This window comes from Paenibacillus cremeus (assembly GCF_007786445.1).
In the GTDB taxonomy this organism is placed as follows: domain Bacteria; phylum Bacillota; class Bacilli; order Paenibacillales; family NBRC-103111; genus Paenibacillus_G; species Paenibacillus_G cremeus.
Genome location: NZ_VNJI01000012.1, coordinates 57,672 through 163,128 on the forward strand (window position 1 = coordinate 57,672; position 105,457 = coordinate 163,128).

The following is a 105,457-nucleotide window of genomic DNA, read 5'->3' on the forward strand; positions in this document are numbered from 1 at the left end:
ACAACCGCACTCGGCTCATGGAGCTTGGCGTGGGAGCCCTGCTCTTTGACGTCGGCATGACGGTATTCCCGGACGAGCTGTGGCAGAAGAGCACCGATTTCACCAACGAGCAAAAGGAACGGATCAAGAACCATACGGAAGAAGGCTATAACCTGCTTCGCAAGCAGTTTGATATCTCTCTTGTATCCGCTCATTGTGCGCTTCAGCATCATGAACGATTCGACGGTACCGGTTATCCCCGAGGGCTGAAAGGGAAAGAAATCCACGAGTTTGCGCAGATTGTGGCCATCGCGGACGTCTTCGATGCTCTAACCTCGCCCCGGTCGTATCGGCATGCGTATTCCCAAAGCGAAGCGATCGAGTTTCTCTATGCCAACGGCAATCAATGGTTCGATATCGAGCTCATTCGCATCTTTTGCAGCCATATTGCCTTGTATCCGATTGCATCCACGGTCCTGCTGAATACCGGCCAGGTCGGGGTCGTCGCTTCGATTAACCCGTTGGCCTCTAACCGGCCGGTCATCCGAATTATTCAAGAGCCGGATGGGTCCGCCGTACGCTCTGCTTATGAGGTCGATTTGAGTCAACAGATCAACTTAACGATCCAGAAGACGTTATAACTAGGAGCCATGTACCATGAGAACAAATTTGCTGCCTTTGGTTGGACGGCGACTAAGAAGAGATCTAATGAATCATTCCGGCGTTACGTTGGTCCCCAGTGGGGTGATCCTTACAAAGGAACATCTCCAGCTTATTCATAATCATGGCATCTCGTTTGCCGATATCGTTAAAATGACGGAACAGACCGCATACCCCCATGACCTGCTGATCCAGGAGGCCTCAGAGGAAATGCGTGAGGTGTTCCATAGCATGAAAATCAATGAGCGCGTCCCCATCGAGGATATCAGCAATAAGGTCCTGCCGTCTCTGTATCACATGGCGGAATCCGTGGATTTGTCCGGACTGCTCTCCGGCATCCAGTCCAAGGACGATTATACATACCGGCACAACATCGGGGTCGGAGTCATTTCCACGATGATCGGAAAATGGCTGCGGCTGAGCAATGAAGACCTGGAGGAGCTTACGCTGGCGGCCACCTTGCACGATGTCGGGAAAGTATGGATCCCGGACAACATCTTGAATAAAACCGGCAAATTTACGCCCGAAGAGCTGGCCGTCATGAAGCAGCATGCCCAGCTGGGCTATAACATTCTCCGCCGGACGCCGGGCACCTCGGAGCGTGTCGCCCTTGTAGCCTTGCAGCATCATGAGCGGGAAGACGGCGGCGGGTACCCCTATGGAATTCAGGGAAACCGAATCGATTTTTTCAGCAAAATTGTAGCGGTAGCGGACGTGTTCCACGCGATGAGCACCAATCGGGTCTACCGTGGAGCGATTCCTTTTTTCAAGGTGGTCTCCACGATCGCGGAAGGCGGCTACACGCAATTCGACCCGATGATCGCTGCCGTGTTCACGCAGCGCATGATGGAGCTGGCCATTGGAAGCACCGTCATCCTAAGCGACGGGCGAGAAGGAACCATCCGCATGGTGCACGCAAGTGACCCGCTTCATCCTTTGGTGCAGCTGGGAACAGAGTACATTGATCTGCATCAGCAGCGCTCGATCTCGCTCGTTCATATCTCGTAACGAATCGCAGCTTTTACCGCTTTGAATACGTCGTCTGAGGAGTGATCGGCTTGGCAACAATTATGGTCGTAGATGATGCCGCGTTTATGCGGACGATGCTCAAAATGATTCTTAGCGAACTGGGACACCAGGTCATAGAGGAAGCCGCTAACGGAGAGGAGGCCGTGCATTTTTATAAAGCGCACCGGCCGGATCTTGTGATGATGGACATCGTCATGCCGGTGAAGGACGGGCTGTTGGCGCTAAAAGAGATCCGCGCCTTCGATCCGAATGCCGTCGTCATTATGTGCACCGCCGTGGGGCAGCAGCGAAACGTTGTCGACGCCATTCAGTCGGGGGCTAGAGACTTTCTTGTGAAACCGTTTTCTAAGGAGCGAATTCTAGATTCCCTCCGTAGGCTCACGACGGCTTAACCGACGGACCGGAGGGGGCTTATAGTACAGAGGAATTTCCAATCCAATTCCTCAATCAAAATCATACCTCTGCTCTTCCCACGGATCTCCGTACATGTGATACCCGTTGCGCTCCCAGAAGCCGGGCTTATCCTTCGCCATGAACTCGATGCCCCGCAGCCACTTCGCGCTTTTCCAAAAGTATAAATGCGGGACGACCGCACGCACCGGATACCCATGCTCCGGCGACAGCAGTTGTCCGTTGTGCCGAAAGCCGAGGAACGATGTCTCCCGCAGGAAATCGGCGAGCGGCAAATTAGTCGACCAGCCGTGCTCGGCATGCAGCATAACGTACTGCGCCTCCGGCTTCAGCTTCACCCGCTGCATGATCGTGGTCACGCCCACGCCCTCCCATACATTATCGAGCTTGGACCAGGTTGTGACGCAGTGAATGTCGTTCTTGAATTCCTGCTTCGGCAGCGCCATAAACTCTTTATAGCTGAAAGAGACGTCCTCCTCTACCAGCCCGAACACCTTCAAATCCCACTTGCTCATATCGTTATAATAAGGCACACTGCCATAATGCAGCACTGGAAATCCCTCGGTCAGCGTCTGACCTGGAGGTACGCGATCCTTCATACCGTTCCCCTCACATTCACTTCATAATTCACCTGCGTTTAGTATATCCCAAAAGACGATGCTTCCTTACCAAAGCTTAGGAAAACAATGTCAACCCCGCCAGCGCAAACATCTTCAAAGCGATCGGGGATTGTGTTAGAATAAGTCTGTTGACTGATTTACGCCATTAACTGTTAATTCCGTTACGCTTGTGCTCTGTACAGTCAACAATCGTAACCATCTGGGGGATTTGCAAACATGACCACGAAAAAATGGCTTTACTTATACGCATCCATCATTCTATTTTTAGGTCTTATTGGGATGGCTGTTTTTAATGAATCTACTTATTTTCTGTATGCCGCGAGCGCGCTGCCGATACTGATCGTCATCTTCCTTCCGGACAGGGATCAGGCTCAGTACATTCCAGCCAAACGGAGCAAGAACAAGAAAATAAGCATCACCAAGCAAGCGGCCGGCGGAGAAGCAACGCTCTCGATCGCCTTTCCGGCGGGCTATGTGCAGTGGAAACGCAGCAAGCTGTACTTCCACTTGGACAGCATCACCGAAGCGGAAGCAGCCGGTACGTCGGAAGCAAGATCAGCTTCGCTGTCCGTCCTGCCGTTCGACTTAAGCGTTCATCCCCGGAAGCAAGGCTGGATCGGAATCGATCTCGCGCAGATGGCTGAGCGTACCCGCGGCCTCGCCTATACGACGGACGAGGTGAACCGCTTCGTCATCCGCATGAGCGACCTGGAGCAGGCCGCCCTGCAGATGAGTGTCGCCAGCAAAGTCGACGCTGCTGCATCCACAGCAGCCAACAATAAGACGCTGCAAGCCTAGGCAGCAGCGAATACAACAAATAGCGGATGGAGAGCCCGGTTTGGAGGAGCTTCCATCCGCTATTTTGTTATGAATTATAATAGCCTGCAGCCTGCTGCACCACCTGCTGCATCGGCAGATGATAAGGGCACTTCTGCTCGCACAGCGGCTGCTCCTTACAGGGATCATACTCGAAGCAGGCGAGAATTTTCTCTTTCTGCTTCTGATAGAAGCCGTCGCCTTTCGGCAGCAGGCCGAAGGTTTGGCGCACCTGGCTCGAAATCATAATGTCCGGAATCGTCACGCCGACCGGACAGGAGCAATAATTGCAGCGGCGGCAGTTGTGCTGACCCAGCTGCAGTGCAAGCTGCTCCAGCTCGTGGCGCTCTTCGTCACCGATCTCCTCCCGCATAGCAGCGATGTTTTCTTTGACCTCATCGATGCTGACCATCCCTGAGATCGTCACGTTCACATCCTGGCTGTACGGGTACCGGATCGCCTTCGATACCGGCTGAATAAACCCGCCGGAGAGCGGCTTCATCGCGGTCTTGCCCATGCCCTGGCGTGTAGCCTCCGGAATCAGCTCATTCAGCGCGAACGGCTGGGCCAGGTTCAAGTGAAACAGTACCTGATCGAACTGCCCCTTACTGATCCACTTCGCCAGCAGCTCCGGCCGATGCCCGGTAATGCCGATGTACCGCACATGGCCCTTCCGCTTCATCTCCAGCGCCGCGTTATAGGCGCCGTCTTCTTCCATTGCCGCTTTAAACTCCTGAACTGTGTTGACATAATGAATCTGCAGCAGATCGATAACATCCGTTTTCATGCGATCCAGACTGCGCTCGATCTCTTCCATGGCCGTCTTGTAATCGCGTTTGTTCGTCTTGGTGGCGAGAAAATATTCCGACCGGCGATGGGAAATACTATCCCCAATGATCTCTTCGCTGTTGCGGTAGCCCGCCGCGGTATCAATATAGTTAATTCCTTCGTCCAGCGCGTAGTTCAGCGCCGCCTTCGCCTGCTCGAACGGTACGCCCGGCAGGTTCATCGCTCCAAAACCAAGCGAGGATACGCGGTGTCCTGTTTGGCCAAACATCGTATAGCGCACGAAAGTTTCATCTCCCTTTGGCATCATGAATAATATGTATGAATACCTACAATTATACATCAAATGATAATCAAGATGCGACCTTTCTCTTGCAAACGCTGTCAAAAAAGTCCATGCCCAGTAAAAAACACAGCGGACCGAAAAAAGGGCGGACCGCTGTGCTGTTATAAGTGCGCTTTGCCTAACCTTGGAGATTACGATTTCCGGCCGGAGTCATTCGAATCCTTCTTGTCATCGTCTTTCTTCTTGGAGTCGTCGGACTTACGCCCGTCATCCTTCTTGTCTTGCTCTTTTTTCTGCTCTTCAGCCTTCTGTTTTAGTTCCTCTAAGCGCCGGTCCGCTTCTTCGCGCCGGCGCTCCTCTTCACTTTTCTTGGCATCGTCTTTCTTCTTGTCGTCCTCGTTGCTGTTACTGTTGCCGTTGCCACGCGAATCGTCTTTCGAATCCTTGGAATCATTCTTCTTGTCGTTGTTCTTCGAATCATCGTTAGACTTATTGTCTCCGGGACGCACGTTGCCAGGACCTGTGGCTCCTGGCTTCGTTTGCGAATTCGGCGTTGGGGTCGGGCTCGGACGAGTGGTAGCCGGCTTGTTATCCTTCCGGTCATCCTTCTTATCGTCCGACTTATTGTCCTTCCCATTGCTCGATCCTCCGCTGCCGTTCGTCGTTCCCGGCTTTCTCGGATCGTCTTTGCCGTTCTGGTTGTTCGAGGAACCGTTCGAATTATTCGAGCCGTTCGAGCCGCTTTGTCCGTTCTTCGCCGGCGTATTCGATGAGTTCGACGAGCTTTTCGCGTTCCCATTGTTGTCTTTCTTGTCCTTGAGCTTATCCTCCAGCTTCTTATCCAGCTGTCCCGACTTCTCCTCATCGACCAGCTTCTTGTAATCCGCCTTCGAAGGAAGCGCTCCTGGTTGAATCAGCTTGGCGACCTCCGGCTTCTCTTTGGAAATCTGCAGCACCGATTCCTTCTTGAGCTCGTCGAGCGTAATGTCGGTGCCGCTGTTCTTCGCGTTGAGGTAGACCGCATATTTCCCCGTCGAAACCCCGTTCTGCACCGCCGCTTCACGAACCTCCTGCGGGGCGGCAAATGCAGCCACCTGATACGAGCTCACTTGAGTCGGATGCGTCGTCTCAATGTGCTTCGTCACCTGCTGGCGCAATTTCTCCGCGATCGCCGTGTCGCTGACCTTGGTATTATCACCAACAGCCGTGCTGGCAATGACAATTTCGGCTTCTCCCCGGGCGAGCGATTTTTGCTCCGCCTTATCAAGGAGCTTACCGGCAACGTTCTCCAGTGATTTCCCCTTATAATCGACGGTTTGGATCAGATCTACGCCGTCATCATTCAGTCCTCGGAGCTCGATGACGTTCTCCTTCACATCCAATCCCATCTCTATACTCGGATTGATGTCCATCGAAACATAGGCTACCACTTCCGGGCTGCCCAGCTTGCCGTTAAAGCTGGCAAACAGCACCAAGCAGAAAATCACGGCAGCGGCGATGGCTGATCTGCCCGCTACAGACGGGCTTCGCCAGTTGATACCGGCATCGGCGTACACAATCTCTTCGCCGATTTCACAATTTCTCTTTTTCCGCGATACGCGTTGGAATTTGCCGTCCGACCGCATCACGATAATGCTTCTGTCCGTGATTTCCATCACGATGCCTTTATTCATTCGCTGCCCCCCCTTCCCCATCGTCTCTAATATGTAGGTATTCTCTAAGATACGGATAGGGCCCATGATAAATCAGAGCGACGGCAATGAGAAACTTGCGGTTGCGCTCCAACGTCTTCCGGGACACCTGTGCCTGATCGAGCAGTTCCTTGATCGGCAGCATCCGTTTGGCGAGCATGATCCGCATGAGCTCCGGCTCACTTGACAGCTTCTTGGCAATGCCGAACAGCGCTTGGCGCGAATCGTCATGCTTCGGTGAGGAATCCACCAAATCACCGAACTGAATGCCAAATTCCATCAGGCAGCGGTTCAGATCCAAAATCTCGCTGCGGCGTTCTTCCATCCCTTTTTGCTTTTCATACTGCTCAATCGCTTGATGGATTTCGATCGGATTGACGACATTGTCCTCTTCGTCCTCCACCTCAAATGTGCTGTAAGGAATTTGCTGCGAGAATCGCTGCTCCTTACGGACATAGTCAATCAGCCTGCGGCGAATAACCTGTTCGGCAAACCCCAGGAAAGACCTTCCGGCTTGCGCCGAAAACTGATTGATCGCTTCATTAAAAGCCCCCAGCGCAATGCTGAATTCATCGTCTCGGGCCGGGTCTACATAACGTTTACAAAATCTGCTCGTCACCTTGGCTACATACGGTTGATAATCCGTAATAAACTGGTTGCGCAGACGTAGATCACCTTCTTGGATGCAGATTACAATCTCTTCCGGAGTTTGTATGTCCGCCGGATCCGGGTGGTGAGTCTGACGCTTCCCTAGAAACTTCTTAAATAAAACAAGCAGCAATCGTTCCACCTCACACTAAATTTTTCGCTACAGTTACATGAATTACGGGGGTCTTTGGGAGGATAGCCGAGCCCATTTACATAGAAATTTTTGGAGTGTAAAGGAGACCGACCCCAGAGCGTGTATTCACAAAAAAACGCCCCTCTACCACGATTTCAGCAGACCTAAAAAGAAGCAGTCCGGGCTGCAAAACATCATGCTCCGGCAGCTCCGCTCTCGGCGGACGAACAGGCGGCGGCGACAAAGTTCAAATCGAACTCCTGCACAACGCATGTCCCTGCAAAAAATAACGCGGTAAGGGACGTAAGGAATAGGTAAACTTAAAGACTGCCTCGCACTGATTTCTTGGACTTCAGCTTATGACGTCGCTGACTGAGCGTGTTCAGCCGCTTCTTGAGCTGCTGCTCCCACTCGGCATCACCGATCTCCTTGGCCACCATGAGCAGATCCAGTGCCATATCAATTTGACTGCGCACCACTTCCAGCGGATCCTCATTCTCGTTGTTCACACAATTTTCAAACAGCTCGTTTGGATCGCGATGCTCCACGTATTCCGCGAAGTCTACCTCGTGAGCACCATCACCATGCGCATAATCAGCTAAAATTTCATATTCATTTTCGACCATGTGGTGCACTTCCACCCGATGGCAAACCGGACAAAACAACAGCGGCACATTGTGGATTTGCGTCCGGATATGTTTTAACGTCCCTTTGGTACCCAGCATACTGGCTCCGCAGCAAAAACTCATAAACTACGCCCCCTGTTCTTACTACCCTGTTTGTACAATATATTGAATTGCGAGCTGTTTCGTGTTTTGACTTTGGCGCATGACTTGCCGGTATCTAAACGTTATTCGACCTCAAGGTACAAAACTCCTCTTTTTTCACTGCAAAAAGGAGTCAGTTAAATGTTTCCTCCATATAAATACGATGCCTCTCGCATACTTCACCATATGAATAAAGCCAAACACATTATGTTAGTCTAAACCGCGCTGCGCCCGCATAAAATAAAGCACACTGCGCGAAAACCCGTGATGTTAGCCCATTCTCGTGCAGACAGCGCTGCGCCCAAGTCCCTGGAAGGAGAGGATGACCTAATGTTGAAACTGATTCCAATTGGTTCGAAGCAAATTGCGTTTGTCCGGTATGACGACGAATCTTCCCAGATGCTCATACAATACCATACAGGCCAGACATTTACATGCAGCGGGGTCAATCCGGACCAGTATCAATTGCTGCTGCAGTCTCCCAACCGTTATGATCTCATTATGAAATTGACGGGGGACAAAAGCGACCTTCCTCCACAACCCTAATAAGAGAAGCTCCTGTGCTATCCCTGTTTGGTCGCTACGTTTAACGTCTCTGATCGGACTCATCCCCAATCTCCACTTCGATTGCAGCCCCAGGACATCGAACCCCACGATGCCCCGCTGCAGGACCGGATTGGAGATTATTTTTTTCGGTATGCAATCTAGCGACATCGGGAACACTAGGTTCATAGATTCAAAGCAGCCTCAAGCAAAAAAATGTGCCATTTTACCTATTCGTATCCGTTTTCATGCGTTTTCATGGATTGACCAGTTTGGCAGAATTAGGTACTCTAGAGGTATCTATACAGAATCTTCCACCTGATATAGATACCTCTGTAGGTATCTATACAGAATTTTCCTCTTGTTATAGATACTCTAGATGGATCCAGCCAGACATACTCTCTGAACGAAAAAACCTCTAGTGAAACAAGATAGCATACTAGATTGTAGAAGGATGTGGGTGGATTTGCCTAGACATTTAGTCATCGGAAACGGGAAGTTTTTGATCAATCTCGACCAGCATACGTTTATGCGCGACTTGTATTATCCGTATGTCGGTCAATTAAACCACGTCGGTGGCTATCAATGCCGAGTTGGCTTGTGGGTGGACGGGGCCTTTTCCTGGCTGTCCGACCCGGAGTGGAACATCCATCTCTCCTATGCGGAGGATTCTCTCGTCACGGAGGTGCATGCGTCCCATTATCATCTGGGGATTACGCTGCTCATTAACGATGGGGTACATCAACGCGAGGATATTTATCTGAAACGCGTGCAAATTCACAATCACTGGGACACCGTGCGCGAGGTACGCATGTTCTTTAACCAGGACCTCGTCATTAACGAGACCGAGGTGGGCGATACTGCCGCTTACTATCCTCAGAACAACACGGTATTTCATTATAAAAAAGACCGCTACTTCATGTTCAGCGGCCTTGCCGGCAACGACGGACTGTATCAGTATACAACCGGCGTGAAGCGCTTCTATAATGCCGAGGGCACCTGGCGCGATGCGGAGGACGGTCACCTGATGGGCAATGCGATCGCCCAAGGCTCGGTCGACAGCACCGTCAGCCTCCGTCTGCACGTGCCGCCGAATGCGCAGGATCGACTGTATTACTGGATGACCGCCGGGAAGAACCTCGAGGAGGTCAAGAAGCTCGACGCCTATGTCAAAGAGAGCCATCCCGACAAGCTGCTCGAGCGCACCAAAATTTACTGGCAGCGCTGGGCCAACAAATCCGAGCAAGCGTATGGCGACTTAAGCGAGGCCTGCATCCGGCTCTATAAGCAAAGTCTGCTCATCGTCCGAACGCAGACTGACGTGAACGGCGCGATCATCGCGGCGAACGATTCCGATATTATGCAATCCAACCGGGATCACTACAGCTATATGTGGCCTCGGGACGGCGCTCTGATCGCCTATGCCATGACCATGGCCGGGTATCAGGGCATGATTACGCCATTTTTCCACTTCTGTGCCAACCAGCTTTCGCCGGAGGGCTATCTGCATCATAAATACAATCCCGACGGGACCGTCGGCTCCAGCTGGCACCCGTACTTGAACGGCGGCAACATGCAGCTGCCGATCCAAGAAGATGAGACGGCGCTGGTGCTGTTCGCTCTTTGGCAGGATTATGTGCGCCACGGCGACCTGGAGCTGCCGCAATCACTCTACCGCGATCTGATTCGCCGGGCCGCCCGCTTCATGTCCAGCTACATCGAGTATGACTTGAACCTGCCGAAGCCGAGCTACGATCTGTGGGAGGAGCGCTACGGCATCTTCACCTTCACCTCCTCGGCGGTTTATGGCGGCCTGATCGCTGCGGCCAATTTCTGCAGCCTGTTCGGCGACGAGGAACGCGCGAGCCGCTACCGTCACACGGCCGAGAAGATCAAATCAGGCATCCTGACACGGCTGTGGGATGAAGAGGCGGGCCGCTTCGTGCGCGGGCTTTATCTCGACAACGGCGTATGGGTGAAAGACAAAACGCTCGAAAGCAGCGTCTACGGCATCTTCGAATTCGGCGTGCTGCCGGCCGACGATCCGCGTGTGGTGAGCACGATGAAGGCCAACCGCGATGGGCTGACGATCAAAACAAGCATTGGTGGTGTTGCACGGTACTACCACGACTATTACTTCCAGCGCTCGTCCGATATTGAGAACATTCCAGGCAACCCGTGGATTATCTGTACGCTTTGGATTGCCGAGTGGGAGATCGAATGCGCGAAGACGCTGGCTGATCTGGAATCGCCAAGACGGACGCTGGAATGGGTCGTAGCCCATGCGATGGAAAGCGGCATCCTGCCGGAGCAGCTCGATCCCATGAACGGCGGACCGGTCTCGGTTGCTCCACTCACTTGGTCGCACGCAACGTATGTGCTGACGGTCGTGAAGTACAGAGAGAAGTACCAGAAGCTGAGCAAAGCGGGGGTCAAATCGTGATTCATTTACCGTCCGAGCGTCGGAATTATCCGATGCTTCGGGCGTTTTTTTATGCCATGCAAAAAAACTCCTCCCCAGCCCCCAAGTAGCCTTGGTCTAGGAAAGAGCTTGCTTCCACCTATTCATGTGCAGTTCTTTTACTCGTGGCCATATGTCGCTTCGTACTTCGCCGCGTCCCACAGCCGCTCCAGCTCGGATGGATCGCTCATTTCCACGACGATCATCCAGCCCTCCTGATAGGGCGACATATTGATCGCTCCCGGCTCCTTGTCCAGCTTGCGGTTAATTTCAACCACCTTGCCGGAGACCGGCGCGTACAGCTCGGACACCGTCTTCACCGACTCCATGCTGCCGAACGGCTCGCCCGCTTGCAGCGTATCTCCTGCCTGCGGAAGCTCGACGAACACGATCATGCCGAACTCCTCTTGAGCAAAATCGGTCATGCCGATGACCGCGTGATTCCCTTCCACACGGACCCACTCATGATTCTCGCTGTATTTTAAGTCCTTTACTACGTCCATATTGGCTCTGCCCCCTTCATCTTTGCTCAATTAGTTTATATTACCATACCCCTTCCCACAAAAAAAACTCCCAGGACCCGACGGATCCTAGGAGCTTTACTTTATTATTTATTATTTACGGATCGCGTTCACGATCAGCTCGCCCATCGCAACAGTGCCGATGGCTTTGCTCTTGTCTACGGCGATATCGCCCGTACGGTGGCCTGCATCCAGCACTTCCTTCACGGCGCGCTCGATCGCTTCTGCCGCATCGTGGTAGCCGAACGTCAAGCGGAACATCAGCGCTACGGACAAGATCGTGGCGATCGGGTTCGCGATGCCTTGGCCCGCGATGTCCGGTGCCGAGCCGTGTACCGGCTCGTACAAGCCGAAGGCGCCTTCGCCCAAGGAAGCGGAGGACAGCATCCCGATGGAGCCGGTCAGCATAGCCGCTTCGTCGCTCAAGATATCGCCGAACATGTTCTCGGTCACGATGACGTCGAAGCTGGCAGGGCGGCGGAGCAGCTGCATTGCGCAGTTGTCTACCAGTACGTGCTCCAGCTCAACATCCGGATAGTCAGCAGCGATGCGGATGACGGTTTCTCTCCACAGGCGGGATGTTTCCAGCACGTTCGCTTTGTCGACCGAAGCCAGACGCTTGCTGCGAGTCCGTGCGATCTCGAATGCTTGACGAACGATGCGTTCGATTTCGTTGACGTTGTATACGCAAGTATCCACGGCTTCTTGACCGTTCTCACCTTCGCGGCGGAACTTCTCGCCGAAGTAGATGCCGCCAGTCAGCTCACGAACCACGATCAGGTCGGTGCCTTCGAGCACTTCCGGCTTCAGCGTGGACGCTTCCTTCAGGCAATCGAAGACGTTCGCCGGGCGAATGTTCGAGAACAAGCCGAGCGCTTTACGGATGCCGAGCAGTCCGGTTTCTGGACGCAGCTCCTTCGGATTGCTGTCCCATTTCGGGCCGCCGACAGCGCCAAGCAGCACGGCATCGGATTTTTTACACATTTGCAGTGTTTCTTCCGGCAGTGGAGTACCTTTCTCATCAATCGCGATCCCGCCGAACAAGCCATGCTCGAATTCGAAGCCATAGCCGAATACTTCCTCGGTCTTCTTCATTACTTTGATTGCTTCCGCTACGACTTCAGGGCCGATTCCGTCCCCGCCGATGACGGCGATTTTTTTCACGTCTGCCATTTACATTCACTCCTCAATAAATTCTGAAATTAGTTATCTCAGTTGTAGCATAACCTACTAGTCGTTGACAAAGATATAAAAGCTATCATCGCGATAGGCAATAACTATAGGAGTGACAGAAATAGCAAAGATTGTGTTGCGGCATGGAAAGGATTAAAATAAGCCTTAATAGTTTTTTCGTCGTTGAAACCATTACCAGAAGGAGTCCTGTCATGATGAACTATCGTTTCTCCGATACGATCGAGAGCTTCAAATCCTCTGCTGTACGTGAAATTTTAAAGCTGACGCAAGGCCGTTCGATCATCTCGCTCGCGGGCGGACTGCCGAATGAACAATATTTTCCGACCGACGCCGTGAAGCAGGCGTTTAACCGCGTGTTTGAGCAAGGCTCGGGCGTGCTGCAATACGGTTTAACCGAGGGCTTCACACCGCTTCGTCAGAGCATCTCCAAGCACCTGGCGCGCAAAGGCATTCACGTCGGCATCGACAATATGCTGCTGACGACCGGCTCGCAGCAGGCGATCGACCTGCTCACCCGCGTCTACATTGATCCGGGCGACGTTATTCTCGTGGAGCGCCCGACGTATTTGGCCGCGATTCAAGTGTTCCAATCCCGCAAGGCCACGATCGTCTCGGTCGACTGCGACGCCGACGGCATGAGTCTGGAGGATCTGGAGCGCAAGATCCAGAAGTATTTGCCGAAGATGATCTATGTCATCCCGACCTTCTCGAACCCGTCCGGCAAGGCTTGGAGCCTGGAACGCCGCAAGGGGACGCTCGATATTTGCAAACGCAACAACGTGCTCATTCTGGAAGACGACCCGTACGGCGAGCTCCGTTTCGGAGGTGCTGCCAGTGACGCTTTCCCAACCATCTTCTCGCTCGACGAGCAGGCGAACGGCAGCGCCGTCGTGTACACCAGCACCTTCTCCAAAATCGTTGCCCCGGCGCTCCGAACCGGCTGGATCGTCGGCGATCAGACCGTTATCATGCACTTAACACGTGCTAAGCAGGCCGCCGATCTGCACTCCAGCTCGATGGACCAGCAGGCGCTGCATCAGCTGATGGAGCACTTCGATCTTTATGCTCACATCGATCTGATTCGCACGGAATACGAAGCCCGGATGCGTCAGATGGTTGATCTGCTGAAAGCGAAAAACTGGGACGGCGTTCGCTGGATCGAGCCTAAGGGCGGTATGTTCGTCTGGGTCGAAATGCCGAAGCACATCAACACCTCCGAGCTGCTCAAGCTGGCGGTGGAGGAAGAGGTCGCCTTCGTACCGGGCGAAAGCTTCTTCGCCGACGAGCCGGAGACCAACATGATGCGTCTCAACTTCACGCACACCAATTCAGAGGAAATGGTTCTCGCCTTCGACCGTCTCGATCGGGCCTTGCAGCGCATGCTGCAAACCGTTTCCGCTCGTTAAGATTTGAAAATAAAGAATCCCCGCCGCGCTTGCATAGATAAGCCTGGCGGGGATTTTTGCATTGTGCTAATCCCTAGTTAAAACACAAAAAGGCCCTGCCCGAAGGAGAGCTAGAGAGAACCGGGAACCCGGTCCGCTCTAGCAGGCCTTCAAACCGACCTTTTGCGCTTCCGACCAAAGAAGGACGAATAAAAGCTACTTATTTCTTGATCCAGTGCATCAGTTCACGCAGCTGGGAACCGACTTGCTCCAGCGGATGCTCGGCTTCCAGGCGGCGAGTTGCCGTCAGGAATGCGCGGCCCGATTGGTTCTCCAAGATGAAATCGCGAGCGAATTTACCTTGTTGAATATCGGAAAGAACGCGTTTCATTTCTTGCTTCGTTTCGTCTGTGATGATGCGAGGTCCTGTTACATAGTCACCATACTCCGCAGTGTTGGAGATGGAATGTCTCATGCTAGCCAGACCGCCTTCATACATCAGGTCAACGATCAGCTTCAGCTCGTGCAAGCACTCGAAGTAAGCCATCTCAGGAGCATAGCCTGCTTCAACCAAAGTCTCGAAACCAGCTTTAACGAGTGCGGAAGCACCGCCGCAAAGAACCGCTTGCTCACCGAACAGGTCAGTTTCGGTTTCTTCACGGAAGGACGTTTCGATAACGCCTGCGCGTGTGCAGCCGATCCCTTTAGCATAAGCCAAACCGATCGCTTGCGCTTGTCCAGTCGCGTTCTGGTGAACGGCAATCAGACCAGGTACGCCAAAGCCTTCCACGTATACACGGCGAACCATGTGACCTGGGGATTTTGGAGCTACCAGAAGAACGTCTTTGTCAGCGGATGGCTGAATTTGGCCGAAGTGAACGTTGAAGCCGTGGGAGAACATGATTGTTGCGCCTTGCTTCAGGTTCGGCTCAATTTCGTTTTTGTATACGCTGGCTTGGGTTTCATCCGGCATGAGGATTTGTACCACATCAGCCAATTTCGTAGCTTCTGCAACGGAGAATACTTCGAAGCCGTCGTTTTTCGCTTGGTCGAAGGAACGTCCTTGACGAAGACCGATAACTACTTTCAAACCGCTGTCACGCAGGTTTTGTGCTTGTGCGTGGCCTTGGCTTCCGTAACCGATGATTGCGATAGTCTTGCCCTTCAGAACGTTCAAATCAGCGTCTTTTTCGTAGAACATTGTAACTGCCATGGTATAATAGCTCCTCCTTTAATATGAAACCCTATGAGCGGGTGTTCAAACGGTCCAATGATTCCTCCGCCCCGCAGGGTTCTCGCTTCTTGAGTCGCTTGAACTCCCGCTCATAGGAACTTTCTACTTCGATTTTGAGTTTCTTAAAACGACATTACAACCTACTTTGCGATGCTGCGAATCATAGCGGTCACGCCGGTACGGGACAGCTCCTTAATGCCGTATGGCTTGAGAAGCTCTGTCATCGCGTCAATTTTGTCCGAATCGCCTACGACCTGCACAATCAGCGAGCCCGGTCCGATGTCCACCACCGCTGCGCGGAAAGTTTCGACGACGCCGAGAATTTCCGGACGTGCGCTAGGCTCTGCGTTCACCTTAATCAAGGCCAGCTCGCGGCCTACCATCGGATTGGCGCTCAGATCGACAACCTTGATAACGTCGATCAGCTTGTAAAGCTGTTTGGAAACCTGCTCCAGCGTATTATCATCTCCCGTAGTGACGATAACCATGCGGGACAGACCTTTTTCCTCCGATTCGCCTACGGTAATGCTCTCGATATTGAAGCCCCGGCGTCCGAACAGACCGGACACACGCTGCAGCACACCGGGTTGGTTGTTCACTAAAACGGAAATGGTGTGTTTGCGGTTCATTCCGAATCCCCCATTATCATTTGATCTATCGTCGAGCCCTGCGTTACCATCGGGAACACATTCTCGTGCTTGCGCACGACGAATTCGACGAGCACCGGTCCTGGGGTATTCAGCGCTTCCTGCCAAACGCTGTGGGCTTCATCCTTGTTCGTCGCCCGCAATCCTTTGACACCATAAGCTTCAGCCAGCTTCACGAAATCCGGGCTGCCTGCAAGATCAATGTGGCTGTAACGGTTATCATAGATGATCTCCTGCCACTGTCGTACCATTCCAAGCACCTGGTTGTTAATAACGACGATTTTGACCGGAATCTTATTGATCGCACAGATGGCCAGCTCCTGGGAGCACATCTGCATACCGCCGTCACCGTTGATGGAAACAACCAGCCGGTCAGGATTCGCGACCTGCGCACCGATCGCCGACGGGAATCCGAAGCCCATCGTACCCAGTCCGCCCGAAGTGATGAACGAACGCGGCTTGTTGAACTTGTAGTATTGCGCCGCCCACATCTGATGCTGTCCTACGTCCGTCGTAACGATTGCTTCACCACGAGTCGTGTCGTGGATCATCTCGATCACGTACTGCGGCTTCAGCTCCGTATCGGAGTCCTTGTAGCGCAGCGGATGCTCTTGCTTGGTCGTGATCGCCCAATCGATCCACTTCTCGGACTTGGCCGGGCGCGCCTTCTGGTTAGCCATCTGCAGCACCGCTTTGACATCGCCGACGACTGGAATCGAGGTTTCCACGATTTTGCCAATTTCCGCCGGATCGACGTCGATGTGGACGATCTTCTTCGCCTTCGGCGCGAAACCGTTCACCTTCATCGTTACCCGGTCATCGAAGCGTGCGCCGATCCCGATCAGCAGGTCGCAATTTTGCAGCGCATGGTTCGCTGTGTACGTGCCATGCATGCCGGGCATTCCGAGCCACAGCTCGTTAGCGCTTGGGAAACCGCCTAAGCCGAGCAGCGTAGTTGCAACTGGAATGCGAGTTTTCTCTACGAACTCGATCAACTCTTCCGAGGCATTCGCGTAAACGACGCCGCCGCCGGCAATAATGACCGGACGCTCCGCTTCGGCAATGGCCTCGAGCATGCGGTCGACCTGCAGCTTATTCGGCTGTACAGTCGGGTTATAACCGCGAATCTCTACCTTATCCGGGTAACGGAATGCCGCTGTATCGTTCGACACGTCCTTCGGAATATCGATCAGCACCGGACCTTTACGTCCCGTCGATGCGATATGGAACGCTTCTTTAATGATGCGAGGCAAATCCTTCACATCGCGCACCAGGTAGCTGTGTTTTGTAATCGGCATCGTTATTCCGGTAATATCCGCTTCTTGGAAGGCGTCCGTCCCGATCACCGACGTGGCCACATTCCCGGTAATGACGACGAGAGGCACCGAATCCATATATGCTGTGGCAATGCCGGTGACGAGGTTCGTCGCTCCTGGACCCGAAGTTGCGATACATACGCCAACCTTACCGGTCGAACGAGCATAGCCGTCCGCCGCATGAATCGCTCCTTGCTCATGCCGTGTCAGCAGATGGTTGAAATTCGGATTGCCGTGCATGGCATCGTAAATATATAGTACAGCTCCGCCTGGGTAACCGAAGACGCAATCCACGTCCTCCAACAGCAAGCTTCTCAGGAGCGCTTCCGAACCTGTAATGACGTCCGGCTGCAGCAATTCTTCCCGAAGCTGATCTTTTGACTTTTGTGTGGTTTGTACGATCATCATTCTGTCCTCCTCTCAAGAACTCGGCAAAAATGTTAAACTAAAAAACCCCTCTCATCCCGAACGCAAAAGTTGCGTCTGTCGGGACGAAAGGGGTTAATCTTCCGTGGTACCACCCAGATTTGTTAGATGCCTCGCGGCAAATAACCTTAACAGGTAATGTACGCCGCTAGCATTATTGAAGTCGGCCGCATCGGCTAGCGTCGAGGATCGCCTTCAATAAATTACGTACATACCTAGAGCACGGTAACGTGTGCTATTCCGATTCCCCCTAATAGCTATACCGCTTTTAAGCATTAAAGCTTATAGATACGCGTTATACTTTTCAGGGAAACAGCTCCGAGGTGAGCTCGTACATAAGGGATTAAGGCATTGGTTTCAGCATCTCCGCTGCTCTCTGAACATAAGAGCCCTTATAACTTCGTCCTCTTCATAGCCGTTGGCTTGAGTGTGTTTTTAAGTATTATATGCCTAAACCTTATATTAGTCAAGCTGGAAATCAGACTTGAAATCAGGCTTCGGCGAAGGCATTTTTCCAGCGCTCCAGCTCATTCGTACAGATCCAAACATCGGGATAACGACTTCGCATCTGCTTCATCGCCTGCTCGCTGTCCACCGTCCAAGCGATCAGTTGAATCTCCCGCTCCCGGCACTCCCGCACAAAGTCATCGGTTAAGTATATATATTTGACCGACAAATATTTCGCCTGCAGCTGCTCCATCAGCGGAAATACCGATGGCGTAGCCCCATAAATCACTAGTCCCAAAGCCATCGATGAATCGAGCTCGCGCATCCGGATAATGGAATAATGGTCGAATGAGGCGACGAACACTTCATCCCTCACTTCGCATTTGCGAATGACGTCCAGAACAGCCTCTTCCAGCCCCGGGTAGTCCGATCCGGCCGACTTCAGCTCGACATCGACATGCGCTTTTCCACGTGCCAGCAGCAGCACTTCCTCCAGCGTGGGAATCGTATCCTCCCCCGGTGTACCGTCCAGGCCCTTGCAGCGGAATTGTTTCAGCTCCTCCAGCGTGAAGTCGGACACATAGCCGGAGGCATGAATCGTCCGCTGCAGGGTAGGATCGTGGATGACGACTGGAACGCCGTCCTTGCTAAGATGCACGTCCAGCTCCAGATGAGAAAAGCCTAAATCTAAGCCCGCCTGAAACGAGCGAAGCGTATTTTCCGGATATTTCTTCGGGTACCCCCGATGCGCCAAACCTTGAACCATGATGTAACACCCTCCCGATCATCAATGTTTGCCCACCTCATTATACTCCTACTTCCCGTCGGATTGCACCTTTGGGCAGTTTGCACGAGCCGCATGACAAAAAGAGCGCATCCCTGCCAAAGCAGGAACCACGCCCTTCTTCATTTACTCCAGTTTAAGCATATACATATGATCCAACGGGTAGCTACCGTTCCCTCGGTACTCTGTCGCGCCCGACTCAAACAGAACCCCAAGCGTCCCCTGAATATCGACGACACCTTCGCACATCGGCGGCGTTTGCAGCTGACTGCCGCGGTTTTTGCTGTCCAAGAACCAGACCGGCACCGTTTGACTGCCAATGGTCACGGTGGCATGCGGCTTCTCGCTCAGCGGATTCTGATGCTCAATGAGCGTACCTGCTGCGTTACGCCCGTTGGATGTGCTGAGCATGATGCGATCGCCCAGCACCGCCATCCCTTGAACGATATCCGGCAATGATAGAATGTAGTCCGGTACCGCCGGCTCGCTGCCCTGCGGCTTCTTCGCCGCCGGAAGCAGATCCGTCTCCGGGTCTAGCTTATAGCCGACGGCCCAGGCTTTATGCTCCTTGCCGTCCCGGCTGTTGATATAATGCGTCTTGCTCGTCGGATAATCCGTTCCATGGGCAAATTCGCCGACCCACAGGACCCCGTCCGCCGCATAGGTCGTTAACGACGCCCGAGTATCCGTCTTGATCGAGCCGCTGAAAACCAGCTTAGCCTGATCGGCACTCTTCACCACATCGTCTAGGTTGAGCTCATAAGCGTAGCCGTCAGACGACACCCACACATGCTTTTTGCTGACCGTCACTCCGCCGGCATGGCCCGTATAAGGTGTATTGGCATCCTTATACAGCTCACCCGATTTCACCAGCTTGCCCGTTCCCGCATCGATGAAGGTGAGCAGACTCGCTTTGCCGCCCTCCCGGTAATGGGAGACGACAATCCAGTTTTTTTCTGCAATGTAGCCGATGCCTTGCGGAACCGCATTCTGCTTCAGCGCAGGAATAATGGGGCCCGGCTTAGCTTTATCTAGAAATCCTTTAATCTCCGTCATATTGACCCGGAACTTGACATCGACCTCTTCCTGCGTAATGCCCAGGCCCCCACCAGACGCTGCACTGCCTGCGCTTTTTCCGTCCGGCTGCGCGGCCGATTCCTTCGCCTTCTCCTGTACGGGAGCTGCGGTGCCCTTCGGTGTTGTCCCGCCGCTGGATGTCGATCCGCAGCCCGTAAGCGAAATGGCAAGAGCACAAGCGAGCGTGAGCGTGACCCAAGGGGCTCTTCCAGGTTTTCTTGGTCTTATGATGTTGATTGAATTCCTCATTTGACTGCCTGCGGTGACGCCAGCAGCGCGCGCAGCCGAGCTGGAAAATCCGTGATGATCCCCGATACGCCGTATTCAATCGCTTGCTTCATCCGCTTCTCATCGTTGAGCGTGTACGGATAGACCTGTAAGCCTTGGCTGATGGCATCCTGCACCTCTGCTTTATCGATGCGCTTAAAGTTCGGATGCAGGGAGTACACATTCGTGCCCAGCAAATCCGCCAGCGCCGCATGGCGAACGGCATTCACGTCATAGAGCAGCCCGATCTTCGCCATGGGCTCGATCAGCTTGGCAAACAGCAGGCTTTTGTGATCAAACGACGAGATGACGACGGTGTCGACCCGGTTGTATTCCTGCATCAGACGGATCAACGCCGGCTCCAGCTGGCGATTGTACGAGCCTTTGATCTCGACATTGATCATGATATGCCTAGGCACGAGGTCGAACACCTCGGAAAGCAGCGGAAGCCGCTCTCCCTCATATTTCTCATCGAACCAGCGTCCCGCATCCAGCGTCTTGAGCTGCTCAACGGTCATGTCATGAATGGTACCGATGCCGTCGGTCGTCCGGTTGACAGTAGCATCGTGACAGACGATCACTTCGCCGTCCTTGGACAGGTGGACATCGAGCTCAATGGCGTGACAGCCCTGCTCTACCGCCAATTGAAATGCGGCCAGCGTGTTCTCAGGAGCTTCCCCAGCTGCCCCCCGGTGAGCGATGATTAATGGCGATTGAATGGTCATAAAACGAGTTCATCCCTTCTACTTAAACGTGGAATTAGCCATGGCGGCTACGATATGCTTTTGAGCAAAGATGAAGATAATGACAATCGGCAAAATAATGACGACGCTCGCGGCCATCAGCAAATGGAAGGTGAGCGCTTCGTTCCCCGCGTTGGAGTCCCGCATCATAGCGATCCCGACGGTGAGGACCCGCATTTTGTTGGAGTTGGTCATGACGAGCGGCCAGAAGTACGAGTTCCAGCTGTGAATAAAGCTGAGCACGCCCATCGTAGCTACCGTCGGGAAAGCCATCGGCGCCAAAATCCGGTACAGCACCTGCAGACGGTTAGCACCATCCACTTTCGCGGCTTCGATAACATCGTTATTGATGGATTTGAATGTTTGACGAAGCAAGAAAATACCATATGCGGAAGCGGCATGAGGAACGATAAGCGCGTAGAACGTGTTCAGCCAGCCGAGCTTCGACATCATAACATAGACGGGCACGAAGGTGACCTGATCGGGAACGATCAACGCCGCGAGCACAAGCAAGAACCACTTGTCACGGCCGCGGAAAGCGCCTTTAGCAAAAGCATAGGCAGCCATCAGCCCGATATTAATTTGAAGAAAAACGATCCCCACCGTCTGGATAACCGTATTCAGCGTAAATCGAGCGAAGGGCATCGCTTTAAACGCTTCCAAATAATTGCTCCACATAAATTTCTCCGGCCAAAAGGTCGGCACGGCGAGCCTAAGCTCATACGGTGTTTTGAACGACGTGACCAGCATCCAATAGACAGGGAAAAACATTAGAAGGGTCACGCATAGCGCCAGCACCACACGCGAGGATTGAATGATTGATTTGTTCATGATGCCCCCTCCTTACCCCTCATAATGTACTTTTTTATTGGATACCCACATTTGAAGCATGGTGAGCAGGATGATAATCAGGAAGAAAATGATGACGAGCGCGGACGCTCTGCCCGTTTTAAACTCCCCGAACGCCATTTCGTAAATCCAGTAGACCATCGCCTTCGTCGATTCCAGCGGACCGCCATTGGTCATAACATCGACGGATTGGAACACCTGCATCGAGGAAATGAAGTTGGTCACGACCAGGAACAAGGTGATCGGCGACAGGAGCGGAAGCGTAATGGAACGGAACTGATGGAATTTACTCGCCCCATCGATGTTGGAGGCCTCATAATACTCGAGCGGGATGCTCCTCAGGCCTGCGATGAAGATAATCATAGCGAAGCCGACGCCCTTCCAGATCGAAACGGTCAGCAGTGTCCAGATTGCGGTCTTCGGATTGGTCAGCCACTGCACTGGCTCCAAGCCCATCAGCTTCAGCAGCTCATTGAGAAGTCCGAACTGTCCGTTGAAAATCCAGAGAAAAATCATCGACACGATAACCATCGAAATATAATGCGGCATAAAAATGACCATACGCAAAAAGTTGAAAAAGCGCGACGATACATTAAAGAGCAGTGCCAGCAGCAAGCCGATTCCAAGTGTCAGCACTACGTCGAGGATCGTATAGGTGAACGTAATTTTCAATACATTATAAAACGTATCGGTCGTCAGCAGCTTGACGTAGTTATCCATACCGACGAACGACTTGTTCGGCTTCGTCATATTCCAGTTCGTAAAGCTGAGATAAAACGAGTTCAGCAGCGGGTAATAAATAAAGAGGATCAGGGCCGCCAAGGCCGGAAGGGCGAAGGAAAAATCCTTCAACCCCTCCAGTCGACGGTAGGAGCTCCCTGACTTCTTCTTGGATGCTGCAAGCGCGCTGGATGCGGCCGCCTCTTGATTCACACTGTTCATGGAGTACTCCTTTCAAGCTTACTTATATTCGGACAGGATATCGTTCATTTTTGGCACAGCAGCTTTCATCAGAGATACTGGATCTTTGCCGTTCAAGACCATCTCGCCGACGACTTCTTTATAGACGTTGCTGAATTCCGGATAGCCGGTATGCTGCGGACGAGGTGCTACGTTGTCGAAGTTATCGAACACCGCTTTGTATTGAGGCCATTTTTGGAAGTACTGCTTGCCTTCCTCGGTGTTGACTACGGATTTGTGCGTTGGCAGGTAGCCGGTATCTTCCGCCCATTTGATGTTATGCTCGGCATCGGTCATGAACTTGATGAACTTCCAAGCCGCTTCCTTCTGCTTCTGAGGCGCCATATCCATCATGACAATTCCCGCGCCGCCGATATGAGATTTGCGCTCTTTGTCCCCTGGAATGAAGGAGACGCCGATTTCAAACTTGGCATTTTCCAGGTACGTCTTGATGACCGCAGAAGTGTGCTGCACCATCCCGATCTTTTGATCCAGGAACATTTGTCTCATAACATCGGACGCGCCTTTGCCGTAGCCCATTTGCATAGAGCCGTCCTTGATCCATTTGTCAAAGTTTTGAATCCAGCGCAGGCTGTCCGGTTGGTCCAAAGCAATTTTCTTCTTATCCGCGCTCAGGATGGCCCCGCCTCCATTAGAAATCCACGGATCGTAATACCAGGTATCCCAGCCAGGAACAGCGAACGCGTAGCGCGTCGTTTTACCGTTTTCCTTGAGCGTCACTTTCTTATTGAAATCCTCAATCTCCGCCCACGTTTGCGGCGGTTTCACGCCCAGCTTGTCGAACATCGTCTTGTTATACACCATGACGCTGGTACTGACAATCAGCGGGAAGCCGTATTGCTTGTTGTTAAACGCGTAAGCTGCCAGCATGCCCTTGGAAAAGTCATTCAGATCCACTTTATCGCGCTTGATATACTCGGTAAGGTCGCTGAACACGCCGCCATCGGCAAAGTTTGGCAAGGCGGATACTTCCACGTTTGTTACCGCCGGCACTTCTTTAGCCGCTACTGCAGCTTGGAGCTTTTTCTGCAAATCTGTATACGCACCTTGGAACACCGGCTCTACCGTGATGTAAGGGTATTTCTTGTTGAACTCGGCGATCATGTAGTTGAGTCCCGCCAATTGTGCATCTGCGTGGGAGTGCCAATATTGGATCGTAATCGGTGTTTTATCTTCTTCCACCGCTTTAGCGTCAGGAAGCGCAGCAGGCTTATCTCCTCCTCCACCACAAGCTGCAAGCGTTGAAGCCGTAAGAGCGGCAAGAACTGAGATGGACAACCATTTTTTCGATTTCATTCTAGTAGTACCCCTTCCAAATTTGGTTTTTTGACAATAAAAAAGAGACAATTAGAGCACCAATGAGGACGCCGGCATGGAAAAGAAGAGGGGAATCCCCTAGCTTTCCTGCCAACCGTCCCAAAGGTAATCTCATTGTCTCCGTACCCGTGGGAAGTATTTTGTTTTCTTATGTTGAACTTTGTCGAAGCGCTTTCCAATCGAAGTATGCCACACGCAGCAGCACACTGTCAACGCATTTACACAATCATAACACTTGTGTCCGCCCAATGCTCTGCGTCTTCTGAAGCTTGAACGCATTGGATTCCAGCGAGACCACCTCTACGGTATTGGAGATGTTCTCCATTACAATATCCAGCTTTTCGGAGTGCGTCGTTTTGATGCTGAAGTGCAGCTCCTTGATTCGCTCGCCATCGAGATCGGACGTTTGGTCCGTCATCTTCATCTTCACATTGACGATTTGGATGTCCTCTTGCCCGAACAACGTCGCGATTTTGCCCAGCACCCCCGGCCGATCATGGATACGCACCACCACCTCATGGTATCTCCGTCCACGCATCAGGCGCTTCTCCCACTTGTTCAGGACGAACAAGCTCATCAGCACCAGCACCGTGGATAAAAACGCACAGTAGAAAAATCCTGCCCCGACGCATAGCCCGATCGCGGCCACCACCCATACGGATGCAGCCGTCGTAAGTCCCGACACCGTTGAACCGTTACGCAGAATCGCGCCGGCGCCCAGGAAGCCGATCCCGCTGATCACTTGCGCCGCCAGACGTGCCGGGTCAATCCGGACGTTGGCCTCGATGACGAACTCGGAAAAGCCGTAAATCGATAGCAGCATAATCGCCGCCGAGCCGATACATACCAGGATGTGCGTTCGAAACCCCGCCGCGTGATTGCTGTACTCTCGCTCCAATCCGATCAGCCCGCCAAGCCCTGCAGCCAGCAAAACCCGGATCGTGAGCTCTAAATGCGTAATGTGCCATATATCAGCAGCAATCGGAATCCCCTCCCTTCCTCTCAATTCATCGTATTTATTTACCCTTACCAGAGCTTATCGTTACCTACGGAGACCGCCAATGCTCCGGCTCGAAGCGCCTCATCGATTTCCTCTTGATACGACACCAAGCCACCCGCAATAATCGGCAACGGCGTCATATTGGTCATCTCGCGAATGATCCTTGGCATAAGCCCAGGCATCACCTCGATGGCATCCGGCTGGCTTTGCTCGACCGACTTGATCCCGCGCTGCACGGCGCTTCGGTCGATTAGAAAGATACGCTGGATCGCCATCAGCCCTTCTTCCTTCGCGGTGCGGATCAGATTGCTCTTCGTCGAAATGATCCCGGTTGGGAACACCCGCTTCGCGACATAAGAAACACCCTTCCGGTCCGCCGCAATGCCCTCGATAAACTCCATGTGAAGAAAGACGGCCTTACCGGCTTCCTTCGTTTGATCCACCAAATCTTTTATGTTAAAAATCGATCCGGTTAATAAAAAAATGACGTTGGCCTGACTCTTCAGCGCCTGAGCCAAATCCTCTTCACGCTGTACCGCCGCAATGGTTTGATGTTCAACTAAGTCCACAATCGGATGCATGCTCGTTATAACCTCCATTAACTATCGGAAATGTGACCATTATAACATGCAGCGCTTACAAGTGGATTACCTCTCGAATACTTGGTAAAATGTACCTTGGACGAAACGGCGTCGTCTCTGCCATTTCCTTCGAGCTGACCCCGGTCAATACGAGAACGGAGGCCATACCGGCGTCGTTGCCCATCTTGATGTCGGTCTCGAGCCGGTCGCCGATCATGTAGCAGTCCTCGTAGGTCAGCCCCAGATGCTGTGCCGCTGCTTCCGCCGCAATCAGCGAAGGCTTGCCGACGACCAGATCGATTGGCCTTCCTGTAGCCGCTTCTAAAGCGGCAATGAAGGTGCCGGTATCCGGCAGCTGTCCATCCTCGAGCGGGCACGTGGAATCCGGATTGGAAGCGATGATGATCGCCCCTTTCACCGCCGCCTGGTACAAGTAGTTCAGCTTGTCGTACGAAAACTGGCGGTCCCACGAGAGGACCACGTAGTTCGGATGCTGCTCCGAATCGCCGTCAATAAGCGGAATGCCGTGCTCGATCAGTTCATCTCGTATCGGCTCCTCGCCGATCAGATGCACCAGCTCGCCCGGCTTCAGCCTGCTCTGCAAATACCGCGCTACGATGAGCGAGGAGTTCAGCACATCCTCGATCCCCGTCGGAATCCCCATCTTCGTCAATTTGTCGGAGTACGACTGCCGGGTGGCGATCGGTTTGTTCGAGAAGAAGACGACCTTATCCCCCCGCTCTCTCAAGCGGTGAATCGCTTCCGCAGCCCCCTCAATCATGCGCTCCCCCAGATAGACCGTGCCATCCAAGTCAAAAATATATCCTTTCATCCTTCAGCCTCGCTTCTGGCCGGCTTGACCGTAGAAGAGCCTATGAAAAAGCAAAAAACCCTTATCCACAGTAAACACACCTCTAGCCAGAGGACGTGATTACGGGTAAGGGTTACTCATCTACTCAAACCTAACCGTTTGGTTTATGCTATTGCTTGAATTATAGAGCCGGGACTAACCTTTTGTCAATCATTACTTTCCATTGGCCGAAAATTAAAAAACAGCCCTTACTAAGTAAGGGCTGCTTACAAACGCGTGCTTTACGCGTTTACTTTTTCTTTTGCCGCAGCTGCCAAGGAGTTGAACGAGCTGATGTCGTTAACTGCCAGGTCAGCCAGCATTTTGCGGTTTACTTCTACGCCAGCCAATTTCAGGCCGTGCATCAGCTTGCTGTAGGACAGACCGTTTTGACGAGCAGCCGCGTTGATCCGCACGATCCACAATTTGCGGAAATCGCGTTTTTTCTGACGGCGGTCACGGTAAGCGTAAAGCAAGGATTTCATTACTTGCTCTTTCGCTGTTTTAAATAATCTATGTTTCGAACCAAAGTAACCTTTAGCAAGCTTCAAAATTTTCTTACGACGACGAGTGCGGATAAATCCGCCTTTCACTCTTGCCATGATGATCCCTCCAAAATTTAAGTATCTATATCATTTACGAGCTTAATGGTATTACAGAAGAGAAATTTGTTGCTTCAGACGTCTTACGTCGCCAGCAGCCATAACCGGGTTGCTGCCAAGTACGCGCTTTTGGCGAGCAGATTTGCCGGACAACAGGTGGTTTTTGTACGCTTTGTAGCGTTTTACTTTACCAGTGCCTGTTACTTTCAGGCGGTCTTTCAAACTGCTGTGTGTTTTCATTTTAGGCATGTGGTGGTTCCTCCTTAATGATTGAATTATTGCTGTTGCTTAGGCGACAAAATCATGATCATGCTGCGGCCTTCCAGCTTCGGCTTGCGCTCTATGACGCAAAGCTCTTCCACCTCGGTAGCCATTCGCTCCAGCTGACGCTGACCGATCTCGGCATGGGCAATCTCCCGGCCGCGGAAGCGAACCGACAGTTTCACTTTGTCTCCCTCACTCAGAAACTTCTGGACGTTGCGAAGCTTCGTTTGAAAATCGTGCTCATCGATCGTCGCGCTCAGGCGAATTTCCTTAAGTTCCACGATCTTCTGATTCTTACGGGCTTCCTTTTCTTTCTTCTGCATTTCATAGCGGTACTTCCCGTAATCCATGATCCGGCAAACCGGCGGCTTCGCCGTTGGAGCCACGTTGACCAAGTCCAGATTCAAATCCTGCGCAATTTGCTGCGCTTCACGAATCGGCTTGATACCAAGCTGTTCTCCGTCTGCACCAATCAAACGAACTTCTCTCGCCCGAATTTCATCATTGATGATGTGCTCTGTACTTATGACCTGCCACCTCCAAGGGATTGTAACAAATTAAAAAAGACGTAGGCGCATATACGCCCACGTCTGTTGGTCCAAGTGATTAACGATTCCGGATCCATCCGAAATGCATCATTCATTCACTAGTTCATAACCAGCCAACCCAAGGTCGGTCAGGTGAGAAGCGGGCGCTTCTTCTTTCGCACCAAAACAGTATATCACTTGATCATTTATAAAGTCAAGCTTCAAGCAGAATTAATATCATTAGCTGGCTTGCTTGCTCTGTACTTCCTCCAAGCGGATCACACGAGTATGCTCTGTATGGCTCCATTGCTTGTTGTTTTGCGTGAAGAAAGCATAGAACGTAATCGGCCACCAGGACAGCAGGAACACCGGGAACGTGATGAGATACTTATACGACTTCAAAGGCGCCTTCTCCAGCAGCAGCGCAATAACGAATTGGCCGTAAGTCAGTACGGAAAAGACAGCAAAGAAATCCGGCTGCATCTGATACAGCGACGTAAACTTCGGAACACCCGGGAGCGAAAGATCGATCCACAGCACAACGGTTAGGATCGAGCCGATAAGCAGGTTGTAAGCATTCAGAGCATACAGTGCCGTGTCGATCTTGGTCCAGCTGCCTTCCTTAAGGCCTTTCCAGAACAGCGGGAAGAAATAGCGTCTAGCTACGTCGAAATGACCCTGCATCCATCTCAAGCGCTGACGCGCCGAAGCCTTGAATGTGAGCGGCTTCTCGTCGTACACCTTGGCCTCGTAATTGAAGGTCGGATGAATGCCGCGCATCACGCAGCGCATTGTAAACTCCAAATCCTCCACCAAGCTCGTTGCACCCCAACCGAATTCCTTGAGCAGATTGGAGTCAAAGCACATTCCGGTACCGCCCAAGTAGTTGGCTAGTCCCAGATTGGTCCGCGGCAGCTGCCACAAGCGGTTGCAATACCAGTAAGTCACGGCATAAGCCGCTGTAATCCACGAATCGTGCGGGTTCTTCGTATCCAGGTACGCCTGGATGACTTGGGAGCCGTTGCACAAGTCGTTATTCATATGCGTCAAATAATCGGGATTCACAAGGTTGTCGGCGTCGAACATCACGACGGCATCGTACTGGCGCGGCATTTTCCACAGCTCTTTGAGCATCCACTCGATCGCGTAGCCTTTGCCTCGCAGATTCGGGTTTTTACGCTCCATTGCATGTACTCCAAGGTCCCGGGAAATTTGCGCTGTATTATCGGTGCAGTTATCGCAAATCACGAATATATCGTACAATTCTCTCGGATAATCTAGATTTTTCAAATTCTCAATGAGTGCCCCTACAACCTGCTCCTCATTATGCGCAGCCACTAAGACAGCGAACGTTTTTTGCGGTGCGTGATCAGCTTTGGTCTTCTTACGGTACCAACCGAAAAACGTTAGAACCAACTGGTAGGCTCCAATAAATGCCAATAGGATCTGGATACCTAACAGGATACTGTCCAGCATGAAATATCCCCCTTTTTTTGTATGTACCCCTTGATTGCTTTCTCTCTCTAGAAGTCTAATCGTGGAGCTGCCCCTTGTAACACTCGCGATGGTAGGCTACAGCAAATCACATTCATGGTGCGAATTGGATTGCAAAAGTAGCCGCTTATGATTTTCCTCTCTTTGCCCCGTTTTGTCAAAAGCGTCCTAGTCGCTTCATCGTGGCTGATCTTTGTTTTAGCGGGAAAACCATGCCCTTACCCCTTAGAGTCTAAGCTATCCATCTTTTTACGTATTATTTTCATCGTTTTTCATTCTTTTTATAACTGCGGCAAGTATAAAATTGGTAAGGGCATCTTTCGCACACGTCAATCGTTCTTACTTGGAGATGATCGTCCCCTGTCTGGAAAAGGACCCGGCGTCATGAATGACTTGCGTATAGCTGCTCAGCAGCCCGTTAAAAATCGCATCCCATGATTGCAGCAAGCTGTGGCTTCGCCCAGCACTTCCCAGCTCACGAGCGAGCTCTCGGTTATTATACAACCCCATGACCGATTCCACAAAATCCGACACGCTTCCCGGAGGGCACAATAGGCCCGTTCGACCATGTTGGATGATGTCGCCCACGCCTCCGGCGTCGGCTCCAATGACCGGCGTACCGCTAGCCATTGCTTCCAGCACCACGTTACCGAACGTTTCGGTCGCCGAAGGGAAAACGAACACATCCGCAGCGGCGTACAAGTCACTCAGCGCCTTCCCCTGCTGAAAGCCGGGAAACGAAATATCGTCCCTTCCCGCGTACTGCTCCTGCAGGACTGCCCGCAGCGGACCATCGCCAGCTACGATCAAATGCGCACGCCGACGCACCGATTCCGGCAGTGAGTCAAACACTTGAAGCAGCACATCGACACTTTTTTCCGGCGCCAATCTGCCAACATATAACATGACGTATTTTTCCTGGGAAATGTTGCAATTTCGTAAAACCTCACTTCGATTCACGAGCGGATGAAACCGCTGAACCTCCACTCCCCGAGGCCATATTTCTAAATTGTGCAGCCCCCTGTCTTGCAAGTGGTGTAGGGTCGAACACGACGGAACGTAAATTTTTCGGCAATCCTGATGGAACCAGAGCATATATCTCCAGAGCATCGGCTCCATCCACTGCAGCTTATAGTAGGCCAAATAGCGGTCGAAATGCGTGTGATAAGAAGCTACGACGGGAATATGGTGGCGCTTCGCGTAATGCAAGCCAACCAGCCCCAAATTAAAGGGAGTTGCGACATGTATCAAGTCCGGCGAGAAGGCTTTGAGCGTCCGTTTGATGTTCATCGGGTTGGGGATAGCCATGCGGCATTCGGGGTATAATAGGAAGGGTATGCTGTAAAATCTTTCTACCATTTGGTTGACATCCGGCGAAAGGTTACTATGCGGTGCGAAGACTCGGCATTCCACGCCCCGCGATTCCAAAAAATGCACCCATCGGCCCAGCGTCTTGGCCACGCCATTCACGTCCGGCACGAACGTATCGGTAAATAGAGCTACTTTCATCTCATTACCTCCTCCTTGTTGCAATCGTTACAAACGGTTTCTTTGTAACAGTTGTCAACGCTTACGAGAACACAACTAAAAAGTCGCTGCTATCGGAATGACATTTATTGAAGCGATGTGTTCACATATCGTTCACACCTTCTTCTATTGTAAGAATACAATGTTATCCCAGCATCAAGTTCCAGAGGAGGAATGTTAAGGCATTGTTATCCAAACATTAAATATTCCCTTCATACGGTGTTGATATTCTTTTAACAATTTGCAGCTACACTATAAGTATGAAGAAGGGATACAGCCTATCCCACTCAACAGCAAGGAGGTTATCTGCTATGAGTCGTGTCGTGACTTGGCTGCAGCACCATGAAAACCGGGTGTTCTCATTCGTTAACCAACGCATCCAGCATCAGATGCTGGATACTTTCTTCAACCTGATCACGCATTTGGGCGGAGCCACCCTATCGATTCTCACCGCGCTTTGCTTTGCTCTATTTACGGAAGGCAGCTTGCGGCTGGCCGGCATCCAGAGCTGTATCGCACTGGCTGTCAGCCATATTCCCGTCGCCATTATCAAAAAGAAATATCCACGACTTCGCCCTTATCTCGTCATTCCTGAAACCCATACCTGCAAAAATCCGCTCAGCGATCATTCATTTCCGTCCGGTCATACTACTGCAATCTTTTCCGTACTTATTCCATTCGTACTCATGTTTCCTTGGTTGTCTGCGATTTTGCTGCCCGTGGCGTGCCTTGTAGGGATGTCCCGTATGTATCTCGGACTGCACTATCCCTCAGACTGTTTGGCAGGCGCATTCATCGGGACGATGACCGCCCTCGGTGTCGTTGCATTTTTCAGCTAAAAGCATTAATGTGTAAATTGTGCAAAATGTGTAAACCTACTCGGACCAAGGTGTGGTGAAGCGCTTATGCGTAAAAAGAGAGTCTTGTTATTATCCGAAGGCTTTGGCGCTGGGCATACGCAAGCGGCTCACGCGCTTTCCGACAGTCTTCGCATGATTTCTCCCGACATCCAAACCCGCGTACTGGAGCTCGGCAGCTTTCTGCATCCGACACTGGCACCATGGATTTTTACCGCTTACCGTAAAACCGTTTCCAATCAACCCAAGCTGTATGGCATGATGTACCGTTCCCAATATAAAAAATCGCTCAACCGCTTCACGCAGCTGGCGCTGCACCGGATTTTTTACGCACAAACAGCTCAGGTGATTTCTCAGCTGCAGCCGGATACGATCATCTGTACGCACCCGTTTCCGAATGCCGTCATCTCCAGGCTTAAACGGTTCGGCCTGAATGTCCCGCTCTGTACCGTCATCACCGACTATGATGTTCACGGCACATGGGTCAGCCCGGAGGTCAACACATACCTCGTCTCCACGCCGGATGTGAAGGAGAAGCTGCTTCACCGCGGCGTGCCACCGGAATCGGTTCGAGTGACCGGAATTCCGGTACATCCGAACTTCTGGAAGCCGCATAATCGTGAGGAGCTCCGTTCCCGCTTCGGACTGAAGCCGCTTCCGACTGTGCTGGTGATGGGCGGCGGCTGGGGGCTGCTCAATGATGAAGCGTTCATGGATGACATCACACGCTGGCAGGATCAAATCCAGCTGGTCATCTGTCTGGGCACGAACGAGAAGGCGCTGGCGAAGCTGGAGGAGGACGAACGGTTCCAGCACCCGCATATTCGACTGCTTGGCTTTACGAAGGAAATTGATAAATGGATGGACGTTTCCGACCTGTTAATTACGAAGCCGGGAGGCATGACCTGCACGGAAGGGCTTGCCAAAGGCATTCCGATGCTGTTCTATAAGCCGATACCCGGACAAGAGGAGCAGAATTTGAAGTATTTTACGCAGCACGGCTTCGGAGAGCAGATCAAATCGGCGGAGACGATCGATCACTGGTTTCAATACTTACTGAAGCGGCATGAAGGCGCCGCTCAACCGCAATCGCCAGCCGCAGGCGAGTTCAGCCGCTATAACCCGGCCGAATGCTCGCATGCGATTATGGAGATTTTACGGCAATAGCATAGCAAATAAAATAACCATGACGTGCACTTCATTCGATTGGAATGGAGACGTCATGGTTTATTTGTTTTGCTTACATCTGCTTTTTCAACTGCTCCAGATGCTCTGCCAGCACATGCTCGCCGATGACCACCTCAAGCCGGTGGATCGGCATCCCCTTCTGTGAAAACTTCGTTTCGTACTCGGTCATCACTAGATCCGTACGCAGCTCCTCAGCATGCAGATCGAGCGAAATATTCCGCATCCGAAGTCCCAAATCGGCAAACGAGTTCAGGGAAAATTCAAACAAGGAACGGGAGTCCGTCTTGAAGTGAATTTCACCGTTTTCGTTTAGAATCTCCTGGTATTTGTTCACGAAATTCGCATGCGTCAAGCGCCGCCGCGCATGCTTCTTCTTCGGCCAAGGATCGCTGAAGTTCAAATAAATGCGCTCCAGCTCCCGGCTGTCGAACACATTCTCTATCGACTCAATATTGTAACGAACCAGCCGTAGGTTGCTCAAATCTCCACCGTGCTCCTCGCGCGACAGCTGCGCCTTCTCGCTGCCTCTGCGGATCAGCTCGTCATACATATCTATGCCTATGTAGTTGATTTGCGGGTTCAATGCACTCAACTGGCTAATAAATTGGCCTTTGCCCATGCCGAGCTCCACATGAATCGGGCGATCGTTACCAAACACTTCACTCCAGCGCCCCTTGAACTGCTCAGGCTCCAAAATGACCAGCTCCGGCTGCCCCTCCAGCGCTTCCCGAATGCCTTTTCGTCCTCTTAAACGCATGCTTAAACCTTCCTTTGACTATGCAAATTCGACAAGCTTAAGCCTTGATTATACTCTGAAAACAAAGGATTGAAAAGACCGGCTCGTACTGGGAAATCCGCACGGGAGCCGGTCTAGGCCATCAGACAAAGCATTACACTTCGAGCAGCTGGTAGTGAATCTTATTGGATTCCGGAATCAGGATCGACTCCAGGGATGACAGCACTTTTTTGCGTGCTTCTGCTGCAATTCTGGTTTGTTCATGGAATCGCACCCCTGCCGCCAGCGCCATTGCTTCTTTAACGGAAAGCTCTATGGTTACCTTATCGTTCGGGAGCTTTAGTCCGTTCACTGACGTTACCTTACTTCGCGTTCGTCACGATTGCGTCCGCGCATCCCTGCCAAGCCGAGCAGACCGAGCAAGCCAAGCCAGCCCCAGCTATAGCGGTTGGTGTTATCTGTTGCTTTAGCCGTATAGTTGTTGGTTTTGTAAGCATTCGTGCGATAAGTGGTTGTATCGTAGTTGCCGCCATAGCCGTAGCCTGTACGGTCATTCACATTCGTATTGGTATGCATCCGATCGAGCATGTTATCGGAGTAATTGCGAACGGTATTTCCAACGGTTCCTGTTGTTGTCCCTGTTGTACCGGTTGTTGTTCCAGTCGTAGTACCTGTAGAGGTTAGGGTACTAGTCGTACCATAGCCAGGTACGTAGGTTCCGGAAGCTGGATTATAAGCACCCGTGGTTCCTGTGCCCGTACCCGTCGCACCGGTGGAAGGATTCGTACCATAGGTCCCTGTCCCATAAGTTCCAGTTGTCCCGGTACCATAGGTCGTCGTTGGAGTGCCTGTTGTACCCGATTCGGCAAATGCCTGACCGCCTACGCAGAAAGTTGCTGTTACCGCCAAAGCCAGTACCGTTTTACGAAACTTATTCATCGTTCGCATGTACTCCCTTCAGACGCATGATTTTGTTTTGCTGCTTGCCCCCATAGCTTAGACTTTCCGCGATGTTCTTATCCTCCCCGCATTCTGGAGAAGCAGCCAATTGGCGTGATTGCAGGTTAGCATGGTAAAATAAGAGGTATGCAGCGAAATTCAAGCGCCAGCACAGCACTTCAAAGGAGTACCTTGATTATGAATCAGCTTGAGACGGTTCAACCCCGCTTGTGGGGGGACAAACGTTTTCATACGTGGAATTATGAGATGCGGGAGCAGTTCGGCGCGAAAGTTTTCAAAGTCATGCTCGATGCCGGCTTCACCTGCCCGAACCGGGACGGTAAAATCGCGACCGGCGGTTGTACGTTTTGCAGTGCACGGGGATCCGGTGACTTTGCGGGAAGCCGCCGCGACGATCTGGTTACTCAATTCAACAAAATTCGCGATCTGCAGCATCAAAAATGGCCCGAGGCTCAGTATATCGGCTATTTTCAAGCCTATACCAATACGTACGCTCCAGTCGAGGAGCTCAGAGAATATTATGAAGCGATTTTGCAGCAGCCCGGTGTCGTCGGCCTTTCCATCGCCACCCGGCCCGACTGCTTGCCTGACGATGTCGTCGACTACCTTGCGGAGTTGAACGAGCGCACATATTTATGGGTAGAAATGGGGCTGCAAACGATTCACGAACGCACCTCCGAGCTGATCAACCGGGCTCATGACACCCAATGCTATCTGGATGCGGTGGCCAAGCTGCGTGACCGCGGCATTCGCGTGTGCGCCCATATTATTTACGGGCTTCCGCAGGAGACGCACGAGATGATGCTGGCGACGGGACAAGCGGTGGCGAAGATGGATGTTCAAGGCATTAAGATTCACCTGCTGCACCTGATGCGCAAAACGCCGATGGTCAAGCAGTATGAAGCCGGCTTGCTGCAGTTTCTGGAGAAGGACGAGTATGTGAATCTCGTCGTCGACACGCTTGAGCAGCTGCCGCCGGGCATGATTGTCCACCGGCTCACTGGCGATGCGCCGCGTGACCTGTTGATCGGGCCGATGTGGAGCCTTAAGAAGTGGGAAGTGCTAAACGCGTTTGACGCGGAGCTGAAGCGCCGCGACACGTGGCAGGGGAAGAAGTGGCTTGGGTAAGGAGCTTCTTTTAGCGGGATGCAGAGCTTCAGGTGCAACGCCATGAGAAACCAAAGCCTTAAGCGAAGACGCGAATCAATGGCTGACCGTCCTAAGCTTGGCCTAAATACCGAATCTTTCTACCTGTGAACCATTTTACCCAGTTGAAGCGTTTACTTAGATAAGCAAACACGAAGGAGTGATAACGGGTGAAACGAATCGTACTTTTAACCGCGCTGCTGCTAGCCGCTGGCTGCAGCTCTAAGCCGGCGGCCACCACGCCGCCGTCGCCGGTTGCGCCCGCCGCCCTGCCGGAGGCGGGCGGGGTGATTACGCCGCCGAAGGCGGAGGCTGACGCCGGGAAGGCGTCAGGCTCGGCCGCGCCAGGCGGCGGCAACCTTGGAGCCACCAGCGGCAGCGTGGCTCCATCGGCGCCTTCGGCGGCGCCCACGCCGGCGGCTGCGGCCTCGGCTCCTGCTGCTTCCAAGCAGCAGGAGTCGGCCGCTGCGCCGGCAGCGACGCCGAAGGCGCCGGCCGCGGAGGCGAAGCCCGAGGCGCCGATCCAGGAGCCCGCCAAGGCTCCTGTGGAACCGGCGAAGCCGGACGGCGGCAAAGCCAGCCCGGCTCCGGCGGAGCCGATCACTCCGCCGAAGGCGGAGGGCGCCAAGCCGGCCGAGGCGCCGAAGCCGACGCCAGCGCCAGCAGCCGCGGTATCCGCCGAGGTGACGGCGAAAGCGCAGGCGGCGTTCAAGGACAACTGCATGGCATGTCATGGCGATACGCTGCAGGGCGGGTACGGACCGAACTTGACCAAGGTCGGCGAACGGAAAACGAAAGACCAGATCGTGCAGCAAATCACGAATGGCGGCAAAGAAATGCCTCCATTTAAAGACTCGGTCAGCGCAGCCGATATCGACGCGCTTGCGACCTGGTTGGCATCGAAGAAATAGCACTACCTTAGGGGATCGTCAGCTAGCTGACGGTCTCTTGTTCTGCTTGTCCGAAGTCTCATTCAGAAAGGATGCCTTCCCTTGGGATTTATATCCATCTTAAGCTTTGCCCATAAGCTCATTGAAGAACGCACATACGCCGGCGACATTGCGGTAGACGCTACGGCAGGCAACGGCGTGGACACCGTATTTCTGGCCCGGCTGGTCGGCTCGGAAGGCACGGTTCATGCCTTTGACGTCCAGCGACAGGCGCTCGACAGCACCGCCGCCCGGGTGGACAAAGAATGCCCGGACCACGGCCCGGACGCCGTCCGGCTTCATCTTCGCAGCCATGCCGAGCTGCCGCAGGTGCTGTCCCCGGACGAGCACGGACGCGTAGCGGCGGTCATGTTCAATCTCGGCTATTTGCCGGGCGACGACCATGCCACGATCACGCAGCCGGAATCGACGCTCTCCGCCTTAACCGCTTCCGCTGAAGCGCTGCGACGAGGCGGAATCATCACCGCGGTGCTCTACACGGGCCACCCCGGCGGTGCGGAGGAAGCGGAAGCGGTTGAGCAGTGGGCTGCCGCACTTCCTCAGAAGGAGTTTCAAGTGCTGCAGTACCGCTTTTTCAATCAAAAGAACCACCCGCCCTACCTAATCGCCATCGAAAAACGATAGATCCGCCCAGCCATATGGCAAAAGCACCCTTCCATTGATATAATGCAAAATAGAATAAACTAGGAGAGAGTGAAAATGACGATGAAGCCATATCCGTTGCAATGCAAACCGGAATTTAAAGAACGCGTCTGGGGCGGGCGAGCCCTGGAGCAGTTCGGGCACCAGCTGCCGGATGGACCGATTGGGGAGGGCTGGATGATCGGGGATCACCCGAACGGCACGACGTCCGTGGTAAATGGGGAACTCGCCGGCATGGGACTGGATCAGATCCGAGAACAGTTCGGCGAAGTATTTTTCGGAAGCAAAGGCTTTTCCAAGAAAAACGGCCGCTTCCCGCTGCTGATCAAGCTGCTGGACTGCCAGGACGACCTTTCCGTGCAGGTGCATCCGAACGACCATTATGACCGGCTGCCGGCAGGTGAGCTGGGCAAAACAGAAATGTGGTATATCCTGGATGCTAAGCCTGGTGCAAAAATCATCTACGGGCTGAAAGACGGCGTGACCCGCGAGCAGCTGGCGGCAGCGATCGACGAAGACCGCATTATGGACTGCTTGAATGAAGTGACGGTGGAAGCCGGCGACTCCTTCTATATTCCATCCGGTACCGTGCATGCGCTGGGCGCAGGGGTATTGGTAGCGGAAATTCAGCAAAACTCGGACAGCACTTACCGCTTGTATGACTACGGCCGTTTGGGCTTGGACGGAAAGCCTCGGGAGCTGCACATCGAGGATTCGCTGAATGTCATCGCCTATGAAGGCTCGGGCGCTACGTTTATGAAAACGGAGCTCGACCGCTCCAATGCATGGCTGACCCTGGCCCGCTCCCCTTTCTTTGTCACGGAAAAAGGGCAGGTTCAGGGCGATTGGCCGCTCCAAACGACTCCAGAGAGCTTTATCATTCACATCATTTGCGACGGCACCGGTACGATCCGATATGCCGACGGCGAGCTGACCGTGAAGCCAGGCGAGTGCTATCTGCTCCCAGCCAATCTCGGCGATTACACCCTTAGCGGTGAAATGACAGTACTTCGCAGCTATTTGCCATAAGAAACACAAAAAAGAAGGGTCCCCTCGACGCATTCAACGCGAGGGAGCCCTTCTTTTCTATTCCACCGTACTATTGCTGAACTACTGCCGCTGGCTGCTGATTCTGAGCTTTGGCGGCTTGCCTTTGTGCTTTTTTCTGTGCTTTTTGAGCCGCCTTTTGCTTCTGCTTGTCTGCCTTCGCTTTTTGGCGCTCGGCCTTCTTCGCATCCTTCTTCTGCGCCTTTTGCTGCGCCGTATACTGCTTCAGCGTCAGGCCTTGTGCCTTGGCTTGCTGCAGCGTATCCGCCCGCTTCGCCTTCAGCTGATCCACGGTGATGCCTTGCTTCTGCGCCTTCTGCTCCAGGGCCGCTTGATGCTTCGCCTGATTCGCTTCATGCTGCTTGGCTTTGTATTGCTTCACGGTCAGCCCTTGCGCAGCTGCCGCCTGCTCGAGGTCGGTGCGCTTTTGCTTGAGTTGCTCTACCGTGAGCCCTTTTTTCGCTGCGCGCTGCTCCAATTTGGCTTCGTGCTTGGTTTGCGTGCTGGCCGTTGGAGTCGTTGTTGTCGTTGCATCTGCTGCAAAAGCCGAGCCGACAGAGGCCACGGCAACGAGGGTGCCTACTGCTGCTGTGAGTATCGTTTTTTTCATGTTCATAGTGAAAATACCTCCAAGGACTTGTAGTGGAAAACGAGCTTTACAACACCTAGTGTAGCCCTAAGTTATGTCATCGGTATGACAATAAGCTTAATCCTGGATTAAGTTATGTCATCGATACATAAGCTTAATCTTTTCCACCCGATACCCCAGCTGCTTCCTTCGCGAGTGTAAATGCTTGTGGAGGCGTCGCCGCATCCGGAGGGAAGTAAACGATGAGCAGCTGCTCGTCCGACCGGTCGATCTCGCCCGTCGCTAAGTACTGATCCAGCTTGAACGGTATCACCTCGAGCATCACATGCTTGTGCAGGTCCTTCTCCCCGATTCGGAGTGCCGCAAACTGGGTGGATACCCGCTCCGGCCATTCCGCGAGCATCCGCATATAGTCCGATTGCTGCGTTTTGTCGAGGGTAAACTGCCACCAAATTTTGCGCGGCTTATACTTATGGTTCAGGAAGTAGTCCAGCTTCATCAAGCCTTCGACCAGCTCCAGCCCCTGGGTTCCCCGATCCTTCAGGAACGCATGCAGTCGCGTGAACAGATCCTCCAGCTGATGGCCGATTTTTTGCCAGCCGCGCTCCTCCCAGAAGTCCCCGAACTCTTGGAAAAAATCGAACGCCGTCGCAAATTCGTACTTGATGAGGTAGCTCACGGTGTGGTCCAACCGATGGGCATTCCAGTATTTTTCCAGCACGTCCTCTACCCGCTTAATCCGCACCAAGTCAGAGAAAGGAAGGATGCTGTTGCCCAAAATCTCGTACGGCGCATGATCCATATAAATGTAGCCGTATTTCTCCGCGTCTTGACGCATGCCCGTCCCTCGAAGCATTTTGAGAAATCCCAGCTGCAGCTCCTCTGGCCCCAGCTCGAACACATCATTAAACGTTTTGCGGAAGGAACCATAATCTTCCTCCGGCAGCCCTGCAATCAGATCCAAATGCTGATCGATCTTCCCGCTCTCCTTCACTTTCGTAACGGTGCGGGTCAGCTTAGTGAAGTTTTGTCTGCGCTTCACCAGACTATTCGTCAGATCGTTCGTGGATTGCACGCCGATCTCGAAGCGGAACGTGCCCGCAGGCGCATGCTCCGCCAAGTAATCCAGCACCTCCGGACGCATGATATCCGCCGTGATTTCAAACTGGAACACGCAGCCGCTATGATTTTGGATCAGGAATTCAAAAATTTCCATCGCATAATCACGCTTAATGTTAAAGGTCCGATCCACGAATTTGATCAGCTTCGCGCCGGAACGGATCAAGTACAGCAGATCGCTTTTGGTCCGCTCCATGTCGAAATACCGCACCCCAACTTCAATCGAAGAGAGGCAAAATTGACAGCTAAACGGACAGCCGCGGCTCGTCTCGAAGTAGACGACACGATTCGCCAGACTCGGCAGATCCTCCGCAAATCGGTGCGGTGTCGGAATGTCGTCCAGCTTGAGCTTCGGCCGTGGAGGAGTGATGACAGTTCGTCCGTCCTTCCGGTACGCCATCCCGAACACGCTGTAGAACGCCCGGTCTCCCTTCAGCTCGGTCAGCAGGTGGTGGAACGTCTCCTCGCCCTCCCCCGTAACGATAAAATCGACCTCCGGCAGCCGGTTCATCCAATATTCCGTATCATAGGACACCTCTGGCCCGCCCAGGACGATGATGAGCTCAGGCATAATCTTTTTCAGCATCCCGATCACGACGATCGTTTCCTCGATGTTCCAGATATAACACGAAAAACCCACGAGCTCCGGCTTCCGCTGATACAAGTCGGAAACGATGTTCATCGCAGGGTCTTTGATCGTATATTCGGCAATCTGAATGCCCGGAAAATCTTGCTGACTGTAGGATTTCAAGTAGCGCAGCGCCAGCGACGTATGAATAAACTTAGCGTTTAAGGTGGATAAAACAATGTTTTTCATTTCGTTTGCAAACCTCTTCATTTCAAATGGTATCCCTATTCTACACGGAAACCGAAAGGAACACAAAAAAAAGAAACGGAACCGGACAGGCCCATTTCTTCTTTACAAGTTGCTTTGTGCAAACTCGGATTCCGGAGTAATCGCCGTAAGCAGAAATTCATCCTGCCCTGCTTCGGACCAGACATTCGCCTGCGTCAGCAGCTGCTCGTCCATCTGCTCCTTCTGCGTGAGAAGCTCCGCGATATCGCCTTCGGTTCGGTTAATCGTATTCTGGAGGCGGTTGCGCTGCTCTAAACGTTTGGCTAATTGGTACAAAATCATGCTATCGTTCTTCCTTTCGCTCATGAAGTTCTTGACTCTATGTTACGTGTTGAACATTAAGACAAGATTAGAGGAACTTCAACGTTGTATTAAAATTACCCATCTTTCTGACCAACGAGAAGCCTGGCGCAACAAACGTTGCCTTTCCACTATATGCAGCTTACAGGAGATAGCATTTCCCATTTTTATGAAAACTATGTGACGATAACAGTGGCTTTTGCAAAAAAATTTAACCCGCTTGCTCCCGGTCCGTTTGTGCGGCTTGAGCCAGCCAGCTTAGCTGATGGATCTGCTTTTCTGATTGGTAAATTTTATACTCCGCAAATTTCAGAGAATCTGTGTAGCCGTTCACATCCCTTTGCACCTCCAACACGGCAAGCTGCGTATCGCGAACGCCCTTGTGCAGGCTGGACACTTCTTTCTCCAGTGCGGCTACGCTTTGTTCTAAACCAACAACGCTCTGTTCTAAACCAGCCACACGCTGCTCTAAAGCTACTACCGCTTGCTGCAATTCCTTTACATCATGCTCCAATTTGTCGAATCGCTGCTCCAGCATGTCCACTCGCATTTCGAGCTTGTTCATTCGTTCTCCCAGCCTGTCCATACGTTCTTCCAGCTTGCTCATACGTTCTTCCAGCTTGTTCATACGTTCTTCCAGCTTTTCCATACGTTCCTTTAGCCTGTCCATCCGAGCTTCCAGCTTGACCATACGTTCCTCTAGCCTGTCCATCCGAGCTTCCAGCTTGACCATACGTTCCTCTAGCCTGTCCATCCGATGCTCTAATCCGGCAAAGCGCTGATCCACCTCAATCCGAAACTCCGACAAATCATGGCTCAGCCCATGAAGCAGTGACAGTACCTGTTCCTCAAACGACATCCCGATCATCCCCCAACAATGCAGTATGGCCTGAACGCCAGTGAGGAAAAAGAAAGGAAAAACCCCCTCACAACGAATGCTGTAAGGAGGTTCTTCCTCCAAGCTGCAAAGATATCACGTTCAATTGGCTTGTTTTTCCATTATAAGCTACTCCCACTTAAACGTAAAGGTTGCAATGACAAAAGCTACCAGAAGCCACCCGCCGAGCAGCGCCGCTTGTGACCATACCTCCGTGATCCCCGCTCCGACATTCATAATTTGCCGCAGCCCTGTGGACAAGTGCGAAATCGGCAGCAGCTTCACGATCGGCTGTAGAAACTCCGGCATATTTTTAATCGGGAAAAATACGCCTCCAAGAAACATCATCGGAAACGAAATGAACCCCGCGATCGGTCCGGCGCTTTCCGGTGTTTTAGCCAGCCCTGCGATAATAAAGCCAATCGACATAAATGCCAGCGTGCCCAGCACGATAAAGCCGAGCAAGAGCGCCCACGAGCCATTCACATGCGTCCCGAAAAAGAGCGATCCCACAAGCAGCACAATGACCGCCTGCGCACCATTCAGCAGAAGCCTCGCCGTAATCTGGGCGGCAATGAAGGTCGACGAGCTGAGCGTGGTGCTCTGCATTCGCCGCAGCACTCCCCGCTCCCGCCAGGACGCGATCTGTGCTGCTACACCGTTCAAATTGTTCGACATAATCATCATCGCAACGATGCCAGGGACGAGAAAATCGATATAGCCAAGCTTCAGAGCCTGAACCCCTTCCGGCTGTATCGTCACCTTCGGCGTGTAGCCGGACAGCTGCTTATCGATCCCATCCACAATCGGGGCGATCAGCTGCAGTCCGACCTGCGAAGCCGCCGCATTCGTCTCATCGTAATACACCTTAAGCTGCGCGGGGGCTCCCTGCTGCTTCTGATCCACCCGCTCGGAATAGCCCTTGGGAATCAACAGCACCATCTGGTAATCGCCCTGCTTCAGCGTGGTGACTGCCGGATCCAGTTCTGCCGCTTCGCTTAATTTCAACACGGGGTTGGCTTTCAGGGCCTGCACCAGCCTCTGTGATGCTGCGGTTTGATCCTGATCAATAATCGCTCCGGTAACTGAGACCGGATTACCTTTACCCAGAAACGAGCCCAGCATCACCATGAAGAAGATCGGAAAAAACAGCGTCCAGAACAGCACCTGACGGTTACGGGCGAACAGCCTCAGTTGGCTGAGCGTCAATTGGATGTAGGCTTTCATTCCTCTCTCAAGCTCCTTCCGGTCATGTGGATGAAAACATCCTCCAGTGTCGCCGTACGCGTCTGCAGATCCAGCACTTTCCAGGCCTTTGCATCAGATATCGTAATTAAATCGATCAGCGAGCTCTGCAAATGATCCGTGTAGAGCACGTAGATGTCCTTACGCCGATCTACCTGCTTTACTTCTCGCAGCTCCTGCAGCGCGGTCATCACAAGCTGCTCTTGCGCTTCCGTATGCTCCTCCGAGCCCTCCAAGCGAAACTCAATCGCGCTGTCGGATTGAAGACTTTGCACCAGATTGCGCGGCGTATCCAAAGCGATGACCCTGCCGCTGTCCATCAGACAGATGCGATCGCATAGTACATGTGCCTCTTCCATGTAATGGGTGCTGAGCACGATCGTCTTCCCGCGCTCCTTGAGCCGCAATACAATATCCCAGAGCGTCCGGCGCGCCTGCGGGTCCAATCCGGTCGTAGGCTCATCCAGAAACACCACCTGCGGATCGTTGACCAGCGCCAGCGCGATGGCCAGCCGCTGCTTCTGACCGCCGGATAAATTTTTGACGCGATCGTTTCGCTTTTCCTGCAAAATCATATCCTCCAGCAGCGGCTCAATCGGAACCGACTCCGGATAAAAGCTGGCGTACAGCTTGACGATCTCATGCACCTTGAGCAGATCAAAGAGCGAGGTAGACTGCAGCTGGACTCCGATCACCTGCTTCACTTTTTTGAGCTCGGTGCGCGTATCATAGCCGGCCACAAGCGCATGGCCTCCATCTGGGCGGCGCAAGCCTTCAATCATCTCTATCGTGGTCGTCTTACCGGCGCCGTTAGGCCCGAGCAGTCCGAACACTTCCCCTTTGAGCACGTTGAAGCTAACGCCCTTGACCGCTGTAAAATCTCCGTAATTCTTGACCAGCGCTTCCGCCCTGATCATCGTTTCCGCATCCGCCAACGTCTCCCAGCTCCTTTTTCTCAATATATTCCAGTATAGCATTCGAACCTCGCAAACAAAAAGAAGCAGGTCCACGACGCTGCTCCTTCAATTGCTTGGCTATAGGCTGATAGGCTTGAAGTTTGGAAACAAAAAAGCTTTCCACCGCCAACTCGCGCAGGGAAAAGCCTCATGATTATCTTATCTTTCGTTACTTAGAATAAGAATGGTCCGCCAAACCCACCATAGCCATACCCACCGTAAGGATATCCACCATAGCCGTAGCCATAGCCGCCGCCCCAACCAAATGGAGCAGTTCCTACTGCAAGCAGATCAAACAAAACAAGCGGCAAAATCGCTGATGTTTTTACCTGTTTGCCCTTCCGGGGAGCGATGAACACCTGATTGCCGCTGACACGAACCAATTTGCCCTCTACTACGGTGCCGTCCTTTTTCAGGGCGTAAATCTGTTTGCCGATCAGCTTTTGGACATCTTGCTTAAGAACTTGTTTTTTCATCCGTGCACCTCCGAAAATTTAGCGTTAGGCCGGCAGGTCTAAACTGGGTTGGCATTAACGCTATATTGTACGGTAGGCACGGCGGATGTGTCTGGATAGTTGTCCGTGCTCCAAGAAAGATGTGCTGGTATCTCGCCTTCCTGGGGGCAGATCCGACGAATTATGCCTTGCGGAGTCTTCCCAGCTCGGTGGTGATCGCTTCGATCTCACTGATGCTGAAGCTATTCTTGCCTGCCACCATATCATAGATGTCGCGGAGATCCTCATACTGCTCATCGTTCAGCCTGGATGCCTTCAACGCAGCTCCGGTCGCCATACGAAGCTTCTTCTTAATCTCCTCAATCATATACTCGGTGTTTTCGAGCGTATTAACCGTCAAATTCGACACGCCTATCGCCGTCCTTTCGTTCACAATGATTGCTTGCAGCTATTGTACCACGTTTGGCAACCTCATGGAACGTGGCTTCACCCCCGCGCACCATGCTGCCTGCCGCTGAGGAGGCCTCACATGATACATACGCTTCATTGTCATGCAAAAGAACGGTTGACACAAAATCCACTCTAACACGATCCTCCTGTAATGGGGATGTGCGGATAAGCGTCAAAGCTTCAAAGCACTGAAGTGCGCGGATGCAAAGAATCTTTGGAATTTGAATCCGAGGAGAAGTGATCCAGCCCCTCGCATAAGTAGTTGACGTGCTGCTCCGCCAGTTTCTTGACATCATCATAGGATTGACTGTAATGAATGTTATACGAGATGAATCCGTGCAAGGACATAAACAAGCTCCAAGGCAAGCTGTACATCTTCTTCTCACTGCCCGGCTGCCGGGATACAACCGCGCGCACCACCGTGGCGAACAAATCGAGGCACTGCGCCTGCTCCGTTCGGGAATACTGCTGCAGCTCCTGATCCTTGATCATAAACATGATTTCATAGTGATTAGGGTGCTCCAAGCCGAATTTGATGAACTCCAGCATCAGTCTGTGAAGCTGTCCCAGATCGCCGAGCCGGGTCCGACTAAGCATATCCCGCAGCCGCTCCAGCAGAAGGTTGAAGTCTTCCGTCACCAGCGCGTAGAAGAGCTCCGCTTTTTCCCGGAAATGATAATATAATGCCCCGTGACTGTACCCCATCGATTTGGCAATACTTCTCATCGTTAATGCATGATACCCATGTTCGGCGAAGAGTTGTCTTGCTTCATCCAGAATTCTTTCGCGGCTTAGTTCCTGTGCAACTGCTTTTCTGGCCAAGTGCTCTCTCTCCCCTTCTATTCCATTTTCCCCACCCTATATACTAAAAGCGTGCCGGGCCCCTAAGCAGGAAGCTCGGCATGCTCCACGTATCGATCTTCACCCGACAGGATGACGCCTTGACCCTGGGTCAAATCGGTCATCCATGCGATGAACCGATCGGCTTCCGTCACCACCGGCAAACAGCACAGTGTAACCTTATCGGCAAAAGAGGTATCCCCCATAAGCATGGCGCGTCCACGCAGCTCATTCTCCACCTTGCCTAACCACGTATAATCGATCTCCACCAGCACTTCCCGATGAAGCACCTTGTACACCTGCTCAGCTGCAGCCAGTCCGACAACCGCCCCATCGGTGTACGCACGGATCAATCCGCCCGCCCCGAGCATAATGCCCCCGAAGTACCGTGTCACGACGACGGCGACGTTCTTGAGGCCTTGGTTCTTGATCACTTCCAGGATGGGCTTGCCTGCCGTACCGCTGGGCTCTCCGTCATCGGAGGCCTTCTGAATCTCATCCCGCTCCCCGATCATATAGGCCGAGCAGTTATGCGTTGCGGACCAATGCTCCTTCTTGATGCCTTCGATAAACTGAATCGCTTCTTCTTCAGAAACGACCGGCTTGGCAAATCCGATAAAACGGGATTTCTTAATGACAATTTCCGCTGAACCGAACGCTTTCACCGTACGATATTGCGTGAGCATCGCTCGCTCTACGCCTCCTTTAACTCATCAGCTTGCAAAAAAAGCAGCCACCCCGCAGGATGAACCGCTTTTTCGCTATTCGCCGAATCTGGAAACGGATGCAGGAGGCAACACGCCCCTCTCATCCGCACCAACGCCTATGACTAGGACAATCTCGCTTCGAGCTCCGCCTTTTCCTTCTCATATCCCGGCTTGCCGAGCAGCGCGAACATATTCTTCTTATATGCTTCCACACCCGGTTGATCGAATGGATTGACACCCAGCAGGTATCCGCTAATTCCGCATGCTTTTTCAAAGAAGTAAACCATATATCCAAAGGTATATGGAGTGGTATCCGGCAGCGTGACGATCAGATTCGGAACCCCTCCGTCGGAGTGCGCCAGCATGGTTCCTTCGAACGCTTTTTTGTTAACAAAATCCATCGTTTTCCCGCTCAAGAAGTTCAGTCCGTCCAAATCCTGCGGGTCCGTTCCGATCGTGATATGCTCAACTACTTGCTCCACCTGAATGACCGTTTCGAACAGGTTGCGCGTCCCCTCTTGGATGAACTGTCCCATCGAGTGCAGATCCGTGGAGAAGTCGACCGAGGAAGGATAAATACCTTTGTTGTCCTTGCCTTCGCTCTCGCCGAACAGCTGCTTCCACCATTCCGAAACATAGTGCAGCGATGGCTCGTAGTTCACCAGGATTTCCGTAGTCTTGCCCTTGCGGTACAGCGCGTTACGCACCGCTGCGTATTGGTAAGCCTCGTTCTCCTTCAGATTCGGATTCGAGTACACCTCACGCGCATCCGCCGCGCCGCGCATCATCGCTTCGATGTCGATGCCTGCGGTAGCGATTGGCAAGAGGCCTACCGCTGTGAGGACCGAGTAGCGTCCACCTACATCGTCTGGAATGACGAAGGTTTCGTAGCCTTCTTCGGTTGCCAGCTTCTTCAAAGCGCCTTTAGCCTGGTCCGTCGTTGCATAAATGCGCTTGCGCGCCGCTTCCTTGCCATATTTCTTCTCCAGCAGCTCGCGGAAAATCCGGAAGGCGATCGCCGGCTCCGTCGTCGTTCCGGACTTGGAAATGACGTTGACCGAGATGTCCTTGCCTTCGAGCAATTGGAGCAAATGAGTTACGTAAGTGGAGCTGATATTTTGCCCGACAAAATAAATTTCCGGCGTCTTGCGCTTGCCCTTCGGAAGCAGGTTGTAGAAGCTGTGCGACAGCATCTCGATCGCCGCTCTAGCTCCCAGGTACGAGCCGCCGATTCCGATCACAACGAGCGCGTCGGAGTCCGATTGAATCTGCTGCGCCGCCTTCTGGATGCGTGCAAATTCCTCTTTATCATAGTTGACCGGCAGATCGATCCAGCCCACAAAGTCGCTGCCTGCACCGGTTTGGTTATGCAGTTGCTCATGCGCCGCACCCACGGCTCCAGCTAAGTAATCCACCTCGTGCTGCTGAAGGAAGCCCAGTGCTTTACTGTAATCAAAACGAAGCTTTGCGCTCATTCAATATGATCCTCCTGTCCTATCCTCTAGTCTGTAAAATACCATTTGTATAAGAATACTTCACTGCCTACTGGAAAGCAATATGAAATTCTCCGTCTCGCCTGAAATTTCAACACCGGAAATAGGGCTTTAGATAAGCGAAAACCCGCAGGCAAAACCTGAACCTGAGGGATTCAGTAAGCCATGCGGGGTCTGATGAAATGGCCGCGATTACTCGGCGATATAAGAGCAGCAGTAATCGGTGACCGTCTTGATCTCCAGCTTAAACTTGGTGTGTGCCGGGACGGTAAACTCGCCCGTGCCGTTGATTTCCAGCCACTCGCTTGCGCCTGGAAGCAGCACTTTCAGCTCGCCTGCCAGAATTTCCATAATTTCTTTGGAGTCGGTGCCAAACTCATACTCGCCAGGAAGCATAATACCCAGCGTTTTCTTCGTGCCGTCGGCAAACAGAACCGTGCGGCTCGTGACTTTACCGTCGAAATATACATTGGCCTTCTTCACAGCCGTTACATTCTCGAATTGGGACATGGATTGCAATCTCCTTTTCTATGGATGCCAGGAGGAAGCCAAGACGGGACGATTCAGACCGTTAATGATTAACGGCCCGAATCGTACACCAAGTCAAGCTTCTCCAGTGGCACGTCTTATTTCAACAATTGCTTAACTTGAGCTACAACATTGTCCACGGTGAAGCCGTACTCGCGGATGACAACAGGTCCTGGTGCGGATGCGCCAAACTTGTTGATGCCGAGCACGCTACCTTGGTCTCCGACATAACGCTCCCAGCCGAACGAATGACCCATTTCTACAGCCAGTCGGGCTTTCACGTCCGGAAGAATAACGGAATCCTTGTACTCCTGCGACTGCTTATCGAACAGCTCCCAGCTTGGCATACTGATGACGCGTACTGCAACGCCTTCTTCAGCCAGCTGCTTCTGAGCGGCAACCGCCAGCTGCACTTCCGTACCTGTCGCGATAATTTGCGCTTGCGGCTTGCCGCCTGGCGCATCGGAGAGTACATAAGCGCCGCGTTCAACCGCGCCGTCTTCAGTGCCTGCAAGCGTTGGAGCCGCTTGACGGGAGAAGACCAGGGCAACCGGACCGCGCTTGTTCGCTGCGGCATAACGCCATGCGGCAGCCGATTCGTTGCCGTCCGCCGGACGAATCACAGTGATGCCTGGAATGACGCGAAGCGCCGCCAGCTGCTCGATCGGCTCATGCGTTGGGCCGTCTTCGCCGACGCCGATGCTGTCGTGTGTAAAGACGTAGATCGCCGGTACGCCCATAATGGATGCCAGACGAATCGCCGGACGCAGGTAGTCGGAGAACACGAAGAACGTACCGCCGAACACCTTCAGACCGCCATGCAGCAGCATGCCGTTGACAGCCGCGCCCATGCCGAATTCACGAACCCCGTAGTAGATGTTACGGCCGCTGTAATCATTAGCCGTCATCACGCCCAGGCCCTTCATGTGCGTCATTGTGGAGGACTCCAGGTCCGCCGAACCGCCGACGAGCGCAGGCGTATTCTTAGCGATCGCGTTCAGCGCGATTCCCGATGCCGTACGCGTACCCTTCTCGGCGGAGATGTCCGCAGGAATATCTGCATCCCAGCCCTCAGGCAGATCGCCCTTGACCGCGGTATCAAACTGCTTAGCCAGCTCCGGATAAGCCTTGGCATAGTCAGCGTACAATTGCGTCCATGCCTCGTAAGATTGAATGCCCTTTTGCTTCACGTCGGCAAAATGCTTCCGCACTTCATCCGGTACGTAGAAATGCTGCGTATCGTCCCAGCCGTACGCTTTTTTCGTCAGCGCCACTTCGTCTACACCCAGCGGGGAGCCGTGAGGGCCGACGTGACCGCCTTTACCCGCTTTGTTCGGGCTGCCGTAGCCGATGACCGTCTTCACTTCGATCAGCGTCGGACGGTAATCCGCTTGAGCTTCCAGCACCGACTTGTGGAGCGCATCCAGATCGTTGCCGTCTTCCACGCGCAGCACTTGCCAGCCGTAGCCTTCAAAGCGCTTCGCTACATTTTCGGAGAACGAAAGGTTCAGCTCGCCGTCGAGCGAAATATCGTTGGAATCGTACAGCACGATCAATTTGCCAAGCTTCAAATGTCCTGCCAACGATGCGGACTCCGAGGAGATCCCTTCCATTAAGTCGCCGTCGCCGCAAATAACATAAGTATAGTGATCGATCAGATTAAACTGATCGCGGTTATATACACCAGCCAAGTGAGCTTCCGCCATAGCCATACCTACCGCCATACCGAAGCCTTGTCCAAGTGGGCCAGTTGTAGCATCTACGCCTGCTGTGTGTCCAACCTCTGGGTGACCTGGGGTCAAGCTGCCCCATTGACGGAAGTTTTTCAGCTCTTCCATCGGCAGATCATAGCCGCTCAAGTGAAGCAGGCTGTACAGCAGCATCGAGCCGTGTCCGGCAGACAGCACAAAGCGGTCGCGGTTAATCCACGTCGGTTGGTCCGGATTATGCTTCATAACTTTTGCGTACAGCTCATAGCCCATCGGCGCAGCGCCCATCGGCATGCCCGGATGGCCGGATTTCGCTTTTTCCACCGCATCGATGGAAAGCGTACGGATCGTATCGATGGATAGTTGTTCGATCGTTTTGTTAGTTACGGTCATTGTAATCCTCCTACGTAAGGTTTGCTGGCGCACACGATCACGCTTGTCCCTAAAGTTACTGTCCACCATATATTCGAAAAACAGCGCCACAATATGGATTGTTCACGTGTGCATAAATTATTGTCCTTCGCTTTAACTTGCCTTATTGTACCACTGTCCGTCACAGTTTGCCATATCCAACCTGTAAACATACAAAAACAATAAACTTCTTTTTGAGCAAATCCTAAGCCAGCCCGTCGCCAATCCCCATGAACAAATCATTTTGAAAAAAAAGCTTTCGGTCGAAGGAATTAATTCATCCTTGTCGAAATATTAGGTTGTCGATCAACACTTCCATGAAATCCCATCCGGCCGACGCATCTTTTGTTTAGGAGTCTGCCATGAATCATACGCTGCAACAGTTAGCCAATACGCGCCAAACGTATCGAAACATGCTGAACCTGTACTGGCTGACCATTTTGTTGACCGCCGCTTTCGAATACGCCCTGCATGATAATGAAGCCCCACAGATGTTTCTAGCTCCGCTGGTTCTGCAAGCTTTCGGGCTTGCCGCCGTTACCGGAGTGGCCGAGATGCTGTACCGATACCGGAAAATGCAAAGCGATTACCTGCTCATTTTTACCGGCATGATCTACGCTTCTTCCATTATTCTGATGAATCCTTCCATCGGCATCGTGCCGGCCATTTACATTTTCCCGATTTTGACGTCGGTGCTTTCCTTTAATCGAAAAAAGATTGTCGCCGCCTTCATCATGATTCTTCTCTCCTTTGGGCTCCTCTACACGGCAAGCCCCGAGCTTCGAGAAGCTATGCACCCGATTCATATCATCGGCCTGCTGTTTCTTTATATCGGTGTGACCGTCATCGCTTTCACCATCAGCAGCAGCGGGATCGAGCTGTTAAACAACCTCAATCTCACGACCGTAGCCAAACAGGAGCTGCTCGTCAAAAATATTATTATGGACAAGCTCTCCAAAATCGATGCACTGACCGATCTGTACAATCACAAGACCTTTCATGAATACATTGAAAAGCTGATTGAGCAATGCGAGGATAACAAGCTCTCCATGCAGCTCGCGATTATCGATATCGATAATTTCAAAACCATTAACGATACATATGGACACTGGGTCGGAGATGTGATTCTCACTCGGGTGGCCGGCATTTTGAAGGACACGGTGACGCCCAACGATTTCGTAGCCCGCTATGGGGGCGAAGAATTTGCCGTCATTTTTACGGAAAAATCACTCGACGAAGCGTATCGTATCGCCGAGCAAATCCGCCATCAGCTCGCAATTACCTTACATCCGGAATTGGATAGCCAAGCGGCCACGATCAGCATAGGGCTGCAGGATTATGTAAAGGGGATCGGCAAGGAACGGCTGTTCAAAGGGGCTGACAGCTCGCTGTATACAGCCAAACGGACCGGCAAAAACAAAACCGTCGCCCAAACCGCAGGAAGCGGAGAGCTCGGGGTGTACAGCATATAGCAAAAACGGCAGCGCTGCGAGTATTCCTCGCCTGCGCTGCCGTTTTTTCAACACTCATAAACCTTTAGCTAAACACAACCGTCTTGTTCTGATGCACGATGACACGGTCTTCTACATGCCACGCCACCGCACGCGCCAGCACCGTTCGTTCGATATGGCGACCGATGCGTTTCAAATCCTCCACGTTATCACGATGGCTCACCCGCTGAACGTCCTGCTCAATAATCGGCCCGCCGTCCAGCTCCTCCGTGACGTAGTGCGCCGTGGCGCCGATGATTTTCACACCTCGGTTATAAGCTTGCGCATAAGGCTTACCGCCGACGAACGCCGGCAAGAAGGAATGATGAATATTAATAATCCGGTTCGGATAATGCTCAATGAACTTCGGTGAAATAATCTGCATATACCGCGCTAAAATGACCACATCCACTTGGGCGCCGGTCACCAGCTCCATCTGCTGCCGCTCCGCCTCCGCCTTCGTATCCGACGTCACCGGGATATGGTAGTACGGAATGCCGAGCGGCTCCACCAGCTCACGCATATCGTTATGATTGCTGATGACCATGGCGATGTCCGCGTCCAGATCACCCGACTGCCAGTGCCAGAGCAGCTCCAGCAGCGCATGGTCTTCCTTGGAGACGAAGATCGCCAAACGCTTTTTCCGGCTCGCTCTCGTAATGCTCCACTGCATTTGGAACTTGTCCGCCACTTGGGCGAAGTCGGCCTTCAGCTGATCGCGGCGCTCATGCAGGCCTTCGAGGTCGAATTCGATCCGGATGAAGAAGAGACCGCCTTCTGGGTCCATCGTGTATTGATCGGATTGAACGATGTTCGCTCCGTATTCATATAAAAACCGGGAAACCGCAGCGACGATACCAGGCTGATCCGGGCAGGATACCAGCATGCGGGCGCGGTTGTACAGGCTAATGCTTTTGGATTTCGGTGTGACTTTCGGAATCATCTTTGCGTTCTACCCCTTTGGCAACGGTCTACAAGCTACAAACTAAACGGTGGCAAACAAGTGCTCGCCTGCAAACCAAGCGGTCAAGCGCTGGTTCACCTGCTCTTCGCTAAGCTCCGGGAACAAGCTTTTGGCAAGGATCAAATCGTAGAGGCGCTCCATTGGCTCGCGACCGTCCGCTTTTTTTGCTTTGGCATCAGTCTTGAGCACTTCCCACGTCTGCAGGACGAAGTCGCGCGAATGCAATTCTTGCTTCGTAAAGAAATGGCCCAGCTTCTCCACATCCGACAGGAATTCTTCACCGAAGCGATCCTTGACCGTGCCGCTTAATAAAGCAATTTCCGTCTCATACATTGGACGCTGCGTGTTGTCGTCTTTGCCGATCCATGGGGTTTCCAAAATAAACGGCAAATGCTTCAGCTTCTCATGATGCACTACGCCATGCATCGCTTTAAAGCCGATCCAGCCGGCACCCACAGGGGCATGACGGTCCTTCCCTGCGCCACGAGGGTTCTTACTGTCGTTCAAGTGAACAACCGCCAAACGGTTCAAGCCCACAATACGGTCGAACTGCTCCAGCACGCCATCTAGATCGTTCACGATATCATAGCCGGCGTCGTTCACGTGGCAAGTATCCAAGCAAACCGTCAGCTTGCCATTATCTTCGACCTTCTCGATAATAGATGCCAGCTCCTCGAAGCTGCGTCCGATCTCCGTTCCTTTGCCGGCCATCGTTTCGAGTGCAATATTCACGTCGGTGTCTTTTACACCGGCCAGCACTTCGTTCAAGCCCTCGGCAATCCGTGTGATGCCGTACTCCGCATCCTTATCCGTGTACGCGCCCGGATGCAGCACAATCTGCTTAACGCCCAAATAGTTCGTGCGGCGAATTTCCTCTTGCAAAAATCGAACCGCTAGCTCGAATGTATCTTCTTTATAGGATCCGAGATTAATAATATAAGGGGCATGGACGATAATTTCACCGATCCCATGCTTCTCCATCACAGCTTTGCCTTCTTCGATGTATTGGTTTTCAATCGGCTTGCGGCGCGTGTTTTGCGGCGCTCCCGTATAAATCATAAATGTGCCCGAGCCATAGGAAACAGCCTCTTCAGCCGCATTCAGCAGACCCTTGTCCGAAAACGAAACGTGCGATCCGATTCTAATCATAACCGGGAATCACTCCTTTATTTTTCACTTCTATCTATTCTACTAGGATTGCCACAAGAAATCTAGAATAAGCAGTCCCTCGAGCAATGCCTATTCGTGGAAGCTTAAATCCCGCGAGCTCCAAGGTGCATTTTCCCCGGGCTGAAAATAAGGTATAATAAGGGTGAGGTGAGCTAGTCTATGAATGCCGTACATACGGGGTTTATGTGGTTTATTATATTCTGGGTGTTTGTTCTATTGTTTATGATGTCGGTCGGCGGGTACTTTATGTTCCGCAAGTTCTTCAAGGTGCTTCCGCGAGAGGATGGCAAATCGACGCTCGATTGGCAAAATCATTACGTCGAATCCTCCCGCCACCTATGGAACGACGAAGCCAAAGCGTTTCTAGACATGCTGGTCGAGCCCGTACCTACCCCATTTCGAGATATAGCCAAGCACTCCATTGCAGCCAGGATCGGACAAGTCGCATTGGAGGATAAAGCCACCGCCGTGACGCAGGATCACTGCATCCGAGGGTACATCCTGGCCACGCCCAAACGCGATTACAAGAGCTTAACGTCGTATCTCGACAAAAAGCAAATCGATTATACCGCCTACAGGCACCTGCTTCAGTAAAAAAAAGGCTGCCCGGAACTCCCGAAACGGAAGAACCGGACGGCCTTTTTGTCTTGTTCGCGTGGTTACTTCTTTTTCTTCGGCTCCTCATCCAGCAGCTTGACGGAGAGCGTAGCCTTCATTTCGCCGCCCGCATTCGGATTGATGTTCCGCTGCTGCGAGCGCAGCCCGACGATCGACACGGTGCTGACCGGAAGCGTGAGCGGCAGCTCTTCCTGCTTCACGAAGGCGATGCGGCCATCCAAAATGATGTACAGATCCACCTTCTCCTGCGATTTGAGATCCACCGTCAAATATTTCTTCCCTTTTGGCTGTACAGCCGCCTCCAGCTCGCCATAGTTCCGCAAGTCCTTCACGATCACGCCTTTGTCATCAAAATAATCCCGCACCCGAATGGTCGATTTATCCGACCAAGTCGTATCCGCCGCATTCCCTTCAGGGCTGCCCGGCTGGATTACATCGCTGTCCGGGTTATTGCTAAACCCGCCCGTTCCTGTGCTCGGGTAGCCGCCAGCATCTGACCCAGTCCCCGCTCCCCCGGCGCCTGTCGGATTGCTTGCGGTCGATCCGGCAGCATTCAAGTCGATCGAAGTGTAATCGTACAACCAGTTGTTCCGCTTCAAATAGTTATAAATCCGCTCCAGAATCGTCACCGCTTCCGCACGCGTTACTGCATCCTTAGGGCGGAAATAGCCATCGTTATTCGGGGTCATGATCCCGCTTCCGCTCAGGCTGGCCAAAGCCTTCGCCTGCACATTCGATAGTTCGTCGTCTCCGAGCGAGCAATCAGCTCCATTGCTTCCAAGGGCTAGCAGGGTGAATACATCACTCGACTCCACATCCATAAGCCCGCTGGACGTATACCGCCCATCCGCCTTGGCCAATTCGTATTGAGCTGGATCTGTGAACATTTTGACCGGAATATCCTTAAATGATGACACCACCGCACAAGCATCATTATCACTTAATCGGCGGTCCATCAGCCGGTTACCGAAGAACGCGTACAGCATCTGCGCCAGCTGCAGGCGAGTCAACTGCATTTCCGGACGGAAAGCCGTCTCCCCGTTCCGGTTAACCCCGTAGCCCCCGATCCGGAAGTCGGAGGTATAAATCCCCGAGATCGGCTGGTAAGCCCAATGCTGCGCCGGCACATCCGCAAAATAGGCCATTCGCTGCTGCGCATCCGAAGTTTGGTTAGGGCGGTATTTATCAAACAGCCGATAGACCATCACGGTCCATTCCGACTTGTTAACCGGCTGATCCGGACGAAAGCGCCCGTCAGGGTAGCCGGTCAGCACCTGCTTGTCCGCCATGAGGCTAATGGCACGAAGCGCCCAAGCATACCGTCCGTCCACATCGGAGAAGCGTGTTTCCGCCCGCGTCACCGGTCCCGGCAGGAGTGAAAAGAACACGCTGACGATCAGCAGCATCGCTAGTATTCGACAAATAGAAGAAGTTCGTTTGATCAATTGCATTCCCTCCATTCACTTCTCCTTTTATCGGCTGAATGGGCGGAATTTATTACCTTTTTGGAAAAAGTCGATCTACTCACCTGCGAGCAGCCGCTTCAAGCGATCCGGATAATCGGTGATGATACCGGACACCCCCGCCTCTACCGCGCGCTGGAGATCGGTCAGCTCATTGATCGTATAAGGATAAACCTGCAAGCCATGCGCGAGCGCATCCTTCACATCCTCGGCCCCGATGAGACGAAACTGCGGATGAAGCGAAAACACCCCGATGCCCGAGCCTTCCGCCATCTTGCGGTGCTGCGTAAAATTGGCTTCATACAGGAGCCCCGCCTTCAACTCCGGCAGCCGTTGCTTCAGCTCTTGAAGCAGTTTATGGTTAAACGACGAGACGACGACGCTCTGCAGCCGATCGTACTGCTCCAGCAGCTCTTTGAGCCGTACGAATAGACGCTCGCTGAAGGGACATTTAATTTCCACATTGATCATGTACTCCACCGGCACCAGCTCGAAAACTTCCGCTAATGTCGGCAGCTTCTCTCCTGCAAACCGCTCGTGGTACCATCCGCCGGCGTCCAGCTTCTGCAGCTCCGCTACAGTCAGCTCCGCAATCCGTCCCTTACCGTTCGTTGTCCGGTCCACGGTAGCATCATGGCATACGATGAGCTCGCCGTCTGCCGACTCCTGCACGTCCAGCTCGATGGCCTCCGCCCCTTGCTCGAACGCTAAGGCAAACGCGGCCAGCGTATTTTCCGGCGCCGATCCCTTCGCCCCGCGGTGGCCAATAATAAGCGGCTGGTGCTTCGACCCAATTGTCATGTCGTCTCCTCCAATTCATATTCGATGCTTCTGCATTTATTATCGGATTGAACTGGGGCAGGAAACAAGTGTAAAAAAGCGACACCTCTATCGCCCTACCGGATGCTCCTCCAGCTGATGGATAAAGCTCTTCCGCTTGACAACATAAAGCAGGACCAGCGCCGCTACGCCGTATCCGGCCAGGATCAAGGCATCTCTGGCAATCACTGCACTGCTTCCGATCGAGATCAGCTGTCTGAACCCTTCCACCGCGTAGGTCATCGGCAGCATCGGATGAATGAAGCCAAAAAATTTGGATTCCAGCTCCACCGGATACGATCCGCTGCTGGAGGTGAGCTGCAGCATTAAGATGACAATCGCCACGAACCGCCCTACATCACTTCCGAGCATCGAGATCAGCATGAACAAGATGGCCGTGAAAGCGAGGCCCAAGAGCACCGCAAAGCCATACATATGGAGAGCCGGAAGCACCGTTGGAATACCTAATCCCGTATGGAGCACGAACACCGACAGCGCCGATTGGAACACGCTTACGGAGGCCAGCGCCAAGTATTTATTGGTCATGTAGGAGATCGGGCGCTTCGGCATCGACACCACTTTGTTTAAGTCGATCACGAAAAACAGCACCAGCGACCCGACCCACAGCGACAGCGCGATAAAATACGGCGCAAACCCCGTCCCGTTATTGGGCACGGGATGCAGATTCTGCTCGGTCACCTGCACCGGCGTGGTGATCGTGGCGATCCGTGCTTCGGCCTGGCCGTCCTGCGCGGCCATGCCCGCCGCCTCGCCGAGCTTCGCGGCGAGCTCCTGCTGGCCTGCGTGGATGTCCCGCAGGCCGCTAACCAGCTGCACGCTGCCGTCGTGGAGGCGCGTGGTGCCGTCCCGCAGCTGCTGGAAGCCGGCGCCGAAGGCATTGATGCCTTCGACCAGCGCCGTGCTGCCCTGCTGCAGCTGCTTCACCCCATCGGCCAGCTGCGTGAGCCGGCCGGACAAATCCTCGACCAGCTGCCGGTTCCGGTTCAGCTGGTCGACGACTTCGCGCACGGCGGCTTGCAGCGCCGTGAGCCCGCTTTGCAGCTGGCCGAGCTGCGCGTCCAGCTGCTGGCTGCCCTGGCGCAGCTGCGCGGCCGCCTGCGCCAGGCTAGTGCGCGCCTGGCCGAGCGACGCCAGCGCATCCGTGCGCGCCTGCTCCAGCTCGAGCCGGCGCGCCTCCGCGGCCTGCAGCTGCGCCACGGCGCTGCGGAAGCGCTCGCTGCCGCTGAGCTCCGCGACCTGCGCGGCGAGCGCCTGCAGGTCGGCCAGCGCGCCGTCCAGCTGCGCCTTCTGCTGGCGCAGGCGGTCGCCCACGGCGGCATCCCAGCTGCGCTGGAGCTCGTCGATGCGGCGGTTCGCGTCCTCGATCGCCGTCCCGGTCGCCGCCAGCGCGCTCAGGCTTTGCTTCAGCGTTTGGCCGCTTGCATCCAGCACCGCTCGCAGCTGCTCCGCCTGGGCCGCCAGCTTATTGATCGGGTCCAGCAGCTGCGCCAGCTGGCCATTCAGCTTGGCCACCGCATCCGCACCAAGGCTAGTCACCGTGTCGAGACGGATGATCCCGTTCTCCACTTGATTCGCGCCATTGAGAAGCTTGGTCAGCCCGTCCGACAACGGCCCCATGCCCGCCTGGGCCTGGCGCAGTCCTTCTTCCAGTGCCGTCGCCCCGTCCTGAGCCTGCTTCGTCCCTTCCGCAAGCTTCGCCGCGCCATCCGCAGCCTGCTTCAGCCCCTGCCCGCCATTGAGCACTTGGTCGAACAGTACGCGCAAATATTTCTCCGTCAGCTTTTGCTCCAATTCATGCGAGACATGATCCATCACGCTTCGCACGACCTTTACCCCGAGCATATTGGCCCCCTCGTTTACCTGATACGACAGCTGGCTCGCCCTCGGCCGCGGCGTCCCCACACTGTAAGCCGTCTCCGAAAAATCCGCTGGAATCGTCAGCACCAAAAAATAGCTTAGCCGCTCAATTCCCATAGCTCCCGCTTCCGCTTTAACCTCCGTCCAATGGGTCTGGCCATCCGCTAACAGCTGGTCCGTTAGCTCCCTCCCCAGGTTGACCGGCTTGCCTCCCTGCTCCGTCCCCTGATCCTGATTGACGACCGCCAGCGGCAGCCGATGCAGCAGATCCGTCGGATTCCAAAACGCCCACAAATAAATAAAGCTATACATCAGCGGCAGCACCATTAAGCCTAGCACCGAGCGGCGAGCCATATTGGAGCCCCACATTTGCTTAATGTCGTGAATGGCCATCTGGAAGCCGTTCATGGCGTTCCCCTTCCTTTCTGCATTCCCCACCTTTAGCTCTAGTTAGTATTTGTCTGTCCAGCCAGCCTATCCAACTCAGACCAAGACAAAAACCCCGCCAAAGAACCCAGGCTTAGCACCTCATTCCTTAACGGGGTTTCAATTTTTCATGTATCGCTTAAAGAGCGATGCCAATCGCTTGTTGCAGCGAGTCATCACTGTTTGCTGCGCTCAGAGCGGCATTGATTTGCATGGGATCATCCTCATTTACAAGATGGAATTTCGCCCATTATACTGAAAAAAGGGTGAATCTGACAACCGAGGTGCCGCGATGTTCGGAAATCATAGTGTAAGTATGAATTATGCCGTTGTAACGGTTTTGGCAATTGGTGCGATTCTGTGGATCCTAGGGGCGCTGAAGCAGCGCCGCCGCCGCGGGCCTTTTGCTCCGTCCAAAAAGAAGCTTTCAATGCAAAAACAAAGCTGCTCCTACTGTCGCCGCAAAGTCAATCCCAAAGAGCTCTCGTTCTATTCCGCCCCCGCTCATGGCAAAGTAATCGGCGTATGCAAAGCCTGCAAGCCGCAGGCCGAACGGCAATCTCTGCTTCGACTTTAGCTTGCTCGAACATAAAAAGAAGCCCCGGACATCCGGGACTTCTTCTTGGTCGATCTGTATGCGGTTGAGAGGACTCGAACCTCCACGGGCGTAAGCCCACTACCCCCTCAAGATAGCGTGTCTGCCATTCCACCACAACCGCTCGTACTAGGAATCATTATAGCGCGTTCCAGCGCAAGAGTAAAGGGATTTGGTCTGGCATTTTTTTGCCCCTGCTCTTTATGACCCGTAGGGGATACTCTTCGTTTCACTCCGAGACTGCGAAGCCTCTGCTAACGAAGCCTTGCTCCGACGAACCCTTCGGGTTCTCACCCCTACTTACTATGACCCGTAGGGGATTCGAACCCCTGTTACCTCCGTGAAAGGGAGGTGTCTTAACCCCTTGACCAACGGGCCATGCCATTCATAACGGCCGCCCTCTCGAGCGACAAAAGTTATTATATCGGATGGACTAGCGAATGACAAGACTTTTTTGCCGAAAAAGCTCGCTTCATGGCTTGGAAATTGATGGTGTGTTACAATCGCGATAAGGAGCTTTTTGCATAACAGAACTGAGGTGTTTCCTATGCTGCTTTACGAACAATCCACCGGGAAGGTGAGCAGAACCGATATCCGGCGCCCGAACGACAATGAAACGGTCTGGATTCATCTGGTCGATGCACGGCCGGAGGACGTCGAATTCACGCTTCGCGACACGTTTGGCTGTCATCCGCTAGTTGTCGAGGATTGCATCAAGCTGAATCAACGCCCCAAGATGGATCGCTACAAGGACCATATTTTCATCACGTTCTTCGCGCTTACCGATAAGAATTTGGCCACCGAAGAGATCGGCATCGTCATTGGCCGGAATTATGTCGTCAGCATTAGCAAAAAGCCGCTTCTCATGATGGACGCGCTCAGTGAGCACTTTTTAAAAATGGAAGGAAGCATGGCGCATCCCGGCGGCATTTTGTACCGCATCTTGGATCGCTGCGTCGATGACTATACAAGCATCATCAATCTGGTTGAGGACCGCATGGACCGAATGGAGCGCACCGTGTTCCGTAATCCTTACGTTCGGGTCGCGCAGGAAATTTTTCAACTGAAACGGATGATTCATCATTTGCGCCGCATTATTGTGGAGGAAAAAACGATCCTCGGCGCCATCAGCCACCAAAACTTCCCTTATATGAAGCAGGAAGCGGACGTTTACTTCATCGACATTTACGATCATATTTCCCGGGTAATCGACTCACTCGACATTTTTCGCGAATCTCTTACTGGTCTGCTGGAGCTGCAGATGAGCATGAAATCCGACCGGATGAACGAAACCATGAAAACCTTGACGGTGATGAGCTCGATTTTTCTTCCGCTTATCTTTGTGGTGGGGCTGTACGGCATGAATTTCAAATTCATCCCCGAGCTGAGCTGGGATTACGGCTATGCTTATGTCTGGATCGTGATGATCTGTATCACTTTGCTAATGTATCGTATTTTCAAATGGAAAAAATGGCTCTAGCCCATTCGCGGTTCATTCATACCCGTTCGGGTTGTTGACCTGCCATCTCCACGCGTCTGCGCACATGTCCTCCAGCCCTTTTTCCGCCGTCCAGCCGAGCTCGTTCTTCGCTTTCGCCGGGTCTGCGTAGCTGCACGCAACATCGCCCGGTCTGCGGTCTACAATCACATAAGGGATTGCTCGGCCGGAAGCTTTCTCTAAGGCATGTACCATCTGCAGCACGCTATACCCGTTGCCCGTTCCTAGATTATAGGCCTCGACACCGGCAGCAGACTGGACTTTTTCCAGCGCTTTGAGATGTCCTTTGGCCAGATCGACGACATGAATGTAATCCCGCACTCCCGTGCCATCCACCGTCGGATAATCGTTGCCGAACACCTTAAGCTCCTTCAATTTACCTACCGCTACCTGCGTGATGTAAGGCATTAAATTATTCGGAAGCCCTTCCGGATCTTCCCCGATCCGTCCGCTCTCATGAGCGCCAATCGGATTAAAATAGCGCAGCAGCGCGATGCTCCATTCCGGATCGGAAACGTGCAGATCGCGAAGGATTTGCTCCAGCATGAGCTTGGTTTGGCCATAGGGATTGGTCGCCGCGAGCGAAAAGTCTTCTCTCACCGGCGAGCGTTCCGATATTCCGTATACCGTAGCGGAGGAGCTGAACACCAGCTTTTTCACTTTGTACTTCCGCATCAGCCCGCACAGCACCAACGTACCGGTAATATTGTTGTGATAATAGCGAAGCGGCTGCTGCACGGACTCCCCTACCGCCTTCAATCCAGCAAAATGGATCACCGCGTCGATCTGATTCTCAGAAAATACTTTTTCAAGTCCTTCCGCATCCAGCAAATCTACATGGTACTGTTTCACCGGCTTGCCGGTAATTTCTTGGACGCGCTTTAAGGCCTCCGGCTTGCTATTCGAGCCATTATCCACGACGATCACGTCGTATTGTGCATTCAGCAGCTCTACACACGTGTGACTCCCTATGTACCCCGCTCCACCGGTCACCAAAATCGCCATTTGACCCACTCCGTTCATTATTCGTATCGTTCATACCTCTATTCTATCATAATGGGAATGGCTGATTTTATAAAGAATGCTTTTTTATTCTACTTCCAAGCGCAGCAGCACTCCGCTGCTCCGACGCCCCCTCTTCTCGGGTTCTTACCCTCTCTGTCTCCTGACATAACAAAAAAACCGCCTTACGGCGGTTCTTTGTTATGTATACGGAGAGAGAGGGATTCGAACCCTCGCACCACTTACGCAGTCTAACCCCTTAGCAGAGGGTCCCCTTGAGCCACTTGGGTATCTCTCCAAAAAGTAATGGCTCCCCGAACAGGACTCGAACCTGTGACAACTCGATTAACAGTCGAGTGCTCTACCAACTGAGCTATCAGGGAACGGTAATTCATAATTTATCACGATTGTTGGACTAAGTCAAGCGCAAGCAGCTTCAATTTACCCTTGCAATGGCCGCACACATATTTCTTCGGGTCGGCCTTCCTTTTACGCATATACTCGGCTCTGCAGCTTACACACACCAGCTTGTACCGGTATGGCTCCTTCCGCTGCAGCGACTGAGGAAGCGATCGGCAGTACCGTGTTCCGCCTACCTTTTCCAGTAGTTCTTTAAAATCATCATCCCGATGCTGGTAGCCCTGCTTTAATAGATGCAAGTGATAGTGGCACAGCTCGTGCTTGATGATTTTCTCCACGTCAGCGGGACCGAATTGTTCATACTGCAGCCAGCTGATCTCAATGTCATGCGTGCGGGTAAAATATCTCCCCCCCGTAGACCGCAGCCTGCGATTGAAGCTCGCCCGATGCTTAAATGGACGTCCAAACGATGACAGCGATATGTTCTCCACCCACAGCTGAAGCTGCCGGTCATCCATCCGTGTTCCCAACCTCTCTATGGTTTCTCACTTGAATTGTAACCACTGATTAGGCTACACTGTCAAGTAGGAATTATGATTTTTCGGACAAGTCGACCATTTTCTTAAAAGGAACGAGAGGAGCACTTCCCACTATGTTTGAAAAAAAATACGCCCTGCTGAAGCTGAATGACACGCTCGAATTTGTGGAAATGCCCGCCACACATATGTATCAGCTCGGTGCGCTGAATCAGCGCCTGCATAAGGAGCTGAGCAAGCTTACGGCGACCGAGGTTCCGGCCCTCCCGACGTTTATCGCCGAATTTGACCAGCTCGAAATCGTTCATCCGGATTATGCCGTGCAGCATGGTCTGGAGTACATCAACCGCCTTGAACAAAAGTTTGCCTCCATCGAGGAAAAAGAATACCCGCTCATTTCCCTTCTAACCGAAATTCGGGCGTTACAAGCCCAACTCGAGCAGTGGTACGAAGAAGAAGCGGATTTCGCCTAAACGCAATGCAGCTGATCACCTGTGGACTTGCACCCAAACGCCCTTCCATCCATAAGCTATCATACAGCTAGAACGGGAAGGGACTGATGGGCTTGCCACAATGGCTTTGCAACCAACTGATGCGTGCCTTTTACAACAAAAATCACCGGCAAATTCGTTTATTGAACGATTGCTGGTTTTTTTACCGAACGAGACGAAGCGACGCGGAATCCTCGACCACACCATCGCAGCAACCATAATCCAACGGATAAAACAACAATAGAGCATCAGCCCCAGCGGAAGGATCCACGTTCCTCCACTACGGCTAATGCTCTATTTTTTACTAGGACGGCTTTCTCATGGTGAGACCGACGCGGCCTTTTTTCAGATCCACATTCAACACCCATACTGTGACTACATCGCCGACGGACACGACATCCATCGGATGCTTGACGAACGAGTTGCTCAGCTGCGAGATATGCACCAATCCATCATTCTTAATCCCAATGTCCACGAACGCTCCAAAATCGATGACATTGCGCACCGTGCCCTTAAGCTCCATCCCTGGCGTCAAATCCTCGATCTGCAGCACGTCGGTCCGAAAAATCGGCGCAGGCACATCCTCCCGCGGATCGCGTCCCGGACGCTGCAGCGAGCCAATAATATCGCGCAGCGTCGGCACCCCGACACCCAGCTTCTCCGCCAGCTCTTCCGGCTCCGCCTGGCCCAGTCTATCCTTTAGCTGCGCACTTCCCAGCTGGGACAACTCCAGCTTCAGCTCTTTGAACAGCTTGTCCACTACGTTATACGACTCTGGGTGAATCGGCGTGTTATCCAGCGGGTTTTTCCCCTCGCCAATCCGCAAAAAGCCCACGCACTGCTCAAACGCCTTCGCGCCCAAGCGCGGTACCTTTTGCAGCTGCGCCCGGCTTTCGAACTTACCGTTGTCATCGCGGTATTTCACGATATTTTTCGCCAGCGTGCTGTTCACGCCGGACACATAAGAGAGCAGCGACGGCGAGGCCGTATTCACGTCTACGCCTACATGGTTCACAGCCGATTCGACGACAAACTTGAGGCTCTCATCGAGCCGCTTCTGCGTCACATCGTGCTGGTACTGCCCCACGCCAATCGCCTTTGGCTCGATTTTCACCAGCTCCGCCAGCGGGTCCTGCAGCCGCCGCGCAATCGAGATCGCGCTGCGCTCGGCCACATCCAGGTCCGGGAACTCGGTCTGTGCCAGCTTTGACGCAGAGTAAACGCTCGCTCCCGCCTCGTTGACGATCAAATATTGCAGCTTACGCGTCTTCACTTCGCCGATCAGATCCGCCACAAATTGCTCCGTCTCACGGGAGGCCGTTCCGTTACCGATGACGATGAGCTCGACGCCGTATTTTTCGATCAGAGACTTGATCTTCGCTTTCGCTTCCGCAACCTTGTTGTTCGGCGGTGTCGGGTATGTCACGGCGATCTCCAGCATTTTACCGGTATCGTCCACAACCGCGAGCTTACAGCCTGTCCGGTACGCCGGATCCACGCCAAGCACGACCTTCCCTTTTACCGGCGGCTGCAGCAGCAGGTTGCGCAGATTTTCGGCGAACACCTCGATCGCTTTTTCCTCGGCCTTCTCCGTCATTTCCCCGCGCACCTCGCGCTCGATGGACGAAGCCAGCAGACGCTTATATGCGTCTTCGATCACGTTGGTGAGAATATCCCGTACGATCGACGGGCCTTTCACATACTGCTTGGCTATGTATTCATGAATGCGTTCCACAGGCACGTCCAGCGCAACCTTCAGCACCTCTTCCCGCTCCCCGCGGTTAATGGCCAGAATCCGGTGTGGAGGCAGCTTGCGAACCGGTTCCTGATAGGCGTAATACATCTCGTATACGGACTCCTGCTCGGCATTCTTCGCTTCCGTCCGCAGGATCCCCTGCTCGAACGTATGACGTCGTACCCACGCCCGCACCTTCGCATCATCCGCGATCTGCTCTGCCACAATATCCATTGCGCCTTGGATTGCTTCGTCCGCCGTGGCCACGCCTTTTTCCTCGCTGACATAACGCCCCGCTTCCGCCAAGACATCGCCCTGCTTCGGCTGAGACACAATCCAAACCGCCAGAGGCTCAAGACCCTTCTCCTTCGCCACACTGGCCCGCGTCTTGCGCTTTTGCCGGTACGGCCGATACAGATCCTCGACCTCCTGCAGCTTCACGGATTTCTCTATCGCTCCCCGGAGCTCGTCCGTCAGCTTGCCCTGCTCATCAATCAGCCGGATGACCTCCAGCTTGCGATCCTCCAGGTTCCGCAGATAGGTTAGGCGCTCCTCAATGTCCCGCAGCTGGTTCTCGTCCAGCTCTCCGGTCATCTCCTTCCGGTACCGCGCGATAAACGGAATCGTGTTCCCTTCATCCAGCAGTCCCATCGTCGTCTTCACACGCCCTGCCGGTAGCTGCAGCTCCGCAGCAATTTGCTTCAAGATCCGCTCCTGAATCGCCGCCTTCATCGCTTCGGTCAATTCCCCTGCCGCCTTGCCTTCCTCTACCTGAATCGCTTGCTCGTTTGCCATCCGTCGTCTCCTCCTACAGCACCATCGTCATCTCGTCACAAATGAAAAAACGAGGGCACCTTACACCCCCGCCTCATGTAGAACTTAAAACTCAATCAGCCCCACGCTAATCTGCAATGCCTCATCGACCTTACGCATGGTTTCTTCATCCAGGTGCGTAATTTTATCCGTTAGACGCTGCTTATCAATGGTCCGAATTTGCTCGAGCAATATGACCGAATCCCTGTCAAAACCGTGCGCTTCCGCGTCAATCTCCACATGCGTCGGCAGCTTGGCCTTTTGAATCTGCGCTGTAATCGCTGCCACGATGACTGTGGGACTGAAGCGATTGCCGATATCATTCTGAATGACCAGAACCGGCCGAATGCCGCCCTGCTCCGATCCAACCACCGGTGAAAGGTCCGCGAAAAAAACATCGCCACGTTTGACAATCAATCGTCACACCCCACTAACTAAACGGTCCAGCGTATGGTCCGCTTCTTCCTCCGCCTGAAATGCTTCTGAGGCCATGTGTAGGTTGATTTTCGCCATTTCCATGTAACCGCGTTGCATCGATTCACGCAAATGCCGCTTTTTTCGTTCCAATAAATACAGCTTCATTGCCTGACGAATAAACTCACTGCGATTGGAGTTCTCCTTCTCGACGAGATGGTCCACCTCCTGAAGCAAGTAATCCGGCAAACTAATCATGATACGCTTTGTGTTCTGCGCATTGGACACCTGAACATACACCCCCAAAAACATACAAACACCTATTACCACAAGTATGGCAAACTTCCAGTTAAAATATACAAAATGAGTATATGCACGAAGTATAGCAAATATGTTATACCTGTTCGTATTCGCAATATGATGTTACATACTTATTCGCGCTAAAGCAAGAAAATCCTTTTTACCATCCGGAAATAAACCGTGGCAATTATCGCCATCCCTGACCTAACCGCCTGAATGCTTGCCGCATCTAGCCTTAGCCATGATGAAGCAGCGGATTGACTACCTTATACACCTGACGGTCCTTCGTGTATACCCTTGGTACCCGGTGCGAGATCATACAGGTTACTTCGTAATTAATCGTCCCCAACCATGTCGCATGATCCTCTGCTGTAATCCGCTCCTTCCCCTGACTTCCTAAGATGATAACTTCTTCCTCATTAGAAATATCGGCAAAACCGGTTACATTCATCATACATTGGTCCATGCAAATTCTGCCAACGATTGGCGCCCGCCGGCCTTGCACCAGCACTTCCGCCTTCCCCGTCAGCATTCGGGAAAATCCATCCGCATAGCCGATCGGCAGGGTGGCTATGGTCTCCTCACCAGAAGAGCGGTAGATCGCGCCATAGCTGATCCCTTCGCCTGTCTTCACTTGCTTCACCATGACAGGCTTGGTTTTAAGGCTCATCACCGGCTCCAGCTCCACCTGCTGCCGGTTCACTTCCTCGGAAGGATATAAGCCGTACATGCTGATCCCGAGCCGCACCATATTGAAGGTCCAGTCCGGCGTATCGATCGCGGTCGCGCTATTCCCAGCGTGAATATAAGGAAACTCCACACCGATCCCGCGAAAATGATTCACCACCCGCGAAAACCGCTCTTTCTGCATCCGCGTATAGCTCTTGTCCGCCTCATCCGCACAGGCATAGTGTGTGAACAATCCCTCGACTTGCAGCCCTGGCATCCGCATTGCCCGATCAATGAAGGCAATAGCCTCTTCCGCTTCCGTCAGACCTAGCCGGTTCATCCCGGAATCGATTTTGATATGAATATTTAAAGGCCGCTCTTCCTGAGCCCCTATACGCTCCCAGGCGTCCAGCAGTTCGTGGGTATAGATATTTAGCGTGATATCGTTCTGCCAGGCCGTCTCCAGCCCTTCCGGAGGCGTATAACCTAGCACCAGAATCGGCGCTGTGATGCCTGCTCTCCGAAGCTCGAGCCCCTCGTCTAAAAAAGCTACCGCGACATACTTTACGCCGCAGCTCAGCGCTTCACGACACACCTCAACGGCACCATGGCCGTACGCATCCGCTTTGACCACCGCCATCATGTTGACGTGCTCTGGCAGTACTCTGCGAAATTCCCCTAAGTTATGACGAAGTGCATCCAAGGAAATCTCCACCCGTGTGGGACGGTAAAACGTATCCACCCTCATCACCTTCTTCATGCTCTCTCCAGCTATAATAACCAATGTTAATCCGTTCCACTGCACACTGTCAACGAAATTGGCAAACTTTTAACATAAAGGCCATACATCGCCGGAAATAGAGTCAAAGCAACCCCTAAAATGTTGGCAGGACCGCCAAATGTTTATACTTGATGATACAAAAAAACCCCCGCAACCTGGATCGCTGCGGGGTTCAATGTTCAACCGTCTTATGCTGATTATGCTTGTACCGGTGGTACGAATGTACGTTTGGCGAGCTCGGATTCCAGCATGAAGAAGGCGTTGCTGTCTTTATCAATGCGCTTAAGCTTTTGAATAATGCTATCGAACAAGGCCTCTTCTTCTACTTGCTCGTCAATAAACCATTTCAAGAACTGGATCGTCGCATGCTCGCGATCATTCATCGCAATATCGGACAAGTTATAAATCCGCTTCGTCACCGACAGCTCATGCCGATATCCCTCTTCGAACGCTTCCAACACCGAATTGAATTCGTTGTGAGGCGTAGGCATGCCGGTAATGGTAGCCCGTTTCCCGCGCGCATTGAGATAATGGTAAATTTTCATCGCATGAAACCGCTCTTCTTCCGCTTGAACGATAAAGAAATTAGCAAACCCGTCGAAGCTCTCCGCGGAGCAGTAGGCCGCCATGGCCAAGTAAGCCTGCGAGGAGTAAAATTCGTAATTCATTTGATCGTTCAATGCACTTACTAAATGTTCCTCCAACAATCCGATCTCACCTTTCCATTATTTCAATTTCATACCCCAGATATATAATATCGCCAAAACGAGGGAAAACATGAATAACGGCATAAAAACCCATAGTCCACTCGGCATTGCCCCGCTCCTCCTTTATAGGTCATACTGCCTATGCGCCTTATTATCCGATCAGCTTAGCCAGCTTCCCGTATAATCGCTCAGGTGTATGAGCCGCGACTAGCTTGGTCTTGCCGAGCATAACAAAGCATTGCTTGGAGCACATTTTACAGGCGCCGAGACAATCGCGTTTCTTGTGCTTCAGCTCAGGAAACGCCTTCTTCATTGCTTTGTACACCGATTTGGAGCCGAGCTTCTTGAAGTTTTTGCAGCAGTACTTGATCTTTTTCACTATGAAATCCCTCGTTTCATCCGCAGTGATTATAGTTTATGATAATAATTCTCATTATCATTGTCAACCATTTTATGTCTCCTTTCTTTCTTTCGAATGAAGGGACAAAAATGCCAAAATGCCCCGCAGCCTTTTCGGCCGCGAGGCATCGTTGATATTGAACTTATTTCCCCATTTCGCCCTGTACCGCTTGGGCTACTTTAATCATTTCCGTTGGAGGCAGATCGCCCGTCGCCAAGCGGAATTCCACGCCGTCATACGTCCAGGTCAGCGTTTTCTTCGCATCCCCGGTCACTACCCCTAAAGTGAATCCCAAATCCATAATATCGCCTGGTAAGACGGAAACGGTTTGCGTCTGCGGACGCGCTTCAACGATCGTGTAGTTGAATTTACCGGAGTAGCGCAGCATAATGCCTTTATCCTCGCCGAGCTTGATTTCCGTCATATCCTGCTTCTTCACACCTGTAGGCATATAGCGCGGCTCGATCACACCGAACGATTGCTGCTTGGTTGCAGCTGCTGCCGGCGGGCCGGCGGTTGCCCCGGCATTCGATTGAGCGCCTGTTGGAGCTGTCGTGCCTTTTGCGGCATTGTTTGCGTTGGTGCCCGCTGCTGGTGCTTGCTGGCCTGTTGGTTGACCCGTGGTTGTGCCTTTTGCAGCTCCGGCTTTATCGGCAGCAGTTCCTGCCGCTGCAGCGCCTGCGCTGCTTGGTGTGCTGCTGTGCGTGTCGTGCTGTGCTCCTGTAGCCGGCGTAGTCGCTTTATTGGCGTCTCCGTTCGACGTCATCGTCGGCAGCGTCTTGAGGTTATAGCTCGTCATGTTGCGCTGCATGTCAAAATAATCTTTTTCAAACTTCGTGCCAAACTCGAATTTATCAAAATTCACCACGACCATCACGTTCGCGTTGTTGTCCGATACCTCGACGTGCTGCGGAGCCAGACTCTTTTTATCGAGCCATACCTTCTGCCGAGCCAGCGATCCGTTCTGATAATTCGCCACCACATCGAACACATAGGCCTTATCATCGGCTACAAACTGCCGTTCGTTATCCATCATGATGCTTTGCACCAGGGACTGGTACAGGTAGACTTGTCCTTGATTTTCCGGCCAATCGCTCTGGAAGCGGAAGCTCTTATTCAAATGAGGCGTCAGTACGAACACTCCATCATCATTGCGAAGCACGATCTGCGTGATATCCTTCTTCGCGTTCGTCAGCGAAATCCGGTAATACGATGGTGCCTGGAAGCACACCTCTACAGCGTACTCCTGCGGCTCCTGCCCCGTCTTCAGCGTCATCTGCCCTGTTCCATGGTAGCTCTGCAGCTTGCTAATCGTTCCATCCAAATCCTTTACTACAGCTCCTGCATCCTTCTTCCCCACGAGCCCGCACCCAGACAACACCAGGCTGAGGCACAATACGAGGGCCACCGCCCACCTGTACCGCCGCATCTCTTCATCCCCTCCACGACATGATCAACCGATCTGATACAATGTCTATGTAGGGACTTGGACAATTATGCAGACAAGGTTTGGGGAGGAACTAAAAACCTCCTATAACCTGTTAGTTATAGGAGTTGGGTATAAGAATCATTTTTTGTTTTGATAAAAACATGTTGATTTATATTTTACCCTTCAATTTTAAGTATCTAATGATTTGATCTACACATTCAGATATAGAGTGCTTCCCTGTTTCAATGACTACCTCCGGGGAAACTGGTGGCTCATAAGGCGCCGATATTCCGGTGAATTCTTTAAGTTCCCCCTTTCTAGCTTTAAGATACAACCCTTTCGGATCTCTCCACTCACATATCTCAAGCGGACAACTTATAAATATTTCAATAAACTCACCATTTGGGAACATCTTTCTTACCATATCCCGGTCAACTTGATAAGGAGAAATAAATGCTGCTAAGGTAATGACCCCCGCGTCGACAAATAGTTTTGACACTTCTCCGATTCTGCGCAAGTTTTCTTTTCGATCATCCGGAGAAAATCCTAAATTACTATTTAAACCATGCCGAATGTTATCACCATCCAAGATGTAAGAACGAAAACCCATCTCAAACAGTCTCTTTTCAACCTCATTGGCTAATGAAGACTTGCCTGAGCCTGATAATCCGGTAAACCAGAGCGTAAAGCTATCATGTCGATTAAGTAATCTCCTATCTTTCTTCGTTATAGTCCCTTGATGCCACATGATGTTACCTGATAACGTCCTCATGTTGTGTCCACTCCATCCTGTTGCCTTTCTTTCTAATACTTATATTATCGTGTACTTGTTAAAAAAAGATTACATATCCTTGAAAAACACCCTTTCTTGTAATGGAGCAATAAAAAGCTCCGTTATAAGGAAGGGTAGTGAAAAGTATTTTTTAAATTAGTGAGACCTTTCTTACTGCTAATCCTAAACTCCTTGTGTCATCACTATCAAGATATTCCGATGGGCTCCAGAGCTGCTCTACCTCGATTGCTACCTCAATTTTCCCCGATATTTGCTGAATTGGGAATTCGAGAATGTCTCCTTCACCATTTGTAAAAGTGTGGCTTCCAACTTTTAAACCATTAATATAGAAAATAACGTTATATGGTCCAGGGAAAGCACTGAATGCATCTACTTTAACACTTTGAACTGGTTCTTTTTTATTTAAATATATATATGATTTCCTAGAGCTCATCCATCGATGTCTTCCTTCTAGATCGTGCCAACTATCTAGTACTAAATATTTGGTTGTCACTGCCTCACTAAAGTCTATTGATGAAACTTGGTCTTCGACCTTTTTCTCTAATATTACAATCTCATATATTTGTTTTTCTGGAAATGGAATAAACTGATTCGTTCTTACAGAGGAATCAAATATGTGAATCCCACAGTCAATCGACACGTTGGACTGTGTTTCCAATATTTTTGATAAATGTCGCATTTCGCTTTGACCAATATAAAAATACCTACCATCAAATGCGCAACCTCTTGTGAATCCGTTAAATTGAGCTAATATACAGTCACCTTTTTTTAAATTTAATTTTAGTGAATCACAATAATAAAAATCGTCGTTAATTTTAAACACTGTATGAGGATATTGCAACCGCTCATAAAGCACATTTACTATGGTTTTTTTAGTTAGATCGATCTCCGCTATAACCCCATCTTGCTCACCTTCACGCTGTTTAAATCCACCTTTAAGCGAAAACATTGATACGTATAATCGGTTTCCCTCAAGCCATATATCATTTAAATGATTTTGGTCATCATCGGACGGGGAGATCTTAATTTCATCAACTCTGTTGAACGGAGTAGTTTCATAAATACCGATCGCATTTCGTTTTGTTTCAACAATATACAGCAATGAAGTGCTTTCATCATATCTCATACCGTGAAGATCTAGGTCACTTGGCATCTCATAGCTATTAATTAAGTTACAATCTTTGTCCAATTTTAATATACCGTGTGAATTAGTAGCTACAAAAAAACCATCATTGAATTCAGCAATTCCTCTACAATCAGCTGCTAACACCTTTCTAATATTTTTCAAATTAAAGTCAACTACATACAATCCTCCGCGACCACTATGAGGGTCTTTATTACAGCTTATTAAAATTTTCGAAGTTAGATGTGACAGGGAGTCTCTAAAAAAATAATCATTCAAATAAAGCAACCTCATTTCTTTTATTGTAAAAATAAAGCTTATTATAAACATGCATTGTTACAATTATACAACGATTGAAAAAAGGATCGCATCATCTCTGAGCCTGCGTACTCGCTCAAATGCTGAATCGATCCCCGTCTCTTTTTAAATTTAAAATAAACTAATAATCCCCGCAATCGTAGTCCCTAATACTAGTCCGCCTAAAACTTCAAATTTGCTATGTCCTTGCTGCTCTCTAAGATCAGTTGTTACAAATCCAACCTCAGTCTTAAGCTTATTTACAATTTTCGCATGTTCACCTAAGGCTCTTCGTAATCCTAATGCATCTATAATGACTATAAACGTAATAGCAATTGCCAATCCAAAAATTGGCGTAGAGAATCCTTCTTTAAGCCCAATTAATCCAGTTATTGTAGTCATTATAGTAGTATGCGTGCTTGGAAATCCACCATTTCCAATACGATTTTTTGCATCTTTCCCATATTTAAAATAGTTGATCAAAAATTTAAGAGTTCCTGACAAAAACCAAGCAATAAAAGGAGAACAGAAATACATCAACTCGAACACCTCTTTAATAAAACATTTAGATAGTATTTTTTTGATCTAAGTATAAGAAAATATTGTATTATATTTTTTAATAGCACTTGATACACCAAAAAATTTTTCAATTTGTATATTTTCTTTCACATAATCACTTTTGTGATTAATTACCTGAATAATACCATCAATTAAACTCAATACATCACCTGGTTCAACAATTTTCCCCATACCTGTCTTATTTACGATTTCTCTGACTCCAGGTAAATTTGACGCAACTACAGGAGTTCCACTTAGCATTGCCTCTACTTGAACCATCCCAAATGCCTCTAACGAATTTATACTTGGAAGTACAAAAACATCAATCGATTTATAAAAATTAATCAAGTCATTTTCATCAAGTCTACCTACAAATTTAACATAGGTCTCATCCCAGCCAATCTCATTTTTTAATTTATCATATACACTTCCGCCAGCAACACTTTTATAATCACCGGCAATAATAAATTCCACATTCGGGAGAAGTTGTTTAATTTGAGGAGCTGCTTTTAGCAGCACATCAATTCCTTTCTCCTCCACAATCCTTCCGCAGAACCCTATTGCAATAGACCTATTATTTACATCCATGTGGTTTTTGGTTTCAATTTTTGCATAAAATGGTGAAGTCGGATGTATCTCAACCCATTTTTCACTAAACTTAGGTAGAATTCTTGAATTTCTTGCATAATCAAGACTACTCACAACTATAGATCTTGCTCTCGAAAAAGATAATAATGACGATAAATCCATAAAAGCTATAATTAACTTGTTCAATACTGATTTACTAAGATTCACATCACATTGATATGTTACTATAAGTTTTTTTCTATTTGTTAAATATGATAATAACCCAGCTTCCATCATGGGCAAATGCAAATTAATAATATCTGAATTTTTTTGTAAATTAATAAATTTCTTAATGAAATCAGAACTTATATAACCTTTGCTTATCTTTGTAAGGATACTTGATCTTATAATATGTACACCATTTATTATCTCTTTATCATTAAGTTCTTTATTATGTTTTGCAGTTAGTATAGTTACTTCGTGGTCTTTTGCTAATTCTTCTGCTAAAGATCTAGCACATTCCGATAGACCGCTTATATACGGCCAATAATAATTAAGTACAATTAGTATCTTCATATTAATCTTTGCTCTCCTGTGCCTATTTTAATAATAAATAGAGCTCTATTTGTATAAAACTATTATTGATGTTAACCCCCATAAGAAGATATTAATTAAAATTGGCTTATCTGAAATTAAAATTTTTTCAGGACTGCCGCCTAATCCTTTTTTAAAAATTATATACTGGTAACGAAACAAACCATAAATTACAAATAATATAGTTAGCATAAACACTTGTGGTTTATTGGAAGTAAACGTATATAAACAGTACGCCATCAAAGTTGATGAAGTTACTAATGATAGTAACTGATCTAATAATTCTGTTGAATACTTTTCAAGTATTTTTCTATGGCCTACTGCATTCTCTTTAAGCAATAATAATTCATGTCTTCTTTTCGCTAGGGCTAAAAATAAAGCTAATAATGATGTACAAATAATAAGCCACGGAGATATCGTCACGTCTAATAAATAACCACCTGCAATAGCTCTTAATACAAATCCAGAAGCAATACATAACACATCAATAATTACAATATGCTTTAAATATAAACAATAGAAAATTTGGATTAACAAATAAAGCAGCAAGATTATGAAGAACTTAATAGAAAAAGTTATGCTCAATGGTAATGCTATAAGCCATATCAAATTCATAATGATTATTGCATTTCTTTTTGATATTAATCCACTTGCTATAGGCCTATATTTTTTAGTTGGATGTAATAGGTCTTTCTCAGCATCAAGAGTATCATTAAGTATATAAATAGATGAAGAAATTAAACAAAATAATACTGCACCAATAATTGATTTCAAGATTGATTCAAAAATAAAAAGTTCTCCTGAAAAAATTAATGCTGCAAACACTAGAGCATTCTTTGTCCATTGATTTACCCTGAATAACTTGAGTATTATGCCAAAGCTAGTAGTTGAATAGGTGGTTTCCTTATAATTTTGTTCTATTTTAATTTCCATTTTTATCATCCTATCCCTTAGCTGTAATTAATACCACTCCAAAAGTAACAATAATTGCACCAATAATGCGATAAATATTTATATCTTCGCTGAAGATATAATAACCTATAAATAAAGAGAAAACATAGTTAATGGCTAACATGGGACTGACAAAACTTAAATCATATTTTGATAATATAATGATCCACAACATAGCACTAACAAAATACATTACTAATCCTAAAAAAATATACGGGTTTATGATTAGGTAGAATATCGAGACAAGATCCCCATTAGTCAATGCAGCAATTCTATTTAATTCTCTCATTGAACCATATTTAATTAAGGGGGGGCCGCTAATACCAGTAAATAAAATAAATACTACAGTTAAAATCATTTTAAACATGAAATAATCCCACTTCCCTTATTTAGGGTTTAGAAAAATATTTTGTAGCGCAATACCTAAATCTCGAGTATCTTTTCCTACATTCACAGTGCCTTCTTTAACAAAGATTTCGATTTCATTTTTCTTCTCAATATCTAATCTTAAATTAGAGGTTATATAGTTATGTTGGTTATTCGATATTTCTATATCCTCTACAAACTCATTATTACAATAAATTCCCATTGTTCTTTTTTCAATTCCTGGTGGCAAATATGCATCAAATACTAATTTCCCATCAGTAATATTAGATTCTACAATCAATTTAGAATTAGCTTTTGTCCATCGCGTAGGAACACCATTCCAATTTTCTGGCCCATTCCAACTTTGCAAATCAATATTTATTAATCCAGAAATGTTTTTATATAAAACAAATTTGTTATTGTTCCAAATTATTTCCCCATATAATTTCAAAATATCTGAGGCTTTATTTGATGAATCACTTAATATGAAATTAACTTTCTTTTCTGGTTTATTATAAGAGGGAAAGTAATAACTAGCATTATTAAATATTAAATTTCTATCTCTTAGAAAATATGAAATAACATGTTGATCATCAATATTAAAATTACTTACTGATATAATCTCATTTTTTGGAATTAGATTTTTTATTTCTTCAATTTGTAAGTAATCTTTAGTTATTAGCGTGCCTTCTTTAATAATTTGTTCTTCTAATCCGATAATTTTATAAATATTTATCGAGCAAAGTACACATACGAAAATTGATATATACAAAATTTTTCTTTTTGTAATTTTAAAGATATAATAGAGCCCATTACAAAAGGTCATTATAAAAAATAGTTGTCCGAACATTAGTGTTTTATAATACCCGTAAGGGAATTTATTTATGAACTTTAAATATATCAGCATTAAAAAAATAAAAGCTAAAAGAGGTAATACTAATTTATTTAATCTTTTTTCAAGTTTGAAAATCCCAAAAATCATAACGCAAACAATAATTATTGAAATAATCTTAAATAGAATATGTGATTCTTGATAATCATTAAGAAATTTTATCCCCATAATTATCAATGGTTGATTAAAGAAAGGTATATAATTTACGATGCCCACTGCATTTTGAGTTGATTTAAAAACAAATAGGTTATATTTAATTGCAAGATAAAATGAAATTGGATTAACAATTATTGTCCCCAAAAATATATAAATACTAATTTTCAGATATTCTTTAGCTTTTTTATATTCAGAAATTATCTTAATAATAAGAAAAAAAACAACTGGTATTACAAAATAAATTAAATATTCACTGTAAATGGAAACTAGTGCTGAACAACTAATAGATGTGGGAATTATTAATTTAACTTTTTTTTCATTTAATGTTTTATAAATAAGTCCTAAGGAAAGAATAAAAAACGCATTTCCTCCTAGCTGCGGCATATATTGTGTTGTCAACATCCAGAATAAAACTGTATTAAATGTTGCAAGTGCTGTAAAAGAATAAGTTATAAAGTTATTTAACTTAAACAAAAATTTGCTAGTATAAAAAATTGAAACAATTATTAAAATACAAAAAAAACTAGAAATTACATTAAAGGTAAATATAGAATCAATATTCAACCAATTCATAAATAAAGTATTAAAGTAATCTGCACCCACTCTTGAAAATCTCGAAAAATGTAGTTCAGCAATTGAGAAAAAAGGATGATAATTATCGATGTTCATACTATCAAAATAGCTTTTATTTTTTAGCCATTCTGGTATTGATAAATAAAAAATTAAATCATTATTTATACTAGCAAATGAAGTGGGGAATCCTGCATAAATACTCGGATACAGAGTAATAAATGCTGAAACAATACAAAACAATACTAAAATCAAATAATTACTAAAAAATGATTTAATAATAACTAAATCGTCTTTTTTAAAATAAAATAGAATTAAAATAATAAAAAGTAATAAAAGAATTATCGAACTTACTTTTGAGCCAAAGAAAAGTCCAGTATTTTGTAAGAAGGAAATAATGATTGAAATCCCTAAAAACGGAAATAATAATATTTCTGATTTTAATATAGATAAATCAATATATTTTATTTTTATCAAAAAATAACCAAATAAATAAGGAACTATAAAAAATACACTTAATAATAAAATAGATAGAATCATGAAAAAAGTAATCCTCTCAAAAAATTCTTAAATTAGAATTTCATAAATCATATTTGAAACTATTTCAAAATCATGATTGTTTTTAATATATAATTGTGCTTTTTGCCCCATTTCTTGTCGAAGAGCTTTATTATTTATTAACTCTAGCAAGTAAGCTAACAATAAATCTTCTTCATATTCATCTACATCCACTTTCCAAACACAATCATCAGGATACTCTTTATACGATCCAACATTAGATACAATACACGGGACTCCAAATCCTAACGATCGAGTTAGTGTTGCCGATGTTTCGCCAAAAGTAGGCCATCTTAGATTGATACAAATATCAGATGCTTCTATATACTTTTTAAAAATATCCAGATCAGGACTTGATACTAATTTAATAAAATTATTAATTTTCAATTGTTTGGAAGTTTTATTTATTGTTTCTTTCATATCGTTACTACAGTGACCCACAAAGTAAATTTCAATATTAATATTAGTTTTTACAAGTTGAGAAACTACTCTTAAAATTACATCAATTCTTTTATTCGGAATTACATTACCAAAAATACCAATTGCTATTTTATCTAAATTCAATCCTAAACTTTTTTTCAAATCATCTTTACTGGTTATAATATCTTCTATTAAAATACCACTTGGTATAACTTTAATTTCACCTTTAAAATCTGCTTCTATATCGATTTTATTTTTAACCCACTGGCTATGGACAATCACTTGATTACTTAATTCAACTACCTTTTTAAACATAGGAAATTCTTGATCATTAGGGTAGGTGCTTGATTGCATTAATTGCTCGCCTGCAGCTTGTCCACGCTGTCCGTGACTGTATCTTAACTCATTCACAAAACCATTTTTATTCCCACGTAAATATTGGGTATACATATAGAAACCATAAAGATTTAAATCATGCAAAACAACGCTACCAGGATAATCTACCAATGCATTGTAAATCCAAGAATGCAATTCATTGTTTCCCATATGATAAAGTCTTAATTTTATTTTTTCCAATCTTGCACGATTTTCTTTATATTCAAGTATCTCGAAATTTTGAAGTAAATAGGTATTTTCAGGAATAAAATCATTTACAAAAATTTTAATATCATAATAAGCACTTAATTTTGTTAATAATTCTTCACTGTAGTCTGAAATTCCAGATGGTTGAGGATTCAAAGGACTAAAAAACGCCAATTCAGATTTATCTGATTCCGTAATTTCTGAAAAATTATTTGTTAATTTCTCAAATACTTTTAAACTATCTAAAGCGGTTTTATTCCAGCTAAATTTATTTGCTTGATTAATACCCATTGTTTTATAAGTATCTGATAAATTCTTATTATTTGTGAAAGCTAAAATTGCTTCAGCCATTGCTTCACTATCATTAGATTCAACTAAAAGAGCTGCATCGCCGGCTACTTCAGGCAAAGAAGAACTGTTTATTGTTATTACAGGTGTTCCACAGCGCATTGCTTCTAAGACTGGCAATCCGAAGCCTTCATATATAGAAGGAAATACAAAGACCTCACATTCTTTATATAAAGCTATTAATGTATCATCGCTGACAAATCCTAAAAATTCAATTTGTTCTTTTGAAATACCATTGTTTTGAGCGTAAGTTTGCAGTTCCTCTTTTTCAGCTTCTTGCTTAATTCCAGATATTACTAATTTCAAATCCGGTCGCTCTTTAATTACTTGAGAGAATGAGTTGATTAAGCCTTTATTATTTTTTCTTGGATCATAACCGGTAAGAGAGTAAATAAAAGGAGAGGAAATACCAATTTCTTTATTTATCAATTCTCTTTCGTAGCCTGAATGTATGGGTTGATAAAGATCTTCATTAGTCGAAGCATAAATAACATGAATCCGTTCAGCATTAATTTGATAATATTTCATCAAATCTTTTTTTGACGCTTCAGAAATCGTTAAAATACTATCTGCATTTTTCACCAAATTACATCTTAAGTCATATAGTTGTTGGATCTGTTGCGGCCAATTATTATAGTAGTGTTCTTTCATAACAATTGGAATTAAGTCATAAACCAAGTAGGATTTCATTACTTTGTTGTTAGTAATTTCCGGCACATCAATATCAAACATATGCGGACTCGTAAAATGAATTATATCGATATTTTTTTGCTGTAAGAAATCTTCTAACTGGTATATTTCCCAATTCTGGTCATTTCTAATACAATAATCAATATCGATAAAATTGCTTACAAAAGCAAACTCCCAATTGTCGTTACTTTTTCTCATTAAGTAATATCTATGACTAGAATCTTGTTTAATAAAATTTTTAGTCCAGTTATAAGTATATATTCCGATTCCTCTATTTTTTTCTGGAGAATATAGAGTTTGAATATCAATTAGTATTCTCATTTAGTAAATCCTTTCTTTGAAATCCTTTACTATTTAAGAAGCTAATAATTCGTTGTGCAGTTTTGGACCAAGTGTAATATTCTTCAACATATTTTTTACCATTTGCAGCCAAATCATTTCTCATCTGCGGATTATCAATTAACTGAGAAACTATTTTCTCAAAAGCAGTGTAATCTTTATAATACATCCCGCCTTGACTACGATCACAATGTCCCTTTGTGACAGCACAATGCTCATGTACGATAACTGGAATATTGCATAACCAACTCTCCATAATTACAATCGAAAAGCTTTCCATAAGCGATGGCTGTACTAATGCTGTAGCACCAGCAATTGCATCATATTTCTCTTCGTCACTTACTTCTCCGATATGAATAATATTTTTTGAGGCCTTCATAGTTTGAATAATTTGTTCTTCCCCTTTTCCAACAAAAACAAGCTTTATGTCACTTGGGTTATTTTCAATATACTGATTAAAAAGTTGTATGAGCTGAGGTACATTCTTCCCAGATACCTGTCTCCCTACATAAATAAAATAATCTTCATTTATTCCAAATTTGTTTCTAAAATTATTAGCATTCGGGATATAACCGACTTCTACACCACCACCTGAAACCACCGTCGAATCCTGATCTAAATTATACAGCTTAGAAGAAAAATCAAGTTCTTCAATTGTATTAAGAAGCAGACCTTTAACTCGGCTAAACATATCTCCGATCGATTTAAAATAAGCCATTTCTTCATCATGTAAGCATGGAATAATGAAGGTATTTTCAGGTCGAAGTCTGCTTCCCCAATAGGTTGTTCCAGTTAAATAAGGAATAAACAAGAAAATATATTGATCACCGAAATTTGTAATAAAATTATATAATTCATCACTATTAACTGTTTCATGCATTAATTGCATTTCTTCTACATAGCTTAATGTCTCACCATGAATCATTTTCCCCATGAGTTCATCATACAATACTTTATTTCGCTTTCTCAGAGAAAACCTTCTAACTAAAAGTTCATCAATTATTGTTTGACCTTGTTCATAGAAATCCGATCCCCAATCCCAAAATGAGTCCTTACCACAAGTAGTAAGAACTTCCACTTGGCATCCTGCATCTTGTAAGCTTTTTGCAATGCCCCCTGCAAATCTTTCTGCTCCACCGGATATATTATCACTAAACCATGGAGTAACAATTCCAATTTTCATAAACTAACCCCTCATTGTTTCGATAAAATAAGAGAGAAATTATAATATTGTTGAGGATCAGTACCTTCAATTGGTTCACTTAAATAAGAATTCTCAATAGCAAATCCAACATCGGCCGCTAAATATTTATAGGTTTCATGAAACATTGGCTTTTCATGTGTTGGATCTAAGTAGTAAAGATTATGCATTACATGTGGCGAACTTGTATTAGGCGTTTCGATTACAAGGACACCGTCATGAGTTAGTTTATCGAAACATAGCTTAAGAAATTTAATCTTTGTAGGAGAGGGCAGATGTTCAATGACATGACCAGTAAAAATTCCTCCTACACTATTATTTGGCAATTTCTCTAAATAACCTAAAGCATCAGCGGTGTAGGCAGATAACCCTTTATCTTTACAGATTTTTATTAATTCGGTATCCGTATCGATTCCAACACTAGGAATATTATGGTCACGCAGTAGTTCCATGAAGTAACCTTTTCCACAACCAATATCTAGAACATAATTTTTATTTTTAAAGTAATGAATATATTGTGCATAAATTCTTCTTACTGTTTCACGGTCTGCACTAAATTGTTCAGCAAATTTGGAATAATCAAAATCAAGAAAAGTACTTTTCTTAATTTCATCCATTACTAAATTAATTTTAGCCTCCAAATTAATTGTATGACTAGCTGCTGCTTCATCCAATTTCGATATCATATCTTGCTGTAATTCAGTATGGTTCGATCTTATATCAGTGATAACAGAAGTTAATTGGGTGATTTGTGCTTCCAATTCATTGTTTTTATTTATTAAATGAAAAATTAATTTCTGTTGATCATTAGCAATTTCAGTAATAGAATTTAATCCAAACCAAATATCTTTATTTAAATGTTTTTGCTGATTTACAAAAGTATCTGCATACCATTTTGTAAATAGTCTTGCACCCAATCTTCTGAGTGGCACAATAATTTTTCCTAACAATTTAAATCTGGAAACCAAGTGAGGTTCTAAAAAAGCAACTGGTATATTAGGAGTGATTCTATATTGCAATCTTTTTAAACCTATTTGTAGAGCAGCTATAGTTTGTGAAAGCTCTCCATTGTTAAAATTAACTTGAATTTCCTCTTGTTGCTCTAATTTGAGTTCCTCTGTCGTTTTCTTTTTAGCACGTACTCCGTTTCTAATTTGATTCATAATAAATGCTGGAGTAATTTTGCTAGACATATTACCACCTCTAACCTCTTTGTACTTCATGAATCCATTCATGATTTATTCTCGCTATGCCGACGTCATTTACAAGACTCGAAACTTTAAACGAATATAATTTATCATGATAATCAAATTGCGTTCCATTTGGATCAGATGCTCCGACACTTAATAAATAACTTCCTGCAATTAATTCAATGGAAGGTATGTTAAAAATAATTTTCCCAAAAGAATTTTCGTCTAAGAAATCGATTTTGAAATGATCTATAAAAGTATTTGTTCCATAGCAATGCCTGTTATCTATTGTATGAATTGCACAACCAAATACAGGTTTTTTTATATTCGCGTTCACTTTATAACTAATATGGATTTGCATTGGTTCTCCACTTAAAAAACTAAGCTTGGAGATACTGTTCTCATTAGTAATATCGACATGAATAATTTCGATTTGTTTATTTCCCCATCGTCCCTCAGTTTCTTCTACAGAATTTTTTTGCCCTTCACTTTTTTCAATAATTGTAATTTCATTTTCCTTATCTTTATTTTCATCAATTAAACGTTCGTTTTCTTGTTCTGAGAGGTAGCTTAAATATTGATCTATTATTTTTTTTGGTTCTCCATCACCCCATACTTTTGATTTATTAATCCATATTACTCTGTCGCAAAGTTTTTGCACAGCTCCGAGATCATGTGAAACAAATACAATAGTAGTACCTTTATTTTTCAGCCTTAATAATTGATCCATACATTTCTGCTGAAATGCTGCATCGCCAACTGCTAGAACTTCATCTATTAATAAAATATCCGGCTCAACCATAATTGCAACCGAAAAAGCTAATCGCATATACATCCCCGATGAATAACTTCTCACAGGATTTTCTATATAATGCTTTAATTCTGAAAATGAAATTATCTGATCAAGTTTCGCTTTTATTTCCTTCTTACTTAGACCCAGAATTGCCGCGTTCATAAAAATATTTTCTCTTCCCGTAAAATCAGGGTGAAAACCAGCTCCTAATTCCAACAAACTGGATACTTTTCCTTCTATATCAATAGATCCTTTATCTGCATACAAAATACCGGTTAAAAGCTTTAATAAAGTGCTTTTACCTGAACCATTTCTTCCAATTAAACCAACCGTTTCACCTTTTTTAATGCCAAGAGAGATACTATCGAGCGCGGTGTAAACTTCAAATTTACTTTTTCTTCCATTAACAATGCGCTCTTTAAGAGTAGCTGCTCGTTCTTTATAAATTTTGAAAGATTTTGATACCTCAGAAACAGAGATAATATTCATGAAAGTACCACCTTTATATTTCTTCAGCAAAATTGCGACTTAACTTCTTAAAGATATAGAAACCGGCAAAGAGTAATATAAATGAAATAATAGTAATTTTAATTAAAGAAAGTGCATCTGGAAATTTATTATAAAAAAACACATCGTGAAAACTATCTATAATTATTTTCATTGGATTATAGTCGAAAATAAATTTCACTTCTTGTGGAATCATACTAGAAGTAAAAACTATCGGAGTAAGATAAAACCAAACCATTGTAATAATCCCTAAAATATGCTCTAAGTCCCTAAAATAAACATTGAGACTTGAAACAATTAACGTAATGGCAAAAGTAAAAATAAAATAAATTGCAAGAATAACCGGAAATAATAGCAGTGGTAATCCTAATTGTATTTTATTAAATATAAGAATAGGAAATAAGATTAGCAAACTGAAAAAGTAGTTAATAGCACCACCGATTACTACTGAAAGAGGCAGAATTTCCTTTGGGAAATATATTTTTTTCACTAAACCGGCGTTACGTATAATTACACCAGCGCTTGAAAGAACAGCCTGATTAATAAGAAACCATGAAATTAAACCAATAAATAAATACGAAGTGTAATTTTCCATTTCAATCCGAACAATATATTTGAAAACAATTGAGTAGACCAATAACATTAACAGAGGATTTAGCAATGTCCAAAAAAAACCAAAGAAAGACCCCTTATAACGTGTTCTTAAATCTGTAAGCACTAAGCTTTCAAGCATTTGTCTGTATTGATAAATTTCTTTTATTTTACTAATCATGAATTTGTTTCCCCTTGACTTGTGTTTCCATCGTTTGGATTCTCCAATAATTCAATATATCTCTTAGTGAATCATTTAAAGAGATTATTGGTGACCACCTTGTCTCTTGAATTAACAATTTGGCATCTCCGTAATAAAGAGGGAAATCTGACGGTCTCATTTTTGATTCTTCTCTAATCACTTCGATACTACTGAACGAACTCATTGCTAATAATTTATTAAGAACTTCCTGTATTGATACAGGTGTATTAGAACAAACATTGTATATTTGTCCAAATCCCCCAAAGTTTACAATCAATTCGTACGCCTTTACAATATCTCTAACATCTGTAAAATCTCGTTTCGCATCTAAATTTCCAACTTTAATTAATGGATTTAATATTCCAGATTCTATTTCTGCTATTTGTTTCGCTAAATCTGAAGTAACAAAACCAAGGCTTTGTCCTGGTCCAATATGATTAAACGGACGAATATGAATGACCTTCATCGAATATGATCTATGATAATGTTGGGCAAGCATACTAACAGTAGCCTTGGATATTCCATAGGGGCTTATTGGTCGCAACTGTGTTTTCTCGGAGATAGGCATCTCATCAGATTTGACATCGCCATATTCTTCAGATGATCCAACAGTTAATACTCTTACTGTTTCTTTAATAACACTATCTTTAACTGCTTCCAATAAATTTAATGTCATCATGATATTTGCCTCAAAAGTAAAAGGCTTATTCTCCCATGAATCTTTTACAGAGCTTTGTCCTGCAAGATGAAAGATAAAGTTAGGTTGAAGAGTATTTAGCAATAACAAAACCTCTGCCTTAGAGGTTAATTCAAGAGGGTAAACTTTAATAAAATCACTATTAAACAAAACGGGGGAACTCTGACGAGTTGTCCCCCAAACTTCATATCCTTTATTTATTAGATGAGATGCAAGATACTTCGCCACAAAACCAGTAGCGCCTGTAATCAAAGCTTTCATAAAACAAACCGCCTTTTTGCGTGTTGTTTATCGTTGCAATTTTTTCAAATCACTCTCAACCATCATGGTTACGAGCTGCTCAAATCCCACTTCAAGCTTCCAGTTCAGCTTCTCTTTAGCCTTCGTGCAATCTCCCAGTAGCAGATCAACTTCTGCCGGTCTTACAAATTTCGGATCGATAACTACGTAATCTCTCCAGTTCAATCCCACATGACCGAATGCAATCTCAACTAATTCTTCAACAGTATGGGTTTCACCTGTCGAGATTACAAAATCATCAGGTTGATCCTGCTGGAGCATAAGATGCATCGCTCTTACATAGTCTCCAGCAAAACCCCAATCCCGTTTAGCATCTAAATTGCCCATGCGAAGCTCTTTTTGTATTCCTAATTTGATTCGAGCTGCTGCATCCGTTACTTTACGCGTCACGAACTCGACACCCCGACGAGGAGATTCATGGTTAAACAAGATTCCCGAGCAAGCATACATGTTAAAGCTCTCACGATAATTGACTGTAATCCAGTGACCATATACTTTCGCTACGCCATATGGACTACGAGGGTAAAAAGGCGTCGTTTCTTTTTGAGGAGTTTCTACCACTTTACCAAACATTTCACTACTCGATGCTTGATAAAACCTAGCCTCAGGTTTAGTCAACCGAACAGCTTCGAGCATATTGGTAACACCGATACCGGTAGCTTGTCCAGTTAGCACCGGTTGAATCCAAGATGTCCCTACAAAAGATTGGGCAGCGAGATTATACACTTCATCCGGATTAGAAATTTTCACAGCATTGATCAATGAGCCTTGATCTAACAAGTCGCCGTCAATAAACTCAATCTCATTCTTGATATGCTCAATATTCTCCATAATTGGAACACTGGTTCTTCTGCGCAGTCCAAACACCTTATACCCTTTTGATAAAAGCAGTTCTGCCAAATATGAACCGTCCTGTCCTGTAATACCTGTAATAAGAGCAGATTTTGTCATATTAATCCCCTTTTAAATGATAATAGGTTTTTATAAATATTTATCAAGCTTTTGCATTCTTAATTCTTTGAGAAGAAGCTTTACCTCTTGGGCTTTATCCTTGGTGCAGATTAAAGTGACATCTTCTGTATCAACTATAATTAGATCTTCAATGCCTAGTGTTGCTATCAATTTCCCATTGCTTTCAATAATACATCGTTTCGTATCAATATTAAGAATATTCCCTTTAATTACATTCCCATTCTCGTCTCGATCATTGATCCGATCTAGTGCCGTCCAGCTTCCTACATCATCCCAGCCAAAAATACATGGAATTACGTAAATATTATTTACTTTTTCCATAATACCGTAATCAATCGATTGATCCGGCATTTTTTTAAATTCTGATCTAATGACTTCGTTTCGTGATTCAAGCTTAAATCCAGCTTTCATCGTTTCAAGGACATCATGCATTTCAGGCATTAATTTCTGAATATACTTCCTTATAACCGATACTTTCCAAATAAAAATTCCACTGTTCCAGAAAAAATTCCCTGAATCTAAATAATTTTGCGCTGTTTCAAGATTTGGTTTTTCTACAAACTTATTTACTTTATGCACTTCCAAATCATTAAGCAATTCAATTTGTTTTGTACTCTCGATATAACCATAACCTGTTTCTGGATAGGTTGGTTTGATGCCAAGCGTGACGAGGTTGTCTTCCTTTTCAGCAACTTCTACAGCTGTTTCCAGAATTCTAATGAAGCCCTCTTCGTTTTCAATAATGTGATCGGAAGGCAAAACAACCATTGTGCTATCCGGAAACTTTTCTTCAATAACTATAGAAGCCAAACCTACGCATGGAGCAGTGTTTCTACCGATTGGCTCAATAATAATATTTTCATATGGTAAATTGGGAAGCTGTGCATGGATAAGTTCAGCATATAATTCGTTTGTTACTATAAAAATTTGACTTATATCTATTAATTTTTCTAAGCGATCTATAGTTTGTTGAATCATCGATTTATTGCCGGATATATTCAGAAATTGCTTGGGCAAGTGCGTTCGACTTTTTGGCCAAAACCGCTCACCTTTTCCACCAGCCATAATTACTGCAGTAATGGTCATTTTTTCGCCTCCAAATTCTCTGACTTTCTGACAAAATTCATCATTTAGTTTAATTATAATATTATAGCCTAACAATTTGCGACAAAGCAACGATTCTGGAATTAAATGTTTCTTTAAGTCTTTATTATCTAGTATAATGAAATAAAATTTATTTTCCGCACAAAACTCACCATTATTATGTTATCAATCAATTAAATTGCAAGCTAGTCTATAAAAATGGTAATATATTAAGTTGATTATTCGAATCTATAATACTAATATTTTAATATGAAGATGTCGAATGGTTGGAGGTTTTGTTGTGAATTACAATTTTGCTTCTTCAAAAGCAAAAACAAATTTTTTTGAACCAACATTAGAAATTAATAAAAAAATCGGTGCTAAAAAGTATTATACTTCCTTACTGGCTGGTTCTTTTATTTTAATTGAAGTATTAGCATTAGCTTTTATTTTCTTCTATTTGTTCGAATACCGCATTTCTCAAGAATTTGATCTTACCTTCCAATTGTTCAATATTCATTCACCGCGTTTTTTCAGCTATTCAATATTCTTTTTGATTTCGATACTTGTCTATTATATGTTTGTTTATCGGTATCGAATATATTACTTTCGATCTCAATCTGGACTTGCGGATGAATTATTTAAAATGATCAAAGCATTTTCCTTTGCTATTTTGATTGCAATTGGAATAAGCTTCACTCTAAAAATTGTTGACTATTCACGATTTGTCATTGTAAGTTATTGGATCATTGGAATGACGTTGTGCATTATTATTAGATCGATAAAACGTTATTGCTATATTTATTTGGCGAAGCAAGCTATTGTTAACAAGAATGTAATTATTGTTGGCGCTGGTAAATTCGGCAAATCATTAATGGATGAAATATCAAGCTACAGTTATTTAGGCTACAACATTGTCGGCTTTGTTGATGATAGTGAACAAACGGCATATAAGGATTTTGAATATCTTGGCCCTATCTCAAGCCTAAAAGGAATATTAAACCATACCCTTGTGGAAGAGCTTATTATTACCATTCCATCTGAGCGTGATCTCGTAAATAAATTAATTTCTGATTTCAGAAAAATCGATATTAATATCAAAATCATACCCGACCTTTATAATTTAGTAATGAGCACGGTGCAAATCGGTAACATTAATTCGTTGCCTGTCGTTACTCTTGTAAAAACGCCAATGAGAGGTTTAGGATTTCTGGTCAAAAGAGCAATCGATATTATTGCTTCAGCGATATTAATCATTTTGTTATTCCCAGTATTTTTACTAAGTTCTGCAGCCATTAAGCTTGATTCGTCTGGGAATATTATTTACAAACAAAAACGAATAGGCAAAAATGGCAAGCCTTTTCCTATGTATAAATTTCGTTCCATGGTAACGAATGCAGACAAATTATTATTGGAGCTTGCCTCAAAGAATGAAATTAATGGGATCGCTTTTAAAATGAAAGAAGATCCTCGTATAACAAAAGTCGGGAGATTTATTCGAAAATATTCGATCGATGAGCTACCGCAATTATTTAATGTACTCAAAGGCGATATGAGTCTTGTAGGTCCTCGACCTCCGCTGCCGCACGAAGTCGAGTACTATGGAGATTGGGAATGGAGGCGGCTCGAAGTAACTCCAGGGATCACTGGATTATGGCAGGTAAGCGGTCGAAGTGATCTATCCTTCCAGCAATGGATGAACTTGGATATTTATTATATTGAAAACTGGAGTCTTCCTCTCGACTGTAAAATTCTCCTTAAGACAATTCCAGTTGTTCTTAAGGGTGAAGGAGCATATTAATCAGGTGGAGTTATATATTGATGCACAGCCGTTGCTCGGTCCGCGTACCGGCATTGCCCGCTACGTCGAATGCTTAAGTTCGGTCTTGGCAAGAGATGAACAAATTAACTTATCACTTGCATTTAATCGATTACTAAAAGGGGTTAAGGAACCCGAGATTCACCAATATGCACTAGCGACAGGAGCCTCGATCGTAAACAACGTATATCCTTATAAAGTATTGAGACGGCTCTTCAAGCCCAATTTATTGTATCATGTTCCGTATGATTTATTTTCTAAAAAAGCAGACATTTTTCATGGGACGAATTTTGTTTATACGCCTGTCGTAAAAGGAAAAACCATTATTACGATTCATGATTTAGCCTATATGAGATTTCCAGAAACGACAAGTCAACGAATTTATTCGCATCATAGTAAATGGGTACCTTACAGTGCACGACAGTGTGATCACATTATTGCTGATTCACTTCAAACTAAACAAGATATTATCGAGTTACTAAAAATTGAAGAAAGTAAAATCGATGTAATACCCTTAGCTGCTGACAATCGATTTAAAGTGATTGATGATTTTAATGTTAAACTCATCTTAGAGAAGTATGATCTTCCTAAGGATTATATTTTATTTGTTGGAACTTTAGAGCCACGTAAAAATCTAACGGGTCTTCTGCAAGCTTATTCAGCTCTTAGAAGAAATTCCGTTGTTGACACGAAGCTTGTCATCGTTGGTACGAAGGGCTGGAAATTCAGCCCTATATTTCAATTAATTCAAGATCTTGCACTGCAAGAAGACGTCATTTTTACTGGATTTATCGCGGATGAAGATTTGCCAGCTATTTATAATGGAGCTAGAATTTTTACCATGCCTTCGATTTATGAGGGATTTGGGCTTCCTATTCTTGAGGCTATGCAGTGTGGTATACCCGTTCTCGGATCGAATGTATCCTCGTTGCCTGAAATTATCGGAGACAATGGACTTCTCTTGCAGCCAAATGATACAAAGGCGTGGGCAGAAGCCATGTACCGATTATTAACAGATCATGAAACTCATGCCACTTTCTCCAACTTATCAATTCAAAGAGCCGAAAACTTTACATGGGAAAAAACAGCACTCGAAACGATGAATATTTATCAAAAAGTGCTAAGCCGGTAATCCTAGTAATTCTGTGGAAACGAGGTGGATTATGAAAATAGCACTAGTCCATGACTATCTAAACCAATATGGTGGGGCTGAGCGAGTCTTGGAATGCTTTATGGATATGTTTCCTGACTCCCCCGTGTTTACGGTCATCTCGGATTTAAATAAGATGCCTCAACGATTTAAAGAAGCAGATATCCGGAGTTCCTTCATTCAAAATATTCCATTTTCCAAAAATCAGTATAAAAAAATGCTTACTCTTTTTCCGATCGCAGTGGAGCAAATGGATCTTCGCGGATATGACCTCGTTCTGAGTTCTTCCAGTGCTTTTGCTAAAGGAATTATTACGCGCGCGGATCAAATTCACGTATGTTATTGTCACACACCAATGCGATATATTTGGGATTTATATCATCAATACATGGACGAAATCAGTAATCCTGTTTTTCGAACAGTTCTCCCCTATATGCTGCATAAAATCCGAATCTGGGATCAAATGAATGCACAGCGTGTAGACCGCTTTATAAGCAATTCTCACAATGTCGCTCGAAGGATTCAAAAGTATTACAATCGCGAAAGTCAAGTAATACATCCACCTGTATCTTTTAGCCATCTAAGGGAAGCATCCTCTAGCGAGGATTTCTTTCTCATTGTTTCTCGCTTAATTCCATATAAACGTATTGATCTTGTTATTGAAGCTTTTAATAAATTGAATCGTCCTCTTGTGATTATCGGTGATGGATATGATCGGAACAGATTAATGAAAATGGCTGGCCCCCACATACAAATGCTTGGGTATCAGTCTGATGCCGTAATTCAAGAATATTATGCCAAATGTAAAGCATTTATATTAGCTGGCGAAGAGGATTTCGGAATTACGCCACTAGAAGCACAAGCCCATGGTAAGCCTGTGATTGCATTTGGCAAAGGCGGAGCTTTGGAAACCGTAGTTGAAGGCAAGACAGGACTCTTTTTCAGAGAACAAACGATCGAAAGTCTTATCGAGGCCATTACAAAATTGGAAATGCTAATTATTAATTCTAAGCAAATTCATATGCATGCGATGTCATTTAACGAAGATCGATTCAAAGTAGAAATTCGGAATTTTATTAACACTACAATACGGGAGAAGGATTTTGTTCATGTATAAGTCATATAAAGGCTCCAAAATTTCAAAATCTGACGGAAGCAATAATAGTTCCATATTATTTTGGCTGCTGATTGTTTTCACATCTTTATATATGTTTTGGGCACCGTTTCAAAAAGCGCTTTTTAACGGGAATTCGTATGATTTCGAACGTCCTATTTACTCTTCCTTGGTATGGACATTCCTTGCCCTGCTAGTGTTAGCGATTTATTTTTTTTATAAATGGAAATTTACTAGCCATCAGGATCTTTTAAGTTTATTGATTTGGCTAATGCCTTTATCCTTTTTGATCGCTAAAATTTCGGAAGCTTCTCATCGATTTGCCACTAATACTTTCTATATTGAGATGCTTTATGCTGCTTTTTTTCTAATTGGACTTTATATCACTCAAAATAATCTAGGTAATAAGATAATTTCGAATGTGATTATGATCTCCGGCTATGTTATCGTTTGGTTTGGGTTATTGAATTGGTTCGGCTATAAATCATTTACAGCCACAATGGTCCATTGGTTTGCTGACATATCTACAAACCCGTTCGAATACAAGGATGCCGTAATGCAAGCTGAAGGTCAGCTGCGGCTAACCTCTGTATTCCAATACGCCAATACTTATGCGGCCTTTCTTATGGGTATTTTCCTCGGAGCTCTTTACTTCATTGTAGAGTCAAAGAAATGGCAAGTCCGGGCACTTCATGCATTTATGTTAGTACCTATCATTTTATCGATCTTATTAACGCTATCTCGCGGTGCTTTGGTTGTGCTTCCTATTGTTATGCTGCTGATCTTGCCTTTTATCAAAATATCCAGGCAATTATTTTTCCTTCTTTATACAGGGATCTCAGCAGTTCTTTGTCTCGTCGTTTTAAGCTCAACCTCGGCCATCGGCAGACAGATTCACATGGATCATAAACTCACTACATCTAGCCAAGGGTTGCTGTTTGTCATCGGAGTATCCGCTGCTTGCGCCATCATTGTATGGGTCATTCATCAATTCGGGTTCTTGAAAGTCGGCGATGCCATCGAATCCAAAATCAAAGCGAAATACTCGAACATCTTAATTCCTGCTGCAGCTCTGATTGTTGGATCCTTAGGTGTCTACTTACTGTTTGGAACCAGTGTTGTAATCAACTTATTGCCTGATTCCATTAAACACCGGGTAGAAAATATTAATTTTGCGCAGCATAGTGTATTGGAACGCGGAACCTTTTATAAGGATGCTGTTAAAGTATTTTATGATTATCCTTTCTTCGGTGCTGGCGGGGGAGCTTGGGCTGCACTTTATGAGAAATATCAGAACAATCCTTATGTCAGCCGGCAAACGCATAATTTCTTTATGCAGTCTTTGGTTGAGACCGGATTGGTTGGTTTGCTTATTCTGCTAGGTTTACTTATCTACATTTTTACACTCTATTTAAAAAAGCATAAAAGAAATGACGAATCGAACCCTGGTCGACATCTATATTTTATTGTGGCGGTTTCCATTCTAGTTCATAGCATTATTGATTTTAACATGAGTTACGTATACATCGGCAGCCTCGTCTTCTTGTGCCTGGGTGCCATGATTTCTGGTTCTCCGTTACCTCTGCAGCGAATAAAGGCAGTTCAAGAGCGGGTCAAAATCAAGTGGGTTTATGCTTCGCTACTCATCGTTGTTTCTTTGTTCATGTTTATTACTTCTACACAGAAGCTAATCGCTAGCGGATTGTTTAGACAAGCGAATACATTGGCCCAAACTCAGCCAAATTTGAATATCATCCTGGATCCGTTAAACAAAGCACTCGACAGTCAACCTACGCATCCCGATTATGCATCCTTTAAAATTGATCTCTTCTTCCAGATGTATAGTCAAACGAAGGATGAGAAGTATTACAATGAAGCTCTCGCACTGATTCAAAAGGCACGTCAGGATGAGCCCCATAATCGTTACTTGATTGATAAGCAAATTGCATCCTATACCGTTAAAAACCAACTGCCTCAAGCTTTGGATTTAATTCAAAAGGAAATTCCCGATTTTTCATGGGACATTACGCTTTATGAGAAAAGCATTTCGTTAAGTACCGAGCTCGGAGAGCAAGCAAGACAGGCGAAGGACGATAAATTAAAAGAACAGTATTGGAATGAAGCTTTCGATACCTATAACAAGGTATTACTTAAAGTAAAGGATTTGGAGTCTCTCCCTAAAGGACAGCTCCAAGGCCGGCCATTTAACGTTACGAACAACATTTCGTTGAATCTTGGCCAAATCGAATTTCTAAGAGGGAAATATGCTTCGGCTGAGAATTATTTGAAAGCAGGAGCAGCCGGTTCCTTGGATGATCCTGGCGTTCGAATGATCGCTCGTTGGTACCTGTCGTCACTGCAAAAACAAGGCAAGAACGATCAAGCATTGCTCGATAAGCTGATCGCTAAAGATCCAAAGGAGCAGACTGAGGTTACGAACTTAGCAAATTTCGCTCAATAATAGCTTAGTCCAAAAAGACTCGATACTACGGTATCGGGTCTATTTTGATTATGCTAGCGCTGGCGAAATAAATAAAACGGCAGCAATCCCAAAGGATGCTGCCGTTTGTGTCGTACAGGGGCCGTGGGCAGGATTAGAATCCGCCCATGCCACCCATACCGCCCATGCCGCCCATGTCAGGCATTGCAGGCTTATCTTTTTCTGGCTTGTCAGCGATAACCGCTTCAGTAGTCAGGAACATTGCTGCTACGGATGCTGCGTGTTGCAGTGCGGAGCGAGTTACTTTCGCTGGATCTACGATACCGGCTTCGATCATGTTGACCCACTCGCCGTTCGCTGCGTTGTAGCCTACGCCTACAGATTCCTTTTTGAGGCGCTCGACGATAACGGAGCCTTCTTGGCCAGCGTTTGCTGCGATCGTGCGTACAGGCTCTTCCAGAGCGCGCAGAACGATGTTTACGCCCGTTTGCTCGTCGCCTTGAGCCTTAACAGCTGCCACAGCGTTAAACACGTTTACAAGGGCTGTACCGCCGCCTGCAACGATACCCTCTTCTACTGCTGCACGAGTAGCGTTCAGAGCGTCTTCAATGCGAAGCTTGCGCTCTTTCAGCTCGGTTTCAGTAGCTGCGCCAACTTTGACTACGGCTACGCCGCCAGCCAGTTTAGCCAGACGCTCTTGCAGTTTTTCTTTATCGAACTCGGAAGTAGTCTCTTCCAGTTGGGAACGGATTTGCGTAATGCGTGCGCCGATATCTTTTTTGTCGCCAGCGCCGTCTACAATGATCGTGTTTTCTTTCGTTACACGAACTTGACGAGCGGAACCGAGCTGCTCAGGACGAGTGGATTTCAGATCCAAGCCAAGCTCTTCCGTGATCAATTGGCCACCTGTCAGAGCAGCGATGTCGCCCAGCATAGCTTTGCGGCGGTCGCCGAAGCCAGGAGCTTTTACTGCTACGCAAGTGAAAGTACCGCGCAGTTTGTTGACTACGAGGGTCGCTTGCGCTTCGCCTTCAACATCTTCAGCGATGATCAGGAGCTGCTTGCCGGATTGAACTACTTTTTCAAGTACTGGCAAGATTTCTTGGATGTTGGAGATTTTCTTGTCCGTGATCAAGATGTACGGATTGTCCAGAACGGCTTCCATTTTGTCCGTATCAGTGATCATGTACGGGGAAGTGTAGCCGCGGTCGAACTGCATACCTTCAACGACTTCCAGCTCCGTAACGAAGCCTTTGGACTCTTCAACGGTGATAACGCCGTCTTTGCCCACTTTTTCCATCGCTTCAGCGATCAGTTGGCCTACTTCATCGTCAGCAGCGGAGATCGCCGCTACTTGAGCGATGGATTGTTTGCCCTCGATTGGCTTCGCAATATTTTGCAGCTCTTCTACAGCTGCTTTAACCGCTTTGTCGATCCCTTTGCGAAGAACCATAGGGTTCGCGCCTGCAGTAACGTTTTTCAGACCTTCGCGAATCATCGCTTGAGCCAGAACGGTTGCTGTAGTCGTACCGTCACCAGCAACATCGTTAGTTTTAGTAGCTACTTCTTTCACGAGCTGAGCGCCCATGTTCTCGAATGCATCGTCGAGCTCGATTTCTTTAGCGATTGTTACGCCGTCGTTAGTGATCAACGGGCTGCCGAATTTCTTCTCCAGCACGACGTTGCGGCCTTTAGGACCCAATGTAACTTTTACAGCATTCGCAAGTGCGTCAACCCCGCGGAGCATTGCGCGGCGAGCGTCTTCGCTGAACTTAATTTCTTTTGCCATGGTGTGTACCCTCCCGAGAAAATGATTTTTTAAATTTATTTAACGTTCCGGATATTTTCATAAGTAATTGCGCAAAACTTAAGTATAAAGCGTCAAGCCGAAGTCTTAGCCCAAGATAGCCAGGATGTCGCTCTCACGCATAATCAACAGCTCACGGCCATCGAATTTCACTTCAGTGCCGGCATATTTGGAGAAAATCACGCGGTCGCCTTCTTGAAGCTCAAGCGGAATGCGCACGCCGTCCTTGAGTGTACCGCTGCCTACGGCTACGACTTTACCTTCTTGCGGCTTTTCTTTCGCCGTATCAGGTAGTAAGATCCCGCTTGCGGTCGTTTCCTCCTTAGCGATGGCTTCGATAACTACGCGATCACCCAATGGTTTGATCATGAGAAAATAGCCTCCTTCTGAATTTCGTACTTTTTTTATTAGCACTCGAAAGTGTTTAGTGCTAACAACAATTCTTATAATAATCACTTCGCAACAATTTTGCAAGTGGTTTTACAACAATTTCACACCCCAACCAGTGTTCCCACAAGATTTGATATTATACGACAAGTTCCAACAATAAAACCGGCTTCTTCACAAGGTGTAAAAGCCGGCTGTTAGCAATGCACTATTTAATTATCCCTTCCCTTGCTCCCTGGCCTGATCCTCCAGAAGCTGCTTCCGATACACGACCCCGGATAAAAAGACGCTGAACTCATACAGCACAATCATCGGGACGGACACAATAATAGCCGATGTGGCGTCAGGAGGCGTAATCATCGTAGCCACGATCACCAGCAGCAAATAAGCATAACGGCGCAGCTTGCGAAGCCGCATAGGGTTGAGCAGCCGCAGCTTGGTCAGGAACATCACAACGATCGGAAGCTCGAACAACAGCGAGATGGGAATCAAGATGTTGAACATAAAGGAAAAGTACTGCGCGATTCCGTAGGTCTCCGTTAGCTGAAGGTTTTTCGAGATAGCAGAGGTAAACAGAAACGCCATGCGAAACACAACGAAATAACCAAAAGCGAGGCCCATTAAGAATAAGATGAGTGCAAACGGCACAAAAATGAGCGAGGCCTTCTGCTCTTCGACCCGCAAGCCTGGCTTAAGAAATGACCAAATTTGGTACATCGAAAAAGGGAGCGTAATGATAAGTCCCATTACCAAGGCAAAATTCATGTACATTTTGATGGCATCCCACGGTGAAAACACGTTCCAGCTGATCGTGTCGGCTGGGGGAATGCTTTTTAAATACGTAATGAGCGGCTGTGCGAACACCAGTCCAATCACCATGCCCACAACCAGCACGAGTATGACCCAAATGAGTCGCTTGCGCAGCTCGGTCAGGTGTTCAACTAGCGACATGCCTTCATCTTTTTCCATCTGTATATCACCAACCTACCATTCGATGAAGTCCCCCATTAATCGGGGAGCCTGCGAGGATTATCTGCTTTGGGAGCGGCAGGAGCGGCAGGTTCTGCCTGAGCCTGAGGATCGACCTGCTTCACAGGCACACCTTGCGGCGGTTCTGGTGGCGTAACGTCCTTGCGCGCCCGCGGCGCAGCCGGCTCGTCATTCAATAGATCGCGCGTCCCTTGCTTAAACTCACGGAGCGCACGCCCTAGCGAGCGGCCAAGGTCTGGCAGCTTGCTCGGTCCGAACAGCACCAGGGCGATGACGCCAATGAGCAGCAATTCTCCGAAGCCTATATTTCCAAACATAACAACCGGTCCTTCCCGGGTAAAAGATAAACAAACATTAGCAATTATACAACCCGCCGTAGCCCAGCTCTGTAATATCCGCGCGGACAATCGGCTCGCCTGCACAAATCCGCGGCAGCAGCACGTCAAAGGATGTGTACGGATCATGCATCACACAGCCGGGAAGCCCCATGATCGGCACCTCACCCAGATAACCCATTAGCAGCATGGAGCCAGGAAGCATGGGCGTGCCATAGCTGACAATCCTAGCGCCGGCCTGCTTGATCGCTCCTGGCGTTCGGTCGTCGGGATCGACGGACATGCCGCCCGTCACAAGGATCAGATCTGCGTGATCTTCATGCAAAAACCGACGAATCTCTTGGACGATCGTCTCGCTGTCATCCGGCGCCAGCCGCTGATCAATCACCTCGGAGCCGAGCTGAGCCAGCTTCTCACGGACAATCGGGCCGAATTTATCTTGAATGCGTCCCTTAAACACTTCGCTTCCGGTCGTAATGATTCCTGCACGCAGCTTCTTGAATGGCTTCACATGGACAAGGGAAGGCTGCTCCCCTGCTCCTTCGAGCGCAATCCGCTGCACCTCATCAATGCGCGCTTCCTCAATGAGAAGTGGAATTACCCGCGTTCCCATCAGCGCTTGGCCTGGCGTGACTACGGTGTTGGTTTTGATCGTGGACATGATGACTTGATCCAACGCATTGACCTCATCAATACGCTTCTTATCGATCTTGGCCAGCCCGTGGATGGTAGATTTGAGCGTGATTTTTCCTTCGTGGGGGGCTGTGAGCTCAACGTTGGCGCCTTGTGCAGCCTGAGCCATACGCAAAGCCGCCTCATCCTCATGCAAGAAGCCCGGAGCGATCTGCATCGCATAAATGTGCTCCTTGCCGATGCTAAGCAGCGCCGGGATATCCTCTTGGCTAATGACGTGACCTTTTTTAAACAGCCGTCCTTTGAACTGTCCCGGGATGATCTGGGTCAAATCGTGCGCCAGCACCAGGCCAATCGCATCCTCTACCTTAACCTCCCGCAGCATTGCGTCAAGCTCCATCGCCGTGATCTCCTTCGCGTCCCGTTAAAATCCCAAGCGCATGAGGAAGCTGATCCATAACAGCCAGGAGATTCTCAGAAACCCCCTTAGGGCTGCCCGGCAAGTTCAAAATCAACGTACGACCACGAATACCCGAAACGGCACGGGACAGCATCGCACGTGGCGTCTTCTGCATGGAAATCATTCGCATCGCTTCCGCAAACCCCGGCGCCGCGCGATCAATGACCTCGAGCGTCGCTTCCGGCGTCACATCGCGAACGGCAAGTCCTGTTCCTCCAGTCGTCAGGATCAGATCCGCTTTGAAATAGTCCGTCATTTCGATCAGAGCGGCCATAATTTCATCCTTCTCATCTGGGACAACGCGGTACTCGATGATCTCCCCGTTGATCTCCTCCTCAATCAGCTCCCGGATCACCTGTGCACTAGTGTCTTCTCTTTCTCCCCGGTAACCGCGGTCGCTTGCGGTCAAGATAGCCACTTTCCAGCGCATAAGTTTGCTCCTCTCACACCTTTTAATTGTATATGTAAAATGTTACGAAGTTCCGCATCGCCTCACAAAGAGGCATAAAAATCCCCACTTTTGCCGCCGGTTTTGCTGATTAGCAGCGTTGGACCGATTTGCATCGTCTTCTCCGCCGCTTTGCACATGTCGTAAACGGTCAACGCAGCGGCAGATACAGCCGTCAGCGCCTCCATCTCAACCCCGGTCGGCCCCTTGGTTTTCACCGTGGCCTCAATATGCAGCTGCCCGTCCGTTTCGTCGGCAAAGCGAATATCAACTCCGCTGAGCGGCAGGGGGTGGCACATCGGGATCCACTCGGACGTCTTCTTAGCCGCCATGATGGCAGCTACCTGGGCGACGGCGAGTACATCGCCTTTGCCGATCTTGCCTTCCTTGATCAGAGCGAGCGTGGACGGTTTCATGACGACCGTAGTCCGTGCCGTCGCCGTTCGTACCGTCTCCGGCTTCTCGGATACATCCACCATTCGGGCCCGCCCTTGCTCGTTAAAATGAGTCAGCGGTCCCTGCGGCTCCACCTTGTCAGACATCCGTCTCCGCACTCCTTCCGGTAATGCGCCGCTCCTCCGTAATCAGCTCGTCGATCCGGAAATCGAACAGCCCCATAGGAACCTCCGAAATGAGCTGATCCTCGAAGGCAGCCGCAATAATATATGGCTTCGGAAGTCCCGTACGGACGTACTGCTGCATGAACCGGTCGTAGTAGCCGCCGCCATAGCCGAGTCTTCCCATATTCAAATCAAAAGCAAGCCCGGGTACGAGCACCACATCAATCTGCCGGATATCGAACAGCTGCGGCGCTTTGGCTACCGGCTCGCGGATCCCCCACGCGCCTCGCTCCAGATCGACGTAAGAGCGAATCTCAAAGAGCTTGAGCTGCTTGTACGCCGGCACAACCTTCGATACCACCACACGCCAAGACCGTTTCCAGCAAGCCTCCAGCACGGGGGTCACATCCACCTCGGTCTTGATCGGCATATAAGTGAACAGCGTCGGCTTGCGCCTGACGGTAGGATCCGGTTGAAGCAGCTCCTCCAGTCGCTCGATCAGCACTTCGCTGATATGGGCGGACTTGCGCTGCCGTGCCTCTTCGGAAATAGCAGAACGAAGGGCCTCCGCTTCACGCCGGAGCTCAATTTTTCTTTCTTTAATATTCATGAAACGGCCTCTCTTCAGCGGGTCGATTCTGGGTTAACCACATTCTAATGCTGCTAACAAGTTAGTGCAAATTTTTTCTAACGGATGAACATCCATTCGGTCTATACTTCTCTATAGTGTAACATAAAACGCTGCAAAATCACGAATTTGAACCGAATTAGCCAAAAAGTCCATTATTCGAGCCGAATCGACAACCCGGCAACAACAGGAACATGGTCGGAGGCGCGGCTTGGAATGACGCTGGCCAGGGAGCTGATGGAGAACTCGGACGACCGGGTAAAAATGTGATCGACCACACCCCCTTTTAGTACGGTAGGCTCAGATGTCGATAGTGGCACCTCTGCAAATCCAAGCGGCTGCAGCGTCGGCTCCAGACCTCCAGCCGGACTATTGAAGTCCCCCATCAGAAGCAGCGGCGTCTGAATCGGCTTCAATACAGCAGCAAGCTGCGGCAGCTGCTTGTCCCGCTCCACGGCCGTAACACCCAAGTGGGTCGTGGCAACGGTCATCTTCTGCCCGCCGCCAAGTGCCAGCTCGGCGAGCAGCACACAGCGCGGCTCCCGCCCGCCGCTAAGCACATCGTATCGAACCGAGGTCAGTGGATACCGGCTGAGCAGCGCAATTCCGTATTCCGAGAGACCGCTCTGGATCGCCGGTGCATAGGCATAATACATGCCGAGCGACTTGGCGAAATACTGCACTTGATCCTGTAAGCCGCTGCGCCACTTCCATCGGTCGACCTCCTGCAGCGCAATTACGTCCGCATGGCCTTCACGCAGCTCATTAGCAATGGCTTCGGGATCGATGTTTCCGTCCAAGCCTTCGGCATGTCGAATATTGTAGGTCATCACCTGCAGCTTTCCGGGGTCAAGTGTCGCCTTGAATGGGGTGGTCTGGGAGGCGGCGCCGGCTTGGGCTGCAAGCAAAACGATCGAAGTTATTAATAGAAGAAAAAGTAATAAGGCACGGGCACCGGGCTTGCTCGATATCGAAGGTGCAGTAAGCATGGGGCAGCCGCCTCCTTTTTAATAGAAAGAATACGATTCCGATTCGAGCATACGTCAGCCTGCGGCATTTTGTATACGCGGAAAGCGATGGAAATCGAAATCAGCGGCGGAATGTGCTACACTGATGAGGTGTTTACTAGAGAGAATTCAAGATTCAGGAGGCTTTCTTCATGCTGCTGCAAGTCACGGGAATCCAAAAAAGCTACGGGGTCACCTCCGTGCTTTCCAATATATCGCTGCAGATTGAAGCGCGGGAGCGGATCGGCCTCGTAGGCGTCAACGGCGCAGGCAAATCAACGCTGCTGCAAATCATCGCAGGCGAGCTTTCTTATGATAGCGGGAACATTTTTAAAGCGAAGGAAACGAAGATCGGCTACCTCAAGCAAAACAGCGGTCTTAATTCGAACCGTTCGATCTGGGACGAGCTGCTCAGCGTGTTCGCCTCCTTGATCGACAATGAGCGCGAGCTGCGCAAATTGGAAGCGCTCATGGCCGATCCGGACGTGCTGGCCGATGAGAAAAAAACCGAGGACACCATGCAGCGCTACGCGCAGCTGTCGGAGACCTTTCGCCTGCAAGGCGGATATGAAATTGAAGCAAAAATTCGCGGCATTCTCAACGGGATGGGCTTCGGGGACATGGACCCTGCTACCTCATGCCAAGCGCTGAGCGGCGGGCAGAAAACCCGGCTGGCGCTGGCCAAAATGCTGCTGGAAGCGCCCGATCTGCTGCTGCTTGACGAGCCGACCAACCATCTCGACATTCAGACGCTGACGTGGCTGGAGCAATATTTGCGCTCGTATTCCGGAGCGATTCTGGTCGTCTCCCATGACCGGTATTTTCTAGACGCCCTGGTGGATGCGATCTACGAGATCGAGCGGACCACCTCGCGCCGGTACACCGGTAACTATACGCGTTACGTCGAGCTGAAAGAAGCGGAGTATGAAATTCAGCTCAAGCAATTCGAAAAGCAGCAGGAAGAGATCAGCAAAATGGAGGAGTTCATTCAGCGCAATATCGTGCGCGCCTCCACTACAAAGCGGGCGCAAAGCCGCCGGAAAGCGCTTGAGAAAATGGACCGGCTGGACAAGCCGATGGGCGATTTGAAGCGCGCGAGCTTTTCCTTCGAGGTCGAGGTGCCTTCCGGACGCGAGGTGCTCGATGTCCGCAACGTAGCGGTATCCTACGACGGGAAAAAGCCGCTCGTGGAGCAGGTGAAGTTTCAACTGCGCCGCGGCGATACGGCAGCTCTGATCGGACCGAACGGTATCGGCAAATCAACCCTGCTGAAGACGCTGATCGGCCAGCATCAGCCGGATCGCGGCTCCTTCGATTGGGGAGCGAATGTCCGCATTGGCTACTATGATCAGGAGCAGACCGGACTCAACATGAATGCCACGGTTCTCGATGAGCTGTGGAATATGTACCCTCATTTGGAGGAAGCGCGTATCCGGACCGTGCTCGGCAATTTCTTGTTCAGCGGCGAGGATGTATTCAAAAAGGTCGGGTCGCTCAGCGGGGGCGAGAAAGCGCGGGTAGCTTTGGCCAAGCTCATGCTGCAAAAAGCGAACGTCCTGATCCTCGACGAGCCGACCAACCATCTGGATTTGTACAGCAAGGAAGTGCTGGAGTCCGCGCTCATCGATTACGAGGGCACGCTGCTGTTCATTTCGCATGACCGGTATTTCTTGAACAAAATGGCGGAACGGATGCTCGAATTGAGCTCGGACGGCGTTACCGACTACCTCGGTAATTACGACGACTACGTGGAGAAAAAGCTGGAGCTGGCGGAGATGGAGCAGCAGCGTCTCTTAGCCGAGGCGGCTAAAAAGGCGACCAGCTCGGCAGCAGCTGCAAGCAGTGCAGGCACAGCTAGCGAGAGCAGTGGCTACGAAGCGGGCAAGCAGGCGAAGCGCGAGGAGCGCAATCGTCAGCGCAAGCTGGAGCAGCTGGAGCAGCAAATCGCCCAGCTGGAGGACGCAATCGGCGCGCTGGAGGCGGAGCTGGCGCTGCCGGAGGTGTATAACGACTACGTGCTCGTGCAGGAGAAGAACACGCAGCTGGAAGCGAAAAAGACGGAGCTGGCGGAGTGCTACGAGCAGTGGGAGCAGCTGGCGGAATAAATAGTTATGGGGTGTCCATGGGGACACCCTTTTTTGATTCGAGCCTCTTTAGTCGGTCTCGGTGAGGCGAAGAAGCAGCAGCGGTACGCTGCTGTAGATGATCATGCAGCCGGCGGCGACGATGCCCGAATCGTTGAGGGCTAGCGCGGCTAAGGCGCCAATGACGCCCGCGAAGCACCCGTGCATCAGCAGCGGGTAGCGCTCCTCCCACCGGCGGAGCCGTCCTTTCGGCCGCAGCACCAGCGCGGCCATGACGGCCAGGCCGGTGAGCAGCACCTTGCTCCAGGCGGAGACGCGGATCAGGTGCGCATTCATCGCCAGCTTGCGATGGATGATCGCCCCGATCACGTCGTAGCGCCCCTGGCGCAGCGCTTCGAAGGCCCGGCCGACATGGCTCGGGCCGGGCCCCTGGCTGCCGCCGGAGCCTACGGCGGCGGGGGCGCTTGCGGCTGCGGCCGCAGCTGGACCACCGGCGGGGCCGGGGGGCCAGGCGGCGTTCAGCAGCCACAGCCCCGCGAGCGCGCCCGCCAGCGGCAGCGCGAGCGCGAGCGCCAGGCGGCGCCACCGCAGGGCGCCGCGAGCGGCCAGGCGCGCAGCCAGCGCGCCAAAGGCGGCTGCGGCGCAGAGCGCGCCGCCGGCCTTGGCGCCGAGCGCCGGCGCGGCGAAGTAGGCGGCGAGACCGCCGCCGACGGCCGCCGCGGGCGCGAGGGCGCGCCAGGGCCGGGCGGCCGCGCGAGCCGCCGCGGGCCGCC

At 48.6% G+C, this 105,457-nt stretch carries 102 protein-coding genes, 4 tRNA genes and 1 pseudogene (1 of these 107 running past the window's edge); 24 read left to right on the plus strand and 83 right to left on the minus strand.

Features of this window, described 5'->3' with window-relative positions; genetic code table 11:
* The 3 genes in view from FPZ49_RS11725 to FPZ49_RS11735 are tightly spaced (at most 50 nt apart) and all read left to right on the plus strand, a layout consistent with a single transcriptional unit that may run on beyond the window.
* On the plus strand, positions 1 to 620 hold the 3' portion of the coding sequence (locus FPZ49_RS11725; protein ID WP_144846768.1) for an HD-GYP domain-containing protein. The gene continues 463 nt to the left of window position 1, outside the view; the window shows 620 of its 1,083 coding nt (coding positions 464–1,083); its start codon lies off the left edge, out of view; its stop codon occupies positions 618 to 620.
* 16 nt (positions 621 to 636) lie between these two features.
* Positions 637 to 1,647, plus strand: coding sequence for an HD-GYP domain-containing protein (locus FPZ49_RS11730; RefSeq protein WP_144846771.1), 1,011 nt, complete (start codon positions 637 to 639; stop codon positions 1,645 to 1,647).
* Positions 1,648 to 1,697: 50 nt separating this feature from the next.
* Positions 1,698 to 2,060: a response regulator gene (locus tag FPZ49_RS11735; RefSeq protein ID WP_144846774.1), complete on the plus strand. Its 363-nt coding sequence runs from the start codon at positions 1,698 to 1,700 to the stop codon at positions 2,058 to 2,060.
* A 51-nt stretch (positions 2,061 to 2,111) separates the two neighbouring features.
* Here FPZ49_RS11735 and FPZ49_RS11740 read toward each other — a convergent pair whose 3' ends face one another.
* Positions 2,112 to 2,678, minus strand: coding sequence for a sulfite oxidase-like oxidoreductase (locus tag FPZ49_RS11740; RefSeq protein WP_144846777.1), 567 nt, complete (start codon positions 2,676 to 2,678; stop codon positions 2,112 to 2,114).
* Positions 2,679 to 2,915: 237 nt separating this feature from the next.
* On the opposite strand from FPZ49_RS11740, the gene FPZ49_RS11745 reads away from it, so the two are divergent.
* Positions 2,916 to 3,497, plus strand: coding sequence for a hypothetical protein (locus tag FPZ49_RS11745; protein WP_186445782.1), 582 nt, complete (start codon positions 2,916 to 2,918; stop codon positions 3,495 to 3,497).
* A gap of 67 nt (positions 3,498 to 3,564) precedes the next feature.
* Here FPZ49_RS11745 and FPZ49_RS11750 read toward each other — a convergent pair whose 3' ends face one another.
* From FPZ49_RS11750 to FPZ49_RS11765, 4 genes are all read right to left on the minus strand, one after another.
* Positions 3,565 to 4,584 (minus strand): aldo/keto reductase, encoded by a 1,020-nt coding sequence (locus FPZ49_RS11750; protein ID WP_144846780.1) that lies wholly within the window; start codon positions 4,582 to 4,584, stop codon positions 3,565 to 3,567.
* A 194-nt stretch (positions 4,585 to 4,778) separates the two neighbouring features.
* Positions 4,779 to 6,260 carry an anti-sigma factor domain-containing protein gene (locus FPZ49_RS11755; protein ID WP_144846783.1) on the minus strand — a complete coding sequence of 494 codons (1,482 nt, stop codon included), beginning with the start codon at positions 6,258 to 6,260 and terminating at the stop codon, positions 4,779 to 4,781.
* Positions 6,253 to 7,059 (minus strand): RNA polymerase sigma factor SigI, encoded by an 807-nt coding sequence (gene sigI / locus FPZ49_RS11760; RefSeq protein WP_144846786.1) that lies wholly within the window; start codon positions 7,057 to 7,059, stop codon positions 6,253 to 6,255. The genes FPZ49_RS11755 and sigI overlap by 8 nt, the downstream gene beginning before the upstream one ends.
* Positions 7,060 to 7,379: 320 nt before the next feature.
* Positions 7,380 to 7,808 carry a hypothetical protein gene (locus tag FPZ49_RS11765; RefSeq protein ID WP_144846789.1) on the minus strand — a complete coding sequence of 143 codons (429 nt, stop codon included), beginning with the start codon at positions 7,806 to 7,808 and terminating at the stop codon, positions 7,380 to 7,382.
* 348 nt (positions 7,809 to 8,156) lie between these two features.
* Here FPZ49_RS11765 and FPZ49_RS11770 point away from each other — a divergent pair, with 348 nt between their 5' ends.
* Entirely contained in the window at positions 8,157 to 8,372 is a 216-nt protein-coding gene (locus FPZ49_RS11770) for a KTSC domain-containing protein (protein WP_261381364.1), read from the plus strand.
* A gap of 463 nt (positions 8,373 to 8,835) precedes the next feature.
* Positions 8,836 to 10,812, plus strand: a complete 1,977-nt coding sequence (locus FPZ49_RS11775; RefSeq protein WP_186445783.1) for a glycoside hydrolase family 15 protein — start codon at positions 8,836 to 8,838, stop codon at positions 10,810 to 10,812.
* A gap of 137 nt (positions 10,813 to 10,949) precedes the next feature.
* Here FPZ49_RS11775 and gcvH read toward each other — a convergent pair whose 3' ends face one another.
* Both gcvH and leuB read right to left on the minus strand, forming a co-directional pair.
* Positions 10,950 to 11,333: a glycine cleavage system protein GcvH gene (gene gcvH / locus FPZ49_RS11780; protein WP_144846791.1), complete on the minus strand. Its 384-nt coding sequence runs from the start codon at positions 11,331 to 11,333 to the stop codon at positions 10,950 to 10,952.
* Between the two features lie 111 nt (positions 11,334 to 11,444).
* A complete protein-coding gene (gene leuB / locus FPZ49_RS11785) occupies positions 11,445 to 12,524 on the minus strand; it encodes a 3-isopropylmalate dehydrogenase (protein ID WP_144846794.1) in 1,080 nt (359 codons plus the stop codon).
* Between the two features lie 215 nt (positions 12,525 to 12,739).
* On the opposite strand from leuB, the gene FPZ49_RS11790 reads away from it, so the two are divergent.
* Entirely contained in the window at positions 12,740 to 13,951 is a 1,212-nt protein-coding gene (locus FPZ49_RS11790) for an aminotransferase-like domain-containing protein (protein ID WP_144847016.1), read from the plus strand.
* 199 nt (positions 13,952 to 14,150) lie between these two features.
* On the opposite strand, the gene ilvC is transcribed toward FPZ49_RS11790, so the two are convergent.
* The 17 genes from ilvC to FPZ49_RS11875 form a co-directional block, all read right to left on the minus strand.
* The gene (ilvC, locus tag FPZ49_RS11795; protein ID WP_144846797.1) at positions 14,151 to 15,143 is read right to left on the minus strand and encodes a ketol-acid reductoisomerase; all 993 of its coding nucleotides are present in this window, start codon (positions 15,141 to 15,143) and stop codon (positions 14,151 to 14,153) included.
* Positions 15,144 to 15,304: 161 nt separating this feature from the next.
* The gene (ilvN, locus tag FPZ49_RS11800; RefSeq protein WP_144846801.1) at positions 15,305 to 15,793 is read right to left on the minus strand and encodes an acetolactate synthase small subunit; all 489 of its coding nucleotides are present in this window, start codon (positions 15,791 to 15,793) and stop codon (positions 15,305 to 15,307) included.
* Positions 15,790 to 17,532 carry a biosynthetic-type acetolactate synthase large subunit gene (gene ilvB / locus FPZ49_RS11805; protein WP_144847018.1) on the minus strand — a complete coding sequence of 581 codons (1,743 nt, stop codon included), beginning with the start codon at positions 17,530 to 17,532 and terminating at the stop codon, positions 15,790 to 15,792. Before ilvB ends, ilvN begins: the two co-directional genes overlap by 4 nt.
* Before the next feature lie 511 nt (positions 17,533 to 18,043).
* Positions 18,044 to 18,766 (minus strand): glycerophosphodiester phosphodiesterase, encoded by a 723-nt coding sequence (locus FPZ49_RS11810; RefSeq protein ID WP_261381365.1) that lies wholly within the window; start codon positions 18,764 to 18,766, stop codon positions 18,044 to 18,046.
* A gap of 144 nt (positions 18,767 to 18,910) precedes the next feature.
* A complete protein-coding gene (locus FPZ49_RS11815; protein ID WP_144846807.1) occupies positions 18,911 to 20,110 on the minus strand; it encodes a hypothetical protein in 1,200 nt (399 codons plus the stop codon).
* Positions 20,107 to 20,853: a glycerophosphodiester phosphodiesterase gene (locus FPZ49_RS11820; protein ID WP_144846810.1), complete on the minus strand. Its 747-nt coding sequence runs from the start codon at positions 20,851 to 20,853 to the stop codon at positions 20,107 to 20,109. Before FPZ49_RS11820 ends, FPZ49_RS11815 begins: the two co-directional genes overlap by 4 nt.
* An 18-nt stretch (positions 20,854 to 20,871) precedes the next feature.
* Entirely contained in the window at positions 20,872 to 21,702 is an 831-nt protein-coding gene (locus FPZ49_RS11825; RefSeq protein ID WP_144846813.1) for a carbohydrate ABC transporter permease, read from the minus strand.
* Between the two features lie 12 nt (positions 21,703 to 21,714).
* Positions 21,715 to 22,662: a carbohydrate ABC transporter permease gene (locus FPZ49_RS11830; protein ID WP_144846815.1), complete on the minus strand. Its 948-nt coding sequence runs from the start codon at positions 22,660 to 22,662 to the stop codon at positions 21,715 to 21,717.
* Between the two features lie 18 nt (positions 22,663 to 22,680).
* Positions 22,681 to 23,997 carry an ABC transporter substrate-binding protein gene (locus FPZ49_RS11835; protein WP_144846818.1) on the minus strand — a complete coding sequence of 439 codons (1,317 nt, stop codon included), beginning with the start codon at positions 23,995 to 23,997 and terminating at the stop codon, positions 22,681 to 22,683.
* Between the two features lie 247 nt (positions 23,998 to 24,244).
* The gene (locus tag FPZ49_RS11840; protein ID WP_144847020.1) at positions 24,245 to 25,006 is read right to left on the minus strand and encodes an MgtC/SapB family protein; all 762 of its coding nucleotides are present in this window, start codon (positions 25,004 to 25,006) and stop codon (positions 24,245 to 24,247) included.
* A gap of 38 nt (positions 25,007 to 25,044) precedes the next feature.
* Positions 25,045 to 25,599: a glycerol-3-phosphate responsive antiterminator gene (locus FPZ49_RS11845; RefSeq protein ID WP_144846821.1), complete on the minus strand. Its 555-nt coding sequence runs from the start codon at positions 25,597 to 25,599 to the stop codon at positions 25,045 to 25,047.
* A gap of 55 nt (positions 25,600 to 25,654) precedes the next feature.
* A complete protein-coding gene (locus FPZ49_RS11850; RefSeq protein WP_144846824.1) occupies positions 25,655 to 26,431 on the minus strand; it encodes an HAD-IIA family hydrolase in 777 nt (258 codons plus the stop codon).
* A gap of 260 nt (positions 26,432 to 26,691) precedes the next feature.
* Positions 26,692 to 27,051, minus strand: a complete 360-nt coding sequence (gene rplT, locus FPZ49_RS11855) for a 50S ribosomal protein L20 (RefSeq protein ID WP_144846827.1) — start codon at positions 27,049 to 27,051, stop codon at positions 26,692 to 26,694.
* Positions 27,052 to 27,102: 51 nt separating this feature from the next.
* Positions 27,103 to 27,300: a 50S ribosomal protein L35 gene (gene rpmI / locus FPZ49_RS11860; RefSeq protein WP_144846830.1), complete on the minus strand. Its 198-nt coding sequence runs from the start codon at positions 27,298 to 27,300 to the stop codon at positions 27,103 to 27,105.
* Positions 27,301 to 27,326: 26 nt separating this feature from the next.
* The gene (gene infC / locus FPZ49_RS11865; protein WP_144846833.1) at positions 27,327 to 27,827 is read right to left on the minus strand and encodes a translation initiation factor IF-3; all 501 of its coding nucleotides are present in this window, start codon (positions 27,825 to 27,827) and stop codon (positions 27,327 to 27,329) included.
* Between the two features lie 255 nt (positions 27,828 to 28,082).
* Positions 28,083 to 29,318, minus strand: a complete 1,236-nt coding sequence (locus tag FPZ49_RS11870; RefSeq protein ID WP_144846836.1) for a glycosyltransferase family 2 protein — start codon at positions 29,316 to 29,318, stop codon at positions 28,083 to 28,085.
* 357 nt (positions 29,319 to 29,675) lie between these two features.
* Positions 29,676 to 30,845 carry a glycosyltransferase family 4 protein gene (locus FPZ49_RS11875; RefSeq protein ID WP_144846839.1) on the minus strand — a complete coding sequence of 390 codons (1,170 nt, stop codon included), beginning with the start codon at positions 30,843 to 30,845 and terminating at the stop codon, positions 29,676 to 29,678.
* A gap of 329 nt (positions 30,846 to 31,174) precedes the next feature.
* On the opposite strand from FPZ49_RS11875, the gene FPZ49_RS11880 reads away from it, so the two are divergent.
* Positions 31,175 to 31,702 (plus strand): phosphatase PAP2 family protein, encoded by a 528-nt coding sequence (locus FPZ49_RS11880; protein ID WP_144846842.1) that lies wholly within the window; start codon positions 31,175 to 31,177, stop codon positions 31,700 to 31,702.
* Between the two features lie 66 nt (positions 31,703 to 31,768).
* On the plus strand, positions 31,769 to 32,887 hold the full coding sequence (locus FPZ49_RS11885) for an MGDG synthase family glycosyltransferase (protein WP_144846843.1): 1,119 nt from the start codon (positions 31,769 to 31,771) through the stop codon (positions 32,885 to 32,887).
* A gap of 73 nt (positions 32,888 to 32,960) precedes the next feature.
* Here the strand turns inward: FPZ49_RS11885 and trmB are convergent, their stop codons facing one another.
* The 3 genes from trmB to FPZ49_RS11900 all read right to left on the minus strand — a co-directional run bounded on the left by trmB (position 32,961) and on the right by FPZ49_RS11900 (position 34,583).
* Positions 32,961 to 33,665 carry a tRNA (guanosine(46)-N7)-methyltransferase TrmB gene (trmB, locus tag FPZ49_RS11890; RefSeq protein ID WP_144846846.1) on the minus strand — a complete coding sequence of 235 codons (705 nt, stop codon included), beginning with the start codon at positions 33,663 to 33,665 and terminating at the stop codon, positions 32,961 to 32,963.
* 133 nt (positions 33,666 to 33,798) lie between these two features.
* Positions 33,799 to 33,996 (minus strand): hypothetical protein, encoded by a 198-nt coding sequence (locus tag FPZ49_RS11895; protein ID WP_144846849.1) that lies wholly within the window; start codon positions 33,994 to 33,996, stop codon positions 33,799 to 33,801.
* 5 nt (positions 33,997 to 34,001) lie between these two features.
* Positions 34,002 to 34,583: a WGxxGxxG-CTERM domain-containing protein gene (locus tag FPZ49_RS11900; RefSeq protein WP_144846852.1), complete on the minus strand. Its 582-nt coding sequence runs from the start codon at positions 34,581 to 34,583 to the stop codon at positions 34,002 to 34,004.
* A gap of 198 nt (positions 34,584 to 34,781) precedes the next feature.
* Here FPZ49_RS11900 and FPZ49_RS11905 point away from each other — a divergent pair, with 198 nt between their 5' ends.
* From FPZ49_RS11905 to FPZ49_RS11920, 4 genes are all read left to right on the plus strand, one after another.
* The gene (locus tag FPZ49_RS11905; RefSeq protein ID WP_144846854.1) at positions 34,782 to 35,732 is read left to right on the plus strand and encodes a TIGR01212 family radical SAM protein; all 951 of its coding nucleotides are present in this window, start codon (positions 34,782 to 34,784) and stop codon (positions 35,730 to 35,732) included.
* 188 nt (positions 35,733 to 35,920) lie between these two features.
* The gene (locus tag FPZ49_RS11910; protein ID WP_144846857.1) at positions 35,921 to 36,661 is read left to right on the plus strand and encodes a c-type cytochrome; all 741 of its coding nucleotides are present in this window, start codon (positions 35,921 to 35,923) and stop codon (positions 36,659 to 36,661) included.
* An 81-nt stretch (positions 36,662 to 36,742) separates the two neighbouring features.
* A complete protein-coding gene (locus tag FPZ49_RS11915; RefSeq protein ID WP_144846860.1) occupies positions 36,743 to 37,324 on the plus strand; it encodes a tRNA (mnm(5)s(2)U34)-methyltransferase in 582 nt (193 codons plus the stop codon).
* Between the two features lie 81 nt (positions 37,325 to 37,405).
* Positions 37,406 to 38,371 carry a type I phosphomannose isomerase catalytic subunit gene (locus FPZ49_RS11920; protein ID WP_144847022.1) on the plus strand — a complete coding sequence of 322 codons (966 nt, stop codon included), beginning with the start codon at positions 37,406 to 37,408 and terminating at the stop codon, positions 38,369 to 38,371.
* A 70-nt stretch (positions 38,372 to 38,441) separates the two neighbouring features.
* Here the strand turns inward: FPZ49_RS11920 and FPZ49_RS11925 are convergent, their stop codons facing one another.
* From FPZ49_RS11925 to tkt, 13 genes are all read right to left on the minus strand, one after another.
* The gene (locus tag FPZ49_RS11925; RefSeq protein WP_144846863.1) at positions 38,442 to 39,005 is read right to left on the minus strand and encodes a hypothetical protein; all 564 of its coding nucleotides are present in this window, start codon (positions 39,003 to 39,005) and stop codon (positions 38,442 to 38,444) included.
* Between the two features lie 127 nt (positions 39,006 to 39,132).
* Entirely contained in the window at positions 39,133 to 40,914 is a 1,782-nt protein-coding gene (locus FPZ49_RS11930; protein ID WP_144846866.1) for a B12-binding domain-containing radical SAM protein, read from the minus strand.
* 102 nt (positions 40,915 to 41,016) lie between these two features.
* Entirely contained in the window at positions 41,017 to 41,235 is a 219-nt protein-coding gene (locus FPZ49_RS11935) for a hypothetical protein (protein ID WP_144846868.1), read from the minus strand.
* A 229-nt stretch (positions 41,236 to 41,464) separates the two neighbouring features.
* Positions 41,465 to 42,112: a tropomyosin gene (locus tag FPZ49_RS11940; RefSeq protein ID WP_186445784.1), complete on the minus strand. Its 648-nt coding sequence runs from the start codon at positions 42,110 to 42,112 to the stop codon at positions 41,465 to 41,467.
* Between the two features lie 147 nt (positions 42,113 to 42,259).
* Positions 42,260 to 43,357, minus strand: a complete 1,098-nt coding sequence (locus FPZ49_RS11945) for an ABC transporter permease (RefSeq protein ID WP_144846873.1) — start codon at positions 43,355 to 43,357, stop codon at positions 42,260 to 42,262.
* On the minus strand, positions 43,354 to 44,292 hold the full coding sequence (locus FPZ49_RS11950) for an ABC transporter ATP-binding protein (protein ID WP_391563817.1): 939 nt from the start codon (positions 44,290 to 44,292) through the stop codon (positions 43,354 to 43,356). The genes FPZ49_RS11945 and FPZ49_RS11950 overlap by 4 nt, the downstream gene beginning before the upstream one ends.
* A 212-nt stretch (positions 44,293 to 44,504) precedes the next feature.
* The gene (locus FPZ49_RS11955; protein WP_144846876.1) at positions 44,505 to 44,807 is read right to left on the minus strand and encodes a 50S ribosomal protein L33; all 303 of its coding nucleotides are present in this window, start codon (positions 44,805 to 44,807) and stop codon (positions 44,505 to 44,507) included.
* A gap of 160 nt (positions 44,808 to 44,967) precedes the next feature.
* Positions 44,968 to 45,195 (minus strand): DUF1128 domain-containing protein, encoded by a 228-nt coding sequence (locus tag FPZ49_RS11960; protein ID WP_261381368.1) that lies wholly within the window; start codon positions 45,193 to 45,195, stop codon positions 44,968 to 44,970.
* A gap of 221 nt (positions 45,196 to 45,416) precedes the next feature.
* Positions 45,417 to 46,058, minus strand: a complete 642-nt coding sequence (locus FPZ49_RS11965) for a TetR/AcrR family transcriptional regulator (protein ID WP_144846879.1) — start codon at positions 46,056 to 46,058, stop codon at positions 45,417 to 45,419.
* Positions 46,059 to 46,120: 62 nt separating this feature from the next.
* A complete protein-coding gene (locus FPZ49_RS11970) occupies positions 46,121 to 46,762 on the minus strand; it encodes a YigZ family protein (protein ID WP_144846882.1) in 642 nt (213 codons plus the stop codon).
* 143 nt (positions 46,763 to 46,905) lie between these two features.
* Complete coding sequence (locus tag FPZ49_RS11975) at positions 46,906 to 48,258, minus strand: glucose-6-phosphate isomerase (protein WP_144846885.1); 1,353 nt, start codon at positions 48,256 to 48,258, stop codon at positions 46,906 to 46,908.
* 210 nt (positions 48,259 to 48,468) lie between these two features.
* Complete coding sequence (gene ppnP / locus FPZ49_RS11980; RefSeq protein WP_144846888.1) at positions 48,469 to 48,786, minus strand: pyrimidine/purine nucleoside phosphorylase; 318 nt, start codon at positions 48,784 to 48,786, stop codon at positions 48,469 to 48,471.
* A 116-nt stretch (positions 48,787 to 48,902) separates the two neighbouring features.
* On the minus strand, positions 48,903 to 50,906 hold the full coding sequence (tkt, locus tag FPZ49_RS11985; protein WP_144846891.1) for a transketolase: 2,004 nt from the start codon (positions 50,904 to 50,906) through the stop codon (positions 48,903 to 48,905).
* 380 nt (positions 50,907 to 51,286) lie between these two features.
* Here tkt and FPZ49_RS11990 point away from each other — a divergent pair, with 380 nt between their 5' ends.
* Positions 51,287 to 52,396, plus strand: coding sequence for a GGDEF domain-containing protein (locus FPZ49_RS11990; protein ID WP_144846894.1), 1,110 nt, complete (start codon positions 51,287 to 51,289; stop codon positions 52,394 to 52,396).
* Between the two features lie 64 nt (positions 52,397 to 52,460).
* Here the strand turns inward: FPZ49_RS11990 and purU are convergent, their stop codons facing one another.
* Together purU and FPZ49_RS12000 are read right to left on the minus strand one after the other, a co-directional pair.
* Positions 52,461 to 53,357, minus strand: a complete 897-nt coding sequence (gene purU, locus FPZ49_RS11995; protein WP_144846897.1) for a formyltetrahydrofolate deformylase — start codon at positions 53,355 to 53,357, stop codon at positions 52,461 to 52,463.
* A 42-nt stretch (positions 53,358 to 53,399) separates the two neighbouring features.
* On the minus strand, positions 53,400 to 54,527 hold the full coding sequence (locus FPZ49_RS12000; protein ID WP_144846900.1) for a deoxyribonuclease IV: 1,128 nt from the start codon (positions 54,525 to 54,527) through the stop codon (positions 53,400 to 53,402).
* A 180-nt stretch (positions 54,528 to 54,707) separates the two neighbouring features.
* Here FPZ49_RS12000 and FPZ49_RS12005 point away from each other — a divergent pair, with 180 nt between their 5' ends.
* A complete protein-coding gene (locus tag FPZ49_RS12005) occupies positions 54,708 to 55,142 on the plus strand; it encodes a DUF2621 domain-containing protein (RefSeq protein WP_144846903.1) in 435 nt (144 codons plus the stop codon).
* 65 nt (positions 55,143 to 55,207) lie between these two features.
* Here the strand turns inward: FPZ49_RS12005 and FPZ49_RS12010 are convergent, their stop codons facing one another.
* The 3 genes from FPZ49_RS12010 to FPZ49_RS12020 all read right to left on the minus strand — a co-directional run bounded on the left by FPZ49_RS12010 (position 55,208) and on the right by FPZ49_RS12020 (position 59,734).
* Positions 55,208 to 56,611, minus strand: a complete 1,404-nt coding sequence (locus tag FPZ49_RS12010) for an S-layer homology domain-containing protein (RefSeq protein ID WP_186445785.1) — start codon at positions 56,609 to 56,611, stop codon at positions 55,208 to 55,210.
* Between the two features lie 75 nt (positions 56,612 to 56,686).
* Entirely contained in the window at positions 56,687 to 57,430 is a 744-nt protein-coding gene (locus FPZ49_RS12015) for a glycerophosphodiester phosphodiesterase (protein ID WP_144846909.1), read from the minus strand.
* 87 nt (positions 57,431 to 57,517) lie between these two features.
* Positions 57,518 to 59,734 (minus strand): YhgE/Pip domain-containing protein, encoded by a 2,217-nt coding sequence (locus FPZ49_RS12020; RefSeq protein ID WP_144846912.1) that lies wholly within the window; start codon positions 59,732 to 59,734, stop codon positions 57,518 to 57,520.
* A 310-nt stretch (positions 59,735 to 60,044) separates the two neighbouring features.
* Between FPZ49_RS12020 and FPZ49_RS12025 the strand changes: the two genes are divergently transcribed.
* A complete protein-coding gene (locus tag FPZ49_RS12025; RefSeq protein ID WP_144846915.1) occupies positions 60,045 to 60,329 on the plus strand; it encodes a hypothetical protein in 285 nt (94 codons plus the stop codon).
* A gap of 59 nt (positions 60,330 to 60,388) precedes the next feature.
* Here the strand turns inward: FPZ49_RS12025 and FPZ49_RS12030 are convergent.
* Both FPZ49_RS12030 and FPZ49_RS12035 read right to left on the minus strand, forming a co-directional pair.
* Positions 60,389 to 60,471, minus strand: a tRNA-Leu gene (locus FPZ49_RS12030).
* 182 nt (positions 60,472 to 60,653) lie between these two features.
* Positions 60,654 to 60,725, minus strand: a tRNA-Glu gene (locus FPZ49_RS12035).
* Positions 60,726 to 60,894: 169 nt separating this feature from the next.
* On the opposite strand from FPZ49_RS12035, the gene corA reads away from it, so the two are divergent.
* Entirely contained in the window at positions 60,895 to 61,827 is a 933-nt protein-coding gene (gene corA / locus FPZ49_RS12040; protein ID WP_144846918.1) for a magnesium/cobalt transporter CorA, read from the plus strand.
* A gap of 12 nt (positions 61,828 to 61,839) precedes the next feature.
* Here the strand turns inward: corA and galE are convergent, their stop codons facing one another.
* From galE to FPZ49_RS12060, 4 genes are all read right to left on the minus strand, one after another.
* Positions 61,840 to 62,850, minus strand: a complete 1,011-nt coding sequence (gene galE / locus FPZ49_RS12045; RefSeq protein ID WP_144846920.1) for a UDP-glucose 4-epimerase GalE — start codon at positions 62,848 to 62,850, stop codon at positions 61,840 to 61,842.
* 207 nt (positions 62,851 to 63,057) lie between these two features.
* Positions 63,058 to 63,145, minus strand: a tRNA-Ser gene (locus tag FPZ49_RS12050).
* 9 nt (positions 63,146 to 63,154) lie between these two features.
* Positions 63,155 to 63,230, minus strand: a tRNA-Asn gene (locus FPZ49_RS12055).
* A gap of 18 nt (positions 63,231 to 63,248) precedes the next feature.
* The gene (locus tag FPZ49_RS12060) at positions 63,249 to 63,725 is read right to left on the minus strand and encodes a SprT family protein (RefSeq protein WP_144846923.1); all 477 of its coding nucleotides are present in this window, start codon (positions 63,723 to 63,725) and stop codon (positions 63,249 to 63,251) included.
* 134 nt (positions 63,726 to 63,859) lie between these two features.
* Between FPZ49_RS12060 and FPZ49_RS12065 the strand changes: the two genes are divergently transcribed.
* A complete protein-coding gene (locus FPZ49_RS12065) occupies positions 63,860 to 64,216 on the plus strand; it encodes a hydrolase/acyltransferase (RefSeq protein WP_144846926.1) in 357 nt (118 codons plus the stop codon).
* Between the two features lie 92 nt (positions 64,217 to 64,308).
* Positions 64,309 to 64,455 (plus strand): cortex morphogenetic protein CmpA, encoded by a 147-nt coding sequence (gene cmpA / locus FPZ49_RS12070; protein WP_186445789.1) that lies wholly within the window; start codon positions 64,309 to 64,311, stop codon positions 64,453 to 64,455.
* A gap of 83 nt (positions 64,456 to 64,538) precedes the next feature.
* On the opposite strand, the gene FPZ49_RS12075 is transcribed toward cmpA, so the two are convergent.
* From FPZ49_RS12075 to FPZ49_RS12180, 22 genes are all read right to left on the minus strand, one after another.
* The gene (locus tag FPZ49_RS12075; RefSeq protein ID WP_186445790.1) at positions 64,539 to 66,701 is read right to left on the minus strand and encodes a Tex family protein; all 2,163 of its coding nucleotides are present in this window, start codon (positions 66,699 to 66,701) and stop codon (positions 64,539 to 64,541) included.
* Between the two features lie 147 nt (positions 66,702 to 66,848).
* Positions 66,849 to 67,199, minus strand: coding sequence for a type II toxin-antitoxin system PemK/MazF family toxin (locus FPZ49_RS12080; protein ID WP_144846934.1), 351 nt, complete (start codon positions 67,197 to 67,199; stop codon positions 66,849 to 66,851).
* 3 nt (positions 67,200 to 67,202) lie between these two features.
* Complete coding sequence (locus FPZ49_RS12085) at positions 67,203 to 67,484, minus strand: CopG family ribbon-helix-helix protein (RefSeq protein ID WP_144847028.1); 282 nt, start codon at positions 67,482 to 67,484, stop codon at positions 67,203 to 67,205.
* Between the two features lie 247 nt (positions 67,485 to 67,731).
* On the minus strand, positions 67,732 to 68,907 hold the full coding sequence (gene alr / locus FPZ49_RS12090; RefSeq protein ID WP_144847030.1) for an alanine racemase: 1,176 nt from the start codon (positions 68,905 to 68,907) through the stop codon (positions 67,732 to 67,734).
* Positions 68,908 to 69,143: 236 nt separating this feature from the next.
* Positions 69,144 to 69,653, minus strand: coding sequence for a ferritin (locus FPZ49_RS12095; RefSeq protein WP_144846937.1), 510 nt, complete (start codon positions 69,651 to 69,653; stop codon positions 69,144 to 69,146).
* 151 nt (positions 69,654 to 69,804) lie between these two features.
* Entirely contained in the window at positions 69,805 to 70,032 is a 228-nt protein-coding gene (locus tag FPZ49_RS12100) for a DUF1450 domain-containing protein (RefSeq protein ID WP_144846940.1), read from the minus strand.
* Between the two features lie 163 nt (positions 70,033 to 70,195).
* On the minus strand, positions 70,196 to 71,482 hold the full coding sequence (locus FPZ49_RS12105; protein WP_144846943.1) for a LolA family protein: 1,287 nt from the start codon (positions 71,480 to 71,482) through the stop codon (positions 70,196 to 70,198).
* Between the two features lie 169 nt (positions 71,483 to 71,651).
* The gene (cysC, locus tag FPZ49_RS12110) at positions 71,652 to 72,254 is read right to left on the minus strand and encodes an adenylyl-sulfate kinase (protein WP_144846947.1); all 603 of its coding nucleotides are present in this window, start codon (positions 72,252 to 72,254) and stop codon (positions 71,652 to 71,654) included.
* Between the two features lie 151 nt (positions 72,255 to 72,405).
* Complete coding sequence (locus FPZ49_RS12115; RefSeq protein ID WP_186445787.1) at positions 72,406 to 73,677, minus strand: DUF4915 domain-containing protein; 1,272 nt, start codon at positions 73,675 to 73,677, stop codon at positions 72,406 to 72,408.
* 150 nt (positions 73,678 to 73,827) lie between these two features.
* The gene (locus tag FPZ49_RS12120) at positions 73,828 to 74,232 is read right to left on the minus strand and encodes a divergent PAP2 family protein (RefSeq protein ID WP_186445791.1); all 405 of its coding nucleotides are present in this window, start codon (positions 74,230 to 74,232) and stop codon (positions 73,828 to 73,830) included.
* A 48-nt stretch (positions 74,233 to 74,280) separates the two neighbouring features.
* Positions 74,281 to 75,396: a glycosyltransferase family 4 protein gene (locus FPZ49_RS12125; RefSeq protein ID WP_144846955.1), complete on the minus strand. Its 1,116-nt coding sequence runs from the start codon at positions 75,394 to 75,396 to the stop codon at positions 74,281 to 74,283.
* Between the two features lie 45 nt (positions 75,397 to 75,441).
* Entirely contained in the window at positions 75,442 to 76,347 is a 906-nt protein-coding gene (locus tag FPZ49_RS12130) for a decaprenyl-phosphate phosphoribosyltransferase (RefSeq protein ID WP_144846956.1), read from the minus strand.
* 10 nt (positions 76,348 to 76,357) lie between these two features.
* Positions 76,358 to 76,732, minus strand: coding sequence for an EamA family transporter (locus FPZ49_RS12135; protein WP_144846958.1), 375 nt, complete (start codon positions 76,730 to 76,732; stop codon positions 76,358 to 76,360).
* Positions 76,733 to 76,750: 18 nt separating this feature from the next.
* Entirely contained in the window at positions 76,751 to 78,889 is a 2,139-nt protein-coding gene (locus FPZ49_RS12140; RefSeq protein ID WP_144846960.1) for a hypothetical protein, read from the minus strand.
* Between the two features lie 27 nt (positions 78,890 to 78,916).
* A complete protein-coding gene (locus tag FPZ49_RS12145) occupies positions 78,917 to 81,268 on the minus strand; it encodes a glycosyltransferase (RefSeq protein WP_144846962.1) in 2,352 nt (783 codons plus the stop codon).
* Entirely contained in the window at positions 81,252 to 82,469 is a 1,218-nt protein-coding gene (locus FPZ49_RS12150; protein ID WP_144846965.1) for a glycosyltransferase family 4 protein, read from the minus strand. The genes FPZ49_RS12145 and FPZ49_RS12150 overlap by 17 nt, the downstream gene beginning before the upstream one ends.
* An 11-nt stretch (positions 82,470 to 82,480) precedes the next feature.
* A complete protein-coding gene (locus FPZ49_RS12155) occupies positions 82,481 to 83,680 on the minus strand; it encodes a class I SAM-dependent methyltransferase (RefSeq protein WP_222429904.1) in 1,200 nt (399 codons plus the stop codon).
* A gap of 10 nt (positions 83,681 to 83,690) precedes the next feature.
* Positions 83,691 to 84,959: an ABC transporter ATP-binding protein gene (locus FPZ49_RS12160; RefSeq protein ID WP_144846969.1), complete on the minus strand. Its 1,269-nt coding sequence runs from the start codon at positions 84,957 to 84,959 to the stop codon at positions 83,691 to 83,693.
* A gap of 13 nt (positions 84,960 to 84,972) precedes the next feature.
* On the minus strand, positions 84,973 to 85,749 hold the full coding sequence (locus FPZ49_RS12165) for an ABC transporter permease (RefSeq protein ID WP_144846971.1): 777 nt from the start codon (positions 85,747 to 85,749) through the stop codon (positions 84,973 to 84,975).
* Complete coding sequence (locus FPZ49_RS12170; RefSeq protein ID WP_144846973.1) at positions 85,742 to 86,728, minus strand: GDP-mannose 4,6-dehydratase; 987 nt, start codon at positions 86,726 to 86,728, stop codon at positions 85,742 to 85,744. Before FPZ49_RS12170 ends, FPZ49_RS12165 begins: the two co-directional genes overlap by 8 nt.
* Positions 86,729 to 86,755: 27 nt before the next feature.
* On the minus strand, positions 86,756 to 87,718 hold the full coding sequence (gmd, locus tag FPZ49_RS12175; RefSeq protein ID WP_144846975.1) for a GDP-mannose 4,6-dehydratase: 963 nt from the start codon (positions 87,716 to 87,718) through the stop codon (positions 86,756 to 86,758).
* A 30-nt stretch (positions 87,719 to 87,748) separates the two neighbouring features.
* Positions 87,749 to 88,825 carry a mannose-1-phosphate guanylyltransferase gene (locus FPZ49_RS12180; RefSeq protein ID WP_144846976.1) on the minus strand — a complete coding sequence of 359 codons (1,077 nt, stop codon included), beginning with the start codon at positions 88,823 to 88,825 and terminating at the stop codon, positions 87,749 to 87,751.
* Between the two features lie 298 nt (positions 88,826 to 89,123).
* On the opposite strand from FPZ49_RS12180, the gene FPZ49_RS12185 reads away from it, so the two are divergent.
* Genes FPZ49_RS12185 through FPZ49_RS12200 form a run of 4 tightly spaced genes read left to right on the plus strand, consistent with a single transcriptional unit; the run spans position 89,124 to position 95,366 of the window.
* Complete coding sequence (locus FPZ49_RS12185) at positions 89,124 to 90,623, plus strand: sugar transferase (RefSeq protein WP_261381369.1); 1,500 nt, start codon at positions 89,124 to 89,126, stop codon at positions 90,621 to 90,623.
* Positions 90,624 to 90,627: 4 nt separating this feature from the next.
* Positions 90,628 to 91,773 (plus strand): glycosyltransferase family 4 protein, encoded by a 1,146-nt coding sequence (locus FPZ49_RS12190; RefSeq protein ID WP_144846980.1) that lies wholly within the window; start codon positions 90,628 to 90,630, stop codon positions 91,771 to 91,773.
* Positions 91,774 to 91,804: 31 nt separating this feature from the next.
* Positions 91,805 to 92,908 carry a glycosyltransferase gene (locus tag FPZ49_RS12195; protein WP_144846982.1) on the plus strand — a complete coding sequence of 368 codons (1,104 nt, stop codon included), beginning with the start codon at positions 91,805 to 91,807 and terminating at the stop codon, positions 92,906 to 92,908.
* The gene (locus tag FPZ49_RS12200; RefSeq protein WP_144846984.1) at positions 92,901 to 95,366 is read left to right on the plus strand and encodes an O-antigen ligase family protein; all 2,466 of its coding nucleotides are present in this window, start codon (positions 92,901 to 92,903) and stop codon (positions 95,364 to 95,366) included. Before FPZ49_RS12195 ends, FPZ49_RS12200 begins: the two co-directional genes overlap by 8 nt.
* 133 nt (positions 95,367 to 95,499) lie before the next feature.
* On the opposite strand, the gene groL is transcribed toward FPZ49_RS12200, so the two are convergent.
* The 9 genes from groL to FPZ49_RS12245 all read right to left on the minus strand — a co-directional run bounded on the left by groL (position 95,500) and on the right by FPZ49_RS12245 (position 102,582).
* On the minus strand, positions 95,500 to 97,134 hold the full coding sequence (groL, locus tag FPZ49_RS12205) for a chaperonin GroEL (protein ID WP_144846986.1): 1,635 nt from the start codon (positions 97,132 to 97,134) through the stop codon (positions 95,500 to 95,502).
* A 105-nt stretch (positions 97,135 to 97,239) separates the two neighbouring features.
* Positions 97,240 to 97,521 (minus strand): co-chaperone GroES, encoded by a 282-nt coding sequence (gene groES, locus FPZ49_RS12210; RefSeq protein ID WP_144846988.1) that lies wholly within the window; start codon positions 97,519 to 97,521, stop codon positions 97,240 to 97,242.
* Positions 97,522 to 97,755: 234 nt separating this feature from the next.
* Positions 97,756 to 98,508 (minus strand): twin-arginine translocase subunit TatC, encoded by a 753-nt coding sequence (tatC, locus tag FPZ49_RS12215; RefSeq protein ID WP_144846990.1) that lies wholly within the window; start codon positions 98,506 to 98,508, stop codon positions 97,756 to 97,758.
* A 38-nt stretch (positions 98,509 to 98,546) separates the two neighbouring features.
* Positions 98,547 to 98,846 (minus strand): twin-arginine translocase TatA/TatE family subunit, encoded by a 300-nt coding sequence (locus FPZ49_RS12220; RefSeq protein ID WP_144846992.1) that lies wholly within the window; start codon positions 98,844 to 98,846, stop codon positions 98,547 to 98,549.
* A 37-nt stretch (positions 98,847 to 98,883) separates the two neighbouring features.
* A complete protein-coding gene (locus FPZ49_RS12225; RefSeq protein ID WP_144846994.1) occupies positions 98,884 to 99,897 on the minus strand; it encodes a molybdopterin-binding protein in 1,014 nt (337 codons plus the stop codon).
* Positions 99,887 to 100,387 carry a molybdopterin adenylyltransferase gene (mog, locus tag FPZ49_RS12230; RefSeq protein WP_144846996.1) on the minus strand — a complete coding sequence of 167 codons (501 nt, stop codon included), beginning with the start codon at positions 100,385 to 100,387 and terminating at the stop codon, positions 99,887 to 99,889. Before mog ends, FPZ49_RS12225 begins: the two co-directional genes overlap by 11 nt.
* Positions 100,388 to 100,449: 62 nt before the next feature.
* A complete protein-coding gene (gene moaC / locus FPZ49_RS12235) occupies positions 100,450 to 100,947 on the minus strand; it encodes a cyclic pyranopterin monophosphate synthase MoaC (protein WP_144846998.1) in 498 nt (165 codons plus the stop codon).
* Positions 100,940 to 101,575: a 5-formyltetrahydrofolate cyclo-ligase gene (locus FPZ49_RS12240; protein ID WP_144847000.1), complete on the minus strand. Its 636-nt coding sequence runs from the start codon at positions 101,573 to 101,575 to the stop codon at positions 100,940 to 100,942. The genes moaC and FPZ49_RS12240 overlap by 8 nt, the downstream gene beginning before the upstream one ends.
* Positions 101,576 to 101,748: 173 nt before the next feature.
* Complete coding sequence (locus tag FPZ49_RS12245) at positions 101,749 to 102,582, minus strand: endonuclease/exonuclease/phosphatase family protein (protein ID WP_144847002.1); 834 nt, start codon at positions 102,580 to 102,582, stop codon at positions 101,749 to 101,751.
* A gap of 170 nt (positions 102,583 to 102,752) precedes the next feature.
* Between FPZ49_RS12245 and abc-f the strand changes: the two genes are divergently transcribed.
* Complete coding sequence (abc-f, locus tag FPZ49_RS12250; RefSeq protein ID WP_144847004.1) at positions 102,753 to 104,705, plus strand: ribosomal protection-like ABC-F family protein; 1,953 nt, start codon at positions 102,753 to 102,755, stop codon at positions 104,703 to 104,705.
* Positions 104,706 to 104,753: 48 nt separating this feature from the next.
* Here abc-f and FPZ49_RS35685 read toward each other — a convergent pair.
* Positions 104,754 to 105,457, minus strand: a pseudogene (locus FPZ49_RS35685) (hypothetical protein); the annotation flags it as partial.

What these genes read in the sequence shown, in the direction of transcription:
- FPZ49_RS11730 (WP_144846771.1), top strand. Translation starts at nt 637, where the DNA reads ATGAGAACAAATTTGCTGCCTTTGGTTGGACGGCGACTAAGAAGAGAT.
- FPZ49_RS11740 (WP_144846777.1), bottom strand. Translation starts at nt 2,678, where the DNA reads ATGAAGGATCGCGTACCTCCAGGTCAGACGCTGACCGAGGGATTTCCA.
- FPZ49_RS11745 (WP_186445782.1), top strand. Translation starts at nt 2,916, where the DNA reads ATGACCACGAAAAAATGGCTTTACTTATACGCATCCATCATTCTATTT.
- FPZ49_RS11755 (WP_144846783.1), bottom strand. Translation starts at nt 6,260, where the DNA reads ATGAATAAAGGCATCGTGATGGAAATCACGGACAGAAGCATTATCGTG.
- FPZ49_RS11765 (WP_144846789.1), bottom strand. Translation starts at nt 7,808, where the DNA reads ATGAGTTTTTGCTGCGGAGCCAGTATGCTGGGTACCAAAGGGACGTTA.
- FPZ49_RS11770 (WP_261381364.1), top strand. Translation starts at nt 8,157, where the DNA reads ATGTTGAAACTGATTCCAATTGGTTCGAAGCAAATTGCGTTTGTCCGG.
- gcvH (WP_144846791.1), bottom strand. Translation starts at nt 11,333, where the DNA reads ATGGACGTAGTAAAGGACTTAAAATACAGCGAGAATCATGAGTGGGTC.
- leuB (WP_144846794.1), bottom strand. Translation starts at nt 12,524, where the DNA reads ATGGCAGACGTGAAAAAAATCGCCGTCATCGGCGGGGACGGAATCGGC.
- FPZ49_RS11790 (WP_144847016.1), top strand. Translation starts at nt 12,740, where the DNA reads ATGAACTATCGTTTCTCCGATACGATCGAGAGCTTCAAATCCTCTGCT.
- ilvC (WP_144846797.1), bottom strand. Translation starts at nt 15,143, where the DNA reads ATGGCAGTTACAATGTTCTACGAAAAAGACGCTGATTTGAACGTTCTG.
- ilvN (WP_144846801.1), bottom strand. Translation starts at nt 15,793, where the DNA reads ATGAACCGCAAACACACCATTTCCGTTTTAGTGAACAACCAACCCGGT.
- ilvB (WP_144847018.1), bottom strand. Translation starts at nt 17,532, where the DNA reads ATGATCGTACAAACCACACAAAAGTCAAAAGATCAGCTTCGGGAAGAA.
- FPZ49_RS11810 (WP_261381365.1), bottom strand. Translation starts at nt 18,766, where the DNA reads ATGGTTCAAGGTTTGGCGCATCGGGGGTACCCGAAGAAATATCCGGAA.
- FPZ49_RS11815 (WP_144846807.1), bottom strand. Translation starts at nt 20,110, where the DNA reads ATGAGGAATTCAATCAACATCATAAGACCAAGAAAACCTGGAAGAGCC.
- FPZ49_RS11820 (WP_144846810.1), bottom strand. Translation starts at nt 20,853, where the DNA reads ATGACCATTCAATCGCCATTAATCATCGCTCACCGGGGGGCAGCTGGG.
- FPZ49_RS11825 (WP_144846813.1), bottom strand. Translation starts at nt 21,702, where the DNA reads ATGAACAAATCAATCATTCAATCCTCGCGTGTGGTGCTGGCGCTATGC.
- FPZ49_RS11830 (WP_144846815.1), bottom strand. Translation starts at nt 22,662, where the DNA reads ATGAACAGTGTGAATCAAGAGGCGGCCGCATCCAGCGCGCTTGCAGCA.
- FPZ49_RS11835 (WP_144846818.1), bottom strand. Translation starts at nt 23,997, where the DNA reads ATGAAATCGAAAAAATGGTTGTCCATCTCAGTTCTTGCCGCTCTTACG.
- FPZ49_RS11845 (WP_144846821.1), bottom strand. Translation starts at nt 25,599, where the DNA reads ATGCATCCGATTGTGGACTTAGTTGAACATCAAACCATTGCGGCGGTA.
- FPZ49_RS11850 (WP_144846824.1), bottom strand. Translation starts at nt 26,431, where the DNA reads ATGAAAGGATATATTTTTGACTTGGATGGCACGGTCTATCTGGGGGAG.
- rplT (WP_144846827.1), bottom strand. Translation starts at nt 27,051, where the DNA reads ATGGCAAGAGTGAAAGGCGGATTTATCCGCACTCGTCGTCGTAAGAAA.
- rpmI (WP_144846830.1), bottom strand. Translation starts at nt 27,300, where the DNA reads ATGCCTAAAATGAAAACACACAGCAGTTTGAAAGACCGCCTGAAAGTA.
- FPZ49_RS11870 (WP_144846836.1), bottom strand. Translation starts at nt 29,318, where the DNA reads ATGCTGGACAGTATCCTGTTAGGTATCCAGATCCTATTGGCATTTATT.
- FPZ49_RS11875 (WP_144846839.1), bottom strand. Translation starts at nt 30,845, where the DNA reads ATGAAAGTAGCTCTATTTACCGATACGTTCGTGCCGGACGTGAATGGC.
- FPZ49_RS11880 (WP_144846842.1), top strand. Translation starts at nt 31,175, where the DNA reads ATGAGTCGTGTCGTGACTTGGCTGCAGCACCATGAAAACCGGGTGTTC.
- FPZ49_RS11885 (WP_144846843.1), top strand. Translation starts at nt 31,769, where the DNA reads ATGCGTAAAAAGAGAGTCTTGTTATTATCCGAAGGCTTTGGCGCTGGG.
- trmB (WP_144846846.1), bottom strand. Translation starts at nt 33,665, where the DNA reads ATGCGTTTAAGAGGACGAAAAGGCATTCGGGAAGCGCTGGAGGGGCAG.
- FPZ49_RS11900 (WP_144846852.1), bottom strand. Translation starts at nt 34,583, where the DNA reads ATGAATAAGTTTCGTAAAACGGTACTGGCTTTGGCGGTAACAGCAACT.
- FPZ49_RS11905 (WP_144846854.1), top strand. Translation starts at nt 34,782, where the DNA reads ATGAATCAGCTTGAGACGGTTCAACCCCGCTTGTGGGGGGACAAACGT.
- FPZ49_RS11920 (WP_144847022.1), top strand. Translation starts at nt 37,406, where the DNA reads ATGAAGCCATATCCGTTGCAATGCAAACCGGAATTTAAAGAACGCGTC.
- FPZ49_RS11925 (WP_144846863.1), bottom strand. Translation starts at nt 39,005, where the DNA reads ATGAACATGAAAAAAACGATACTCACAGCAGCAGTAGGCACCCTCGTT.
- FPZ49_RS11930 (WP_144846866.1), bottom strand. Translation starts at nt 40,914, where the DNA reads ATGAAAAACATTGTTTTATCCACCTTAAACGCTAAGTTTATTCATACG.
- FPZ49_RS11935 (WP_144846868.1), bottom strand. Translation starts at nt 41,235, where the DNA reads ATGATTTTGTACCAATTAGCCAAACGTTTAGAGCAGCGCAACCGCCTC.
- FPZ49_RS11940 (WP_186445784.1), bottom strand. Translation starts at nt 42,112, where the DNA reads ATGTCGTTTGAGGAACAGGTACTGTCACTGCTTCATGGGCTGAGCCAT.
- FPZ49_RS11945 (WP_144846873.1), bottom strand. Translation starts at nt 43,357, where the DNA reads ATGAAAGCCTACATCCAATTGACGCTCAGCCAACTGAGGCTGTTCGCC.
- FPZ49_RS11950 (WP_391563817.1), bottom strand. Translation starts at nt 44,292, where the DNA reads ATGATCAGGGCGGAAGCGCTGGTCAAGAATTACGGAGATTTTACAGCG.
- FPZ49_RS11955 (WP_144846876.1), bottom strand. Translation starts at nt 44,807, where the DNA reads ATGAAAAAACAAGTTCTTAAGCAAGATGTCCAAAAGCTGATCGGCAAA.
- FPZ49_RS11970 (WP_144846882.1), bottom strand. Translation starts at nt 46,762, where the DNA reads ATGCTCACGCAATATCGTACGGTGAAAGCGTTCGGTTCAGCGGAAATT.
- FPZ49_RS11975 (WP_144846885.1), bottom strand. Translation starts at nt 48,258, where the DNA reads ATGAGCGCAAAGCTTCGTTTTGATTACAGTAAAGCACTGGGCTTCCTT.
- ppnP (WP_144846888.1), bottom strand. Translation starts at nt 48,786, where the DNA reads ATGTCCCAATTCGAGAATGTAACGGCTGTGAAGAAGGCCAATGTATAT.
- tkt (WP_144846891.1), bottom strand. Translation starts at nt 50,906, where the DNA reads ATGACCGTAACTAACAAAACGATCGAACAACTATCCATCGATACGATC.
- FPZ49_RS11990 (WP_144846894.1), top strand. Translation starts at nt 51,287, where the DNA reads ATGAATCATACGCTGCAACAGTTAGCCAATACGCGCCAAACGTATCGA.
- purU (WP_144846897.1), bottom strand. Translation starts at nt 53,357, where the DNA reads ATGATTCCGAAAGTCACACCGAAATCCAAAAGCATTAGCCTGTACAAC.
- FPZ49_RS12000 (WP_144846900.1), bottom strand. Translation starts at nt 54,527, where the DNA reads ATGATTAGAATCGGATCGCACGTTTCGTTTTCGGACAAGGGTCTGCTG.
- FPZ49_RS12005 (WP_144846903.1), top strand. Translation starts at nt 54,708, where the DNA reads ATGAATGCCGTACATACGGGGTTTATGTGGTTTATTATATTCTGGGTG.
- FPZ49_RS12015 (WP_144846909.1), bottom strand. Translation starts at nt 57,430, where the DNA reads ATGACAATTGGGTCGAAGCACCAGCCGCTTATTATTGGCCACCGCGGG.
- FPZ49_RS12020 (WP_144846912.1), bottom strand. Translation starts at nt 59,734, where the DNA reads ATGAACGGCTTCCAGATGGCCATTCACGACATTAAGCAAATGTGGGGC.
- FPZ49_RS12025 (WP_144846915.1), top strand. Translation starts at nt 60,045, where the DNA reads ATGTTCGGAAATCATAGTGTAAGTATGAATTATGCCGTTGTAACGGTT.
- corA (WP_144846918.1), top strand. Translation starts at nt 60,895, where the DNA reads ATGCTGCTTTACGAACAATCCACCGGGAAGGTGAGCAGAACCGATATC.
- galE (WP_144846920.1), bottom strand. Translation starts at nt 62,850, where the DNA reads ATGGCGATTTTGGTGACCGGTGGAGCGGGGTACATAGGGAGTCACACG.
- FPZ49_RS12060 (WP_144846923.1), bottom strand. Translation starts at nt 63,725, where the DNA reads ATGGATGACCGGCAGCTTCAGCTGTGGGTGGAGAACATATCGCTGTCA.
- FPZ49_RS12065 (WP_144846926.1), top strand. Translation starts at nt 63,860, where the DNA reads ATGTTTGAAAAAAAATACGCCCTGCTGAAGCTGAATGACACGCTCGAA.
- FPZ49_RS12075 (WP_186445790.1), bottom strand. Translation starts at nt 66,701, where the DNA reads ATGAAGGCGGCGATTCAGGAGCGGATCTTGAAGCAAATTGCTGCGGAG.
- FPZ49_RS12105 (WP_144846943.1), bottom strand. Translation starts at nt 71,482, where the DNA reads ATGCGGCGGTACAGGTGGGCGGTGGCCCTCGTATTGTGCCTCAGCCTG.
- cysC (WP_144846947.1), bottom strand. Translation starts at nt 72,254, where the DNA reads ATGAGGACGTTATCAGGTAACATCATGTGGCATCAAGGGACTATAACG.
- FPZ49_RS12120 (WP_186445791.1), bottom strand. Translation starts at nt 74,232, where the DNA reads ATGTATTTCTGTTCTCCTTTTATTGCTTGGTTTTTGTCAGGAACTCTT.
- FPZ49_RS12125 (WP_144846955.1), bottom strand. Translation starts at nt 75,396, where the DNA reads ATGAAGATACTAATTGTACTTAATTATTATTGGCCGTATATAAGCGGT.
- FPZ49_RS12130 (WP_144846956.1), bottom strand. Translation starts at nt 76,347, where the DNA reads ATGGAAATTAAAATAGAACAAAATTATAAGGAAACCACCTATTCAACT.
- FPZ49_RS12135 (WP_144846958.1), bottom strand. Translation starts at nt 76,732, where the DNA reads ATGTTTAAAATGATTTTAACTGTAGTATTTATTTTATTTACTGGTATT.
- FPZ49_RS12140 (WP_144846960.1), bottom strand. Translation starts at nt 78,889, where the DNA reads ATGATTCTATCTATTTTATTATTAAGTGTATTTTTTATAGTTCCTTAT.
- FPZ49_RS12145 (WP_144846962.1), bottom strand. Translation starts at nt 81,268, where the DNA reads ATGAGAATACTAATTGATATTCAAACTCTATATTCTCCAGAAAAAAAT.
- FPZ49_RS12150 (WP_144846965.1), bottom strand. Translation starts at nt 82,469, where the DNA reads ATGAAAATTGGAATTGTTACTCCATGGTTTAGTGATAATATATCCGGT.
- FPZ49_RS12155 (WP_222429904.1), bottom strand. Translation starts at nt 83,680, where the DNA reads ATGTCTAGCAAAATTACTCCAGCATTTATTATGAATCAAATTAGAAAC.
- FPZ49_RS12160 (WP_144846969.1), bottom strand. Translation starts at nt 84,959, where the DNA reads ATGAATATTATCTCTGTTTCTGAGGTATCAAAATCTTTCAAAATTTAT.
- FPZ49_RS12165 (WP_144846971.1), bottom strand. Translation starts at nt 85,749, where the DNA reads ATGATTAGTAAAATAAAAGAAATTTATCAATACAGACAAATGCTTGAA.
- FPZ49_RS12170 (WP_144846973.1), bottom strand. Translation starts at nt 86,728, where the DNA reads ATGAAAGCTTTGATTACAGGCGCTACTGGTTTTGTGGCGAAGTATCTT.
- gmd (WP_144846975.1), bottom strand. Translation starts at nt 87,718, where the DNA reads ATGACAAAATCTGCTCTTATTACAGGTATTACAGGACAGGACGGTTCA.
- FPZ49_RS12180 (WP_144846976.1), bottom strand. Translation starts at nt 88,825, where the DNA reads ATGACCATTACTGCAGTAATTATGGCTGGTGGAAAAGGTGAGCGGTTT.
- FPZ49_RS12195 (WP_144846982.1), top strand. Translation starts at nt 91,805, where the DNA reads ATGAAAATAGCACTAGTCCATGACTATCTAAACCAATATGGTGGGGCT.
- FPZ49_RS12200 (WP_144846984.1), top strand. Translation starts at nt 92,901, where the DNA reads ATGTATAAGTCATATAAAGGCTCCAAAATTTCAAAATCTGACGGAAGC.
- groL (WP_144846986.1), bottom strand. Translation starts at nt 97,134, where the DNA reads ATGGCAAAAGAAATTAAGTTCAGCGAAGACGCTCGCCGCGCAATGCTC.
- groES (WP_144846988.1), bottom strand. Translation starts at nt 97,521, where the DNA reads ATGATCAAACCATTGGGTGATCGCGTAGTTATCGAAGCCATCGCTAAG.
- tatC (WP_144846990.1), bottom strand. Translation starts at nt 98,508, where the DNA reads ATGGAAAAAGATGAAGGCATGTCGCTAGTTGAACACCTGACCGAGCTG.
- FPZ49_RS12220 (WP_144846992.1), bottom strand. Translation starts at nt 98,846, where the DNA reads ATGTTTGGAAATATAGGCTTCGGAGAATTGCTGCTCATTGGCGTCATC.
- FPZ49_RS12225 (WP_144846994.1), bottom strand. Translation starts at nt 99,897, where the DNA reads ATGGAGCTTGACGCAATGCTGCGGGAGGTTAAGGTAGAGGATGCGATT.
- mog (WP_144846996.1), bottom strand. Translation starts at nt 100,387, where the DNA reads ATGCGCTGGAAAGTGGCTATCTTGACCGCAAGCGACCGCGGTTACCGG.
- moaC (WP_144846998.1), bottom strand. Translation starts at nt 100,947, where the DNA reads ATGTCTGACAAGGTGGAGCCGCAGGGACCGCTGACTCATTTTAACGAG.
- FPZ49_RS12240 (WP_144847000.1), bottom strand. Translation starts at nt 101,575, where the DNA reads ATGAATATTAAAGAAAGAAAAATTGAGCTCCGGCGTGAAGCGGAGGCC.
- FPZ49_RS12245 (WP_144847002.1), bottom strand. Translation starts at nt 102,582, where the DNA reads ATGCTTACTGCACCTTCGATATCGAGCAAGCCCGGTGCCCGTGCCTTA.
- abc-f (WP_144847004.1), top strand. Translation starts at nt 102,753, where the DNA reads ATGCTGCTGCAAGTCACGGGAATCCAAAAAAGCTACGGGGTCACCTCC.